This is a genomic window from Adlercreutzia caecimuris B7, assembly GCF_000403355.2.
In the GTDB taxonomy this organism is placed as follows: domain Bacteria; phylum Actinomycetota; class Coriobacteriia; order Coriobacteriales; family Eggerthellaceae; genus Adlercreutzia; species Adlercreutzia caecimuris.
Map to the genome: position 1 here is coordinate 946568 of NZ_KE159646.1, position 115343 is coordinate 1061910.

The 115343-nt window shown below is 65.6% G+C and carries 61 protein-coding genes (2 of these 61 running past the window's edge); 5 read left to right on the forward strand and 56 right to left on the reverse strand.

The window, feature by feature from the left end; genetic code table 11:
- From C811_RS07830 to ppdK, 5 genes are all read right to left on the reverse strand, one after another.
- Positions 1-41059, reverse strand: the 5' portion of a protein-coding gene (locus C811_RS07830; RefSeq protein ID WP_022926450.1) for a PASTA domain-containing protein. Its footprint begins 33674 nt before the window's first position; 41059 of the gene's 74733 nt are visible here — the first part of the coding sequence; it begins with the start codon at positions 41057-41059; its stop codon lies beyond the left edge, outside the window.
- A gap of 720 nt (positions 41060-41779) precedes the next feature.
- A complete protein-coding gene (locus C811_RS07835; protein ID WP_016309010.1) occupies positions 41780-42553 on the reverse strand; it encodes a hypothetical protein in 774 nt (257 codons plus the stop codon).
- Positions 42546-43307, reverse strand: a complete 762-nt coding sequence (locus tag C811_RS07840) for a ParA family protein (RefSeq protein ID WP_016309011.1) — start codon at positions 43305-43307, stop codon at positions 42546-42548. The genes C811_RS07835 and C811_RS07840 overlap by 8 nt, the downstream gene beginning before the upstream one ends.
- 210 nt (positions 43308-43517) lie before the next feature.
- Complete coding sequence (gene mtnA / locus C811_RS07845; RefSeq protein WP_016309012.1) at positions 43518-44684, reverse strand: S-methyl-5-thioribose-1-phosphate isomerase; 1167 nt, start codon at positions 44682-44684, stop codon at positions 43518-43520.
- Positions 44685-45256: 572 nt separating this feature from the next.
- Positions 45257-47974 carry a pyruvate, phosphate dikinase gene (gene ppdK / locus C811_RS07850; RefSeq protein ID WP_016309014.1) on the reverse strand — a complete coding sequence of 906 codons (2718 nt, stop codon included), beginning with the start codon at positions 47972-47974 and terminating at the stop codon, positions 45257-45259.
- A 1241-nt stretch (positions 47975-49215) separates the two neighbouring features.
- Here ppdK and C811_RS16515 point away from each other — a divergent pair.
- A complete protein-coding gene (locus C811_RS16515) occupies positions 49216-50250 on the forward strand; it encodes a hypothetical protein (RefSeq protein ID WP_016309015.1) in 1035 nt (344 codons plus the stop codon).
- A 715-nt stretch (positions 50251-50965) separates the two neighbouring features.
- On the opposite strand, the gene C811_RS07855 is transcribed toward C811_RS16515, so the two are convergent.
- From C811_RS07855 to C811_RS07910, 13 genes are all read right to left on the reverse strand, one after another.
- Positions 50966-51877: a pyruvate, water dikinase regulatory protein gene (locus tag C811_RS07855; protein ID WP_016309016.1), complete on the reverse strand. Its 912-nt coding sequence runs from the start codon at positions 51875-51877 to the stop codon at positions 50966-50968.
- 187 nt (positions 51878-52064) lie between these two features.
- Positions 52065-54152, reverse strand: coding sequence for a glycine--tRNA ligase subunit beta (glyS, locus tag C811_RS07860; RefSeq protein ID WP_016309017.1), 2088 nt, complete (start codon positions 54150-54152; stop codon positions 52065-52067).
- Position 54153: 1 nt separating this feature from the next.
- Entirely contained in the window at positions 54154-55263 is a 1110-nt protein-coding gene (locus C811_RS07865; RefSeq protein ID WP_016309018.1) for a glycine--tRNA ligase subunit alpha, read from the reverse strand.
- Positions 55264-55323: 60 nt separating this feature from the next.
- Positions 55324-55896: a signal peptidase I gene (lepB, locus tag C811_RS07870; RefSeq protein ID WP_016309019.1), complete on the reverse strand. Its 573-nt coding sequence runs from the start codon at positions 55894-55896 to the stop codon at positions 55324-55326.
- A gap of 44 nt (positions 55897-55940) precedes the next feature.
- Positions 55941-56915 carry a tRNA (guanosine(37)-N1)-methyltransferase TrmD gene (gene trmD, locus C811_RS07875; RefSeq protein WP_016309020.1) on the reverse strand — a complete coding sequence of 325 codons (975 nt, stop codon included), beginning with the start codon at positions 56913-56915 and terminating at the stop codon, positions 55941-55943.
- Between the two features lie 124 nt (positions 56916-57039).
- Complete coding sequence (locus C811_RS07880) at positions 57040-57564, reverse strand: ribosome maturation factor RimM (RefSeq protein ID WP_016309021.1); 525 nt, start codon at positions 57562-57564, stop codon at positions 57040-57042.
- Positions 57565-57819 carry a KH domain-containing protein gene (locus tag C811_RS07885; RefSeq protein ID WP_016309022.1) on the reverse strand — a complete coding sequence of 85 codons (255 nt, stop codon included), beginning with the start codon at positions 57817-57819 and terminating at the stop codon, positions 57565-57567.
- Positions 57820-57823: 4 nt separating this feature from the next.
- Positions 57824-58069, reverse strand: coding sequence for a 30S ribosomal protein S16 (gene rpsP / locus C811_RS07890; RefSeq protein WP_016309023.1), 246 nt, complete (start codon positions 58067-58069; stop codon positions 57824-57826).
- 91 nt (positions 58070-58160) lie between these two features.
- Complete coding sequence (locus C811_RS07895; RefSeq protein WP_016309024.1) at positions 58161-58817, reverse strand: ABC transporter ATP-binding protein; 657 nt, start codon at positions 58815-58817, stop codon at positions 58161-58163.
- Entirely contained in the window at positions 58811-59908 is a 1098-nt protein-coding gene (locus C811_RS0103165; RefSeq protein ID WP_016309025.1) for an ATP-binding cassette domain-containing protein, read from the reverse strand. The genes C811_RS07895 and C811_RS0103165 overlap by 7 nt, the downstream gene beginning before the upstream one ends.
- 9 nt (positions 59909-59917) lie before the next feature.
- Positions 59918-60808 carry an ABC transporter permease gene (locus C811_RS07900; RefSeq protein ID WP_016309026.1) on the reverse strand — a complete coding sequence of 297 codons (891 nt, stop codon included), beginning with the start codon at positions 60806-60808 and terminating at the stop codon, positions 59918-59920.
- A complete protein-coding gene (locus C811_RS07905) occupies positions 60805-61842 on the reverse strand; it encodes an ABC transporter permease (protein WP_016309027.1) in 1038 nt (345 codons plus the stop codon). The genes C811_RS07900 and C811_RS07905 overlap by 4 nt, the downstream gene beginning before the upstream one ends.
- Positions 61843-62092: 250 nt before the next feature.
- On the reverse strand, positions 62093-63769 hold the full coding sequence (locus C811_RS07910; RefSeq protein ID WP_016309028.1) for an ABC transporter substrate-binding protein: 1677 nt from the start codon (positions 63767-63769) through the stop codon (positions 62093-62095).
- A 253-nt stretch (positions 63770-64022) separates the two neighbouring features.
- Between C811_RS07910 and C811_RS17165 the strand changes: the two genes are divergently transcribed.
- Positions 64023-64148 (forward strand): hypothetical protein, encoded by a 126-nt coding sequence (locus C811_RS17165; protein WP_016309029.1) that lies wholly within the window; start codon positions 64023-64025, stop codon positions 64146-64148.
- Positions 64149-64331: 183 nt separating this feature from the next.
- Here the strand turns inward: C811_RS17165 and ffh are convergent, their stop codons facing one another.
- Entirely contained in the window at positions 64332-65750 is a 1419-nt protein-coding gene (gene ffh, locus C811_RS07915; RefSeq protein ID WP_016309030.1) for a signal recognition particle protein, read from the reverse strand.
- A gap of 47 nt (positions 65751-65797) precedes the next feature.
- Positions 65798-67207 (reverse strand): signal recognition particle-docking protein FtsY, encoded by a 1410-nt coding sequence (gene ftsY, locus C811_RS17040; RefSeq protein ID WP_016309031.1) that lies wholly within the window; start codon positions 67205-67207, stop codon positions 65798-65800.
- A 282-nt stretch (positions 67208-67489) separates the two neighbouring features.
- On the opposite strand from ftsY, the gene C811_RS07920 reads away from it, so the two are divergent.
- Together C811_RS07920 and C811_RS07925 are read left to right on the forward strand one after the other, a co-directional pair.
- Positions 67490-67822 (forward strand): hypothetical protein, encoded by a 333-nt coding sequence (locus tag C811_RS07920; RefSeq protein ID WP_016309032.1) that lies wholly within the window; start codon positions 67490-67492, stop codon positions 67820-67822.
- 172 nt (positions 67823-67994) lie between these two features.
- A complete protein-coding gene (locus tag C811_RS07925) occupies positions 67995-69377 on the forward strand; it encodes a sodium-dependent transporter (RefSeq protein ID WP_016309033.1) in 1383 nt (460 codons plus the stop codon).
- Between the two features lie 104 nt (positions 69378-69481).
- Here the strand turns inward: C811_RS07925 and C811_RS07930 are convergent, their stop codons facing one another.
- From C811_RS07930 to arcA, 21 genes are all read right to left on the reverse strand, one after another.
- A complete protein-coding gene (locus C811_RS07930; RefSeq protein ID WP_016309034.1) occupies positions 69482-71497 on the reverse strand; it encodes a ribonuclease R family protein in 2016 nt (671 codons plus the stop codon).
- Positions 71498-71506: 9 nt separating this feature from the next.
- On the reverse strand, positions 71507-72814 hold the full coding sequence (locus tag C811_RS07935; protein ID WP_016309035.1) for a S41 family peptidase: 1308 nt from the start codon (positions 72812-72814) through the stop codon (positions 71507-71509).
- A 90-nt stretch (positions 72815-72904) separates the two neighbouring features.
- Positions 72905-73819 (reverse strand): permease-like cell division protein FtsX, encoded by a 915-nt coding sequence (gene ftsX / locus C811_RS07940; RefSeq protein WP_016309036.1) that lies wholly within the window; start codon positions 73817-73819, stop codon positions 72905-72907.
- Entirely contained in the window at positions 73812-74699 is an 888-nt protein-coding gene (gene ftsE, locus C811_RS07945) for a cell division ATP-binding protein FtsE (RefSeq protein WP_016309037.1), read from the reverse strand. The genes ftsX and ftsE overlap by 8 nt, the downstream gene beginning before the upstream one ends.
- Positions 74700-74741: 42 nt before the next feature.
- Positions 74742-75719 (reverse strand): transketolase family protein, encoded by a 978-nt coding sequence (locus C811_RS07950; protein WP_016309038.1) that lies wholly within the window; start codon positions 75717-75719, stop codon positions 74742-74744.
- A gap of 10 nt (positions 75720-75729) precedes the next feature.
- The gene (locus C811_RS07955) at positions 75730-76563 is read right to left on the reverse strand and encodes a transketolase (RefSeq protein ID WP_016309039.1); all 834 of its coding nucleotides are present in this window, start codon (positions 76561-76563) and stop codon (positions 75730-75732) included.
- A gap of 19 nt (positions 76564-76582) precedes the next feature.
- Complete coding sequence (prfB, locus tag C811_RS07960) at positions 76583-77683, reverse strand: peptide chain release factor 2 (RefSeq protein ID WP_016309040.1); 1101 nt, start codon at positions 77681-77683, stop codon at positions 76583-76585.
- A gap of 176 nt (positions 77684-77859) precedes the next feature.
- A complete protein-coding gene (gene secA / locus C811_RS07965; RefSeq protein ID WP_016309041.1) occupies positions 77860-80667 on the reverse strand; it encodes a preprotein translocase subunit SecA in 2808 nt (935 codons plus the stop codon).
- Positions 80668-80972: 305 nt separating this feature from the next.
- Positions 80973-81386 (reverse strand): PaaI family thioesterase, encoded by a 414-nt coding sequence (locus C811_RS07970; RefSeq protein ID WP_016309042.1) that lies wholly within the window; start codon positions 81384-81386, stop codon positions 80973-80975.
- A gap of 532 nt (positions 81387-81918) precedes the next feature.
- Positions 81919-82953 (reverse strand): cytochrome d ubiquinol oxidase subunit II, encoded by a 1035-nt coding sequence (gene cydB / locus C811_RS07975; RefSeq protein ID WP_016309043.1) that lies wholly within the window; start codon positions 82951-82953, stop codon positions 81919-81921.
- Between the two features lie 2 nt (positions 82954-82955).
- Complete coding sequence (locus C811_RS07980; RefSeq protein ID WP_016309044.1) at positions 82956-84416, reverse strand: cytochrome ubiquinol oxidase subunit I; 1461 nt, start codon at positions 84414-84416, stop codon at positions 82956-82958.
- A 150-nt stretch (positions 84417-84566) separates the two neighbouring features.
- Positions 84567-87146: an AfsR/SARP family transcriptional regulator gene (locus C811_RS07985; protein ID WP_016309045.1), complete on the reverse strand. Its 2580-nt coding sequence runs from the start codon at positions 87144-87146 to the stop codon at positions 84567-84569.
- 432 nt (positions 87147-87578) lie between these two features.
- Positions 87579-88019, reverse strand: a complete 441-nt coding sequence (rsfS, locus tag C811_RS07990) for a ribosome silencing factor (RefSeq protein ID WP_016309046.1) — start codon at positions 88017-88019, stop codon at positions 87579-87581.
- Between the two features lie 82 nt (positions 88020-88101).
- Positions 88102-89433: a nicotinate-nucleotide adenylyltransferase gene (nadD, locus tag C811_RS15750; RefSeq protein ID WP_016309047.1), complete on the reverse strand. Its 1332-nt coding sequence runs from the start codon at positions 89431-89433 to the stop codon at positions 88102-88104.
- Positions 89434-89438: 5 nt separating this feature from the next.
- A complete protein-coding gene (locus tag C811_RS07995; RefSeq protein ID WP_016309048.1) occupies positions 89439-90740 on the reverse strand; it encodes a glutamate-5-semialdehyde dehydrogenase in 1302 nt (433 codons plus the stop codon).
- Between the two features lie 268 nt (positions 90741-91008).
- Entirely contained in the window at positions 91009-92142 is a 1134-nt protein-coding gene (proB, locus tag C811_RS08000) for a glutamate 5-kinase (protein WP_016309049.1), read from the reverse strand.
- A complete protein-coding gene (gene obgE / locus C811_RS08005; protein ID WP_016309050.1) occupies positions 92142-93539 on the reverse strand; it encodes a GTPase ObgE in 1398 nt (465 codons plus the stop codon). Before obgE ends, proB begins: the two co-directional genes overlap by 1 nt.
- A gap of 111 nt (positions 93540-93650) precedes the next feature.
- The gene (gene rpmA / locus C811_RS08010; protein WP_016309051.1) at positions 93651-93911 is read right to left on the reverse strand and encodes a 50S ribosomal protein L27; all 261 of its coding nucleotides are present in this window, start codon (positions 93909-93911) and stop codon (positions 93651-93653) included.
- A gap of 21 nt (positions 93912-93932) precedes the next feature.
- Positions 93933-94253: a 50S ribosomal protein L21 gene (rplU, locus tag C811_RS08015; RefSeq protein ID WP_016309052.1), complete on the reverse strand. Its 321-nt coding sequence runs from the start codon at positions 94251-94253 to the stop codon at positions 93933-93935.
- A gap of 210 nt (positions 94254-94463) precedes the next feature.
- Positions 94464-96071 carry a YfcC family protein gene (locus tag C811_RS08020; RefSeq protein ID WP_016309053.1) on the reverse strand — a complete coding sequence of 536 codons (1608 nt, stop codon included), beginning with the start codon at positions 96069-96071 and terminating at the stop codon, positions 94464-94466.
- A gap of 113 nt (positions 96072-96184) precedes the next feature.
- The gene (gene arcA / locus C811_RS08025) at positions 96185-97408 is read right to left on the reverse strand and encodes an arginine deiminase (RefSeq protein WP_031324958.1); all 1224 of its coding nucleotides are present in this window, start codon (positions 97406-97408) and stop codon (positions 96185-96187) included.
- A 391-nt stretch (positions 97409-97799) separates the two neighbouring features.
- Between arcA and C811_RS08030 the strand changes: the two genes are divergently transcribed.
- The gene (locus C811_RS08030; protein ID WP_016309055.1) at positions 97800-98765 is read left to right on the forward strand and encodes a helix-turn-helix transcriptional regulator; all 966 of its coding nucleotides are present in this window, start codon (positions 97800-97802) and stop codon (positions 98763-98765) included.
- A 33-nt stretch (positions 98766-98798) separates the two neighbouring features.
- On the opposite strand, the gene polA is transcribed toward C811_RS08030, so the two are convergent.
- From polA to C811_RS08105, 15 genes are all read right to left on the reverse strand, one after another.
- Positions 98799-101426: a DNA polymerase I gene (gene polA, locus C811_RS08035; RefSeq protein ID WP_016309056.1), complete on the reverse strand. Its 2628-nt coding sequence runs from the start codon at positions 101424-101426 to the stop codon at positions 98799-98801.
- A gap of 203 nt (positions 101427-101629) precedes the next feature.
- On the reverse strand, positions 101630-102304 hold the full coding sequence (locus C811_RS08040) for a winged helix family transcriptional regulator (RefSeq protein ID WP_016309057.1): 675 nt from the start codon (positions 102302-102304) through the stop codon (positions 101630-101632).
- Between the two features lies 1 nt (position 102305).
- Positions 102306-103649, reverse strand: a complete 1344-nt coding sequence (locus C811_RS08045; RefSeq protein ID WP_016309058.1) for a glutamine synthetase family protein — start codon at positions 103647-103649, stop codon at positions 102306-102308.
- Positions 103650-103786: 137 nt separating this feature from the next.
- Positions 103787-104269, reverse strand: coding sequence for a 50S ribosomal protein L31 (rpmE, locus tag C811_RS08050; RefSeq protein ID WP_016309059.1), 483 nt, complete (start codon positions 104267-104269; stop codon positions 103787-103789).
- Between the two features lie 166 nt (positions 104270-104435).
- Positions 104436-104816: a desulfoferrodoxin family protein gene (locus tag C811_RS08055; protein ID WP_016309060.1), complete on the reverse strand. Its 381-nt coding sequence runs from the start codon at positions 104814-104816 to the stop codon at positions 104436-104438.
- A 198-nt stretch (positions 104817-105014) separates the two neighbouring features.
- Positions 105015-105884, reverse strand: a complete 870-nt coding sequence (gene lgt, locus C811_RS08060) for a prolipoprotein diacylglyceryl transferase (protein WP_016309061.1) — start codon at positions 105882-105884, stop codon at positions 105015-105017.
- Positions 105884-106114 (reverse strand): CpXC domain-containing protein, encoded by a 231-nt coding sequence (locus tag C811_RS08065; RefSeq protein ID WP_031324960.1) that lies wholly within the window; start codon positions 106112-106114, stop codon positions 105884-105886. The genes lgt and C811_RS08065 overlap by 1 nt, the downstream gene beginning before the upstream one ends.
- A 108-nt stretch (positions 106115-106222) precedes the next feature.
- Positions 106223-106516 carry a hypothetical protein gene (locus C811_RS08070; RefSeq protein ID WP_022926454.1) on the reverse strand — a complete coding sequence of 98 codons (294 nt, stop codon included), beginning with the start codon at positions 106514-106516 and terminating at the stop codon, positions 106223-106225.
- 66 nt (positions 106517-106582) lie between these two features.
- Positions 106583-106813, reverse strand: a complete 231-nt coding sequence (locus C811_RS08075; protein ID WP_016309064.1) for a NifU family protein — start codon at positions 106811-106813, stop codon at positions 106583-106585.
- Between the two features lie 54 nt (positions 106814-106867).
- Positions 106868-108382 carry an LCP family protein gene (locus C811_RS08080; protein WP_016309065.1) on the reverse strand — a complete coding sequence of 505 codons (1515 nt, stop codon included), beginning with the start codon at positions 108380-108382 and terminating at the stop codon, positions 106868-106870.
- A gap of 9 nt (positions 108383-108391) precedes the next feature.
- Positions 108392-109675 (reverse strand): UDP-N-acetylglucosamine 1-carboxyvinyltransferase, encoded by a 1284-nt coding sequence (gene murA / locus C811_RS08085; protein WP_016309066.1) that lies wholly within the window; start codon positions 109673-109675, stop codon positions 108392-108394.
- A gap of 196 nt (positions 109676-109871) precedes the next feature.
- Entirely contained in the window at positions 109872-110732 is an 861-nt protein-coding gene (gene tsf, locus C811_RS08090) for a translation elongation factor Ts (RefSeq protein WP_016309067.1), read from the reverse strand.
- Positions 110733-110763: 31 nt separating this feature from the next.
- A complete protein-coding gene (rpsB, locus tag C811_RS08095; protein ID WP_016309068.1) occupies positions 110764-111588 on the reverse strand; it encodes a 30S ribosomal protein S2 in 825 nt (274 codons plus the stop codon).
- Positions 111589-111842: 254 nt separating this feature from the next.
- Positions 111843-112667: a hypothetical protein gene (locus tag C811_RS08100; protein WP_016309069.1), complete on the reverse strand. Its 825-nt coding sequence runs from the start codon at positions 112665-112667 to the stop codon at positions 111843-111845.
- Between the two features lie 760 nt (positions 112668-113427).
- Positions 113428-115343: the 3' portion of a class I tRNA ligase family protein gene (locus C811_RS08105; RefSeq protein WP_016309070.1), read on the reverse strand. The gene runs 106 nt beyond the window's last position; 1916 of the gene's 2022 nt are visible here — the last part of the coding sequence; its start codon lies off the right edge, out of view; its stop codon occupies positions 113428-113430.

The window sequence follows — 115343 nt, forward strand, 5'->3', positions numbered from 1 at the left end:
CCGTAGGCGTGTTCAGAAGCGAGGTGGCGAAGTCGACGCAGGGCGCGTTGTCGGTAATGCCCGCGGGCAGCTCCACGGCGCTGTCGGGGAAGTAGTTGCCCGCCGCATCCAAGATCTGCACCTGGCCCTTGTTGTTCTTCTTGTAGCCCCAGCCCACGTTCAGGCGCAGCGGGTCGAAGTCGTCGGCCTCCTGCTTGCCCTGGGTCGGGACCTCCTTGCCGTTCTGATCGTAGAGCTTCTTGTCGGAATCGGCCACGGCGTCCACGTCGAGGCGGAAGCCGTGGGGCACGGCCACCTTGTGGGACAGCGTGTCGTCGTCCACGTGGGCGATGGTCTTGCCGCCTTCCACGGTGGTGGGCACGGCCTTCACCACCCAGCGGATCTGGCGCACCTGGCAGTCGGGATACTGCTTCAGGAACTCGTCGTCGATGACCACGTTCTTCTTATCGGAGATGGCATAGCCGTTCTCGTCGCCGATCTGCACCCAGCGCTGCTCGTCGGCGGTGTTGTAGTCGGTGGAGTCGCCGAACACCGGATCCACCTCGTCCTCGCCGTACCAGTAGTCGCGGTCGGCATCCGAGCCGGACAGGGCGAAGTTCTCATGGTCGGTATAGGCCGGGCCGTTCTGCTCGTTGTAAGCGTTGGCACGCTCGGTGCGGTCGGTGGTCACCACGCGGGCGAACATGAACAGGCGCAGCTGCTTCTCGGTCTCGGCGGCCTTGTTCTCGGCCGTGCGGGTCACGGTGAAGTCGTCGCACACCACGCCCTTCTCGTCCACCATGTTGCCGTTGCGGTCCTGGTGGTAGGTCACCTGGGTGGTCACGTCCGTGCCGTCCTCGCCGGTGGAGGTGGAGCTGACGGAATAGGTGCCGTCCTCAGCCAGAGTGATGGGGGTGCCCTTGTAGGTGTAGCTCAGCGCATAGCTGGCCCCGGGAACCTCCCATACGCCGGTGGACACGCGCTCGAACACCGAGCTCAGACGGCCCACGGCGTAGTCCTGGGACTCGAAGGGGGCGTTGTTCACGGTCATGGCGTTGTCGGCCACCGTCTTGCCGGCCGTGGCCCAGAAGGGCACCTGCCAATCCACCACGAAGCTGTTCACGGCACCGCCGGTGTTCACGGCCTGGGTCAGGTAGAACCCGTTGGAGCCGCGCAGCTGCACGTCCTGGCCGGTGTAGACGTTCATGTCGGAGTTGTACAGCAGGCTGCGCAGCTTGGCCGTGTCGGAGCGCACCGACACCGACGGCTTGCGCACATGGAACCAACCGGAGTTAGCCGTGACGAACAGGTCGTCGAAGTCCTTGTCTCGGTCGTAGTTGATGTTCTCGTACTGGTTGTCCTCGGCCTTCTTGCCCGCGCGGAAGAAGCGGTTGACCGACTGGCCGTGGAACGACGTGCCGATGAGGGTCTTGGCGATTTCCTCCAGCTTGGGCTTGGTGGCCGAAGAGCCTCCTGCATTGCCGGGATCGATGGGGTTGCCGTTCTCGTCCTTGCCGAAGCCGGTGTTCTCGCCGCCGGTCACGCCGTTGCCGTTGAAGTCGTCGTCGTAGATGTGGTCCCACGCGCCGTCGTCCGGGTCGTCGGAAAGCCAGTTCAGCTTGGTCTCGTGGGCCGTGGCGTACACCTGGGAGTCGTCGCCCTTCCAGGAGGCCACGGTCTCCATCTGCTTCTTGTAGCTGATCAGCTCGCCGCCCTCGTAGAGGCTGTCGTCCATAGCGGTATCGACGCTGCCCAGGTTATCCAGGCGCGTCTTCACCTTCAAGGTGATGGCGTCGCCGTAGCCCAGGTAGCCGTCGGCATGGGCGCCGGCGTAGAAGGCGTTCAGCAAGCTGTCGAACTCGGCGAACTCGTTGTCGGTGGCGTCATCGGGGGCAGCCAGCTCGAAGACCACCACTTCCCGGTCGTGGGCGTGGGGTTTCAGCGTGGTCAGGTTGCCCACGCCCTGGTTCTCCTCGGACTCGCCGGCCAGGGTGTCGCGCACCAGGCCGCGGCTTTCGAGGGTGTCGGCCGGATCGTCCAGGTCGGCCTTGCCGTAATGGGCGTTATCGGCACCGCCGAGGCCGGCCGTGGCGCCCTTGGTGGCGAAGGTGTCGTCCTGATAGTTCGACTGGTAGGTGGCCTTCACCGTCCAGCCGGCGCCCAGCAGCTGGCGCGGGGTCAAGCGCTCGATGCGCATAATGCCCTCGCCAAGGGTCTTGTCGGCCCAGGTCTTGGCCACGAGCTTGTCGCCCGCGGCATTGGCCACGTACTCGCCGGCGGCCAGGTCGGCCTCCTCCTTGGGCTTCTGGGTGGCCCGGGCGGCCGGGGCCGGGTCGGGCACCTCCACCATGACCTTGTTGCCGTCCGCGTCGGCCACGTACTCGCCGGCGGCCAGGTCGGCCTTGGTCTTGGGGGCGTTGTCGTGGCCGTGGTTCTCGGCCACGGTCACCCAGCGCTCGATCTTGTGGGCCACGGCGTCCACCACGTAGTCGCCGGCGGCCGGATCGGCCACCTCGGCGTGGCGGTCGCGGTAGGTGCGCTCCACGTAGAAGGCGTAGTCATCGTCGGTGTAATCACCGATCCATTTGTAGTTGGGCGAGGTGGAGGTCTGCTTCTCGTCGCTCCAGCCAGCCAGCTTCTTGTCGTCGGTCAGCATGCGGTCGTCGTAGAAGGTGACCTGGCTGGGCAGGTGCAGAGCGTACACGAGCTTGGCGTGCTTCAGGTTGCCCTGGGCCTCCACGATGTCGGTGTACTCGGAAGGCTCCAGGTTGTCGGCGGAGTTCAAGATGGTAGCCGCGAACCACGGAGTCTCGTTGTACTGCCACGCGTCGTTCTCGCCGGAGGGCAGGAACAAGGTGTCGTGCTCGATCCAGTTGTTGTCCATGCCGAAGGACTCCAGGAACTTCGGATCGTACTTGATCTCGTTGTGGTGGAAGTACGGATCGTTCTCGCCCGTGGCCACCCAGGCGAGCGTGCGGCCGTCCACGCGGTAGTTCTCGAAGGTATAGGGGATGATCTCGTACTTGCCGGCGTAGGCGCCCAAATTCGGGGTGCCGTCAGCGTTGTAGTTCACATCCACGGCGATGTCGCTTGTGAGCACGTCGGTGCCCTTCTCGCGCAACAGCCACTGGCCATTCTCGTTGGTCTTGTACGGAATGCCCGGATCCTTCAGCGGGATGTGGAAGATCACGTTGCGCGTCGTGGCGGTGCGGATGTCGGTCACCGTCTCGTTGCGGCTGTACTCCCACTCGTCGTAGGCGTCGGGGGCCTTGGGGGCCTCCTCCTCCTTCACACGGATGATCTCCACGGGCAGATACACGTCGCCGTAGGCGTCGCTGTGCACGGCCACATAGAGCTGGTTGGCCTCGGCCTCCATGTAGTCGCCGAGCTTATCGACGCCCTTCACCAGGTCGTAGCGCACCGACGTCTCTTCCACCACTACGCCGTCGCGCACCACGTTCCAGGTGCCGGGGGTATCGGTCGGAGTGGGGTCGCTGAAGGTGTAGAAGCTCTCCCCCACCGCGCCATAGCGGCCGAGGTCCAGGGTGATGGTGTCCCCGTCGGGGGCCTTGGCCTGGGCCACGTAGTGGAAGTAGTCGGTCTCCTTGACCGGCTTGCCGTCCGGCCCCTTCACGGGGTTGCCGTCCTCATCCACCTTGTTCTTCTGCACCTCGGTGTAGGCGAAGTAGTTGGAGCCGATCTGAGCCAGACGACCCAGGCCCGCCGTGGTGTAGGTGTACTTCTCGGCCGGGTTCACGGCCAGCTTCTTCAGGGTGGCGCGCTCGTAGTCGTCATCGGTGCCGGCGTTGCCGGTCTTGGAGTACAGCTGGTGCTCCTCGTCGGAGAACGTGCCCACGTAATCGTCCAGATTCGTGGAGTTCAGGGTGATGGGGGTCCAGCTGTACACGGGGATCAGCGGGGCCTGCTCGGTCTCGCCGTCGCCAGAGCCGTCGCCCTTGTCGCCGTCACCGGAACCGTCGCCGCCCTCGGTGCCGGAGCCGTCGCCAGTGCCGTCGCCAGCGCCGCCTTCGGTGCCGGAGCCGTCGCCAGCGCCGCCTTCGGTGCCGGAGCCGTCGCCGGAGCCGCCCTCGGGCTTCTTATCGCCATCGGGGTTGGTGGGCTTCCAGTTGGGATCGGGAATATAGGTGGTCGAGCGCAGGTAGAAGGCCGTGGTGGCATCCAAGGTGTGCTCGGTGCCCGCCGTGTCGGCATCCAGGGTGTAGCGGTAGTCGTCGTAGGTGCCCCGGTCCAGAGCGCGCAGCTTGGCGTTCACGTAGGTCGCCTGGCCGCGCACCACCTGCTTCACGTAGATGTCAGGAGCCGCATCGGTGGCGTAGAAGGCCAGCTGGGTATCGGAGGACAGGTCCTTCTTCTCGTAGGTCTTCTTGGTGTCGTTGTAGGTGTAGAACTCGGTGCCGTAAGCGTTTTTCGGATCGGGCACCGTGCCCAGGCTGTAATCGAAGTAGCTGTAGGGATCCACCGCGTCCTCGGTCACGGGCGGCTTGGACTTCATGCGCACGCCCACGAAGGCATCGCCGTCGCCCACGTACAGGCACTTCAGATTCGGGTCGGTGGCCGCCGCAGCGCGCAGCAGCGCGGCCTCCATGGCCTCGGCGGTGCGGGGCACCGGCGTGTACACATCCTCGCGCTTGTAGCGCTTCTCGCCCGCACCCACGCTGGGGGCCTCGGACTCGGGCACGTAGTCGGTGCCCACCAGCACGTACTTCACGCCGTCGTAACCCGTCTCGGCCTCGGAGTACGCGTAGCTGCGCTCGTAGAACGTCTGGCCGGCGGCCTCGTCCCAGGTGCGGTCCTTGTCCTCGATGACCGAAGTGGTCACCTTCTTGGTGCGCTTGTAGTTCTCGGTCAGCACCAGCTTGCCGGCATCGGCGCCGGTACCGTCGCAGTCGCCGGCGTACAGGTCGGCCTTGGTCTGATCCAGCTCGCCGGTCAGAAGCGACAGCGTGAAGGTCTTCTTCAGCGACCACTCCACCTTGCCGTCGTCGCCGTAGCTCTTCAGAGTGAGGGTGACGATGTTGCCGTTCTTCACGCGCTTGGCGTAGGCCTTCATGGAGCCGTCGGTGTCGCGCTGGATCATCTCGGTGGTGACGACGCCGTTGTTGTCGCTCTCCACCACCTTGATGCGCTCGTTGCCGTCGGTGTCGCGCAGCACGCGGTCGGTGAACATGACATCGCCCTCCCACCAGGTGCGCGGCGCGGTGATGACCGAGCCGTCCACCGACAGGATGGAGCCCTCGCCCGCGCCCAGGCCCGTGGCCGAGGTGCCGGGAACGCCGTCGGCGGAGTAGTCCACCGGCGGGGTGGCGTCGCTCGGACGGTCGCCCGGGTTGGCTTCCACCTCGTAGCTCACGTTCAGCGTGGGCACCTTGGTGCGCAGCTTCACCGTGGAGTACACGCCGGCGTCGTCGTGGGTGGCCACGGCGTCGGTGCGGCGGTTCTTGAACTTCTCGCTGTGGGAGGCGGCCGTGTCGGGCACCAGGTTGCCGTCGCCGTTCACGTCGCGATGGCCGTTCAGGCCGTTGGTGGTGGCGCTGGACAGGCCGTAGGCGTTGGCGGCGAAGTCGTAGTCGCCCACCGTGAGGCCCTTGCCCTGGGTCAGCGGCGTGGCCAGCGGCTCGCCGGAGGCGTCCTTGGTCACCGTGTCGGTGCCCACGAGCGGCAGGCCCGCCACCACCAGGCCGCCCAGAGCGTTGGGCACGCGGATGGTGCTGTTGCGCTCGGTATAGGTGCCGTTGAAGCCGGCCAGGTAGTTGTAGGGCACCTTCTCGGCCACGTTCGCGCCGGTCTTCGGGTCGCCCACCTTGATGTACTTGGCCGGGATGAAGCCCTCGGTATGGGGCGTGGCCGTGTACTCGCTGCCCGAGGCGTTCTGAGCTGCGTAGGTGTAGTAGGTGCTCTCGGTGGCATCGAGGCGCTTGTCGGCCTTGTAGTAGCCGGTGGCCTTGGCGATGTTGTTGTAGGTGGTAGAGTTCACCGTGGTCCAGTTGGAGTGGTTGGCGCGGTAGGCCAGCCAAGTCAGCTTCTTGTCGCGGGTCAGCTGGGCCTCGGCGCCCACGGTAAACGGGTTGTCGGCCGTGGCGGCCGCGAGCGTGGTGTTGCCCGTCAGCAGGCCGGTGGACTGCGTGATGCGGTCGGCCGCGCCGGCATTGGCCACCTTGATGCTCTCGTCGGTGAGGAACTTTGCGCCGTCCGCCTTGGAGGTCACGAAGGCACGGATGTTCTCGTAGCTCTTGGTCATGGAAGCCGGATCCAGGCCCATCTTCGGCTCGTCGTAGGTGAGCACGTTGAACTTGAAGGTGTCAAGGCCGCCCGAGACGATCTGGGTCACCAGGTCGCGGGCGTCGTTGTAGCCGGTGGCCTTGGGCTCGAAGCGCAGCACGTAGCGCCACTCGACCGCGCCCGAATCGGTGGTCACCGGCTCGAAGGAGTAGGTGACGTCCCAGTTGGCGTTCTTCCAGTCGGCGGACATGTTGTCGTTCACGCTTGCCAGCTGCTTGTAGCCGGTATCGGCACCGTCGGCGGCGTTGGCCGTGGCGGTGTCCAGCCCCTCGTACTTGTCGGCATCGGCGCCCACCACGTAGGACATATCCCAGTCCTCGGTGGCAATCCTCCAGGCGTCGGCGCCGGTCCACTTGTTCTCGCCCTTAATGGAATAGGGCTGGCCCGAGGTCTTGGAGTAAGGCGCTACGCCGTAGGGCAGCACCACGGTCAGTACGGGCAGGGTGAACGAGCCCTTGGAGCCGCCATCCACGGCGTAGTTGTTGTGGTACTTGGAGTTGTACTCGGTGCCGTTGTGCACGTTGCCCACGTTGTTGTACTGCCAGTAATAGGGCTGGTCGTTCAGCCAGTAGCGGTTCTCGATGTGCACGTTGATCTGACGACGGTCGGCCTCGGTGTCCACGTAGTAGGTCTCGTTGACGGCCTTCACGGCATCGGAGGTCTTGCCGGCCTCAGCCATATAATCGCTCACGGTGTTCCACACGCGCACGAGCGGCTTGCGCATCACGGCATGGGTGCCCGTGGCCGCGTAGAGCGGCTGGGCGGCGCCCTTGGTGCCGTCGGCGGCAATGGGCCGCTTCAGGGCGTCGTTGTAGTTGCCCGCAGCGGCGTCGGCCACCTTCAGGCCCATGGCGGCCAGCGCCCGGGCCTGGTCGTTTCCGGCCAGATCAGCGTTGGCGGCCACGGTATTCACCATGGTGGTGGAGCCGTTCACGGCCGGGAAGTTCGGCGAGCCGTAGAACTGGCCGTACAGCGGCGCGTGCACGCCGTAGCGGTTGCGGGCGATGAGCGTCCAGCTGTAGTCCATGCCGTAGGGCTGCACGTTCTGGCGGCGGCTGCGCAGGCTCGCGTTGCCCTCGTACACGTCCACGTCGTAAATCTGGTAGTAGGCGCTCGCGTTGAAGGGCTTCTTATCCGCAACGCCCGGCGCGGCCGTGGCGGTCTGCTTGTAGAAGGTGCCGCCGGCAGCGATCTGGTCGGCCGTGGCCGCAGCATAGGTGCCGTCGGCGTCGTTCTTCACGAGCAGGGTCACACCGGCCTCGGGCGTCTCGCCGGCGGCCAGGGTCACCTCCTCGTAGGTGTCCTTCACCGGGGCCTTGCCCGGGGTGGCGCCGTTCAAGGTGGGCTCGATATGGTCGGTGTCGTCCCACGGGGCCGTGAGCAGGCGGTCGTACCAGGCCTCGTCCTCGTTGTTGCCGAAGATGTGGCTTGCCAGGTTCACCCGCAGCTTGTAGCCGCCGGTGGCGTAGCACTCGGTCATGGTGGTCGGGTCGGGGTCGGTCAGGTTGCCGACGCGCTTGCCGTCGCGCTCGGTGCCGTTGTCGATGGCGCGGCCGAACCACTTGCCCAAATCCTGCTTCACGGTGATCTTCAGCACCCAGGGCTGGGAGCTCTGGGTGTAGGCCGAGCCGCTCATGCGGGCGCGGCCAGCCTCGCTCACCGAGGCGGCGCCGTCGTCGGCGGTGTAGCGGGCGTCCGCGTCGGCGGCCACCGACTCGTAGGTGGAACGCTCCGGCGCGGCCGACAGGTCGGTCGCGGCGGTCATCACGTTGCCCTCGCGGTAGTGGGCCGGATCCTGCACGGCGGAGGGGGCGTCGTAGCCCTTATAGGCGCCGTAGGGAGTCTGCACGATCTCCACATCGATGAGATCCTCGTCGATGGCGGCGTACTCCTCGTCCACATAGGGGGCGCCGTCGTTGGCGGCGGTGCCGCGGCCGTTGCTCACGCCCTTGACGGCCTTCAGCAGCTCGGCGCCCACGACAACGTTGCCGTCCTCATCGAGCACCGGCTCCACGCCGCGCGGCATGATATAGGTGAACTCCACACCGTCCAGGTTGCGGTCACCGTAGTTGTAGGCCGTGAGCTGGCTCGTGTAGGTCTGGCCCAGCTCCAGGGCGTCCTCGTACTGGCCGAACTCCACCTCCGGATCCACGTTCATCTGCCAGTGGGCCAGGTTGTTCTGGCCGTTGTCGTAGATGTTCTTGTTCGGGTCGGTGTAGTTCACATCCGCCGCGGTGTTGAACACGGTGTTCAGCGCCGCGCTGCCCGAGGAAGAGGTAGTCAGGGTGGTGGCCCCGCTGTAGCGGCGAGCGGCCTGGTAGTCGTCATCGGCGTTGGCGGCCCCCACGCGGCTGTCGAAGTCGCTCACCATCTCGGAGGTGGTGGTCAGCCACGCCTTCTGCATATGCAGGCGCGTCTGGGACCACACCAGCGGCGTAGCCGACAGCTTCGCGGCGCTCTCGCGCAGGCTGCCCTCGCCCGTGCCCAGGTTCACCACTTCGGTCTGGGTGTTGCTGCGGCCGCCGGTCACGGTGGCCAGGGCATCGGCGATGCGGCTGGAGGTCACGAAGGTGAAGTAGTCGCGGGCCACCTTGCCGGTGGTGGTGCTGCCGGAAAGGCTCCAGGAATCCTTGGATACCAGGGAGAACTGGTTCGGCAGGCCCATCGCGGCATCGGCCACGGTGCCGGTGGTGGGCGTGCCGGTCAAAAGGTAGCTCACCTTCTGCTTGTTGTTGGCGGTCACGACATCGGCGTCCATGAACTGGCCGTTGGAGCCGGAGGAGCCGTAGTCGTTGGAGTTCTCCCAGTTGGTGGTGTTGGTCACGTTCTCGGCGATGTAGCCGCCGCTCGGGCGCTTCACGTTGGACGCGGTGCCCGGGATGAAGGTGTAGGCATGGTTGAACATCTCGTAGGTGTCCACATGCTTGGGCTTGTCGGCGGTGAAGGCCGCCTCGTGCAGCAGGGAGTCCATGTCCATGAGCACGTTCTCGGTGGCCACGCGGTTCACACCCGTCACGGCATTGGACAGGCCGAAGTCGGTCACGCCCACGCCGGGGTTGGTGAAGAAGCCGCCCGCGGCGCAGCCGGCGTGCCCGCAGTGCAGGTGGTAGCTGGAGAAGTAGTACTCGCCCAGACGCGGCAGGTAGGCCGGCTTCAGGCCCGTGGTGTTGGCGGTGCCGTCGGCATTGGTGGCCGTGGTGGTGGAGTCGTCCAGGTTCTTGTACACCTGGGGCAGGTTCTCCTCGGCGGCGCGCACGGGGAAGGCGATGGACACGGTGTCGCCCACCTCTACCACGGCAGAGGTGTAGTCGGGGCGGTCCACCGGGCGCAGGCGGCGATTGGCCTCGTCCAGTTGAGAGCCGGTAATCAGTTCGTTCTCGTCCAGGAAACGGCTGTCGGCCGGATCGGTGATGTAGTGGCTCTTCGTGCCATCATTGCGCGTACCCTCATAATTGGGATCCACGACCCATTCGATCTTGAACAGGCCGAAGGTGGTCTTGTTCGACACGTTGCGGCCGCGCGGATCAAGGTCGTTGAAGGCTTTGCCCCACGTGTACTTGTTGGAGCCGCCGTCCAAGCAGGGATTGCTCAGGCCGCCGTTGGTGCACAGGCCCAGCTCCCGGGACGTGTAGTTCATCGATCCGCCGTAGTCGGACGCCTCGGTCTCGGTACCCACCAGGGTGGCCTTCAGCTTCAGGCCGCGGGTGCGCAGGGCGGTCACGTCGTTGCCGTAGCGGTCGTACCAGGCCACGCCCAAGGCCTCGCCGGTCGTGGCGTCCTTGGCGTTCAGCACGCGCTCGAGGTACTCCTCGTCGATGCGCGCGCCCAGATTCGCGGACACGTCGGCCGGGTTGTCGTAGGCGTGCTGGGCAGCCTGGCGCAGGTAGTCCAGGGGGATGCGCTCGTAGAACACCGGGTTGTAGATCTCGCCCTCGCCGGCGCCCTCCTCCTGGGTCTTCAGCACCTGGACCTTGTTCTTCTCCACTTCGCCCTCGCCCACAGCCAGATCCAGCGCGTCGGCCACCTTCAGGTTGCGCACATAGGCGGTGTCGCCATTGATGCTGACCGAGCCGTCCTTGGAGTACCAGAAGTAGATCTCCCAGTTACCGGGCGCGCAGTCCCACGACCAGTCGTGCCACGACGGGCTGTGGCCGGAGCCGGTGGAGTGCTGCAGCACGCCGTCCTTGTACAGCGACCAGCCGATCTTGTCGTAGCCGCTCTCGGAGCCCACGTACCACTGGAAGCTCAACTTCGTGGTGGAGTACACCGAGAAGGTGAACTTCATCTGGGACGTCGTGGAGTCGTGGTTCTGATTGGTGGAATGCCACGCGCCGTCCTCGGGCCGCTGGGCCCAGGGGAAACCGCCGTAGGGCTGGGGTACCGGCTTGGTGGCCACGGCAGCCAGCTTGGCGTTCTGCAGGGTATCGCGGTACCAGAAGGTCTCGCCGGCCACGTAGCCGGTCTTCTGATCGGCGTTCTCGTTGTAGGCGGCCGTCGCCTCGTCCTGGGTCTGGAACACCTGGTTCTGGAACTGCACGTTAGGGCTCTTGCGGTACACGCGGATCTTGTCGGTAGTCGCCCACTGGTTCTGGTGCACGCGCCACTGGCCGTGGCCCACGTTGGTGGACACGGGCTTGCCGAAGCCGGCGTTCATGTGGTCGGCGTTGTCGTAGAGCGGACCGGCGAAGTCCAGGGTAGTGGTCTCGTTGTGGTAGTGGCTGAAGGCCACGTCCACAGCCACCGTGCCCTCGAACCAGTTCTTGATGTCGGTCCACTGGCTGGTGAGGCCGCGGGTGTCGTTGAAGCGGGCCACGCCGTCCAACGACACGTCATTCAGCTGGAAGGGGTTCAGCCCGTCGGCGGTGGCGGGCACGTCGTAGTAGGTCCAGCGCATGGCCTGGGCCTCGCGGAACAGGTTGATGTTGTACACACCGCGCTTGTCGTAGGTGGTGCCGTCGGCGGTCGTCAGGCCCGAGTAGGCGTTCACGGTGCCCGCCACGTAGTGGGTGCGCTCGGCGTACACCGTGCCGTCGGCGGCGGTGTATTCGCCCATGTACTGGCGCAGGGCGTGGCGATCCTGATCCTCGGCCATCCAGGCGCCCACGATCTTCTCGGTGCCGGGGGTGACGACGTTGCCGTTCTCGTCGGTCACATCCGCGGACTTCACCGTCACGAACTCCACGGTGTTGTCGTCGCGCTCGGCGTACTTGTCGCCGTAGGTGCGGTTTGCCGCGTAGTCGTCGGCGATGGCCCGGGCCTTGTCGATATCGGCCTGGGTGGCCAGGGGCACGTAGTACTCCACCTTGATGTTGCGGCGGCCGTTCACTACGGAATCGGCCTTGCCCGCATCCTTGTAGCCCGCCGTCAGCGCGCTGTTGGAATCGGTGCGGTTGCCCTCGGTGGTGGCGAAGGTCTGATCCGGGTTGATGGCGTCGTCGGCGGTGCTGCCGGCCACCGCACCGTCGCGCATCACGGCGTTTTCCGGCATGTTCGCTGGGTAGGCGATGTTGTGGCCGTAGAACTCGAAGATCTGGGTGCCCACCGGGCGCTGGTTGGCGGCGTCGTAGCCCTCGGTGAAGCGCACCGTGGTGCGGATGTCGTTGGTGTGGAAGGTGGGGTTCGCCAAGTTAGACACGGTTACCTTCAAGGGGTTACCGTCCTGGTTGGCCGTGGTGCGGCGGGTCTTGGACTGCTCGGTGTAGACGGCCTTGATCTTCACGTCGTTCTGATGGTTGTCCCCCACGGTGGCCATGCGCTTGCTCGTAGCGGTCTTCGCGTCGGTCGCGGCTGTGTAGCGCGTGTTGGGCGTCGTCGTGATCTGGCCGTACTGGTCGCGATTGGCGGCCGTGGCGGTCAGCAGGTCGTCGGTGCCCAGCACCAGCGAGCTCACGCGGGCGTGGATGCCGTTGCCCTTGCCGTCGGTGTTGCCGTTCTTGTAGAAGCGCACCTTCGACTCCACCTGCGAGCCGTACTGATCGCAGCCCGTGAGGTTGGCGACCGTGTCGGTGGGATGGCGGTGGTCGATGGGATCGAGGGCCTCGTCGTCCACGGTCTTGAAGGCGGCCTCGCCGTTGTTGTCGGCCTGCTCCACCTTGTACTGGGCATAGCCGTGGCGCGGCGCGGCGGTCACGGTGTAGGTGGCCTGCACGGTTTCGGCGGCGAAGGAGGGCTTCTCGGCGTCGTTGTTGAACGCCTTATTCTCGGAGCTGTTATAGCCCTTATCGGTCTCCAGCTCGTCGGTCATCTGGGTAATGACGCGGATGTAGACGCCCTCGCCCGGCAGCATCTGCTGGGTGAGCGAGCCCACGGAGAACACGAGCGCCCGGTTGGCGGTGTAGTGCTCGCCGGCCGCATCGGGCTGGGTCGCGCGAGCGAGTGCCTCGGAGACGCTCGCCGCGGAGGCGGGAGCCACCGTCGTCGGCGCGGCCTCGGAGCCGTCGGCATCGGGCAGCACCGGGTTCGTCGACGGGTCGGACGGGTCGGTGGGCTCGCCATCGCCCGCATCGGGGTCGGTGGGCTCGGGATCGGGCACCACGATATCGTCGTGGGCCATGATGGTCAGGTCGGTGGAGGCCGGGGCGTTGGCCATGGTCACCACATCGGCGCCGGCGGCGTTGGGCTCGCCGAGCAGCTTGGCGGTCACCCGGGCGGCGTTGGCGCCCAACAGCGTGTCCTTGTAGGAGTCGTCCTTCGGCGGGTTGGCGGTGTTCACGAGCGGCGCCGAGGCACTGAACGGACCGGTCACGCCGATGGTGTCGTTGGCGCCCACGAAGTTCAGCTGCTTGCGCTCGGTGCCGGTGCCGTCGGCGGTGGGAATGTCGTCGGTCACCACTTCCCAGCCCACGATGCGCTGGCCGCGGTTCACCGCGAAGCGGGCGTCCACGTGCTGCAGGGGCACGAGCGACTTCTCGTTGGCGCCCACGAACAGGGTGTACTCCACGTAGTCGCCGGCGTACAGGGCGCCGTCGGGAATGTCGTTGGCCGTGGTGGTGGGCTCGTAGCTGAAGATGCTCGTGGCCGAGCGCTCGTCGGCGTCGTAGGCGAACACCGTGTCCTTCTTGCGGGTCGTGCCCGTGGCGGTGCCGTCGGCGTTCTTCACATCGCCGTAGCCCACCGCAGGCTCGATCTTGCGCCCGCGCACGTAGGAGGTATCCATGGTGCCCAGCTTATGCGCCACACGGTAGGCGGCGTTGCTGTCGACAAAGGCGGCCAGACCCTCGGTGTTGGGATCCTTGGCCTTCAGCTCCACGGTCAGCTTGTGGCGCGAGTCGGTACCGGCATAGGCGCTGGCCTGCTTGCCGAAGGTCGGCGTGGAGTTGTAGTCCCAATTGCCGGCGTTCAGCTTGTCGCCGTCGCGATCGGCGGGAAGCAGGTTCTTCTTCGTCAGAGCCTGGTTCGTGGCGGCCTTGGCGTCGTGGAACAGCGCCACCGGACGGTCCACGTACACGCCCTCGTACTTGAAGGCGTAGTTCACCATCAGGTTGCTGTTGCTCGCCGTGGCCTCGGTGGTGCCCACGTTGCGCTGGCTCTTGCGGGCCAGCCACTGGCCGGAATCCAACAGGGTGTTGTCGAAGCGGCGGTTCGCGTTGGTCGCCTCGAAGGTGATCTGCAAGGACGTGAACAGCGGCTTGGCGTAGGTCTGATCCACCTCGGCGTTGTCGTAGGGCGCCACGGCGGCGTTCCCGTTGGCGAAGCCCTTGATGGTGTTGGTGGCATCGGTGGCCTTATAAGTGCTATAAGATATAATGTCTATAGCACTATTGCCCGTCACCGTATCGGGAGCCGCGTCGTCGGCCGCCGCGACCGCGCCGGCATCCGCGCCGTCGCCGCCCTCGGTGCCGTCGCCGTCGGCGCCCCCGTCGGGCTCGGTGGCCGGCAGGTCGTAGTTGCGGAAGAAGCTCTCGAAGTCGATGACGTAGTCGCCGTCGGCGTCGTAGATGGGAGCGTCGTTCTCGTCGTACACGATGCGGGCGGTGTTGCTGCCCGTGCCGTCGATGCCGGCCACCGGCTCGGTGTCGTCGATCTTCCACGGACCGCTCACGCGGCCGTCGCGCACCAGCTCGGCCCAGGTGACGGACTTCTTCTGCTCGGTTCCCTCGGCGTCCACGTAGGTGAAGGTGAAGTCGGTGGCGTTGAACCAGCCGCCGTCGCATTCCACGCAGGTGCACAGCTTGTGCTCCTGGCCGCCGCAGGCCTCGGCCTCAATGTAGGCCGCATCGTCTTTAGTGTAGGTGTCGCCGGTCACGGTCAGGTAGATCTGCTTGCCGTCATGCTCGCCGCCATCGGCCACCTGCTTGCCGTCGACGAGCTTGCGCGGGCCGTCGTAGGGCTCGTAGCTGTCGCCCGCCTTCACATAGGGGGCGTACTGGTAGCTGATGCAGGTGCCCTGCTCGTGGTCGGGGCACTTGTTGTTCTCGTCGTTCACCAGGTAGGCGGGCACGTACACGTTCTGCAGGCGGAACACCTTGCTGGCGGCCGCATCGACGTTCTCGTCGAAGGTGCTCTTCAGCTTCACGCGGGCCAGATGCGCCGCGCGCAGATTGTCGGTGGTGCTCGCCGTGCCATCGAAGGCGTTCTGGAAGCGCACCTCGTAGGTGGCCTTGGTGGGCGTCAGGTTGTCGGTGTCGGTCTTCGTCACCTTCTGGCCGCCCACGAAGTCCTCCACGCGCGTATCGCCGTAGTCGTAGATGCGCTTGGTGTCCGACTTCCACAGGATGACGTTGGGGGTCGTCACGTTGCCGTAGCCGTCGGTGTAGTTGGTCAGGTTATAGGTGCCGTTGTTCTTCCACGCGCCGCTGGGCACCGCGTTGGCGGTGGAGGCCACATGGTTGAACGAGTTGGTGCTCGGCACGGTCTGGTTGTTGTCCACCCAGGCGCCGGAAGCGTTCTTCACCAGGGCGCGCGGCGTCAGCACGCCGGCGCCGTCGGGGTTCTCCACGTTCTCGGTCAGCCCGCCGTTGTTCTCGGTCTGGATACCGGTCTGGTAGCCGTAGCGCACCTTGTAGCCCACCATCCAGGCGGTGTCCATGGCGGAGTTGGACAGCACCAAGCTGTTCACATAGGAGCCCGGCGCGTTGTACTGCCGCTCATAGCGACCTGCGGGCGTATCCACGATGCGCCAGTTGTTGTACAGGTAGCTGTTCTTATTGGCGCTGGTCAGGAACGTGTCGGGCGCGTAGTAGCGGTTGTAGTCCACATGGGCCGTGGACAGGGCGTTGTCGATGTAGCCGGCGAAGCGGCGCTCCTGCTCGGTGGCGCCGTCGGTGTAGAGTTTGTTGGTCTGGCCCTTGTAGATGTAGGGACGCCCCAGCACCTCGTAGTCGGATACCGCCTGGCCGCTGCCGGCGTCGCCGTCGTAGGCGCGGGCGGTCTCGGCCGTGGCGTCGGCATCGCCGCCGTAGGGGCCCAGATCCAGGGTGTAGCTGGTCACGAACTCGCCGTCGGGCAGGTTCAGGGTCAGCGGCTGGTGGTCGGTGTAGTAGCCGTCGGGGTTATCGGTCGTCTTGTTCAGCGAGAAGATGTTGAAGGTCTTCGTGCCGTCGCCGGCCACGGCCTTCTTCACGTGGGTGTACTCGGGCGCGCGGGTCCAGTTCACGGCGTCCATGAAGTCGGGGGTGTAGTCGTAGGGGCGCTTGAAGTAGATGACCGCGTCGCCGTCGGCATTCAAGCCCTTGGTGAACAGGTAGGTCAGACCCGGTGAGGCCGGCTCGTTCACCGTCTCACCCTTGCTGGCGTTGGAGGTGGTGATGTCGGCCAGGTTCTGGTCGATCATGGTCTCCTTGTACACCACGTCGCCCTTCTTGGCGTTAGTCACCTTCACGCCCTCGGCCGTGTAGTAGATGGAATTGGCCTCCAGGGACTTGTAGTCGTTCGGCAGGTTGATCGGATCCACGCGGTACATGTTGTATTCGCGGATGCGGATGGTGCGGTTCACCGTGTGAGTGGTGGTGTTGCCGTCGGCCGTGGTGAAGCTGTACAGGGCTCCGGTCTTCTTCGTCCAGCCGTTGTCGGTCTTGGCGTTGGCCTCCGACCAGTTCGCGTTCTTATCCCAAGCGGTGGTGCGCAAGGTGATGGACACCTTGTCCATGTTGTCGAGGCGCTCGGCACGAGCGTAGTTGGTCACCGGGTTCAGGTGGGCCCACACGTTCGAGGCGGTCATGGAGGTCATAGAGCTCTCGTCATCGCCCTTCTTCGCGTTGCTCGTACGGAAGAACTTCAGGCCCGTGCCCAAAAAGCCGTAGTACTCGGTGTCCTGATCGGGGTAGATGGTGGGCAGCGAGTCGTTAATGCGAATGTTGTCGGCCGCGGTGATGTAGTGGCCCCACGGACGGTAGTCGTGGGTGTAGGAAGCCCCGTTGTTGGCCGTGTCCTTGTTGTTGTCGGTATGGTTGTAGCTGGTGGAATCGGAGCCGGGCGACCAGCGGTACAGGCTCATGAAGTAGCCCTCGTCGTTGGCGAAGATGCGCTGGTCGGAATGGTTGTCGGACACATTGGTGTTGCCGGCCCAGCCGATGGAGCCCGCGTCTCGCACCACGGACTTCTGCACGAAGTTGCGGCTCTCGTAGGGAATCATGGAGGAGGAGGTGCGCAGGTGACGCATCTTGCCCTCGTCGAAGCCGTAGTAGTGGTAGTGGCTGCCGTAGTAGTGGCGAGTGCAGCAGGAGCCGGAGCGGTGGAAGGTCTTGTAGCCCCAGGAGCCGCGGTCGGTCTCGTCGTAGGAGATGTTCAGCGACTCGGCCGCGCCGCCGGAATCGGTGTCGCCGTAGATGGTCTTGTAGGCTCCCCCGCCGGTGCCCGCGCGGCCGGCGTCGGCGCGCTGGTCGGGCGAGTCGTAGCGGGTGGCGGCCGCATGCACGTACTTGTCGCCGGAGTACTCGCCGCCGATGGTCATATTCACCGTGGTCTGCGAGGTCACGCGGTTGGAGGCCGTGGCCGAGGTGCCCTTGTCGGTGCGGATGAAGCGGCCGGTCAGCTCGAAGGACATGTTCTTGGCCCAGTCGGCAGAACCGGCGGCGATGGACTCGGCGAACCACTGGCCGTAGTCGGGGGCCTTCGGCAGGCCCTTGCCCGAGCCGCTCTCCTGCAGCGTGCCCTGGTTGATGGTCACGTCGTACACCACTTCGCTCACCTTGAAGGCGGGCACGTCGCGGGTGTAGTCGTTGAAGGTGTCGCGGTAGGCGTAGGTGGTGTCGGTGCCGAAGTCGGGCACGTGCTTGCTGTAAGAGGCCAGGGGGTTGGCTGCCAGATCCACCGGATTGCCGGCCGTATCCACCACCTTCATGAGGTTCAGGCGGAAGTAGTAGTCGCCGTTCTCGTCGGTCTGAACCGAGGTGCCCTTCTTGATGGTGCCGTCGTTGTTCAGCGAATCGTAGTAGTTGGCGCGGATGGTCTTGCCGTCGATGGACATGGACTTGCCGTCGGTGAACCGCACGGTCACCTTGTCCAGGTACTGCAACGCCTGCTGCTTGATCTTCACGTAGTAGGCGTCGAAGCCCTCGCCGATCACCTTCTGCACCATCTCCAGGTGGGCGCCGGTGTTGTAGGTGTAGCTGCCCACGGAGTTGAAGCGGGGGCTTCCGTTGGCCCACTCGTAGCAGTAGTCGGTGCGATGGTAGTAGGTGTTGTGCACGTGGCGCTGGTCGATGATGGAGCCGGCACGGTCGCGGTAGGTGGCCTCGTCGTAGAAGCCGGTGCCGTACACCCAGCGGGAGTTCTTGTCGTAGTAGGCGTAGTAGCCGAAGTGGTGGTAGTAGGGGCAACGCACGTTGTAGAAGTTCGAGCTGCCCTGCTCCATGAACCACGTGCCCTCGGGCGCCACCGAGGAGATGCCCGCACGGGCGTTGTTGTCGTAGCCGATGTAGCCGGAGGGGTTGTAGGTGATGTTGCCCAGGTTCTCCTGGGGCGTGGTGTCCACCTGGCGGAAGTCCACCAGGAACGAGCCTTGGGACTTGTAGCCGATGGCCAGGTCGCCCGAGGTCTCGTCCAGGGTGCTGCCCCAGCAGCTGGAGTGGCCCGCATGCCCATGGCCGTCGTTGGAGCCGTTGGACCAGTTCGAGAAGCGGTTGGCCTGCTTGGAGCCCTTCATGAGATCCATGGCGGCATAGGCGCCCGTCGTCAGGCGCTCGTCATAGGCCGTGGCCGTAAGCCCGTCGGCGCTCGGCTTCTTGGTGGCGGCGTCCTTCACCGACCAGCTGGGAGTGGTGGCGTGCTTCACCACCGTGGTGGGGCCGTCGGCGCCCGTGTCGACCGGGCCGGAGGACACCACGAGGCGCACGCGGGTGATGTCCAGGGGCGCGTCGTCGCCGGTGATGATCTCCTCGGTGCCGTTGGCGTTCACCTTCACCAGGCCCACGCACACCACCGCGCCCAGCGGCACGTCCTCGGAGGGCTGGCGGTCGGACTGCTCGTCCACCTGATAGCCCGCCTCGACCAGCAGCTCGCGAGCCTTCTCCTCGGTCTTGCCGGCCAGGGAGTTGAACAGCTCGGCGCGCAGGGTGGCGGGGCTCTTGCCGTCGGACACGACGATCTTCACCAGGGCCTTGTAGGTCACGTCCTGGGTGGGCTTGGTCACCCACAGGCTGTCGTCGGCAACGTCGGGCTCGCCTTCGGCGCCCGTGGGATAGGAGCCGTCGTAGCCGGGATACAGGGCCGCGGCGTCGTCGGTCAGCACGCCGGGGATGCCGGGCACCGTGTAGGGGCGCGTATCGGCCGCCACGCGCACGACGAGGCCCTTGGCGATCTTGTCGTTGTACTCGTGCTCCAGCTTGTCGGTCAGGTCGTAGGCGTAGCCGTTGTCGGCAAGCTTGCCCGTCGCGTCGTCCAGGCTCAGGCCCGTGTAATCCTCGGCCAGATGGCGGTTCTCCTCATCTTCGGCCGTGGGGCCCAGCGACACGTGCAGCTTCACGGTGCCCTTGTACTCGGCAGCGGGTACCGGGCGCACTTCCCACTTGTTCTCGTCGGTCGCAGGGGGCACCACTTCGCCGTCGGCCGGCACGTAGCCCAGGCGGTACTCGGGCTTCAGCACGCCTTCCACGGCCTCCTGCTTCCAGGGGCCGCGGGTCAGCTCGGCCTCGAACACGTCGTCTTTGGACACGTCGTTGCGATGCTCGTAGACGGTGTCCTCGTCCACCGCGTAGCCGCGCGAGGCCAGCAGGGCGCGGGCCTCGGCCTCGGTCAGGTAGGTCGTCGTGGTGTTGCCGTCCCCGTCGGTTTCGGTCTGCGGCAACAGCTCGTTCATCACGCCGTGGCCCTTGGAGATAACCACCTTCGCCACGCCGCGCTTGGTCACGTTGCCGTCCCCGTCGTAGGTGGGAGCGGCCACGCTCTCGGCGGAGACGACAAGGCCCTCGGCCACATCGCTGTACACCTCGGTGATGGTCTCCACCTTGTTGCCCGCCTCGTCGGTGTAGCTGGCGGGGATATCGTAGACGTAGGCGGCCAGGGCGGTGCGGGCCTCGGCCAGGGTCTTGCCCACCACCAGCGCGAAGGGATCCACCACCTCTTCCTTGCCGAGGGAGATGTACACCTTCACCACCGGCTTGCCAGAATCCACCGTATCCGGATCCACCTCGCAGCGGGTCACGTAACCGGCCGGCATGCCCTCTACCAGCTTGAAGTACTGCTTGCCGTCCTCCGGGTCGCCGGTTACGGCCACGTACACCGGCTCGCCGTTGGCGTTGGTCACCGGAGAGCCGTTCTCGTCAAGCTTCAGCTCGTACAGGTCGATGGTATCCAGGTCCTCGGAGCCGTCCAAGGGCTCGTAGGAGTCGTTGGAATGCTCGTAGTACTTCTGAATGGTGTAGCCGCCGTTGCGCAGGATCCACTTGGCGGTGCCCTTCTCGTTGTCCGGCGCCGTCGAGAAGATGTCGCCGCCGAACCAGTAGGTCAGAAGCTTCGCCCCCGCGTTGTCGGGATCGCCGTTTTCCTCCACGGTCACGGGCACGTAAGCCGGGTTGCCGGCGCCGTCGGTGCCCTGCTGCACGTAGAGCTGGGTGCCGGCCACGCCGTTGCCGCCGTTCTGGACGGCCAGGGCATCGGCGGCGCTTACCGGCTCGAAGGTCTCGGCGTTGTCCTCGCCGATGACCCGCTTGTAGAAGGTCACGCCGCCAGCCGAGAGGTCGGCCTCAAGCTCGAAGCGCTTGCCCACGGCCTCCTCGGTCGGGTCCTTCGTCTCGTTCTCGTCGTTCTTGTCCTCCACAGCCTCGCCGGAGTCCACATCGGCGTAGGCCGAGCGGGACACGGCGTCGAAGAACATCTTGGACACGAAGATGAGCGAGCGGTCGATGCGGGTGAGGGTGTAGTCGTCCTTCGTTTCGTTGAGCACCTTGTCGCCGTTGAAGCCGTGGTGGGCCTTGTTTCCGTCGGCGGTGAGGGCGCCGCTCGCGGTGCCGAAGTCCGGCAGGTCCAGAGGCTTATCGCGGAAGGAGTCTAGATGATTATAGGTTGCAATGTTGATAGTGCGCTGGGTCTCGAAGTAGCTGTCGGTGTAGCCCTGGATGAACACGGTCTGCTTGTCGATGGAGGCGCCCTTGCCGTCCGGGTTCGCCATATCCTCGGCCATGTCCTTCCACGAGTACAGCTGGAACATGGTGGGCACCTCGATGCCCATGTCGTAGACCTGCTGCTCGGTCATATAGAAGGAGCCGTCGTCGGCCAGCGGGATTCGCACGCGACCCGCGTCCACGCCGGCCCTATCGAAGCCGTGGGCTTTCAGAGTGGCAGCCGTCACGGCCTTCTGGTCGAAGGTGGTGTTGCCGCGGGCCTGCAGCGACCGGTTCGCCGTATTCGTGCCCGTGGCGTACTCCAGCTCGAAGCCGGCCAGCTTCTTCTTGCCGTCCTTTTCGGTGTAGTAGGGCCACAGCACCAGCTTGGTGGTGGCGTCCTGCTTCATCTTCGTGCCAATCTGGTAGGGCGAGTAGCCAAAGATGCGGATCTTGCCGACCTTCTCGTCGGGGAAGCAGGCCAAGTAGTTCTTGGAAATCTCGTAGTTCACCGGGTGGAAGCCCGTATACGCGCTCGTCTTGCCGTTGTTGCCCACCACGGAGGACTTGCCGGTCTGGAAGGTTTCCCACTCGATGGGGAACGTGATGTTCACGTCGGTGTCGTCCAGCTTGGAAACCGCGCTCTCGTTCTTCAGCGTGGCCCAGTAGTTGAAGGTCTTGGCATAGGGCACCGTCACCTCGGTGCGGGTGCTGTCGGAAGCGTAGGAGGTGGAATCGCTCACAGTCTTGCCAGTGTAGTTGTTCTTGTCGCCGTAGCGCACATAGGAGTGCACTTCCATGTAGGGCCGGGCCACCGACAGCGCCGCGCACTTACGCACGGTGTCGTGCAGGAAGCTCTTCGAGGAGACCTGGGCCACGTCGTTCTCGGAGTCGTTGATCTTCGTGTTGTCCTGCCACTCCGAGGGCAACGGACCGCGCGTATCGTAGACGCCCTTCTGCTTCAGGAACAAGCGGGCATGGAGCGTCTGATTATGCGGGTAGTTCCAGCGATAGTAGGCGGTGTTGCTCGACGTATGGCTATAGGTGTAGTACAGGTTCACGCAGGGCGTGAGCTTCTTGCTGGTGCTGTTCAGCAGATCGGAAGCGACATGGGCCGCCGTGTCCACCGCGGAAGAATTGCCCACGGAGTTGTACCAGTCGGCCTTGCCCGTGGCGGTCACCGTCAGCTCACCCATGGCATCGGTCGGATCGCTGTAGGCGTTGTTTCCGGTCGTTGCGGGCACCTTGGCGCCGCTGGACCAGGAAGCACCGCCCGTGGCGCCATCCTCAACCGCATTGGAGTTCTGGATACCAGGACGCCACGAGGGCTCCAGCGAGTCGTAATTGAAGTCCACCTGGTACAGGTAGCAGTCGTCGATGGTGTAGGCCGTGGTGTTCTGGGTCAGCGGGCCGGTGTAGTTGCTCGCGGTGTAGCTGTTGTTGGTACCGGCAATGGTGGGCACCGTCAGGGTCTTGTTGTAGCCGTAGTTGTCCTGGGTGTTCACCAGCTTGGTGAAGGTCACGGTCTGGTTGGCGTCGCTGGGAATGGTGTTCAGCACCTTGCCGCCCCAGATGTTGTGGAAGTTCAGCGTGGTGGCCGTGCCCGCGTTCTGCAGCAGTGGGGAGTCAGCCGGCACCTTGATGATGAACTTCTCGCCGTTGGGCTGGTAGAAGGTCAGCTGCACGTCCTTCAGATGGCCCATGGTCTTCAAGGCCGTGCCGATGGCCAGCTCCTTGGTCTTGAAGCCGCGCACCACGCCACGATAACCGTAGAAGTTGTTGGTGTCCAGATCGGAGGAGGCTCCGTCGTTGGCCTCGGAGTAACCCGGGTCCAGCATGTTCTTGGCCTTCATGGACACACTCTCGATGCGCATGGACAGCGTGGCCGCGTCCGAGCGGGCGCGGGTGGCGTTGCGCAGGGTGAAGGTGTAGCCGGCGCCGTCGGCCTTGTTGGCCACGGTCACCACGGCCTGGTTGGAGGCGTTTGCCAGCGTGGAGTTGTCGACCACCTCGGGCGTCTTAGAGCTGGCCGCGGTGCCCGCGTTCGGGCGGCTGGCCGCCGCCTTGAAGGCCGTGGCCTCTGAGGCGCCCAGGTACTTGTCCACCACGAGGGTCTTGGTGGAGGTGCGGTCGATGTTGCCGTAGAAGCTCGACAGCGGGAAGTAGTACATCGTGGAGGACGTGCGGTTGTCGTAATGCGTGTTGAGGGCGTCGGTCGGCGAGGTAGGCGCGCCGTGGGTGCGCACATCGCCGTAGATGCGGGCGGTAAGCGTGGTGTTCATGCGCGCCTTCGTGGCGGCGGACAGGCCGTCTTCCGGATAGGTCTCGTACAGCTCGGCATTCATCGTGTTGTACAGCAGGCGCACGTTGCCGATGGCGTCGAAGCCGCCGGCAGCCTCGTCGCGCAGGGTGATGTTGGCGCCGGCGCCCACGAGGGCCTGCAAGCCGGCCTGGGTCAGCGGGATGTGCGCGATGGCCTCGTTCTCGGAGGCGCCGTTGGTGTAGATGCGGTCGGCATTACCGCTGTCGGTCAGCTCGGTGAAGCGAATGGTGTCGGTGCCGTTCTTCACGAGAAGCTCGATGGTGGCGTCGTCCATGACGATGGTGGCCACCGGCGCGGTCACGGTCTTGGCGTGGGTGGTCAGGTTCTCCACCACAATGTCGCCGGTAACCGGGTCCATGGTGCGGCGGTACTTCACGCTGCCGGAGGTGTACTCCTCCTTGGAGGCGTGGGGCACCACCGTGTCGCAGCCGTAGAGCCACAGGCGGCTCACGGTGCCGGCGCGGTTGGTCCACTTGGTGCCGGCGGGATCCTGGGTGGCCGGCAGCTTAGTGCGGGCATTGTCGTTATCGCGGTAGCGGTAGTAGCCGTCGATCTGCAGCTCGTCGGCAATGAAGCCGCGGGCCATCTCGTAGACGCTCTTGTTGTCGGGCACCGCCACGCCGTTGGCGTTCACGGTCACCTTGCGGTTGGCCACGTCATCGATGGACAGGTCCAGATACCCGTTCTCGGCGGTGGACTTGGAGCGGTTCGTGAGGATGTACTCGTAGAAGGCGTCCTCGCGCGGGTTGGCGCCCGTCTTGTCGGGGGCGTCCACCGTATCGGTGAAGGCGGGGGTGCCGTGAATCTGGCCCACCAGCTGGCCCTTGCCCGCCCCGTTGCCGAAGTCGAGGAATGAGAAGTCGCCCTCGCCCCAGCGGTAGGGCACGTTGGTGATGGCGCTGTTCAGGATGCCGTCGATGGCGTTGCTCGTCTGCCAGTGGCCGTTCTCATCCACGGTGTGGGTGAGCGGGCGGTGGGTCGTCTGGTCCACCTCGATGTTGTTCTCGCCGGTCTTGCCGCCGGTCCAGTTGAAGAAGGTCTGGATCTCCGGCTCGGCCGTCAACGGGTTCATCTTGGCGTAGTCGCCGTCGATGGTGCGGGTGTACTTGTTGCGGTTCCAACCCTCGGTCTTGTACTCGGTGGAGAACTCGCCGTTTAGGGCCATCACAGTGGCGCGGGTGGGCACGCCGTGCATCTCCACCACGGCGGCGTCGGCGGCGGTGGGATCGGTCTGGGTCACCTTGGCGGCAAAGCCCGGCAGGTGGAAGACCACGCGGGTGACGTACAGCTCGTCGGTGCAGCCGGCGTCCTTGTTGTGGTCCACGCCGTCCTTGTGGGTGCAGCTGTCGCTGTGGTTGAGCCAAGCGGCGCTCGGCACCGAGATGACCCAGTTGCCCGCGTCGTCACGCTTCACGTAGTCGGCCAACGCCAGAGGCTGGTACTTCGCTGTGCCATCGGCGCGGGTGAACACGCGCTCGGCGGTGTCGTTGCCGTCGTCGTCCTTATAGGGGGCGGTGGTGTCGGCCGCGCCGCCCATCTGATGGATGGGAAGGCTCGGCACCGTGGGCACCGTGATGTCCTCGCGGGCAAACGAGCCGTCGCCCTGCATGCGGTTCACCGACTCGGTGGTCGAGAAGGTGGTGTCGGCGCGGCCCACAGCGTAAATGTCCACGGTGTAGCCGGCCAGCATCTCCTTCACCTGATCCTCGGAAAGCTTGTTCAGGGCCGCCAGATCGGCGGTCGGCGCGATGAAGTCGCTCTGCTGCTCGAAGCCGGCGATGCCGTCGGGACGCGTGGTCTTCGCCATCTTGCCGGCCAGGAAGGCTGCGAGCGCCGGGCCGTTCACGTACAGCGTCTGGGCATCGAAGCCGCGCCACTGCCCGTCGACGAGCTCGCCGTAGACGGCGCTGCCGCCGTCGTAGTTGGCCACGCCGCCTACCACGTTTCCAGCAGATCCGGTGGAGCTCCAACCCGTGCCCTTATTGTCGGAAGCGGCGCCCTCGGCTACATAGGCCGTGCCCAACGTCACCCGTGCCGAGTCCATGGCGTAGTTCGAGTCGTTGGTCAGCGGGAAGCGCCAGCCGGCGTTGGCCGAGCCCATGAGGGTGTCGATGGGATCGTTCGGCTTGTTGTCGGCACTCCACTCCATGGCGGAGTTCACCTCGCCGGCGTTATCGGCGTACAGGAAGGTGTAGGCGCCGATGCGCGGCTTGATGGGATCCACCTCGGCCACCAGCGTAGCGTCGTCCGAGATGTTCATGCCGTTGGAGCGGTTCTGGTCGGTCAGACACTTGTCGTAGCGCGAAGAGCCCAGGGTCTTGTAATCCATGGCGGGGGCTTTGGCGTACAGCGGAGCCGTGGCCGCGGTGGCGGCCGAGGCGTTCTTCAGGTACACGTAGCCCGAGCTGCCGTTGTACTGCAGATGCGCCCAGTGGCCGTACTGCCCGTACTCCCCTGCCGCGTCGGTCACCTTGTCCGCATGGTCCCACGTGCCGGTCTGCAGCGCGCCGTCCAGGGCGCCCGTGGCGCCATAGCAGCTGTTAAAGGTGGAGCTGAGGGTCACGTTCTTGCTGGCCACATCGGTGCGGCCCAGCACGTCGATGACCGCGCCCGCATCCTCGGTGACGCCCTTGTTGAAGTGCGCCACGTCCACGCGCAGGTTGCTGAAGTAGCCCTCATCCCACAGGGTGCTCGGCAGCACCAGGTTGCCGGCGTCGTCGAAGAAGGCGCCGCGCTTGACAAGCGTGCCGAAGGATGCGCCGGCGGCCTCGTCGGCGGCCAGGGTCACATCGAAGACATAGGTGATGGTCACCGCACCGGCGGCGTCCGTCTTCTTGACCCATTTCGTGCCGTCGGTACGGGTGGTCGTCACTTGGGTGGTACCGCCGGCCAGAACCTCGGTGACTTGGGTGTCACCTGCCTCGGCGGCCGGCTCGCTCCAGGCGGGCGCCTTGCGCGGCACCACGGTCACGGCCACCGACTTCACCGCGTTGCCCGAGCGGCTGTCGCGGCGGGCACCGAGCTTGCTCCAGTTGGCGGCATCCAGAAGGCCCTTCGACAAGGTGAGGTACTTCGCATCGTAGGTGCGCTTGGCGTTGCCGTAGTCGCCCGTCTCGGCGGCGGGCACGTCCTCGGAGGGCATGACGCCCACGTTCAGATAGCTGTCGAACATCTCGTAGTCGCGGTCGTACACGTTCGCATCCGGGTTCCACACGCTGTTGGCCTGCTGCTCGCCGGTCACCTTGGTGGGGTTGGCGTAGTTGGTGTAGGTGAAGCGCCAGCCCGCGCCGTAGTAGCGCAGGTAGGCGGCCGTGGTGTCGTTCAGCTTGCCGTTGGGGGCGGCGCCGTCCATGTTGGCCGTGGTGCCCCACGGGTTGCTGGAGGCGGGCATGTTCAGGGCGATGGAGGCCAAAGGCTTGCCCGTGGCCGGGGCGTTGTCGATGAAGTACGACTTCGCCGTCACCTTCTGGCTGGACGCGGGCATGTGCGCGTACAGATCGCCGAAGTCGGTGGAGCGCGTCAGCTCGCTGAAGTCGTTCACGCCGTACTCGTTGGTGCGCGTGCTGCCCTCGGTACCTTGGTTGTTGCCCACGTACAGGTTGTTCCAGTTCGCGTTGCCGTAGGTGGTGTGGAACAGCGAGGGCATGCGCACCTGGTCGTAGTACCAATCCCACCACTGCACAACCGAGCCGCCGTCGCCCTGCTCCCAGCCGTGGTCCACGCACCAGGTGTCGGTCACGGACTTGCGCTTGGTCACGTCCGGCGAGTCGATGGTGTAGCCGAAGAAGTCCACGGAGGGCTCGTTGCCGTTGATGACCTTGTAGTCGGCGCCCTTGGCCTCCTCGCGGGTCAGGTCGTTCTTGTAGTAGCCGTAGTCGATGACGATCTGGTACAGGTCGCCGCCCGTCCACTTGGTGGAGGCCATGAGGATGTCGCCAGCGGAGGTTTTCTCCAGGCCGTAAGCGGCGCTATCCGAGGCGCTGCCCCCCTCGGGGGTGATGGGCCGCTCCTCGGCCACCACAGGGTTGCCGTCGGCGTCGAGCACCGGCACGGGGTTGCCCGCGGCGTCGGTCACCACGTTGCCGTCGGCGTCCTTCTTGTACTCGTAGACAATGTCCACGCCGCGCTCGAACCAGGCGGCCACCTGCTCGCCGGTGAAGGTGCGCGACTTCCGCGTATCCGCCGCGGACAGGTTCTGCGCGGTGCCTCCCACCACGGACTCGGCCTTACCGCCGGCGGGGTACCACGTCAGCGTGATGGACTTGATGGAGCTGGCGTACTTCTGCTTGCCGCCCTCGATGACCGGGTCGCCCGCTTTATCGACAACCGGCTCGAGGCCCGCATCGAACAGCGCCCGGGACAGGGACAGGCGCGTGGTGCGGAAGCCCAGGTTCTGCTGGAGCGCCGGGGCCGCAGCCTCGGAACGCGGCGTAATGGGGCCCAAGGTCACCTGGGCGCCGTGGGTCATGGCGTAGCGCGATTTGTTGGACAGAAGCGCGCGGTAGCCCACGGCCTCGTCCTGCCAGTAGGCGCGCGGCTGGGTGTTCCACGTGTAGCTGCGGTACACCTTGTGGTCGGCGCCCAAGGTGGACGAGTTGCCGAGGCTGCCCTCGGCGACATCGTTCTTCACCAGCGAGGCGGAAAGGCCGCCGGTGAGCGTCGTGGGCGAGTAGTAGGTCTCGTACTTGTCCAGAGCGCCGAAGGCCTTGTTGTGCACGTCGGCGTCCTTGTAGGTGTACATGGCCACCACCGGGCGCACCGGCGGCAGCGCGATGTTCAGGCGCGCCGACACCGTGGCGGTGTAGGGCGCCTTGCCGCCGGCGCCGGCCAGCTTGGTGAGGTCGGCATCCATATAGCGGCTGCTGGAGGGGTTCCAGTAGGTGTACTTGCCCAAATAGTCGCTGTAGGTGTTGTAGGCGCCGATGGAATAGCCCGAGGTGCTGTTCACGCTTCCGTTGCTGTTATAGGAATAGCTCGTCGCGCTGTACCTATAGTTCTGGTAGGCCTTGTTGTACAGGGCGGCCGTGGTTTCGAACGGACCGGTCATACCGCGGTCGGCATAGCCCGGATCGCCGTTGATGATGGTGGTCGCGGTGCGGCTGCTGTTGCCCTCCACGTTGTTCGCCGTGTTGTTGGAGTTCCACCAGCTGGTGATCCAGTCGGTGCGGAAGGTGGCGCGCAGATCCCAGTTGGTCCAACGGTAGGTGCCCTCGCCCCAGTACTCGATGAAGGCGCGGTGGTCGTTGGTAGTCAGCGCCGCGAAATCGCGCAGGTGCATCTCCAGGTTGCGGTAGTACTCGTTGTTCCACAGCGCGGCGCACAGCACCACGTCGCCGTCGGGCTGACGGTAGGCCAGCACATTGCCGGCGTCGTCGGTCACCTTGGCGGTCATCGTCGCGTCGCCGGTCACCACCTCGGCAGCTGCCACGCCGGGCACATTGGCGAAGATGGGCTTCATCACCGGGGTTACGCCGTCGGCCTCGAAAGCCGGCGTACCGTCGGCGTTGGAGGCCTGGCGCTGCAGGCCGGCGGTATCGGCGGCCTTCGCCAGCGCGATAAGGTCGGCGCCAGCGAGCTTGACCGAGTCGTCGGCGGCCGCCTCCTGCTTGGCATCCTTGTCGTAGGCGCGCCAGTACAGCGTGACGTCCTTCACCGTGGACACGTCGAAGAGCTCCTTGGACAGGGCGATCTTCTCCGTGAAGAAGTTCACCAGGGCCGCCTCCTTCTTGCCGGCCTTCACCTCCTCGTCGTCCTTGTTGTTCACAAACGGAATCTTCGAGGTGGCGAAGTAGGCCTTGCGCATGCGGAAGTGGCCGTCGGCACTCGTCAGATTGCCAGACTTGTCGGTGAAGTCGGCGGCCTTCTTGTCGGTGTCGCTGTTGTTGGACAGGGTGAAGCGGTAGCCGGAACCCTCTTCCTCGTAGTAGCCGGTAGTAGTGCCCGACAGCTTCAGCTTGCCGCCGAGGGACTGCTCCTGGGCGGTGGTGTCGGTGTGGTCGTCGTAGCCGTACTCGCTCGTCACGTCGTCGGAGCGCATGAAGGTCTCGGGCTTGATGGCCTCGTTCACCTCGTAGGGACGCCCCATGATCCAGGCCGTGGCCGCGCCGTTGTGGTAGGCGTTGGCGCCCTTCCAGTAGGGGTTCCAGCTGGCCACGCAGCGCTTGAACTGCGGCATGTAGGAGTTCCAGTGCTGGGTGATGTAGCTGTGGTTCGAGGCGTTGGCGCGGCACCAGTTGACCACCGAGGCACCGGGGTAGGTCATGAACTGCACCCAGTCGCCCACGCGGGTGTAGCCAGAACCGTAGGCCGAGGGATTGCGGGAGTTCCAGGCCCACACGTTCGGCCAGGAGCCCAGGGCGTAGCCGGCCACGTTGGTGCCGTAGGGGCGGGTGGGCTCATCGCGGTCGTAGTGCCAGCCCTGGTGGTCGTAGGTGCAGCCGAACCAGGCGGACAGCGGCATGTCGCGCACGTTGTTGGCCTCGCCCCACACATCGACGAAGGCGTCGTGGGTCTTGGTGGTGCCGTCGGCAGCCAAACCCGTAGACGGATCCACCCGGTTGAAGCGCACGACCACGTTCAGCACGTAGCCCTCGCGCCACTCGTCCCAGGGGATGATGAGCGAGCCGTCAGAATCGTAGGCCTTCGTGGCCTTGCTCTGATCGTAGTCCGGGTCGCCCGGCTTCTTGCCGGCGCTGTCGCGCTCGCCGGTCAGGTAGGCGTAGGGCAGCGTCACCACGGTCTTGGTCGGGGCGGTGGCAAGGGGCAGGTCGCTCGTCGCCTTCTCGTAGAAGGTAACCTCCACTTCCTTGATGTCGGAGTTCTCGCGCAGCGCCTTCGAGATCATGATGTTCTTGGTCTGGAAGCCGCGCACGGCATTCTCGTAGTCCTCCACATCATCGGTGCCGGGCACCAGCTCCCACGACACCTCGGTGCCCTGGGGCGTGATGCGCCCGTAGGTCACGTCGGCGTTGTCGGCGTTCACCCAGTACTTCGTGCCCTTGGTGCCGATTTGCAGCTCGCTCTCGAACATGGTGCGGGCGCCGTTGGACACGTTGAAGCGGTAGGCCGCGCCGTCCTCGCCCCACCAGGCCTTGGTCTGGGAGGCCATGCCGGTCACGTTGGTGGTGGCGGCCATCTCGGCCACCGAGCGCTTGGCTGCGTCCTCGTAGGCCTCCCCCGTCGCGGGCTCCACGGCCTTGAAGTAGGTGTGGGCCTCCAGGCCGATGTTGGGCTGGCCGCCGATGGCGTACAGGTTCGCCTTGTCCTGGGCAAAGGTGCGCACGCCGTCGGAGTTCACGCCGGCGTTGGAGGCAGTGGCGCCGTTGGTGGAGCCGGAGATGTTCGACCAGCTGGCATCGGGGTACAGGGCCTTCAGCTCAGAATCGGCGTCGACGACCACGTAGTAGTTGCCCACGTAGGCGTAGCGGCCGAGATACTGGCGATCGATGCGCGAAGCTCCGTTGCCCGGGTTGCCGCCGCCCCAGCAGCCCCAGCCGTGGGTCTGGCCCACATGCACCACGTTGTAGGAGTCGCCGTAGGCGTAGGCGTCGTCGGACTCGGCGTAGTAGGGGTCGGTGGCGTTGTTCACGTTCGGCGAGTCGATGCCGTAGCCGAACAGGTCCACATAGGCGTTCTCGGTCAGCTCCAGGTGGGCGTCGACCGACTTGAACTTCACCTCGAAGTAGTAGGCGTCGCCGCCGAGCCAGGCGCTCGCGGGAATGTTGATGCGCTCGCCGTCCCAGCTGCCGTCGGGCCTGGTGCCCATCCAGTTGGCCTTGATCTGATCCCACGTGTAGACAGTCTCGATGGCCTTGGCCGCATGGCCCAGCACATTGGGCTTGCCGGTGATCTGGGTGGCAGACGCGCCCACGGCAAACGAGCCGCCGGAGGTGTAGCGAGTGTAGGCCGGCACCGAACGGATGGTCACCGACTCCACCTCGGCGTTCTCGAGCAGACCTGCCGACAGGGTCATGTAGGCGGTATGGTAGCCGAGCGTCTGATCCAAGGCCTCGCCGGGCTTGTCGCCCTTCTTGTGGCCTGCGCCATCGCTGCCCCACTCGGCCTGGTCCCAACGGGGCGTCAGGTTGCCGATGGTCAGCTTCGCGCCGTGCTTCATGGCGTGGTCGGAGTCGTTGGTCACCACGGCGCGGTAGCCGGAGTTCTCCTCGTTGCGGTAGGCGATGGGCTTCTTGTCGCGCACCTCCGACGAGGTGATGGGGTACTGGTTGTAGTAGTTGCCGAAGTTGGTCTGCTCGCGGTAGGTGCCCGAGTTGTACAGCGTCGTCTTGTTCATGTGGATGGTATTGATGCCGCCGTAGGTGTTCACGTTGCCGGGCACGATCATGCTCGGATCGGTCTCGCCGGCCGCGTTCACGTCCTGGTCGGCACCGTAGGCGCCCATGTTCATGGTGGGGCGGATGGGGGCGAGCACGCTCGTGAGCGCCACGGCGCTCGTCCAGGAGCGGGTCCATTCCTCAATGGCCTGCTTGGTCTTGAAGGTGGTGTTCATCTGGAAGGTGCCCAGGTTGCTCGTGCGACCGCGCAGCTCCACATAGGCGTTGGTCTTCTCGTTCACCCAGCTGTTGAACTGGCCGTAGTCCAGCTCAAGACCGACCAGATAACCCTTGTTCCAGGCCTGCCAGTTGATGATGATGTTGCCCTGGGCATCCTTGGTAAGCACCTTCTCGCCGGTGGCGTTGCCCTCGTCGTCCAGCACATCGGCGTTGCCCCAGCCGGGCTTGGCAATGTTGCCGGGCGCGAACGTGCCCACGGTGTAGCCCTTGTCGTTGGTGATGGTAATGGTGGCCTCGTTGGCCCACTCCACCAAATCGTGCAGCGGCAGCGTCTTCAGGGTGGCCTTGCCCGCGTCGGTGATCTCATAGTAGGTGATCTTCGCGTCGATCAGCTGACCGGCGAAGTTCGCCTGCTTCTCATCGGCGATGACGTCGCCGGCGCGGAACAGCTCCTTGGACAGCTTCACGCTGTGGGTCTCGAAGTCGACGAGCTTCTCTACGGCCGCTGGGTCGCGCACGTCCTTCAGCTTATCGGCCGGCAGGGGCTCCACGGTGAAGCGGCCGCCGAGCGCAATGGCGTACTTGGTGTCGTTGGCCAGGTTGATGCGGTAGCCCGAATCCTCGTAGTCGTAGTAGGCCTTGCGCCGGGGCACATCCACGCGGCTTCCATCGGGCTTGGTGGCCCACACCTCGTCGGTGCCGGTGGTGGACTTCGTGCGCAGGCCGGCGCGATAGCCCAGGCTCGGGCTGGAATAGCCGTCGCTCGTCAGATAGTTCTTGTTGCCGTCCTTCTCGTTCTCGCCGCGCATATCGGAGAAGGCCTTCACGATGGGAGTGCCGTCGGCGGGGTACGGGGCGCCGTTGAGCACGCCCTTGGAGTCCACGGCCGTGTCCCAGCTGGGATTGGCGTAGTTGGTGGAGAAGATGCCGCCGATCTCCATCTCGGCCTTGTTCACCACGGTGCCGTAGATATCCAGATAGGCGCCATCGTCCAGGGTCAGACCCGCGCCGAAGTGCACGAACTGCTGCTCCAGGCCGCGCAGGTAGTACTTTCCGCCGCCGGCCTTCCACACCGAGCAGTTGGCGAGCGTCACCACGATGGTGCCGTCGGCGGCCTTGGACAGGCCGTAGCTCTTCCAATAGGCCTCGTTGTAGAAGGCCTTCAGCTTCGCCGTCACGGCCGCGTCGTCCAGGTTGGCGTCGGCGGGGTTCTTCTCGCGCCACTCGTCGCAGTCCTCGGCGGTGAACAGGTCCAGCATGGCGCGGAAGGCCTCGCCGGGAATGACCAGCTTCACCGGCGTCTGGGCATCGGAGGCGTTGCCGGTATTGAACACCTCGAGCGTCAGGTCGTCGGGGATGCCGCCGCGGCGCACATCCTTCTCCACGGCCACGGCATCGGGGCAGTCGGCCGTGTGCACGTGGGCCGTGGGGCAGGTGTTGGTCTCGTACACGGTCATCTTCTTGGTCTGCCACAGCGCCGGGGAAAGGGCAATGTGGGAGGCCTCGAAGTCGGTGTGGCCGTCAGTCATGTAGGGGATCTTCTTGTCCACGGTCTCGGTGGAGTCCACCGGCTTGCCCGTGCCCAGAGAGTCCTTCAGCACCACGCCGGCCTTGATGACCGCGTTGCCGATGTCGTAGGCCGAGGCGTTGGACACGGTGATACGCCAACCCGAGCCCGGGTCGCCGATATAGCCCTCGAACTTCTTATCGTGGTTCGCGTCGTCCTTCTCCACCACGGGCTTCTCGTTGCCGGTGGCGGGCTTGGTCTGCACGTTGTCCACATCCACCACGTAGGAGAAGTTGTCGCCGTCCTTCACGCCCTCGACCGCCTTGCCGTCGATCGTGGCCTGATAGCGCACGCGGTTGGCGCTGTCGCGGCGCAGGGTGAGGGACTCGGACACATCCACCGTGGTCTGTTTGTCCACCTTGCGGATGTAGGTGAACCAGCCGTCCTTGATGTAGCCGGTCTGGCCGTCGGGACGGGCGTACTCGTCGTAGGTCGTCCCGTCCACCGTCACGGTGTTGCCCGTCGCATCGAAGGTGGCGTTCTTCTCGTGGGTCGTGGTGGTCTGGTTGTCGCCCTCCCCTTCGGTCACCGCGTAAATGAACTTGCCATCTTCGAGGTAGCCCTGGTTGCCGGACTTATCCATGTACTGGTCATGGCCTCCCTCGGACACATGCACGGCGACCACGGTCTTGCGCTCGGCCTCGGCTCCGTCGCGCACCACCACGAAGTCGTTGCCGTCCAGATAGCCCACCAAACCGTCGGTGTCCTCGTAGAGCATGTGCGACGTGCCGTCGGCATCCGTGAACTCGTCGGGCTTCGTGCCGCCCGCGCCATCGCTTACCATCTTCACGGAGATGCGCTTGCCATCCACCTCCATGGCCGTCACCGCGGTGAACTCGGCGTCCTCGGTCACCGTCTCATCCACCTTCTCGGTGTAGGTGAACTTGCCGTTGGCCAGGGTGCCGTCGTGGGTGCCGTCGGTGTAGACGGTCTGGCCCGTTACCGTGTCCGCCTTCTCCCACACGGGCACCGTGCGGGTCTGCTCCTCGTCGTTGGCGTCGCGGTAGACGAACTGGTTGCCCCGCAGCACGCCCTGCACGCCGTCCTTGTCAATATAGCAGGGCAGCATGGTGGCGGCGTTGAAGGGCTCGTTCTTGGTCACCTTGTCCACCTTGCCGTAGGTGAACTGCCCGTCCTTGATAATGCCCTTGTTGCCCGAGGCATCGGTATAGTAGATGTTGCCGTCGTTGTCGCGCTCGTACTCCAGGTTGCCCACGAAGGCGTTCGGGTCGCCGGGCACCTTGCTCTCGCGCATACCGGTGGTGGTCACGCCCAGCACATAGGGCGCCTTGCGTGACGTGAAGGAGGCCGTGGCCTTGGCCATCACGTTGCGGCCGGACATGGCCGCAGCCAGCTGCTCGTAGTTAGTGGTCAGGGTGCCGGACATCTCCATCTTGGCCAAGTCCTCGGCCGAGCCCTGGATCTCCACGTACATCTTGCGGCTGCCGATGTCCTTCTTGCCCTTGATCTCATCGAAGGACAGGGTCATGGAGGAGAAGTAGCCCTCCCCCGCAAGCGGATCGGTCCAATCCTCGGGAATGAGCACCACGCCGTTCTTCGTCCAGGTCTCGATGTCGGCCGCTTCCTGGTTGGGAATCACATTGCCCTTGATGTCGACGAACTTGCCGTCGGCGTTCTTCTTCCAAATCTCCTGGCCGCCGTGGGTGTAGGCGGCGCGGGACGCCAGCAGCTGGGCCAGGTCCTTCTCGCCCTTGCTGGCATCGGGATTCAGCGTGTAGATGGCATGCTTGGTGGTGAACAGCGCGCCTTCCTTCACACGATAGGTCACATCGATCTTGTTCAGCACGCCGTTGTCCAACAGCGCCTGGTTGATGCCCACGCGCTCGGTGGTGAAGCCGGCGGCCACGTCGGATCCGTAGGTAGTGCCCACGGTGAAGCTAGCCGGCTCCATCTTCGAGACGGAGTTGTTGTTCACCTGGAAGCGCCAGCCCGAGCCGGTGCGCGCCAGAATGGGCTGCTTGGCAGCATCGGTGGGGGCAATGGCGGCGCCCTCGTCGTAGAGCTTGGCGGCCATGGCCACGGCCGTGGCGGTCACCTGGGGCGTCGGAGACAGGGCCGAGGTGAAGGCTGCCTGGGAGCGTTCGGAGGTCTCCACCGTGGCGGCGTACTTCATAGAGGGGGTGTTCCACACGCGCTTGCCGTAGGTCACGTCCACCGAGTTGCGGTAGTCGGCCAGGGGCAGCGTCATGGTGCCGGTCACGCGCACGGTCACCGGCAGCGTGACGTTCGCCTGCACCGGAGCCTTCAGCACAATGCGGATGTCGCCGGTGAAGTTCTTCACGTCGGTCTCGTCCACGACATTCTGGTCGGTCAGGCCGGGCAGCGGGCTGATCTTGCGGGCGGCCAGCTGGCTGGCGAGGCTCGTAGCCTTATCGGTGCCGCCGAGGCGGTAGATGTGCTTGTAACGGGTCACGGACTCGCCGTCCACCGTGGTGGTGTAGGGCTTGCTCTCCACATAGGCCGGCGTGCCCATATTCACCCACCAGTAGTCGTCGGACTCGGCCTCGGCGTCGCCCTCGCCCTTCTTGCCCGGGGTGGACACCTGGAACTGCACAACCGCGCTCGACTTCGGAGCCGTTGCGTCATCGGCGAACTTGTCCTTGAAGTGGGCCGGGTTCGTGTCGAAGTAGCGCTCGAGGGGATCCATGTTGTCGGTATAGCTTCCCTCGCCGATGTTATAGGCGCTGTCCACCTCGAACTCGAGGTTGTACAGGCGGAAGTAGTCGGGCAGCGCGTCGTTGATGGCCGGACCGTAGGGCTTGTCCTCATCATCGCCCGCCTCGGGCTCGGCCACACGCTCGCCGTACAGCGGCATGTTGCCCTTGGAGGAGAAGTTGCTGATCTCGTAGGTGACCGGGTAGCCCAGGTAGCTGAACGCCGTGGACAGCACGCCTTGGGGCTCGGGGCGCTCGGTGGGGTTGGCCGTGGAGCCGGTGTACTTGTCCATGGCCAGCTTCTCGCCGGTCATCGTGGCCTCGGGAATGCCGAAGGGATAGGAGAACTTCGCCGGGGAGTCGGACCAAGAGTAGTCGTTCTCCTTGGCCGCGGCGCCAACGCCCAGCTTGCCGAAGTAGATAGTGGTCTTCGGGCTCATGTCCACGTAGTAGCCGCGGCCCTTGGCGCCGTCGGTCTCGGGCAGGTTGGTCGTGTAGGGAACGGCCACGATAAAGGAGTACTGGCCGTGGGAGTCGGTGTTCGGCACGCCCTTCTGGGGGTACAGCAGGCCGCCGTCGGCGTCGATGACGGTGAAGTTCACGTAGCCGGCCTGGTCGTTCTGGCGGTACGGGAGAGACGGCGTGGTCACGTTCACGCTGCCGTCCTCGTTCAGCTCGCCCTCGATGTCCACCAAGTCATCGCCGCTGTCGTCGTACTCGATCCACTTCTTGGTCTTGGTGCCGTCGACCTCCTCCCTCAGGATGCGCGGACGGTCGGCGGCGCGCTTCATGATTTTGTCCAGGTTGCTGAACAAGGTCTTATCCAGGTCCTCGTAGTCTTGGGGCAGCCAGTCGGAGGTGTTGTAAATGAGCACACCGCCCTTGTTGGGCACGCCCACGTACTCCCGGTTCGTCGTCTCGCGCGGATTGACGAGCGGCAAGTCGCTCGAAAGCGACAGACCCTTGAGCAGCGGGTTGGGGTAATCGGGGTTCAGCACGGGTTTTTTGGCATCGGCATCCCAGATCCACTGCATGTGGTCCTGCTTGGTGAGACCGGTGTTGTTGTTGGTCTCGGTGTTGTGCACGCGCATGAAGTACTCCAGCGCGTCGATCTCGGCCGAACCCGTGGAGGTGTTGGTGGTGGTCACCTTGTACACCATATAGTTGTAGCGGTCGTACAGCACGTTGTCGGAAATGGGCTCGTAGGTGGTGTCCCACGTCAGGTTCGTCTTCAGCAAGGTCACCTTGCGCACGGAGCCGGAATAGCCCACGCCCATGGTGGCCTGATAGGTCTGGCCGATACCCTCTTTGGGATAGTAGACGCGGTTTCCCGAGGTGAGCACGTCGGTGAACACGCGGGCGCGGCCGCCGTACTCAATGGTGCCGCCGGCGTTCTCGGGAATGTCGCCGAGCATCTTCACGTTCACGTTGGGCGAGCGGGACAGGTGGTTGCTCACCATCAGCTTCTCGTTGTAGCCCGTATCCGTAGAGCCATCGGCGTTGCCATGCCACACGAAGATGAGCTCGCCGGTGAGGCCCTGATTGAAGTTCAGCCCCTGAAGCTGCGGGTAGGACGCGGTCAGTTCGGCCAGAATTTCCTCTTTGGTGATGGTGCTTCCCTCGCGGCCGCCGTTCAGGTAGTCGTCCAGCAGGATGCGGTCGTCGGTCGTGCCGGGCACGCGCAGGTACACCGACCAGTTGTTGCGCAGACCGACCCAGTTATCGCCGAAGTTAACGGAGATGAGCGGGGCGCCCGTGGGATCGGAGGGGTTGCCGTCGGCATTGTAGCCGCCGTTGTGCTCTTCGTGCCACACCTTGTAGCTGTAGGTGCCCACCAAGCCGCCCGCGGCGTTCTTGTACAGATAGGGTACGCGCAGCTCGAACTCGGTGCGCATGGCCAGATAGCCCTCCTGGGCCTTCTGCTCGTTGTACTCCGCCAGACGCGCCTTATTCTTCACATCAATATTGGCAGAGTCAACATCGGGATTGACCGGTGTCCCATCGGGCTTTTTCGTTGGCTGGCGGTTGTCCGTCTTCTCAGCATAGTCGATGGCCGCTTGAAGCGTGGTAACATCAGCGGGCAGATCATTGAAAGGATTGCTGCTGGAATGCTGGCGCCGCTGGTACACCTCGTTGCCGTCGCCGTCCTCTACCATAGAGCCGTAATAGTCGTCGCCGTACAGGTTCAGGGCGCCCATGTAGCCGGTCTGGCCCTTGAACAAGCAGGACAGGCTCAGCTTCGGGTTGTTCTTGTCGTTGATGAGGTAGGTGTCGGCGCCGGTCTTCTCGTCCTTGCCCAGGGGCGTACCCATGTCCTGGGCCACGAGCGTGGGGTTGAAGTTCGACTCGTTCAGAATGCCGGCACGCGGCGGCAGGGCGAACAGCGAGATGCCCGTGTTGGCAGCCGAGCGCGTCATGAGCGCTGCGGCAATTTCCACCACATCGTAATCGGCAAAGCCGTTGTCGGCGAAGGTGAGCTCGTCGCGGCTGTTGCGATCGACGGCGTCGGCCAACTCGTCGAAGGACTCGATGCCCGAGCCCTCGATGACACGGTCGGCGTCGGCGACCATATCGTTCTCGTACTCGGCAAGAGCGCTGTCCTCGGCCGGCTCCTCTTCGGCGGCGGGCTCGTCGGCCGGCTCGTCCGCGGGCTCATCCGCGGGCTCGTCGGTCGGCTCATCGGCCGGTTCGTCGGTCGGCTCGGACGGCTCCGCAGGCTCGGGCTCGGTCGGCTCGGGCTCGACGGGCTCGGCCGGCTTCGGGAAGGTGACCTCCTGGGTGGCCACGTCGGTGTCCACGGCAAGCATCTCCTCGGCCAGCGTGTCATTCACGGCCTCGGCACCTTCCACCTTCTCTTCCTGAACCGCCTTACTATATATAGTAGAGGTAAGCGCGAAATCGATGGCCTCCGGATTGTAGGCCGCACCGTCCTCGGTGACGGTAAGGGCAGAGGCGGCGTAGGGCACGGCTACGTACAGCACGCGCTCGCCGTCGGCCTTCTTCTCCACCGCATCGAAGGACAGGGTGGCCTCGGCCGGCAGCTTCGCCTTCTTCTTAATCAGCTCGGCGGTGGTCTCGGCGTTCTCCTCGGAGCTGCTTGCCAGGTCTTTGAAGGTCACCTCGGCCACGCCCTCGGCGGTCTTCTTCACCTCCGCGGCGGTCACGCCCGCGGCGGCCAGGGTGGCGCCGTCGGCGGGGTTGATGGAGGCCAGTTGCTCGTCGGTAAGCCCCGTGGCGTCGAAGGCCACGATGCCCTCGGCATCCAGCATGCCCGCGCCGGCAGCCGTGTCGGGCGTATCGCTCACGCGCAGGGTGTGTGTCTCGTCGATAAGGGCACCCTTGGCCGCCGACACCTTAATAAGGTAGGCGGCAAAACCGCGCTCGCCCTCGAGTGCCGGGGTGCTCTGCGGAGTGATGGCGGCATCCAGCAGCGACTGAGCCTCCACGTTCGCAAGCTCCAGGGTGACGGCATCGGTCACGGCGGCGGCGGCGAAGCGCACCGCGTCCTTCGGCTCGAAAGCCTCCCCGGCGGCATTGTCGTTCTCATTAGTATTAGTATCGGCGGCGGTGCCGTCGGCGCTGTTGTCGTCGGTATCGGCGGCATCGCCCTTCCCCGCCTCGGCGTCGAGCGCCGAGTAGGAGTTCACGATGTAGCCGGCCTGCACCGCCAGCTTCTCCGTCGCAGGCACGCCCTCGGACAGGCGCACGGTCAGCGCGGGCAGGGGCGTGGCGGCATCCAAGCGGCCGCGCGTGGCGCGCTCGGTGATGCCGTTCTTGTCCTGGGCACCCTCGTAGCGCAGCACGATGGTACCGGACAGACCGCGCTTGAGTTCCTTGGCGGTGCGCTCCTGATACTGGCCCATGTGCTCGGTGTACACCGTCCAGCCCTGGGGCAACTCGTCGCATGCCACCACGGCGCGCATGTTGGCGTCGGCGCCGCCGGCCGCCTTCCACTCCTCGGTGGAGTTAGTGCGCACGTAATCGCCCTTGGCGTTCTGGTACAGGTACGGGGCGTTGAAGGTGAGAGCTACCACATCGCCCGCCTCGGAACCGCCGAGGTAGCCGCCGGCCAGCGATACGGCCAGGTTGCCGAAGCTGGGGGCAAGGGTCACCGAGGAGCCGCCCACGTGCAGGACGCCGTCGGTGGCGCGCAGGGCACCGGCAGTGCCGAGCGAGAACTGGAAGCGATCGGCGAAGGCGGCCTTCAGGTCGTCCTCGCTCGTGCTTGCGCGGTTCAGCACGCCGTCAGCCTTCTTGTCCTGGGCATCGTCGGACAGCTGCGGCAGAACCTTATCGGCATCGAGCAGGTCTTTAGGAAGATATGCCTGCATATCTTCCTCGCTGACAGCGCTGTCAGCGGCCGCGTCGTCGCCGGCGTTCTCGGCATCCTCGCCGCTCTCGGCGTCTTCGCCGTTCTCGGCATCTGCCCCGTCGCCCTCGTCAGACGAGTCGGCGTCATCGCCGTTCTTGTTGGCCGCCTGCTCGAGGCTGTCGTCGTCCACGTCGTCGAGCAGGGTGTCGCCGTCACCGGCGGCCATGGGGGTGGCATCGTCGCCGATGATCATCTCGCGGGCCACCTCGATGGACGAGGCGTTCCAGGTGGTAAGGGCCACCAGCACGGAGAGCACACAGGCGATGGCCTTGCCGAACGGGTTCAGCTGACGGGGCGCGTTGCGGCTGATGACGCCGTTGGGCGCATAGGCACCGGCCACGTTGAAGTCGTAGTTGTCGAACCCGGCCGGGGCCTTGGGCGCCGCGTCGACGCCAGGGGCGGCATTGGTCGCTTGGTCGGCGACCTGCTTCGCGGCCTCGTCGCCAGCGGCGGCGTCGGCTGCGGCGCCGGTGGAGCCGGCGGGGGCGTCGACCTCGGCAGCATCGGCGGCGTCGGCGGGGTCCTCGACCTGGGTGTCGGCGGCGTCGACAGCCTCGGCGGCGTCGGCCGCGTCGGCCGTCACGGCCTGCACCTCGACGGCCTCCTCGGCAATCTCGGCGGAGTCGGTCGCCACAACCTCGCCAGTGACCTCCCCGGCGGTCTCGGCGGAAACCACTACCTCCGCCTTGACAGCCTCCTCGGCCTGGCTCTCAGCCTGGATCTCGGCACGCTCCGGCGTGCGGCCCATCGTGCGGCGTGCCCAGTTCAGCCATGCGGCCGGGGCACCTGCGAGGCCCTTGCTCTCGTTCATATCGTTCGGCTCCTGAGTTTCGATTCGCTCGTTGCTCATGCTTCGCTCGTTCTCTCTCCTGCCTGACCGAGCAGCTTATGCACCCGCCCGATCGGCTATCCACATTGCCGTTTCTCCTGATGAAACGACGCTTCTTGCATTCCTCAAAACTACGCGTTCCTCTTTTTGGGCATAGGAATGCCAAAGAGGGTTTTTGTTCATGAATAATTATCTACAAATCGGCAACGATGTAAAGTCGGGAAGATGACAATAGTGACCATTACGCTGGGGTTTTAATTGTGACACTCGGTCAATTTCAGCGAATTTTGGTTGACTTTTTCCAATTTCTTTTTTAGCGAAATCTCGAAAAATTCACGCGAAGTTGAAAATTGACTGAAAATCAATAGTAGTATAATCATTATATGCTTCTATATATTAATAATATATTCATGTATTGGTATATTAGAGATAAGGGAATGCCCAGCTCAAAATATTTTTTAGCTCAATTTATCTATATGACTATATTTCTATATGACTATAGAATACTGCGTTTGCAATTTCGCTTTATATCTATATTATATAGATCAATAATCATTATATATAATAAGGTGTATATATCCTGACAGTTTGGTAACAAAGAAAACTTTTCGCTAATTTTTTTCCATTGACACGCAAAGAGCAAATTTCTCCGACGAACGGCAAAGGGCCCGGCACATACACGGGGACCCCGACCATAGGGCCGGGGTCCCCGCAATCCTCGTCGGTCGGCGGATACGCCGTTTACTTCATCAACTTGCGAATGAGCTGCTCGTAGGCCGCCACGGCCGCCTGCAGCTCGGACTTGTGGTTGTCCCAATACTCGTCCAGCGCCTGGCGCATCACCTCGGCCCGGGTGATCTTCATCACCTGGGCGAGCAAGTCGGCGTGCTCGCGCTGCTCGGCGGTCATGGGAACGAGCACCTGGGCGGTCATGCGGCTCGCGCCCCCTTCCGCCGCCTCTTCCGCATCCGCCATTTTCTTGCGGGGCTTGCGCGCCCGCTTCGGCTTTGCAGCCGGCTGCGCAGGAGCCACCGTATCTGGTGCCGTTGGAGGATGGGCGGCCATTCCCCCCGCCACGGTCGCGGGCTCGCTTGCGGGCGAGCTCGTCGCACCTCCGGCGCCCAGCATCGTGTCGGCGAAGAAGTCCGGCACCATGGCGGGCGCCGTCACGTCCGAGGCGGCGTTTTTCACCTGGCGCGGCGTGCGCTTCGACGACCGGGGCGCCTTGGCCGCCGATTCCCCCGTCGCGGAAGCGGCAGCCGGCTGCGCCTTCGCCGCGGGGACGGCAAGCTCCTGCGGCCCGCCGACAGCCGCCGCATCCTCAACCCTCACCCGACTCGGCGCCCCCGCCTCCTCCGCAACCGCCTCCGAGGCCTTCCCGCCGGTCTTCACGCCAGACGCAACAGACGCCGCATCCTCTTCCGATTCCGCGTGCGCGCTCTCCTGGGCTGCCCCGATGAACGCTGCAGCCGCACGGGCCGCATCCATCTGCGCGCGCAAGTCCTTCTTAGCCATTGACGCCCTCCATGAGCTCCTCGATGAAGAACCGGTAGTCGTAGGCCACCTTGGCCGATGGTGCGTACTCGAACAGCGGCTGCTTGACCGCCTGCGCCTCCTTAATGACCGTGGCCTCGCGGATCCACGCGCGGAACACCTTGGTGTCCAGCTCCGCGGCCATGGCCTCGGCATCCTCGTGAATGATGCGCGAGATGGAGGTGCGCGGATTGTAGCGCGTGAGCAAGATGCCGGCGATCTTCAGGTCGGGGTTGGTGTACTCGCGGATAGCCTCGATGGTGGCAGCCAGATCGGTCACGCCGTCGAGCGAGTAGGCATCGGCCTGGGCCGGGATAACCACCCAGTCCGATGCCGTCAGCGCGTTTACCGTAAGCGTGCCGAGGGCCGGCGGAGTGTCCAGAATGGCGAAGTCGTAATCGTCGGCCACAGCGGAAAGCGCCTTGCGCAGGCGGTAGTCCTTCCCCACGCTGGACATGAGGTCGTCGGCCTTGCCGTTCAGGCGGCTGGCCGGCACCACCGCGTAGCCGTCGATGAGTTGGGCTGCCCCGGCGATGGTAGCCTCACCCGTGAGCACCTCGAGCGACGAGGCAACGCCGGCAGTCGCGGCCTTCAACGTGGTGGAGAGGTTCATCTGAGGATCCAGGTCGATGTAGAGCACCCGTGCCCCATCCTGAGTGAGCTTGGCGCCGATGGCCAGATTGGTGGTCGTCTTCGCCACGCCGCCCTTCTGCGAGGCCGCCGCCAGTGTAATCATTCCGCTGTCCTTCCCCGTCCGTCCTCAGACGATCGCCCATCTTCAGACGACGTAGTTCTCCCATAATCTCTCTGTAACAACTATAACATATAATGTTGTTAGGAATATAGGGTGTAATAGGTCACGGAAATTGTTTTACATAACTTGGGGCGGCACAGGAGAGCAGCGCGGGGGTGCGGCTCGGTGCGTGCACGGGGGTGCGCTGGATCGTTAAGAGCCAGGGTGCCAGACGCCCTTCTCGGTAATGATGGCGGTGATGAGCGCAGCCGGAGTCACATCGAACGCGGGGTTGAACACCTCCACCCCTTCGATGGGGTGGGCAAGCACCTCAGCGGCGTCGCGCTCCTCGATGGGGATATCGGCACCCGTGGCGCACGCGTTATCGCGGGTGCTCTCGGGCGCGGCAACGTAGAAGGGCACGCCGAAGTGATGCGCGAGAACCGCCACGCCCAGGGTGCCGATCTTGTTAGCGGCGTCTCCGTTGGCTGCGATGCGGTCGGCGCCCACCACAACAGCATCGATACGACCGGCTGCCATAAGGCTTGCGGCCATGTTGTCGCAGATGAGCGTCGCCGGCACCCCGGCCCGGGACAGCTCCCACACCGTCAGGCGCGCACCCTGGCCCACCGGACGCGTCTCGTCGGCGTACACGCGCTCCACCAGTCCCTGCTCGGCCGCGGCGTACACCACGCCGAGGGCCGTGCCGTAGAAGGCCGTGGCCAAGCTGCCAGCGTTGCAGTGGGTGAGGATGGTCAGCGGACGCTCCTTCGCGGCGGCGATCGGGGCCAGAGGCGCCGCCCCATGGGCCCCGACGGCCCGGTTGATAGCCTCGTCCTCAACGATGAGATCGCCCGTGAGCTCGCGAAGCGCCTCCGCCGTCTGTCGAGGAGTCTTCCCCGCTTTCAGGGCCCCAGCGGCCACCTGAATCGCCCTGTTCACGCCCCACGACAGGTTCACCGCCGTAGGCCGCGCCTCGGCGATGACACGCGCCGCCTCCCGCAGCCGCACCGCGAACAGCGCCGCCGCCGTCGATGCCGCCGGCGCCCCTCTCTCTGCCAGCTCGTAGGCCGCCAGCATCACGGCGGCAGCCCCTGCCACGCCGATGGCCGGCGCCCCGCGCACCGCGAGCGTCTTCACCGCATCCACCACCTGCCGCCAATCCGACGTGCGGATTTCAACCAACTCAGAGGGCAGCGCGCGCTGATCGATCATCGCCACCTGGGGCACGGCGGGCACCCCCGCATCTACAACCGCGTCCCCACACGAGACTCCCCCGCAGCCGGCACGCGCGGCATCCCCGTTGGCAGCGTCTGCGAGGTTATCAACAGCCCAATGCACCGAAATCGTCCGCGGCAGATTTTCCAGATGCAGGTTCATAGAAGTTCCTTTTCCCAGGTCAATCATCATATTCAAAAGTCAAGACTGTAATTGCAATAAGTATTACGATACTTTGTACTCGCTAACGGTGTAAGTCCCGCGTGCTGGCAGTGCCTTCTGCATCTATTGGCTCGTCCAACAGGGCAGGAGGTGATGGCCTATGGAGATAGCTCTCGTTGTCATTCAGTTGCTGACCGCTCTCACAGGGTTGGCAACGGCGGCGGTGAAACTCTGTATCCAGAGCACCGAGCAGAAGCGTCCACTGGTTGATAAAGAAGGCTCGGACGTAGCGGCGTCCGAGCCTCACAACCAGAACGGCACTGCCCGATAACCACACCGGGCTTCCGTTAGCACTATTGTAGCACCCCCAACTCACGCACGCAACGCCATTCTGGCATGAAAAGGCGCGGGAGACCGAAGCCTTCCGCGCCTCAAACGTCGCGCTCGCACGTTCCGCAAGCCGCCTCTCGGCACCGCAGACCGCCTCGCATGGGAGGACGAAACCCTGCGCCGCCAAGCGCAACGGTCGCCCATTCCGCAAGCCGTCCCACACTGAGCGGGGCGCGCCTTCCCTAGCGCTGCTTGATGGCAGCCTGGGCGGCAGCCAGACGGGCCACCGGCACGCGGTAAGGCGAGCAGCTCACGTAGTTCAGCCCGATGCGGTTGAACGTGTGGATGGACTCCGGATCGCCGCCGTGCTCGCCGCACACGCCGCACACGATGTCGGGATTGCCCTCGTGGCCGAGCTCCACGCCCATCTCCACGAGCTTCGCCACGCCGGGATCGATGGTGGCGAACGGGTTGTAGGGCAGCAGGTGCTCGTTGAGGTACTGCGGCACGAACTCGCCCTCCACGTCGTCGCGGCTGAAGCCGAAGGTGGTCTGGGTGAGGTCGTTGGTGCCGAAGGAGAAGAAGTCCGCCTCGGTGGCGATCTCGTTGGCGGTCACGGCCGCGCGCGGCAGCTCGATCATGGTGCCCACGGGGATGGACAGCTCAACGCCCTCGGCAGCGGCCACCTCGGCGATGACGGCCTCGGCCACGCTGCGCAGCTTCGCCAGCTCGGGCAGCACCGACACGAGCGGGATCATGATCTCCGGCTTCGGCGCGAAGCCCTCCTTCTGCAGACGGGCGCAGGCAGTGGCGATGGCGCGCACCTGCATCTCGGGCAGAATGGGATACACGATGCCCAGACGGCAGCCGCGCATACCCAGCATCGGGTTCTGCTCGGCAAAGCCGTCGATCTTCTCCAGCAGGGCGCGCTTCTCGGCGATGGCGTCGGACGGGGCGCCGGCGGCCTCCAGCTTCGCGATCTCCACGTCCAGCTCACGCGGGCTCTCCAGGAACTCGTGCAGCGGCGGGTCGAGCAGGCGCACGATGACCGGCAGGCCGTCCATGGCCTTGAACATGCCGTAGAAGTCGCCCACCTGGGCCTCGTACAGATCGGCCACGGCCTTCTCACGGATAAGCTCGTCGTCGTTCAGGATGAAGGTCTGGATGATCTGCTTGCGGTCACCCAGGAACATGTGCTCGGTACGGCAGAGCCCAATGCCCTCGGCACCGAAGTCGCGGGACAGCTCGGCGTCCTCGGGGTTGTCGGCGTTGGCGCGCACGCCCAGGGTGCGGAACTCGTCGGCCCACTCCAGGATGGTGTCCAAATCGCCCGTGAGCTCGGGCATCACGAGGTCAACCGCGCCCAGCACCACGATGCCGGTGGTGCCGTCGATGGAGATCATGTCGCCCTCGCGGATGACGATATCGGTGCCAGCGACGGCGGCCTCCTTCTTGGCGGCGTCGATCTTCAGCGCCTCCACGCCGCAGACGCACGGCGCGCCCATGCCGCGGGCGATAACGGCCGCATGGCTGGTCTTGCCGCCGTGCGAGGTGAGGATGCCCTCGGCGGCGATCATGCCGGCCAGGTCATCGGGGTTGGTCTCCCAGCGCACGAGCACGCATTTGCGGCCGGCCTCGGCGGCGGCCACGGCGTCGGCGGCGGAGAACACGGCCTCGCCCACCGCGGCACCCGGGGACGCGTTCAGGCCGCGGGCCACCACGTCGTAGGAGGCGTCCTTGTCGAACTGCGGGTGCAGCAGCTGGTCGAGCTGGTCGGGGGCCACGCGCATGACGGCCTCCTCCTTGGTGATGAGGCCCTCCTTCTCCATGGCGATGGCGATGGCGAGCGCGGCCGCGGCGGTGCGCTTGCCGGCGCGGGTCTGGAGCATCCAGAGCTTGCCCTGCTCGATGGTGAACTCGATGTCGCACATGTCGCGGAAGTGGTTCTCCAGCACCTCGAAGATCTCCTCAAGCTGGGCGCCGGCCTCTTCCAGGCCCTCCACTTCCTTCAGCTCGGCGATGGGGCTCGTGTTGCGGATGCCGGCCACCACGTCCTCGCCCTGGGCGTTCACCAGGTAGTCGCCGTAGAACTCCTTGGTGCCGTTGGCGGGGTTGCGCGTGAAGGCCACGCCCGTGGCGGACGTCTCGCCCTTGTTGCCGAACACCATGGACTGCACGTTCACGGCCGTGCCCAGATCGTCGGCGATCTTCTCCTTCTGGCGGTAGAGGACCGCGCGCGGGTTGTTCCAGGAGCCGAACACGGCCTCGATGGCCAGCTGCAGCTGCACCATGGGATCCTGCGGGAACTGCACGGCGCCATCGACCACCAGCGTCGGGTAGGCCGCGCCGTCCACGTTCTCGGAGAAGATGGCCTTGAACTCGGAGACGAGCTCTTGCAGGTCCTCGGCGGTCAGGTCGGTATCGGAGGCCACGTTCCGGTCGTTTTTCATGGCCACGATGGCGTTCTCGAACAGGTCGCCGTCAAGACCCATCACTACGTTGGAGAACATCTGGATGAAGCGGCGGTAGGAGTCCCAGGCGAAGCGCGGGTTCTCGGTCTGCTTGATGAGGCCGTTGATGGACTCGTCGTTCAGGCCGAGGTTCAGCACGGTGTCCATCATGCCCGGCATGGAGAAGGGGGCGCCGGAGCGAACGGACACGAGCAGCGGATCTTCCGCATCGCCGAGGCGCTTGCCCATGCGCTCCTCGAGATCGGCGCGGTACTCGGCGATGGTGTCGAGCGCGCCGGCCGGCCAGGTATTGTCGGCGTTGGCGTACTCCATGCAGGTCTGGCAGGTGATGGTGAATCCCGGAGGCACCGGCAGCCCGATATTGGCCATCTCGGCGAGGTTCGCGCCCTTGCCGCCGAGCACCCACTTCATATCGGTGTTGCCCTCGGTCACGTTGTTCCCGTTGGCGTCCTTGCCGAAGGCGTAGACGCGCTTCACTGCTTCTGTCACCTTACTTCTCCTTAAGCTGTGCACGATTGCGTGCGGCTTACCTTGTTCGCCCGGGCCCTCGTCCGCAATGCGACCGCAACCACGCGATGCCCCCTCCCGCGGTGCCGCCGGCAGCTGTGAGGCGGCGCAGCAGCGCGAACGCGAGGCAACGGAAGCGGCGCGGTCGGTCGCCTGCGGCGCGATGCCGACGGCCCCGACGCGCTCATAAATGAACTGTCCCTGATTATAGGCTATTTCCCGTCCGATGGCACTCCCAGCGGCCATGGACTTGCCGCTGCACCGCAAAATCTCCCGAGCGGTGGCCCAAGCAGCCGGCCGTCCAAGCCGTCGACCCCCAAGCTGTCGAGCCCCGTGCCACTGGCCCACCCCTGCCCTGTCGACCGCCAAGCTGTCCGCCTCTCCAAGCATACCCCGACAGCCGCAGGTCACAGAATGCGGGGGAATCTCGCTGACTGCGGCAGCCTCGGGCCACAATTCACACGATGTATATGACTTTTTTACCCCATCACGCCCTTTCTGGTCGCAAACGCAGCAATTTATAAGATTTTGCGACCCCTGTCGGGCCATTTTGAATCGCGAGAACCCCGTTCATTTCTTTCCAAGCATCTCACCTAGGTTTTCTCCATAAGCCTCCCCCTTTCTTGCCGAACCAATCCACCTGCAACGGCAAAACCCCATAGACATCTCCCTCTTTCTGGCCAAAACACACCTCTTTGAGCTTCAAAGGCATATACATCAGCCCATTCGTGACCATAGCCGCTGCCAGCGGCACCTGCGCCCCGGAATCCAGCGCGCAACCGGCCCCCGCCCGACCCGCAGCAGCGCGCAACCGGCCCCGCCAACTTGCAAGACGCACGCAACCATAGCCCCACCGACCTGCAATCTGCTGCGACCGTGCGCACGTCACAGATAGTATGCGCCGCCGCGCAAACCCGTAGCCCGTTGCGGCCGGTGCAACGCCACCAACCCGCAACAGGCAAGCACCCACTGCATTCCCCGATCCCCTTGATCAGCTTTGCTGCCATCATCTCTCCACGAACACCGTCGCGCGTGCAGGCTCCGAACCCTCTTGACCGCCAACGACGCTCGCTGCGATCAAGCTGCTCACCAGCACATTCGGGTGCAATGAGACACAACTGGGAATCTGCGGCGACTCTCGAGCGGTTCGGGGGCGGCACGGCGGCGGTTGAAATGACGACACGCTTTCATCTAGTCTCCCCTCCCCCAGGAAAGGAGGATTCATGCGACTCATCTTGTATGGCCCGACGGCCCTTGCGTGGTGGCTTACCGCCCGCACTCGACCCGAAGCGCGCGGAACAACCGATGACAGCGTGCTTCAAAGCGGCGGCGTGAGCGCGACCGGTCTCGCCTATCTCCGCGAACGCGCGCCGTTTCTCCCGATGCCCCATCATGTGCTGACGCGCCTCTGGAACCGACCGCAGCCACCCGGCTGCCGAGTTCATTCCTCGCGCCGTCCCTATCCGCGCGGCTCGTTTCTCCGCGTCGATCATGGCATCCTCGCTGCCTGCCCTGAACTGTGTCTGGCCCACATGGCCCAAATCCTCAGCCTTCCCCAAATCGTGCGAATCGGAAGCGCCCTCTGTTCGGAGTTCGCACTCGATCCCACATCCCGCGGAGGTCTCCTGCGACGCCGTCCGCTGACAGATGTCGCGCGTATCGAAAGTTATCTCGACCGATGCCCGTCCGTCGACGGAAGCCGACCTCTGCGGGAGGCGCTCCTGTTCATGACGGAGCACGCTTACTCGCCGCCCGAGGTGTTCATGCGCATGGTGCTCGGCTTGCCCGCACGGTTCGGCGGGTTTGGCCTCACTGGCTCAACAGTCAACGAACGGCTCGCTCCCACGCAACGGGCCCAGCGTGTCGCGGGACGACGCACGCTTATTCCCGACCTGTGCTGGCCAGAGGAAAAGCTTGTTGTGGAGTACGACTCAAACGCCGAGCACCTCGCCCCAAGTCAAATAACCCAAGATGCGAAGAAGCGCTTGGCCTTGGAGGCGGACGGCTACGCGGTGGTCACCGTTACCACCAGCCAGCTGGCATCAACCGAATCGATGGAGACCGTGGCCCGGGAAATCGGCCGCCGATTGCATCGTCGCCTGCGTATTCGAGCATCAGGCTTTCACCGTCGCCAGACCGAGTTGTACCGTATCGGCTGGTCGTTGGATGGTTATCTCGATCAACAATGGTTAACGCGACAGCGCGCCAAAACTCAAGCGATGGCTTCGCGCGGCGAAACAGCAGAGCCGACCTGGTAGCAGACCGAGCGATAACGGAAATGCGCGGTGGGGCATGGCAGGCGATAACGCGCGGGTCGGTAACGCACGGGGGGGGAGGCAACGCGCAGAGGGGGTGTCGCCATCCTGCGTGCCGGCTTTTGCGCCATCGGGGTCAACGGCAGTGGTCAAAATTACGAGGATATATATGCGTTTCACAGCCCTTCCGAGCATTTTTGGCCAGAAACCCCATGATGTATAAGGAAAACGACGACAAGCGAGCGGGCATCGGCAGCCTCCCGTTTTGTCAACTTGCATTTCCCCTGGTCATAACCTACGACGCAAGAGCGAGGCGAAGGGATCTGCCATCCTTTAGGGTAAGCCGAGATAAAAATCATAGAAATCCAGGAAGTTGTGGCCAGATTTACGGTACTGCACATGAAATCGCTTATACATCTTATGCTTTGTGACCTCAAGCCTAAAGCTCTCACAGCGCGGTCGGGCGCGAATCGCGGGTCTTGGCGGCACGCAACATGTTTCGGGGCCTCATCGGGGCCGTGCCGGGCCTGGGGTACCGAGCAGAGCTCCTCCCCGCTGGCGCGACGCGGCGCGGCATCCGCAGGCTGCGGGCGCGGCCCCTCCCCGCTGGCGCCGCACGGCCCACCGCCCCCGCTGTCGCGACGCGGCGAGGCACTCGCTCTTCGCACGGCGGCGCGACGCGGCGCGGCGGCCGCAGGCTGCGGGCGAGAGCCGCCTCCTACCCGAGCACGTCGGCGGCGGTGGGGTGGCTGCGCTCGTAGTAGCGGAGAATCTCCTGGGCGGTCTCCTCCACGGCGCGACCCTCGGTATGGATGACAATGCACCCGAGCCGCCGCATGAGTGCGCGGGAGGCCTCCAGATCGCGGTAGATGTACTCGGGATCGGCGTAGTTCTTCGCCAGCATGGCGAACTGGCCGCCGCCGTTTTTGCCCGCGGCCTTCTTGATGCGCTTCTGACGGATGCTGATGAGCACCTCGGGGGTAATCATCAGGCCGAACAGGCGCGTGCGATCCACGTCGAAGATCTGTGCAGGCGGCTCGGTGGACGGGTCCAGCGGCACGTTGGCCACTTTATAGCCCTGCTGCGACAGATAGATGGACAGCGGCGTCTTCGAGGAGCGCGATACCCCCAAAAGCACGATGTCGGCCTGGGTGAGGTCCTCGGGCGCACGGCCATCGTCGTGGGCGATGGTGAACTCGATGGCGCTGATGCGGCGGAAGTAGTTGTGATCCACCACGCGCAAGGCCCCCGGCTCCCCCACCGGTTCCATGCCGCTCATGTCCGCGATGGCGTCCACCGCGCTCGTCATGACGTCCACAGCCAGAATGTTGGGATGTCGCTCGGTGAAGGCCGCCAGCTCGCGGCGGATGCCGTCATCCACGATGGTGTAGAACACGAGAATGCGGTCATCGCCGTAGGTGCGCTGATGGTAGGCCACGTGGTTTACCAGGTAGTCGTGCACCTCCTGGTAGCTCTTGATCTTGGAGAACACCTCGAGCCGGGGGTTGGTGACCCCGAACTGGGCTGCGGCTGCGCGGGCCACCACCTGGGCTGTCTCGCCGATGGAATCGGATACCACGTGAATGGTGGGCACGCGGGCGGCACGCTCGTCAGGGGTGTGGTTGTGCACTTTGAAATCCTCTCGTAGGTTCGCCCGGGGAGCCTGGAGAAGCTCCGACAGGCGCCCGCATCCGTGCCGAGCCGCGGCCGAACGGCCTGTAGGCCGTAAGGGCAGGCGGCAAGGTGCACAAGGCAGGCGCAGTCGCAACCGCAGCATCGAGCCGTCCGCTCGTTCCGTCAGGACGAACGGACCAGCACTACTTCTTCGCCATCTGGCCGAAGTCGGCCACGTGCGAGAACACGTTGGCAAAACGGTTCAGCAGCTTCAGGCGGTTCGCACGAACCTCGGCGTCCTCGTCCATGACCATGGTGGTCTCGAAGAAACGGTCCACCGGCGCGCGCAGGGCGGCCAGGGCCGTAAGGGCGTCGGCGAAGCGGTCCTCGCGCAGGGCGGCGGCCACAGCCTCCTCGGCGGCCTCCACGGCATCCGACAGATCGCGCTCCACCGCGGTGAGCTCGGCAGTCTTGTAGCCGGTGCCGAGCCCGATCTCACGCAGGTTATTGGCGCGGGCGAAAGCGGTGGCCAGATCGGCGAACACCTCGGGCTCGTGGGTGCGCGCGGCCTCCAGGGCACGGGCGCGGGCGGCGAGCACCATGGGCTCCTCGATGCACGAGGCGAGCACCGCGTCGATGGTGTCGGCCTTCACGCCCGCATCGCGCAGGGCCACCTTCTCGCGGGTGATGAAGAAGTCGATGATCTCGCGGCGCACCGAGGCGTTGTCGAACTCAAGCCCGGCCTCGCGGTAGATGATGAGCGAGGCGTCGATGGTCTCCACGAGGCTTATGGGCAGCCCCGTCTCCTCCAGGATGGCCAGCACGCCCAAAGCCGCGCGACGCAGAGCGAACGGGTCGGAGGAGCCGGTGGGGGCCTGGCCCACGGCAAACAGGCCGCAGATGGTGTCGATCTTATCGGAAAGCGCCACCACCTGGCCGATCACATCGGCGGGGATGGCGTCGCCGGAGAAACGCGGGCGGTAGTGCTCGGCGATGGCGCGGGCCACGCGCTCGGGCTCGCCGGCAGCTGCGGCATAGTAGCTGCCCATGATGCCCTGCACGCTCGTGAACTCCACGACCGCGCCCGTGACCAGGTCGGCCTTGGCCAGGTAGGCGGCCCGCGCGATGTCGCGCATCTCGGAGGCCTCGATGCCGGCGGCCGCGGTGATACGGGCCGACAGCTTCACCACGCGGGCGGTCTTGTCGCGCATGGTACCCAAAGCCTCCTGGAACACCACCTCGTCCAGGCGCTGCACATAATCCTCCAGCGGGCGCTTCAGATCCTCCTCGTAGAAGAACTTCGCGTCGTAGAGGCGGGCGGCCACCACGCGCTCGTTGCCGTCGACGATAGTGGCCTCGTGGGCCGGATCGCCATTGGACACGATGACGAAGCGGTTGGTGAGGTTGCCATCGGCATCGTAGAGCGGGAAGTAGCGCTGATGCATGAGCATGGCATCGACGATGATCTCCTCGGGAACCTTCAGGAACTCCTCGTCGAAGGTGCCCACCATGGGCGTGGGGTACTCGGAGAGGTTGATGACCTCGGTAAGCGTCTTAGCCGGAAGCTCGGCAGTCGCCCCGCACGCCGCCTCGATGGCGGCTACGCCGTCGCGGATGACGGCCTCGCGCTCGGCCTGGGTCGGCACCACGTAGGCGCCACGCACCACGTCCACCAGCGCGTCAGCCGAAGCCACCTCGTGCGGCCCGGGAGCCAGGAAGCGATGGCCGCGGGTCGCGCGCCCGGCGGTGATGCCCGCATACCGAACGGGAATCACCTCGTCGCCCAGAAGCGCCACCAGCCAGCGCACCGGACGCGAGAACATCTCGCTCGTGGTGCCCCAGCGGCACGACTTCGGCCAGCTGATGTCGTCGATCACACCGCGCAGCACACTCGGCAGAAGCGCGGCGGTCTCCTGGGCGGGCACCTGGCGCACGGCGTAGACGTACTCGGTGCCGTTCTCGTCACGGCGCTCCAGGCCGTCCACGGAAAGCCCCTTGCCGCGGGCGAATCCCTCGGCGGCCTTGGTGGGCCTGCCGGCCTCGTCGAAGGCAATGGCGACGGCCGGCCCGCGGAAGACCTCCTCCAGGGCCTCGGTGGACGCGGCCACGTCGGCCACCACGGCGATGAGGCGGCGCGGACTCGTGTAGACGGCCACATCCCCGTGGGGAATGCGCACCGCGTCCAAGGCGGCGGGCACAAGCTCGGCCAGCTGCTCGGTGGCGCGCTTCAGATCGAAGGCGGGAATCTCCTCGGTGCCGATCTCGAAGGCAAGGGTTGCAGTGTTCGCCATCTTAGGCCTCCTCATCGGTCGTCTCGGCAATAGTCGCGAACTCGAAGGCCCGCTCGGAGCGGTCGGCCGCGGCAGCGGAGCCGGGGCAGCCCGCGGCCGGCTCGGGATGGGCGGGCACGATGTTGGCAGGCTTCTCCTCCACCGCCTTCGCGCGCGGGTCGGGCACGGCGGCCAGCAGTGCATCCAGCTCGGCGGTGTCCACATCCATTCCCACGACGTTCTTCATGTAGGAAGCGCAGCAGGCCTTGGCCAGCGTGCGCACGCGCAGGATGTAGGCCATGCGCTCGGTGGCCGAGATGACCCCGCGGGCGTCCAACAGGTTGAAGGCGTGGCAGCATTTCAGCACCGAGTCGTAGGCCGGCAGCGGCAGATCGGCGCGCAGCGTGCGCAGGCACTCGGTCTCGCGGTCGGCGAACTCCTGGAACAGGAACTCGGTATCGGCCACCTCGAAGTTGTAGGCGGAGTACTCGCGCTCGTTCTCCAGATACACGTCGCCGTAGGTGAACGTGACGCCGTCGTCGCCGCGGGCCCACACGATGTCGTACATGTTGTCCACGCCCTGGACGAACATGGTAAGCCGCTCCAGGCCGTAGGCGATCTCCACGGGCACGGGACTGCACTCGAAGCCGCCCACTTGCTGGAAGTAGGTGAACTGGGTGACCTCCATGCCGTCGATCCACACTTCCCAGCCCAGGCCCCAGGCGCCCAGCGTGGGGCTTTCCCAGTCGTCTTCCACGAAGCGCACGTCGTGGGCCGCGACATCGATGCCAATGGCCTTAAGCGACCCCAGGTACAGATCCTGGATGTTGTCGGGCGAGGGTTTGATGAGCACCTGGAACTGGTAGTAGAACTGCCCGCGGTTGGGGTTCTCGCCGTAGCGCCCGTCGGTGGGACGGCGGCAGCCCTGCACGTAGCAGGTGCGCCACGTGTCCGGGCCCAGCGAGCGCAGCGTGGTGGCCGGGGCGTTGGTGCCGGCGCCCACCTCGTTGTCGTAGGGCTGCAGCACCACGCACCCGACAGACGCCCAGTAGCGCTGCAGGTTCATGATGACGTCTTGGAACGTGGGGGGCAACTTCTCGCCGGAGGCGGCGGGGGCGGCGTCCTTGATCATAGCTCTCCTTCTCTGGTCGGACAACGTTCTCAGGGGAAACGGAACACGGCGCGCAAGGCGCTACAGCAGGCCGATATCGGTCAGCGGCCAGTAGATGAACAGGGCCTTCCCGGTCACGCTCGATTCCGGAATAGCACCGAAATAGCGGGAATCCTGGGAATTGGTGCGGTTGTCGCCCATCACCCACAGCCCTCCGGGAGGCACCGTGTAAGGATAGGTGATCTCCTCGAACAGGTAGCTGCGCAGGGCCAGCGAGGGCTCACCGTGGGTGTAGGGCTCGTTTTGCAGCACGTCGTCCACGTACACGCGCCCGTCGCGCAAGTCAACGGTCTGGCCGCCCGTGGCGATGACGCGCTTGATGAGAATGCGGCCCATATGCTCGGGGTCGGGGTCCTCGAAGGTGACGATGTCGCCGGCGGCAGGCGGGCGGCCGTAGTAGGTGATCTTCTCGGAGAGTACCATGTCGCCGGGCATGATGGTAGTCTCCATGGAGCCCGAGGGAATCTCGTAGGCTTGGAAGATGAACGTGCGCAGGCCCCACGTCAGCCCCAGCACCAGGGCGACGAGAACGATGATGCTGAGAAGCGTATGCAGAATACCTTCGGGCTGAGAAGCCTGTTTGCGCTCGTGCATCGAGAATCGAACCCTTCCCTGCGGTGGAAAATTACAGTGAACAGCTATGATACCGCTTCGGATTCGCCGCGCCTGCCGGGTTTGCAAGACAACAGAAATTTCTGGTCAGCGGCCGTAAGCCGGCCGGACTTCTCGAAGGCCGCCAGCAGGTCGGGGCGCGCTTCGGCCGTGCGGGCCAGGCTCTGCTCGCGGCGCCAGCGGGCCACCGCCGCGTGGTTGCCCGACAAAAGCACCGCCGGCACCTCCATGCCGCGGAAGTTAGCCGGCCGCGTGTACTGGGGATACTCCAGAAGGCCGCTCGTGAACGACTCGTCGATGGGGCCGTCGGCCGCGCCGAGCACCCCCGGAATCTTGCGCACCACCGCGTCGATAACCACCATACTGGCCAGCTCGCCGGAGGTGAGCACGTAGTCGCCCAGAGAGATGATGTGATCGGCCAGGGAGTACACGCGCTCGTCGATGCCCTCGTAGTGGCCGCACACGAACAGCAGGCGGTCGACGGCGGCAAGCTCGGCGGCGCAGGCGTCGTCGAAGGTGCGGCCCTGGGGCGCGAGAAAGACGATCTGGGGGGCGGGGTTCCCCTCAGTCGAGGGCGGCGGGCATTCCCATTCGCTCAGACAGTCCTCGGGGGCGGGGCTCCGGGTAATGCTCAGTCGCTCGGACAGTCCTCGCTCGGCGCGACAGCCCACTGGGCTGATCGCGTTCGCTGCGGAACTCGCTTGGCGAGCACCACCCGGAACCCCTCGGCACCCAGCCTCGGCTGAGGCCAGCTTCGCCGCGACGCAGCCCTTCCCCGCAATAGCCTCCACGGCCTCGAAGATGGGCTCGCACTTCATGACGAGGCCGGCCCCTCCGCCGTAGGGGTCGTCGTCGGTGGTGCGATGGCGGTCGTAGGTCCAGTCGCGCAGGTCGTAGGCGCGAAAATCGAGGATGCCCTTCTCCTGGGCACGCTTCATCATGGACTCGCCCATGACCGAGTCGTACATATGGGGAAACGTCGAGAGGGTTTCGATGAGCATGGCGCGAATCCGTTCGTTGCGGGGCGGGAAGAAACAGAAGGGCCGCAAGGCGGCGATAGCGGGGCCGCAAGGCGGCTAAACGGCGCCGAGAGACGGAGACGGCAAGCCGGCGGGCCGCCGGCAGCTACAAATCCAGCAGACCCTCGGGGCAGGACAGGCGAATGGCGCGGGCGTCCTCGTCCACCGCCTCCACGAACGCATCCACCAGCGGCACAAGGGTCTCGCGGCCGTCGTCGCGGCGCACCACGAGCAAAGGCTGCATAGCCCGATCGTCCAGCGCGGCCACCTCGCCCACGAAGCCGGCGCGAACGTCTTCCACGCGCCAGCCCTCCCAGTCGGGCAGATCATCGTCTGCCTCGATGAGGGAAAGGTCGACCTCGGCCTCGCGCACGAGGCAGCGGCAGCCGACGACGAGCTCGGCCACGCCGAGGTCGGGCACCTCGTCGAAGGCGACGAGCGCCTCGGTTTCGGACAGCTCGGCCACCGAGGCCACATGCACGCGCCGCGGGGCATCGAGCGCCGGGGGCACGAGAGCCACCTCCAACCCCTCGTACAGCAAAACGGGAAGGCCCGGCGCACCTCGTGCGACGAGCCCTCCGTTCAAATTCTTCGTTTTCGCCAGATAGGCGATATCGCACCAGCCGCGCATTTAATCGATGAGCTCCACATCGACCATCTTGCCCGAGCGCGATGCCGCGGCACGGGCAAGCGTGCGGATAGCTTTGATGACGCGGCCCTGGCGGCCGATGACCTTGCCGGCATCGCCCTCGGCGACCCGGATCTCGATGACCATGCCGCCATCCTCGGCCTCGACGGAGGCCACCTCCAGCGCGTCGGGCTCGTCGACCAGCGGGCGAACGATGGAATCGACCAGGCCGGCCAGATCTTCCGTCAGATCGGCCATGGCGTTAGGCGTTCTCGCGAGCAGCCTTGTACAGACGCTCCACCGTGTCGGTGGGCTGGGCGCCGTTGGCCAGCCACTTCTCCATCTTCTCCATGTCGAACTTGATGAGGTGCGGATGGCAGCAGGGATTGTAGCGGCCCACCTCCTCGATGAAGCGGCCGTCGCGCGGAGCGCGGGAATCGGCGGCGACGATACGGTAGTACGGGCGCTTCTTGGCGCCGTGGCGGGCGAGGCGAATCTTGACTGCCATGAAATGGAACTCCTTCTACAACTGATACGTTCTCTATACGCAAGCACTGCTCGCACAGTGCGGCGAAAACAGCAATTGCTTATATTACGGCTTAGCGGCTCGTTTGACAAGCGTGCGTCCACGAACTATCCACGGACGGCGCGACCGCCGGCCCCACCCCCACCACGCGGGTGGCGATGCGGGCGGCGAGGGCCGCGGAATGGGTGGTGAGGACAAGGCCCAGGCCGCGGGTTTCGACCTCGGCGAGAAGGGCCCGCCAGATCTGGGCTTGGGTGAGGGCATCGAGCATGGTGGAGATCTCGTCGGCGATGAGGTAGCGGGGGCTTGCGGCCAGGGCGCGAACGATGCAGAAGCGCTGGAGCTCGCCGCCGGAGAGCTCGTGGGGGTAGCGGGAAAGCCAGCGGTCCTGGATGCCGAAGGCCTCGCGCAGACGGGCAAGCTCCTCTTCGCCTGCCGGCGCCTCGGCGAGCATGGCGCCCATGCGGCAGCGCGCGTCGACGGCGCGCTCGGGATGCTGGCCGATAAGCTGCACAGGGCTTGTTCCCCGCTTGGGAAGCGGCGCGCCGTCGATACGCACCTCGCCCGCCTGGGGCAGCGCGTAGCCGGCGAGGATACGGGCCAGCGTGGTCTTGCCAGCGCCCGAGGGGGCCGCCACCTGCACGCGCTCGCCGGGGGCCACCGCAAGGCTCAGATCCCGAAAGATGATGCGGCCGTCGAAGGCGGCCGTGAGGTTGCGGGCTTCTAGCATGACGACGCTCCTTCCGGATATGGGCCGGCGGCGCCTTCAGCCGACCGCTCGGGCAGGGCGCCCTCTTCCGCGGGCTGCCGGCACGCCTCCTCCTCCGTCACCGTAAAGCCGTGCTCGGGCAGGGCGTGCCAGAGCTGACGGGTGAAGGGATGGGCGAGCAAGTCGGGAGAGGCGAAGTTGGCCACGGCGGTCTCCTCTACCACGGTGCCGTCGCGAAACACCGCCACGCGGTCGGCCACGGTGAGGGCGAGCTCGATGTCGTGGGTGATGAGCATGACGCCTCCGCCCGCATCGGCAAAGGCGCGGAAATCGGCCAGGGCCTTGGCCGCCAGGGCCGCGTCCAGCCCCGGCGTGGGCTCGTCGGCGACGATGAGCTTGGGCGACTCCATGAGCGCGCAGCACAGAAGCACGCGGCGGGCCATGCCGCCGGACAGCTCGTGGGGGTACAGGCGCGCCACCGATTCGGCCAGGCCGTAGCGCTCGAAGAGCTGCCGACGGCGGGCCCGGCGGGCGGCGGCGTCGGCACGGCGGGTGCCCCCGCGCCCGTGCGGCGCGCCTTCCACCTGCCGGCCCACGCGCATGAGCGGGTCGAGGCTTCCCACCGATTGGGGCACGTAGGCGATGCCGCGGCCGCGCTCGGCGGCGAGCGCGGCCGCGTCCATGGGCGCGCCGTCGTACCAGATGCGGCCGCGCACGAGGGCGTTGGGCTCGAACAGGCCGAGGATCGCGTCGGCCAGCAGGGTCTTGCCCGAGCCGGACGCGCCCACCACGGCCACGATCTCCCCCTCGTGCACCGAGATGGACAGGCTGCGGATGACCTCCACCTCCCGGCGCTTCGCATCCAGGTAGGCGCGAGCGCGGCTTTGCCCCTCCCCTTCCTCGTACATGCGGAAGGAGATGGAGAGATCCTCCACGGTGAGCAGATGGTGGCCGTGGGCGTGACGGGAGTCGCAGGCGTGCGAGTGATGATGGTGCACCGGGGAGGCAGCATGGTCCAGGTGCTCGTGGCTGCGCTCGGAACCTTCCGACCCGCTGCGCTCGCCCGGGACGGCGGCGGCTTCGGTGCGCGCGCTGTTGGCTGCTTCGGTCATCTTCCCCTCCTACTCCTGGGCGCTTGCGGGATCGACGAGCTTGCGAAGACTCTCGCCCACAGCATCGAACAGCATGACGACGAGCACGAGGGCCGCCCCGGGAAACACCGCGAGCCACCAAAGCCCCGCGGAGAGATACCCCATGGACTCGCTGAGAACGATGCCGATGGCGGGCATCTCGGGCGGCAGCCCGAAACCGAGGAAGGTGACGGCCGCCTCATGCAGGATGGCGTGCGGGAACAGCAGCACAAGCCCCACAACGAACTGGGGAAGCACGTAGGGCAGCATATGGCGCGCGGCGATGGCCAGGCGGCTCTGGCCGAGGCGGGCGGCCGCGATCACGTAGTCGGCGTTCCTGCATTGCAGGATCTCCGCGCGCAGCACGCGGGTGAGGCTCGGCCAGTGCGTGAGGGCCACGCCGATGGTGACGCCCCAGAAGCCCTTGCCGAGCGCGTAGGAGATGAGAATGAGCAGCACGATATGGGGAATGCCCATCATGAGGTCCACAAGCCAGCTGACCGCCGCGTCGGCCCAGCGGGGCCCGAGCGCCGCCGCAGCCGCCAGGACAAGCGCGATCAGCGCCGAGGACAGGGCGGCCCCAAGGCCCACGAGCACGCTGGTGGAAAGACCGGCGAGCGTGCGGCAGAGCATGTCGCGGCCCATCCAGTCGGTGCCGAAGGGGTGCGAAAGCGACGGCGCCAGGCTCTTCGCCGCGAAATCGGTCGCCTGGGCCGCAGGCTGCAGCAGCAGTCCCGCGATGATCACAACGGCCAGCAGCACCGCCCCGGCCGCCGCCAAGGCCACCGAGCACTTGCGATTGGGAAGCCGGCCCGTGCGCGGCGCGGAGAGCACCGGCGCCTCGCAGATGTCGACGGCGGCGTTCAGGGAGATCCGCGTCATAGCTGCCCCCCTTCGCCATGGGAAGGGGCCCCGGCTCGCCGCGCTCGCCCCGAACGGGAGGGGGCCGTCGGCCGCATGCGGGGGTCTACCAGGCCGTAGATGAGGTTGGCGGCCAGATTGCCCGCGAAGACGATGGCGGCGGATACGAGCGCGATGCCGGCGAGCAGGGCCACGTCCCCGCCGAGGCCGGCCGTGACGGCGGCCTGGCCGAGGCCGGGGTAGCTGAACACCTCTTCCACGAGCACCGAGCCGCCGAAAATCTCCGCCACCTGGGCGAACTGCAACGTCACCGCCGGCAGCACCAGGTTGCGCAGCCCGTGGCGGGCCATGGCCGCACGGCGCGAGAGCCCCCGGGCGCGGGCGAAGCGAATGTAGTCGGAGGCCATCACCTCGACGGCCTTGGCGCGGGTATGCAGCGCCACGTTCGCCACCCCCACGAGCGAGAGCGTAAGAGCCGGCAGCGCCATATGGCGCAACGCGTCGGCGAAGGTGACATCGGCGGCGGACAGGCCTATGGGCACCGAGAAGCCAATGGGAAACCACCCGAGCCACACCGCGAACACCATGAGCAGCAGAAGTCCTATCCAGAATGCAGGCGACGCCGCCAAGACGAAGCAATACCCCTTCACAACGCGGTCGACGAGGCGCCCCTCGTTCAGCGCCGCGACCACGCCGAGGGCAAACCCGAGCACGCCCGAGACCACCCAGGCCACTCCCATGAGCGCCAGCGAGTTCAGCGCCCGAGAGGCGATGACCTCGGTCACCGGCATGTTGTAGCGCAGAGACGTGCCCAAATCCCCCTGGAGCAGGCCGCCGAACCAGGCGATGAACCGCTCGTGCATGGGGGTGCCAGCCCCCCAGTAGGCCGCGAGCGCCGCCCGCTTCTCCTCACTCATGCCGAGCAGCGCCGCCTGGCCCACGTTCGCCTGCAGCGGGTCCACCGGCGACAGGCTCACAAGCGCAAACGTGACCACCGCCACCGCCACCATAAGCAGCCCAAACCGCGCGATATGCGATGCAATATATTTAATCATTATATATTCCAAAAACTCGATGGCCGCCCAAGGAAGTCAGCGAGGTTTCGACAGGTGCCTGGAATTGCCCCGCCTTTTGCCCAAGCGGCCTTCGCGCCGCGCCGTGGTGAAAACAGTCAACAATCCAGTGGATTGTTGAGCACTGCCTCTGCGCCCGAGAGGGCGCGCTCTGAGCAGCGCAGCTGATCAGAACTCCAGGTGCCTGTCGGAACCGCAGCGTCGGCGGAGTTAGGGAATGATTCATCATTCCCTAACTCCAAGACCAGCGGTCGATATTATTCACCAGCGACCAGCCGTGCCCGTGGGGGTGCGGCTTCTGCTCGGCCACGGCAAGCCCCTCGCGCTCGAAGTACAGATGGTCCACATTGGCGAGCCACACCCAGGTGGCCGCCCCCTCGGGCGCCACGCCGGTCCCACTGGCCGCATCCCATTGGGCCGCCTGGTAGAAGGGATAGGACTCCTCCACCGTGCGCGCCGCCTGGGCCGCTTCCAGATTGGCATCCACCGTCTCGTTCATGTACTGGGCGTAGTTGCCCCAGCCCGTGGAGTAGGTCAGCTCGTACAGCTCCACCGGCGAGTTGGAGCCCCAGCCCCACAGCACCGGGTCGGCGTACTGGCGCACGTAGATGTCGTCCCAGCTGGCGCCCTTGGGCGTCACGGCGATGCCGAGGGCGGCGCACTGGTCGGCGAAGTCGTAGGCGAGCGCCTGGCGGGTGGAGTCGTTGGCGGCGTAGTACAGGTCGAAGGCGCAGGGCACGCCATCGCGGGACCGCATGCCGCCATCGCCCCGCGCCCAGCCGGCCTCATCGAGCAGCGCCTCGGCGGCGGCCACGTCGGTTTCCACCTCCATGGCCGCACTCGACCAGGGCATGCCGTCGCCCACCGAGTAAGCGGCGCGTCCGAAACCGGCCAGCACGTGCTCGATCATAGCCGCGCGGTCGATGCCGAGGTTCAGGGCGCGGCGCACGGCGATATCGCTCGTCACGTCGTTGCCGCCCATATACACCATGTCGCCCTCCACCACCACGTCGGTGCCGGCCGGGTTGCACGGCAGCGAGATGCCGCGGGAGTCCACCGACGCGCAGTTGAGCAAGGTGTAGCCCGCGGGCACCGCACCGGCAAGGGCCGCCGAGGTGTAGGCCACGTCCACCGTGCCCGCGCTCGCGGCGGCAAGCGAGGCATCCTCTTCCATGAACAGCACCACTACCCGGTCCATGAGCGGCTTCTCGCCGTAGTAGTCGGGATTCGCGCGCAGGATCACCTGCTGGCCGCGATCCCACTGCTCGAGCATGTAGCGGCCCGACCCGATGGGATGCTCGCCGTAATCCTCGCCGTAGCCGTGGGCCGGCACGATGCCCACCACCGCGAGCGTGTACAGAAGCGCGTTGTTCGGGCGCTCCATGGCGATCTCGCAGGTGACGGCGTCCACGGCGCGGGCCTCGCGCACCATGGACAGATCGGCCTCGGCCGCTTGGCCGTTCACAATGCCGTTGATGGTGAAGGCCACGTCCTCGGCCGTGAGCGGCACCCCGTCGGTGAACTTCACGTCGTCGCGGATATGGAAGGTCCAGGTGAGCCCGTCGTCGGAGCAGCCGTAGTCGGTGGCCAGGTCGTTCACGAAGGCGAGGTTGTTGTCGGTGGCGATGAGAGTGGACTGGATGAGCGGCTCGTGCACGTGCTCGCCCGCCCCCCAGTTCACGAGCGGGTCGAAGCCGGCCGCCGGCTCGGAGGAGGGCGTCATGGTGATGACCACCTGGCTCTCGCCGTCAGGGCCGACGCCGACTCCCGCGGCCGGCGACGCGCCGTCCGCACCCGCAGCGGCAGAGCCCGCCGCCCCATCGCTTCCGCAACCGACAAGCGCCCCGGCGCCGAGTGCGCCCGCCGCGCACCCGCAAGCCTTCAGAAACATCCTTCTCGACAGCACCATGATGAATCTCCTTCGGTGTTACTTCTCTTCAAGACGTAACAATACCATAGAAATTCCCTCAGTGTTACGAAAATTAATTTCGTAATCCTTGAATGCACGTTGCGACAACCGAAAGACATGCGGAGCGATACGCAGGTTGCAGGGTCGCAGCCCGCTATCCACTGTTGTACTATTGTGTTATCATATCGTTGGTCAGCGGAGTAAGCCCCGTTTGCTGGCAGCGCCTTCTCGTGTGGAAGGAGGTGATTTGCCCATGGACTTTATTATCCAGCTGCTCAAGCTTGCCGCTTCGACGGTGGGGTTGGCGGCGGCGGTGGTGAAGGCCATGTCCGCAGCGCAGGGCTCGCGCCCCGAAACGAAGGCTGACCGTAAGCGTTAGTTAGCTTACGGTCAGCTGAAACACAAACGGCGTTGCCCGCATCCCAACCACGGGCATCCGCTGGCCTTATTGTAGCAAATCGCATCAGCTCCCTGCAAGATGCGGGACCAAGCGATCCGACGCCCTCCCGGCATACCGACGCCGCGGCCTCTGCCGCCTCGGCGCCATCGGGACGCGTCTTCCCTATTGTCCCATCATGTCTTGGATCTTCTTCAGGTCCTTCATGGACATGCCGCCCATGCCGGGAATACCGAGCCCGCGGCGACGCTTGCCCTTACCCTTCTTCCCCTTCTTGCCGCGGCCCATCTGCGCGTCCATGCCGGCGGTGGCCTGCTTCACCATCTTCTTCGTCTCGTTGAACTTCTTCATCATCTGGTTCACAGCCGTCACGCTCACGCCGGCGCCCTTGGCGATGCGGGCGCGGCGGCTGCCGTTCAAAAGCTCGGGCTTGGCGCGCTCTTCCTTGGTCATGGAGTTGATGATCACCTCCATGGCGTCGAGCGCGCCCTCGTCCACCTGACCGGACGCGAGCGCCTTGTCGCCGCCGGGCAGGGCGCTGACGAGCTTCTGCACGCCGCCCATCTTGCGCATCTGGGCGTTCATCATCACGAAGTCGTCCAGGGTGATGTTCCCGCGCATCATGCGCTCGGCCTCGAGTTCCTCTTCCTCGGCCTGCTGCACGCGCACGGCGTTCTCGATGAGCGAGACCACATCTCCCATGCCCAAAATGCGCTTGGCCATGCGGTCAGGGTGGAACACCTCCAGCGAGTCGGGCTTCTCGCCCGAGGAGATGAACTTGATGGGCTTGCCGGTCACCTCGCGGATGGACAGCGCGCCGCCGCCGCGGGCATCGCCATCCATCTTCGACATGATGACGCCGTCGAAGTCCACGGAATCGGCGAAGGCCTCCACCACGTTCACCACGTCCTGGCCGGTCATGGCGTCCACCACCATGAGGATCTGGTCGGGCTTCACGGCCTCCTTGATGGCAGCGGCCTCGGCCATCATGTCCTCGTCCACGTGCAGACGGCCCGCCGTGTCGATGATGACCACGTCGCGCAGGTTGTCGATGGCATCCTGCACGCCTTCCTTGGCGATGGCCACCGGATCGCGCCCGTCGCCGCGGTACACGCGCACGCCGATCTCGTCGCCCAGCGTCTGCAGCTGGTCGGCGGCGGCGGGACGGTACACGTCTCCGGCGATGAGCAGCGGGGAATGGTTCTCCTGCTTCAGGCGGTAGGCCAGCTTGGCCGCGGCCGTGGTCTTGCCGGAGCCCTGCAGGCCCACGAGCATGATGACGTTGGGGATGCGGCTGCCCAGCACGAGCCGCGAGTCGGTGCGGCCCAGAAGCTCGGTGAGCTCGTCGAGCACGATCTTCACGACGTTCTGCGCCGGGGTGAGCGAATCGAGCACCTCGGAGGAGAGGCAGCGCTCCTTCGTGCGGGCCACGAAGACCTTCACCACCTTGAAGTTGACGTCGGCTTCCAGAAGCGCCAGGCGAATCTCGCGCATGGCGGCGTTGATGTCCTCCTCGGTGAGGCGCCCCTTCGAGCGCAGCCCCGAGAAGATGCCCTGAAGGCGTTCGGAAAGATTCTCAAGCATGCAGGTTCCTTACTCTTGCGGTGCGGTGCGAATGGGATGCGGAAGGCCTAGTCGAACAGGCGCTTCCAGAAGCTCTTCTTCTCGGGTTCGGGGGCAGGCTCGGGATCCCCGGCTTCCTCGGCGCCTTCACCGTTCTCGTCGGCGGCCAGGGCCAACTCGGCAAGCTCGTCGTCGGTGAAGGGGGCGCCGTCTCCCTCCTCGTCGGCAGGCTCATCGGCTACCTCGGCCACGATGGTCTCGTGGGTGCGCCGCCCGAGCGCCGCCTCCACAAGATCGCCGTCGGCGGGCTCGGCCACCATCTCCTCGGCCGCCTCCACGAGCGCTTCTTCCACATCGCCCTGCTCGTCGATTACCGGCTCGCCGGCCGCGCCGGCCTCGGCGATGCCCGCGGGAGCAGCAGCCTCGGCATCGGCCGCAGCCACCCCGGCCTCCCCCACTGCCGCCGCCGGCGCCCCTTCCAGCACGTCGCGGCGGCGCTCGCCAGCCGTGACGGCGGCCTCCTTGGCGTTCTCGCCGCGCAGGGAGTCCCCGTCCTCGTCGAAGCGCTCGTCGAAGGCGCCCACGAGGGCCGCGGCGAACTCGCGGGCATTGAAGTCGCGCAGGTCGTCGATGCCCTCGCCCACGCCGATCTTCACGATGGGCAGCTCGAGATCGTGGCTCACCGCCAACGCGATGCCGCCCTTGGCGGTGCCGTCGAGCTTCGTGACGATGAGCGCATCCAAGTCGAGCGCCCGATTGAACTCGCGAGCCTGCTGCAGGCCGTTCTGGCCGGTGGTGGCGTCGATGACGAGCACGGTGTACACCGGCAGCTTCGAGCGCTTCCGCACCACGTTCACCACCTTCTCCAGCTCGCGCATGAGGTCGGCGGAGGTGTGCAGGCGCCCGGCCGTGTCGATGAGCACCAGATCGGCGCCTGTCGCCTCGGCGCGCTCCAGAGTGTCGTAGCACACGCTCGCCGGATCGGCCCCGCGCTCGCGGGTGACCATCTCCACGCCCGAGCGGCGCGCCCACACCTCCAGCTGCTCGATGGCGGCGGCGCGGAAGGTGTCGGCCGAGCCCAAGATGACGGCCCGCCCCGCGTCGGTGGAGGCCTTCGCGAGCTTGCCCACCGTGGTGGTCTTGCCCGTGCCGTTGATGCCCACGAACAGCACCACGGCCTCCCCGCCGCCGAAGATGTCCTCGCCGCCCTCGGTGAAGGTAGCGGCAATCTCGTCGTTCAGCAGATCGAGCACCGCGTAGGCGTCGGGCAGCGCTCGGCGGGTGGCCAAATCACGCAGACGCTCCACGATGTCGGCCGCCGCGGCCCCGCCCACATCGGACAAAATGAGCGTCTCCTCCAAACCCTCCCAGAACTCTTCGTCCAGATCGGGCCCGCGGTCCAACAGGACGTTCATCGACTCCTTGAATTTGTCGCGAGAGCGGGCAAGCCCCTCGTTAATGCGATCGAACAAGCCCATGGGGCCTCCTTCGGGTACGGAATCCGGCTGCCGGGTGACCCCGCAGGCCCCGGCGTTCAGTTTGCCTATAGTGTACGCCATCGCGCACCCGAAGACGGCCAACCCAGCTGAATCTGCCAAGTTTCGCCTTTTTCCGACGCATAGGGTGCCCTGCCAAGCCAACGAACACGCAACAGGTCATCAATGGGGCGGCATCAGTCGGATCGGACGGCCGCAAGAGCACTCGACGCAACCCTATGATAGCCGCCAGGTTTGTACGCCATCCCTGAAAGGAGATGCACCATGAGCTTTTTCGACAAGATGAAAGACGCCGGCGAGGACATTAAAGACGCGTTCGCCGAGGGAGCCCACGATCTGGCCGAGAAGGCCGGCGAGATAAAGGACGCCGCCGCCGACAAGGCCGGCGACATCAAGGACGCGGTCGTGGACAAGGCCGGCGACATCAAGGACGCCGCCGCCGACAAGGCCGAAGACCTGAAGCAGGCGGCGGGCGACGCGGCTGATAAGGCCAAGGATGCGGCCGCCGATGCGAAGCAGGCCGTGGCCGAGAAGGCCGGCGAGGCCAAGCAGGCAGCCGATGATGCCGCCGACAAGGCCAAGGACGCCGCCAAATAGCGCTTCCGAAGCCACGATGGGGCGGAAAAGCCCACGAGGGAAGAACCGGGGTTCCGAGACCATGACATTTGTCGGGTCTCGGAACCCTTCTTTCTGGTAGCATGGCAGGGTTACCGCCAACTTCGACGCCCCGGCCGCCCTGCGCCGGCGTCCCACCCATAAAGGAGACCCCATGGAACGCGAGCGCTTCGGCAGCCGCCTCGGCTTCATCCTCATCTCGGCCGGCTGCGCCATCGGCCTCGGCAACGTATGGCGCTTCCCCTACATCACCGGCGAGTACGGCGGCGCGGCGTTCCTCGTGCTGTACCTCATCTTCCTCGTGGTGCTGGGACTGCCCATCCTCGTCATGGAGTTCGCCGTGGGCCGCGGCTCGCAGCGCTCCATCGCCCGGGCCTTCAACGTGCTGGAGCCGGCCGGCACCCACTGGCACAAGTACAAGTGGATAGGCGGCGCAGGCTGCTACCTGCTCATGATGTTCTACACCACCGTGGCCGGCTGGATGCTCGCCTACGTGCCGAAGATGGCATCGGGCCAGCTCGCCGGCGCCGACGCCGCGGGCACCCAGGCCGTCTTCGACGCCATGCTCGCCAACCCCGTGGAAGTGGTGTTCTGGATGGTGCTCGTGTGCGTGATCGCCATCCTCATCTGCTCCCTGGGCGTGCAGAAGGGCGTCGAGCGCGTCACGAAGGTGATGATGCTCGCGCTGCTGGCCATCTTGGGCGTGCTCGTGGTGCGCGCGCTCACCCTGCCCGGCGCGGGCGAGGGCGTGTCCTTCTACCTGCTGCCCGACTTCTCGAAGATCTTCGCCAGCCCCGACACCTTCTTCAAGGCAGCCTACGCGGCCATGGGCCAGGCGTTCTTCACCCTGTCCATCGGCATGGGCTCCATGACCATCTTCGGCAGCTACATCGACAAGCACCGCTCGCTCATGGGCGAGGCGGCCACCATCGGTGCCTTGGACACCGGCGTGGCGCTCGCCACGGGTCTCATCATCTTCCCTGCCTGCTTCGCCTTCGGTGTGGCCCCCGATTCGGGCCCGGGCCTGGTGTTCATCACCCTGCCGAGCGTATTCGAGCAAATGTGGCTCGGCCAGGTCTGGGGCACGCTCTTCTTCGTGTTCATGAGCTTCGCGGCGCTCTCCACGGTCATCGCCGTGTTCGAGGGCATCCTGCGCTTCTCCATGGACCAGTGGGGCTGGTCGCGCAAGCGGGCGGTCATCGTGAACCTCATCGCCATCCCGCTTTTGTCCCTGCCCTGCGCGCTGGGCTTCAATGTGCTCTCGGACGTGGTCATGCCCGGCGTGGGTGACATCCAGACCGTGGAGGACTTCCTCGTGTCCAGCAACATCATGCCCTTAGGCTCGCTGGTCTTCGTGCTGTTCTGCGTGAGCCGCCGGGGCTGGGGCTGGAAGAACTTCCTCGCCGAGGCCAACGAGGGCACGGGGCTCAAGTTCCCCGGCTGGCTGCATAACTGGATGCGCTTCGGCGTGCCGGTGCTCGTGGTCATCATCCTCATCATGGGCTGGGTCCCCATCGTCACCGCCTGGCTGGCGTAACAGCGGCGATCGAAGGGCAGGGACGGAACCCCCAGGCGCGGATCGAGCCCGCCTGACGGAGGGGTGCCCGCTGCCCTTCAGCTGCCGCTCCCCCCGCCGTTTCCCTACCGGCTGCCCGCCAAGGCGAACTCGAGGGCGGCGGTGGGCACGTCCACGCTCTTCAGAACCACAGGCACCCGCTGGCCCAAACGGAAGGCGCGCCCGCTCTCCTCGCCGGTAAGCGTGTAGCGCACCGGATCGAAGGCGAAGTACTCCTCGCCCAAGGCCCGTACGGGCAGAATGCCCTCGGCAGTGCAGTCGAGGCGCACGTAGAGCCCGTAGGAGGCCACTCCGCTCACCACGCCCGAGAACGCCTGGCCCGTAAAGGCACTCAGGTACTCGGCCATCTTCAGCTCCTGGGACTGGCGTGCGGCCGTGTCGGCCACCCGCTCCATGTCGCTTGAATGCTCGGCAATCCAGGGCAGGGCCGCCATCTCCTGGTCGAACTTCTCGGGACGCCGGGTGAGCGCCGCCCGCAGCATGCGGTGCACCACGAGGTCGGGGTAGCGCCGAATGGGGCTCGTAAAGTGGCAGTAGGCCTCGCTCGCCAGCCCATAGTGCCCGAGGTTGTCGGGCCGGTAGACAGCCCGCTTCATGGCTCGCAGAAGCAGCGAGCTTACCAGCTCTCCTTCGCTACGGTCGGCGGAAGCAGCGAGAATCTCCTGGATGGTGCGGGCATCCCCCGCTACCAGGCGCGCCTCCATGGGCCGTGTGAACCACGGGAACTCCTGGAACACGGGGATGAGCGAGCCCAGGGCATCGGCGGCAGGCGGCTCGTGCACGCGGAACAAACAGGGGAATCCGCGAGTCTCGAGGCAGCCCGCCACCGCTTCGTTGGCCAGAATCATGGCCTCCTCCACAAGGCGCGTGGCGTCGGTCTTGCGTCGCAGCACGATATCGACCGGCCGCCCCTCCCCGTCCAGAGCCACCTTGGCCTCGGTGGTGGCGAAATCGATGCCGCCGGCTCGGGTGCGGGCCGCCTCGCGCAGGCCGGCGAGCCGCGAGCACTGCACGAGCCGCCAGGCGAGGTCTCCCCCGGCGGCGACGGCCTCCTTGTAGTCCAGGAGGATGGCGTCGGCCTCGTTATAGGCAAGCCGCGCGTCCGAGCGGATGAGCGCCGGGTAGAAGTCGGCGCGCACAAACTCGCCGGCATCGTTCAGGTACAGGTCGGCCGTCATGGACCGACGCACCTCGCCGGGCTTCAGCGAGCACAGCTCGTCGGAGAGCGCCGGGGGCAGCATGGGAATCACCCGGTCGGCCAGATACACGCTCGTGGCACGCCGGCGGGCATCCAAATCCACCGACGAGTTCCACGGCACGTAATGGGACACGTCGGCGATATGCACCCCGAGCCGCCACAGCCTCTCGTCCTCCAGATAGTCCAGCGACAGCGCGTCGTCGAAGTCCTTGGCGTCGGCGGGATCGATGGTGAATACGAAGCGCTCCGTCAGATCGCGATAGCCCGCGACGAGCGCCCCTTCCGCATCCAGCACGGCCGCAGCGGCCTCGGCAAGCGCTCCGTCCGAGAACACCGTCTCCAATTTGTGGCGCGCCACAATGAGATCCACTCCCACCCGCACCTCGTCGGCCGCATCGGCGATAACCTCCTCGATATGCCCCGTAGCCGCGCTCTTGCGCGTGGGAAACTGGGCGATGCGCACGCGCACGAGGGCCCCGTCGGGCACCTCCGGATAGTCGGAGCGCAAGGTGAACACGTCGTAGGGAATGCGCGGGTCGGCGGGCACCACCACGCCGAAGGGCTCGGCCACCTCGTAACGGCCCACCACCGTGTCATGGGCCCGGTCGATCACCCGCAGTACCCGGGCCGCCGGAAGCCCGGCCCCCTCGCCTGTGGCACCCGCCCGTGCGCCGGCCCTCCCGTCTCCCTTGGAGGCGCCCTTGCGCGAGATCGGCGCCAGCTCAACCAAATCGCCGTCGAACGCGCCGGCCATGGCGCTGTGCGGAACGAAGTACTCCCCCTCTGCCGTGGCCACGAACCCGTAGCCCTCGGCCCGCGAGACAAGCACGCCGGTCGGATTCGCCTTGGGCTTGCGGCGCACGGCCTTTCTCCCCTTTGCCATCGGCCGCGCCTACTTTGCCTTCTTCGCGAGGCTGCGGGCCGTATCCACCGCCAGAGCCATCTGCTCGTCGGCGCCATCCGCATCGCCTGTCACCACGGTCACCTGGGGCACGATGCCCACGCCGTCGATAGCGTTCCCGCGCGGCGTCAGATAGTAGGCGGCCGTGTAGCGCACCGCACCGCCGAAATCCAGCTCGCGCACCACCTGCACCGAGCCCTTGCCGAGCGTCGTCTCGCCCACAACCGTCGCCCGCTGATTGTCCAGCAGGGCCGCGGCGAGCACCTCGGCGGCAGCGGCCGTGTACTTGTTCACAAGCACCACCATGGGCGCCTCGGTGATGGACACGCCCGCGGCGCTCTTCTCCGTGGGCTCGCCCTCGTTGTTCTGCACCTCCACGAGCACGCCGCTCGACACGAACAGGCTCGCAATGTCCACCGCCTGGGTAAGATACCCGCCGGGGTTGTCCCGAAGATCGAGCACGAAGGCCGTAGCCCCCTGGGTCGTGAGCGACTCGACCGCCTGCTGCACAAGTTCGGCGGCGTTGCTCGTGATCTGGCGCAGCTTGATAACGCCCACCTTGCGCGTCAGATCGGTGGTGAGGTTTGCCTCCTCGTACACCTTGCACACAAGCGCGGTGGTGAACTGGTCGCCGGTCTGGGCATCCAGGCTCGAGGGGCGCATCCAGGTGATGGACACGTTATCGCCCTCGTCTTTGGCCAGCGCGTTCACCACTTCGGTCATCGACCAGGCGGACACGTCGGTGCCGTCGATGGTCATGAGGAAGTCACCCTGCTGCACGCCCTTGGCCTCGGCCTCGGAGCCCTCGAACACATCGGCCACGTAGGCACGGCCGTTGTAGTCGGCGAACACCACTCCAATGCCCGCGTAGCTGCGGTCGGTGCTCTCCTTGATGTAGTTGTTGTACAGGTCGGGGTTGTAGTAGGCGGCATAGGGGTCGCCGGTTGACTTCATCAAGTCGGCGAGCATGGTGTAGGTCGCCTCGGTCAGGTTGATCTCGTCTAGGCTGTAGGTGGACAGAATCTGCTCCACGTCGCGCACCCGCGCGGTGATGGAGGTATCGTAGGACTCGCGATTGGCGGCGGTGGCAAGAGCCTCGCTCTCCTCATCGCTCACGGGAATGCCCCAGCTGTCGATGAGATCGGTCTGGCTGCGCAGGGCAAAACCGCCGCAGAAGGCCGCTGCCGCCAAGATGACAGCGATGGACAAGCGGAGTATCAGCTGATTGGAGGCGCGCTCTCCCCGGCGCTCCCCCCGCGCTCGGGCGTTGGGCGCATTGTGCCTGCCTTTGGTCTCCATAGCGGGGCACCCCTCTCTTCATATACCGAAACGCGGCCCCCGGGGCTTATCCCCAAGGGCCGCGCCAAGGGCCGCGGTACGTCCGAGGTCCTACACTTTCAGATAACGCCGCATGGCGAAGGCCGAACCGAGAAGGCCGATGACCAGACCGGCCACCACGAGCACGACGTAGATCATCACATAGACATGCCCGCCCACATCGAGCGAGAGGAACGAGAGCGCTCCTTGCAGCTTCGGCATGGCGTACATGCGCAGAAGCTGGAGCACGCCCACCGCCAGAAGAGAGCCGATGATAGCGTGCAGGGCACCCTCCATGAGGAAGGGGCCGCGGATGAACCCGTTGGACGCGCCCACCAGACGCATAATGGCGATTTCCTTGCGGCGCGCCATGATGGCCAGGCGAATGGTGTTGTTGATGAACACGAGCGCGATGAACACGAGCAGGAGCACGAGGGCCACGCCGAGGTAGCGCACGTACTTCGTCACCGAGAACAGGCGATCCACCGTCTTCTGACCGTACTTGAGCGAATCAGCCGGATTGTCGGGCTCGTCGCAGATGGACTTGAAGGTCTCGTCGGCGGCGATGGCCCCGGCGATCTCGTCCACCTTCTGCGGGTCGGACAGGTTCACATCGATGGAGGCCGGCAGCGGATTCGTGCCGTCGAGCTGCTCGATGATCTCGGGATTGGTGGTCATCGACTCCTTGAACTTCTCAAGAGCCTGATCCTTGGTGGTGAACCCGACGCTTTCCACGCCGCCCATGCCCTTGACGGTGTTCATAACCGCATCGATGGACTCCTGGGGCGCGTCATCGGCCACGTAGGCGGTAATGGACACCTCGTTCTCGATGGAGGACACGAGGCGCTCCACGATGGTGCCGCCCACCAGAAACACGCCGATGATAAGCAACGACAGGAAGATGGTGACGATGGAGCCGAGGGTCGTGGAGAGGTTCCGCGCAAACCCCTGGAGCGACTCCTTGAAGAAATAGAACAGACTAGACATCGAAGCCGTACACCCCCCGGTCCTGGTCGCGGGTCAGATGCCCGCGATCGAGCGCGATCACGCGGCGGCGCATGTTGTCCACCATCTCGCGGTCGTGGGTGGCCACGAGCACCGTGGTCCCCGTGCGGTTAATACGCTCCAGCAGGTCCATGATGCCGCGGGAGGTCTGGGGGTCCAGGTTTCCCGTGGGCTCGTCGCAGATGAGCAGCGGCGGGCGGTTCACGATGGCACGCGCGATGGACACGCGCTGCTGCTGGCCGCCGGAAAGCTGGTCGGGGTAGCTGTTCAGCTTGTCGGACAGGCCCACGAGGCGCAGCACCTCGGGCACCTGCGTCTTAATGACGTGCCGGCTCTTCCCGATTACTTCCAAGGCGAAGGCCACGTTCTCGAACACGGTCTTGTTCGGCAAAAGCTTGAAGTCCTGGAATACGCAGCCGATGTTGCGGCGCAGGTAGGGCACGCGCCAGTTGCGCATGGTGGTCAGATCCTCGTCCGCCACGTAGATCTTGCCCGAGGAGGGCTTGATCTCGCGGGTAAGCAGGCGGATGAAGGTGGATTTGCCGGACCCGGAATGGCCTACAAGGAAGATGAACTCGCCGGCGAAGATCTGCAGCGTGACATCGTGCAGGGCCGGCTTGCTCGGCTGGGCCGGGTAGGTCTTGGTGACGTGGTCGAAGGTGATGACCGGGGCGCCCATGGGGGCGGCCATGTCGTCCACTTCCAGCATGGGAAGCGACCGGGACAACTGCGAGGTCATCGACGCCGCAGGCGCATGGCCGGCGCGCGGTGCCCCGGCCCGGGCCCGGGGGTTGCCCTGCCCGGACACGCCGGCGTGACGGCCGGTGCGACCAGGAGCGGCCTGGTTCGGTTCATTCGTCACAGCTTGCTCCGTTCGTGTTGACTGTACTGAGACCGAATAATTTTAGCAGACGCCCTTGCGGGAGACGGCCTTTTTCACAGCATCGACAATGGCAGCGGCGTCGATGGAGAAGTAGGCGAGCAGCTCCTCGAACTCGCCGGACTTGCCGAAGCGGTCGCGCACGCCCACGAGCTCGACGGGCACGGGGCACCCCTCGCAGGCCAGCTCGCACACTGCCGCACCGAGGCCGCCCATCACGGAATGCTCCTCGGCCACCACCGCGCAACCGGTCTTCGCCAGCGACGCGCCGATGGTCCCTGCATCGAGGGGCTTTACCGAGAAGGCATCGACGACCTCGGCGGAGATGCCCTCGGCGTCAAGCTGCTCGGCCGCGGCCAGCGCCTCGCGGATCTCCACGCCATTGGCCACGATAGTGACATCGGTTCCCTCGCGCAGCACGTAGGCCGCGCCGATTTCCAGCTCCACCTCGTCGTCGTAGACGCAGGGAACCGCCGCGCGCCCCATGCGCACGTAGACCGGCCCCTCGGTGGCGGCGGCCAGCTTGATGGCGGCCCGGGCCGCGGCAAAGTCGGCGGGCACGAGCACGCGCATGCCGGGCAGGCCGCGCATAAGGGCCACGTCCTCGAGCATCTGGTGGCTGCCGCCGTCCGGACCTACCGAGATGCCCGCATGGGTGGGCGTGATCTTCACGTTCAGGTTGGAGTAGCACACCGTGTTGCGAATCTGGTCGTAGGCGCGCCCGGTGCCGAACACGGCGAAGGAGCCGGTGAACGCCACGTTGCCGGCCAGGGAGAGCCCTGCGGCCACGTCCACCATGTTCTGCTCGGCGATGCCGCAGTTGAACAGGCGGTCGGCATATCCCGCATCGGCGAGCTTCTTCATCGTAGTGGAGCCGGTCAGGTCGGCATCCACCGCCACGACGGGCACGCCGGCATCGGCGAGCTCGGCCAAGGTGGCGCCGAGGGCGGCGCGGGTGGCCTTCTTCTGGGCAGCAGCCTCAGCAGTTGCGAGTTTCACCATGTCGGGCCTCCTATTCCGCAGCGGCGGCAAGCTCCGCCAGAGCCGTTTCCAATTCCTCGGGCTTGGGAGCCTTGCCATGCCAGCCGGCCTCGTTCTCCATGAAGGAGACGCCCTTGCCCTTCACCGTCTTGGCAATGACAGCCACGGGAGCGGCCGTATCGACGGCCTCGGCCTTCAGCGCGGAGAGCATGTCGACGAGCGCGGACACGTCGTGGCCGTCCACCCGCGCCACGCGCCAGCCGAAGGCGGCGAACTTCTCGCCCAAGTCCCCCGGGTCGCACACGTCGTGGATGCAGCCGTCGATCTGCAGCTCGTTGTTGTCGATGATGGCGATGAGGCGGCCGAGCTTCTGGTGGGCGGCGAACATGGCGGCCTCCCACACCTGGCCCTCCTCGCACTCGCCGTCGCCGAGCACGGTGAACACGCAGCCCGCCTCGCCGGAAAGGCGCAGCCCGGCGGCAAGACCCGCCGCCACCGAGAGCCCCTGGCCGAGCGAGCCGGTGGACACCTCCACACCGGGCACGAGGTTGGAGTCGGGATGTCCCTGCAGGCGCGTGCCCAGCTTGCGCAGGCTCGCGAGCTCGTCGATGGAAAAGTAGCCCGCATGGGCCAGCGTGGCGTACAGAGCCGGGGCCGCATGGCCCTTGGCCAGGATAAACCGGTCGCGGCCCGTCCTCTGCGGGTCGGCCGGATCGTAATCCAGCACGCCGCCGAAGTACAGCGCCGTGAGAATATCGGTGCACGAGAGCGACCCGCCCGGGTGCCCGCTGCCCGCCTCGGTGATCATGGTCAGAATATCCCTGCGAATGTCGGTGGCCTTCCCCACCAGCTGCGCCGTATCCATGGCCCGCCTTTCCCTTGGACTATTGACTTGACACTCTCCACGTATGATACCCGATGATGAAAGGTTCCAGAGCGCCGCCGAGCACTGCGTCCACATTTCCCGTCTCAACGCCGCTGCGCAGATCCTTCACCAGCTGGTAGGGAAACAGCACATAGTTGCGAATCTGGCTGCCGAAGGAGTTGTCCATGCGGACTCCGCGCAACTCGTCGAGCTCTTCCTGGCGCTTGCGCTCTTCCAACTCGTACAACTTGGCGCGCAGCACCCGGAAAGCGGCCTCCTTGTTCTGCAGCTGGCTCTTCTCGTTCTGGCAGGTGACCACGATGCCCGTGGGCTCGTGGGTCAGCCGCACGGCCGAGTCGGTCGTGTTCACGCACTGGCCGCCGGGGCCCGAGGAGCGGTACACGTCCACGCGCACGTCGGCGGGGTTCAGGTCCACCTCGATATCGTCGGTGAGCACCGGCAGCACCTCCACCGAGGCGAACGTGGTCTGGCGGCGCTTCTTCGCGTCGGTGGGGGAAATGCGCACGAGGCGGTGGATGCCGATCTCGCTGCGCAGCATGCCGTAGGCGTAGCGGCCCTCGATCTGGATGGTGGCACGGTCGAGCCCGATACCCTCGCCGGGCACCAGATCGAGCACCGTGACCTTCCAGCCCTTGTCCTCGGCGTAATGGACGTACATCTGGTAGAGCATCTCGGTCCAGTCCTGGGCCTCGAGGCCCCCTTGGCCCGGGTTCACCGTCAGGATGGCGTCGCCCGCGTCGAACTCGTCGGAAAACCACGACTCGATCTCCAACTGGTCGAGAAGAGCCGCCAGCTCCCCGGCCGCCGCAGCCGCCTCCTCGGCGAAGGACGCGTCGTCGCCGGCCAGCTCTATCGCCGTCTGGGCATCCTCCAGCAGCGCGGCTGCCCGCTCGTAGTCCTCGATGGTGGCCCGCAGGTTGGCCGCCTTCTTGCTCACCGCCTGAGCCGTGTCTGCATCGTTCCAGAAATCGGGCGCGGCGGCCTGCGCATCGAGCCCATCCAGCTCGGCGCGTTTCTCCTCGATGTGCAGGAACGAGAAGGCATCCTCCACGCGGGAGGACGCCGTCTCAAGCTCCTTTTGAATGTCTCTCAGTTCCATGCCTTGCCCTCAATTTCCTCGAAGCTCTCCGGAGGCGGAGCCGCCGGGTACCTTGATTCGCTCAAACAGTCCTCGCTTCGTGGAACAGGACATTAAGTCCTGTTCCAGTCGCTGCGGAACTCGCTCGATCAAGGCACCCGCCGCCTCCGCTCGACTCATCTATAGTCGATAGGGCGTCACAGGTTCTGGCCGTGGCACTTCTTGAACTTCTTGCCGGAGCCGCAGGGACACGGATCGTTGCGGCCCACGTTCGCGTAGGGATCTTCCTTGTCCTTCACGAAGGTCTGCGGTTTCGCCGGCGCGGGCTTGGGGGGCTGGCCGGGCATATTGGCCGCGGCGTGACGGCCGCGTACCCCCGAGGAGGCCAGGGCCTCTTCCGGCGAGGAGTAGCTCATCTTGCGCTCGAGCGGGTCGTCGGCATCCTCGAGCGGCGAGGCCGCAGGCGCTCCCTTGCCGGCGCCTGCGGCCGGCTTCGCGGCGATCTCCAGGCGCAGCAGGGTGCGCAGGTAGTCGTCGTACATGGAGGCGGTCAGGCTCTGGAAGGCGTTGTAGGCCTCGTTCTTGTACTCCACGAGCGGGTCGCGCTGGCCGAAGGCGCGCAGGCCGATGCCGGTCTTCAGGTAGTCCATCTCCTGAAGGTGCGCCATCCAGCGCGTGTCGATGATGCGCAGCATCACCTGGGCCGAGAGGTTGCCCATCAGATCGGGCCCCAGCTGGTCGGCCTTCTGCTCGTAGATCCAGTCGAGGAACTCGTAGAGGGCCTCGGCCACGGCCTCGGGATCGTCCTCGTGGTCCACCTTCTCCACCGCGAAGTCGTTGCAGCCGGTCATGTTGGCGGCCCACAGGTCGATGGCCTTCATGTCCCAGTCGTCCGAAGCCGTGCGGTCGGGACAGCACTCCGCCACGATGGCGTCCACCGCGTCGCGGATGATGCCGGGAATGCGGTCGGTCATGGACTTGCCGTCCAGGATGGCGTTGCGCTCCTCGTAGATGGCCTTGCGCTGCAGGTTCATCACGTCGTCGTATTCCAGCACGTTCTTACGGGCGGCGAAGTGCATGGACTCCACCTGGCGCTGGGCGCTCTCGATGGACTTCGACACCATGGACGCCTGGATGGGCATGTCGTCTTCCTGGTTGGTCTTCTCCATCATGTGTGCGATGGAGTCCATCTTCGAACCGCCGAACAGGCGCATGAGGTCGTCTTCCAGCGACAGGTAGAACTGGGTCACGCCCGGGTCGCCCTGACGGCCCGAACGGCCGCGCAGCTGGTTGTCGATACGGCGGGACTCGTGGCGCTCGGTGCCGATGACGCACAAGCCGCCGGCGGCGCGCACCCGCTGCTGCTCCTCATCGCAGATGGCCTCGGCCTCGGCGAGAGCCGCAGCGCGATCCTCGGCGGTGGGCACGCGGCCCGCCTCCTCCTCGTCGCCGGGCACCGCATCGGGGTTGAAGCCGCGCTGGCGCAGCATGTCCTCGGCGAGCACCTCCGGATCGCCGCCGAGACGGATGTCCGTACCGCGGCCGGCCATGTTGGTGGCGATGGTCACCGCACCGGCGCGGCCCGCCTGGGCCACGATGTGGGCCTCGCGCTCGTGATGCTTGGCGTTCAGGGTCTCGTGCGGGATGCCGCGCTTGTCCAAAAGGCGCGAGAGCTTCTCGGAGTTCTCGATGGACACGGTGCCGATGAGGCAGGGCTGGCCGGCCGCGTGGCGCTCGGCGATGTCGTCGGCCACGGCGTTGAACTTGCCGTCCACCGTGCGGTACACCAGGTCGTTCTCGTCCTTGCGGATGACCGGGCGGTTCGGCGGGATGGCCATGACCGGCAGCTTGTAGATCTGGCGGAACTCGGCATCCTCGGTCATGGCGGTACCGGTCATGCCCGAGAGCTTGTCGTAGAGGCGGAAGTAGTTCTGCAGCGTGATGGTGGCAAGCGTCTGGTTCTCCTCGCGCACGATGACGCGCTCCTTGGCCTCGAGCGCCTGATGCAGGCCCTCGGAGTAGCGGCGACCCTCCATGATGCGGCCGGTAAACTCGTCGACGATCTTCACCTCGCCGTCCATCACCACGTAGTCCACGTCGCGGTGGAACAGGAACTGCGCCTTCAGGGCCTGCTGCAGGTGGTTCGCCAGCTGGCCGGACGGGTCGGCGTAGATGTTCTCGATGCCGAGCATGGCCTCGATCTTCTCCAAGCCGCTTTCCGTGGCGTTAATAGTGCGCTTGGCCTCGTCCATGTCGAAGTCGACGCCCTTCTGAAGACCGGGCATCACGCGGGCGAACTTCTTGTAGGTATCGGCCGCCTGGGTGCCCGCACCCGAGATGATGAGCGGGGTGCGCGCCTCGTCGATGAGGATGGAGTCCACCTCGTCGACGATGGCGAAGTGATGGCCGCGCTGCACGCGGGACGCGCCGCGGGTGACCATGTTGTCGCGCAGGTAGTCGAAGCCGAACTCGGAGTTGGTGCCGTAGGTGATATCGGCCTCGTAGGCGGGCTTCTTCGCCGCCGGGGCCATGCCGTTCTGAATGAGGCCGGTCTTCATGCCGAGGAAACGGTAGATGCGGCCCATCCACTCGCAGTCGCGGCGGGCCAGGTAGTCGTTCACGGTCACGATGTGCACGTTGTGGCCGGGAATGGCGTTCAGGTAGCCGGCGAGCGTTGACACGAGCGTCTTGCCCTCGCCGGTCTTCATCTCGGCGATCTGCCCCTCGTTTAAGGCCATGCCGCCGATGAGCTGCACGTCGAAGTGGCGCAGCCCGATGGTGCGCACGCTCGCCTCGCGCACGGCCGCGAAGGCCTCGGGCAGCAGATCGTCCAGACTCTCGCCGGCGGCGTAGCGCTCGCGGAACTCGCTCGTCTTGGCGGCCAGCTGCTCGTCGGTCAACGCTTGGAACTCAGGCTCGAGCGCGTTGATCTTGTCGACCTTCGCCTGGTAGCGCTTCAGCTGCTTGCCCTCGCCCATCGTGAGCAGTTTTGAGAGAAATCCCATGGGTGACGTCTTCTTTCTCTGCGATAGCGTGTTCGGTTTTCGAAGAAGCCAGCTCCCCCGGCGAGCCGGCGGCGCTCCTTCGCGTAAATCCGCTCCACTCTATCACAGAGGGCAGGTAAGCCAGTGAATTTCACAGGGTTTGCAGGGAACCCGGGCCGCCCCGCCGCGCAAAAACGCAGACCGCCCCGCCGCGCCGCAGCTGGCGCCTCCCGCTTCTCGCTTCCCAGCTCCCCGCGATGGGCGGCGCCCCAGGCTGCAGCCCGTCGGCCCCGACATCCGAGCCCGATTGCAGGGCATCCCGATGCCTACTCCTCGGGCGGCAGCACGAACAGCGTGAACGTGGCCTCGGTGAGCAGCTTGCCGTCGGGTGCCTCCACCCGGCAACGGGACACGATGGTGCTGCGACCCGCATGGGACACCTCGCCGCGCACGATAAGCGGGCCGACGGGAGCGCGCTTGATGAAGTTCACCGCACTCGTGAGCGCCACGTTGTTCAGATCGAGCGTCGTCGCCACCATACCGGCAGCTACTTCGAGAAGGGTCGCGAGGAAGCCCCCGTGCACCGAACCGTGGTAGTTCGCCACCGTATTCGGCGCGTCGATGGCAAACGCGATGCGGCCCGGTGCGGCCTCGGTGATGCGCAGCGAGGCCATCTCCGCCTGAGCCGTCACGTTCTTCATCGCCCGCCGAGCGAGCTTCTCGTCCAATTCCGCAACCACCGATCCTCCTCTCCGTTGCCGACTTCCCCACTCTATTCCCCCTGGACGCCAGAGCAAACCACCAGAACGAGCTTCTTGTCCCTTTTTGCCCGATTTGCATAGGTTCGCTGCAGAAAAAGAGCCCGTTTGCACAGGTTGCCCCTCATAGAGCACCGAAAAACCGTACATATCGGACTGTTTCATGCATTGATGCTTATTTAGGCCCGATTTGCACTAATGCTCCGAGAAAAGAGCCGGGCTGTGCGCCCGGAGAAGGGAAAAAGCCGTGGCTACACGCCTGGCGAAAGAGAAAGGGCCGCGACTACGCGCGCTCGGAGAAAGAGAGAGCGAAGGCCGCACGCCTGGCGAAATGGAGGAAGCGGGAGCCGCGCGCTCGGAGAAAGAGGGGGGGGGTCGGGGCCGCACGCCCGGAGAAAGAGAGGGGGGTCGGGGCTGCATGCCCCGACCCCCTGTGCAGCCCCGGGCCTTCCAAGAACCCTGGGGCAACTCCGCGATCTGCCTCTCGCAAATCGGCTCAATGGCGGACGCCGACTCAGTAGTGCGTCAGATCCTCCGAATTCACGCGGCCGCGGAACGTGCGGTAGATGATGACGTGGTAGGCCAGCACGAGCGGCAGGCCGATGCACAAGATGATGGACATCCACGTCAGCGACAGCTCCGAGGAGGCCGCGTTGAAGATGGTGATGGCCGGGCCGACGGAATCGGGCGTGGCGTTCACCAGCACGGGGAACATCGAGCAGGCCAAAAGCGCCACCAACGCGACCATCACCGCCGACTGGGCCAGAAACGCCTTCAGATCGTCGTCCCGGAAGCGCCCCACGGCAACAGAGGCGGCCAGTCCCACCACCACAAGGGCGGCGAACAGCCAGCGCAGCACCGAGAGCGCGGGATCCATCTCGGTTCCCACGATGGCCAGAGCGTACACCGATACCACGGCGAACAGGGCAAGCGCGATCACCTGCAAGGGCACGCGCAGGCGCACCGCGCGAGCCCGCAGCTCGCTTCCGAGCGGTGCCTTCAGGGCAGTCCAGGCAGCACCGGCGGCCAGGAACATCGCCAGGCCCAGAAGGCCTGTCAGCAGCGTAAAGGGCGTCACAAGGCCCAGCAGGGGCACGCCCGCGTAGTCGCCGATCGCATCCATCGGGATACCCGCGAAGATGTTGCCCACGGCCACGCCGAGCAGCAGCGCCGGCAGAAGCGATCCGATAAAGAAGCAGCCGTCCCACAGCTTCGCCCAACCCGGATCGCCCGCGCGAAACTCGAAGGACACCGCGCGCACGATAAGGCCGAACAACACGAGCATCACCGCGAGGTAGAAGCCTGAGAACGTCGTGGCGTAGGCGTTCGGGAAGGCCGCGAACAGGGCGCCGCCCGCGGTGAGCAGCCACACCTCGTTGCCGTCCCACACCGGGCCGATGGCCCGGCGCAGCACCGCACGCTCCCCGTCGTTTCTCGCGATGAAGGGCGAGAGCACGCCGACGCCCAGATCGAACCCGTCCAGCACGAAGTAGCCGGCGATAAGCACGAAGATGAGGAAGAACCACAGCACGCTTAGGAACTCGAACATGGCTACTCGCCTCCCCTCTCGACGGCATCGCCCGCAGCCGCGGCAGCCGGCGCCGCCTCGTCCAGCTGGCGGTCGAGCACGTCATCGCCGCCCTCGACGGGACCTTCCTTGATGAAACGGCCGATCACACGCGCCCAACCCACGAGCAGCACCGCGTACACCAGCACGAACAGCGCAAGCGTCAGCCACAGCTCGGGAGCCGACACCGACATCGAGATGCCGTCGGCGGTAAGCAGCGACACGCCCTCAGGACCGGTCACGCTCGGGTATACCACCCAGGGCTGGCGCCCCACCTCGGCGGTGATCCACCCGGTCTGGATGGCAATGAACGGCCAGATCGGCGAGAGCACCGCAGCCCACTGCAGCCAGCGCATCTTCGCGATACGGCCGCCTCGGAACGTGAACACGAGCACGAGGATGCTCGTGAGCATGATGAGCCCGTACATGGCCACCATGAGGTGGTAGCTCTGGAACACCAGATTCACCGGCATGTCCTCCACCACCATGTCGCCGTACTCCTCGGTCTGAGCGAGCTCGTTGAGACCCGGGTATTCCGTCTCGAAGTTGCCCGTGGCCAGAAAGCTCGTACCACCGGGAATGGCGAAGGGGGCGATGACCTCCTGGGTTTCCTCGTCCACGATGCCCACGGCGTAGAGCGGGGGCACCTCGGAGTCGTACATGCCCTCCATCATGGCGAGCTTGGTGGGCTGCTCCTCCCATACCACCACGGCCGAGGCGTGGGCGAACACGATCATGGCGCAGGAGGTGACGATGCCCACCACCGCGGCGATGCGCATGGTCTTCATGGCGAACTCGGCATGGCGGCCCTTCAGCATGTACCAGCCGGCCACGGCCATGGCCACGAACGCGCCCATGATGAGCAGCGCGTCTACCGTATGGGTGTAACGGGCGAAGATGGACGGATTGAAGGCAGCCGCGAAGAAATCGGTGATGACCGCCTCGGTACCCTCGGCGTTCAGCTCGCCGCCGGCGGGCGTCTGCATCCACGAGTTCGCGATGAGGATCCACAGAGCCGACAGGCACGATCCGGCCCAGACGAGCCAGGCGGACACCATGTAGAACTTCGGCGAGACGCGCTTGCGCCCGAACAGCAGCACGCCGAGGAAGACAGACTCCAGGAAGAAGGCGAACAGCGCCTCGGCGGCCAACGGCGCCCCGAAGATATCGCCTACGAACCGCGAGTAGTTCGCCCAGTTCGTGCCGAAGGAGAACTCCATGGTAATGCCCGTGGCCACTCCGATGGCGAAGGTCGCGGTGAACACTTTCACCCAGAACTTCGTCGCCGCAGCGTCCTCGGGTTTGCGGGTGCGATAGTAGCGCGTCTCGTTGATGGCCAAAATGAGCCCGAGTCCGATGGACAGGGGCACGAACAGGAAGTGGTAGGCCACCGTCAGCGCGAATTGAATACGCGACAGCAGCGCCACATCAGCGAAAGCCTCCATGGCACACCCCCTTTCGCAATCGGTCCGGCGCACCCCTCGTTTGCAGCCGGACGCCAATAGATGATGAGCCGCCTTGTCGAAAAGCGGCCATCGTCCATAATACCTATTTTCCAGAGCACGCCAAGTGTCAGCCTCGTGACAGCGGCCCGGCTAGGCCAACACGCCCGGCTCCTCTTCGATTACCCGCTGGTAGAGGGCTCCCAGCTGCCGCGAGGGATCCAATCCCAGAGAGTCGGCCAGATGCCGGCGGCAGGCGTGATAGGTCGCCACAGCCCCGCTGCGCTGGCCGGCGCCCAACTGCGCCTCCATGAGCGCCGCGTAGGCGTCTTCCCGGCTCGCATCGCGCTCGAGCGCCGCACGGGCGAACCAGAGCGCGCCTTGGGGCTCGCCGGCGGCGCGCAGCCGAACCGAGGCCGCCACGAGCCCGTCGACGAGCTCCAGCGAGAAGCGCTCGCGGAAGCCGTCGATAACTTCGTTACCCGTCTCGGACGGGGCGAGCTCGCCTGAGAACATCGTTCTCACCTGCTCGAAAAGCCGCTCCCAATTGGTCGTGAGCGCGGCGGAGCCGAACAGCAGCTGACGCACCACGTCCTGAAACTCCATGACGTCGCTGGTAAACAGCGCCGGATCCAGCCGGCATCCGTAGCGGTCGCGCACCAGATAGGGGCAGGCGCCGTCCGCCGAGAGAATCGACTGCAGGTTCTGCCAGAGCCGGTAGAAGCTCTTGCGACCGGTGCGCGCATCGGCGTGCGGCCACAACATGGCCACCAGGTCCTCGCGGGCAAGCTCGCAACCCCGGTGCAGCGCGAGCAGGGCGAGCAGGGCGCGGGATCTTCGGCTCGCCAGCAGCCGGGGCGACACCTCGCGCCCGCCGATAAAGGCGCGCACGCCCCCGAACAGACGCACTTCCAGAAGCGGCGTGGCGCGGACAAGCGGCGCGGCGGACACCCCGGCCCGGCGCATCGGGCGACCGCCCGTGGACACGGGAAGCGCCGCAGCATCCTCGGCGCGTGCGGTCCCGGCCGCGCGCTCGCGGCGTACCCGCGCCGCACACGCCTCCTCCACCAGACCGACCGCAGGCCGCGGAGCGCCGAGCGCCTCCAGCCAGGAGCCGACGCGATCGAGCGCCAGCACGGCCTCTTCCCCGCCAAAGCCCAGCGAGCGGCCCTCGACGGCGCGCTCCTCGACGATCCCGAGCGCCCAGCGGGCCAGGTAGGCGACTTCATCGGCCTCCTCCCCCGAGCACGCCGACTCGGGCATCCCACGGGATGCCCGAGCATCGATCGCCCAGGCAACGGCAAGCAGGCAGCCCTGCGCCTCCTCGGTCAGAGCACCCGCCCACGATGCGTCGCCCAGACGGCGGCGGCACAGCGTAGAGGCCCTGCTGCCCTCCCGATCGAGCGAAACCTCCACAAGCAGCGCCAACAGCTCGTCGGACGGACAGCCCTTGTGCCCGGCCCCGGCATCTCCGCGCCGCGCCTCGAGCCAAGGGACCATCACCTCCTCCATGCGGCGACGCACCTCGGCAGTTCCCTGACGATGGGCGCACAGGGCCGCGGCGACCTTCAGCGAAGTCGGAGCGAGCGTCGCCGACACTACCTTGCGGGCGAAATCGAGCGCTTGGGCGCGACGGCCCAGCTGGGCGTAGGCGCAGGCCACCATGGCATTGACCGAGAAGCGCTCGGCCAGCTTCGCACGGCAGGCCACCTCGTAGAGCCGGCACACCTCCCCGGCCGCGCCCTGGCGCACCAGCTCCCAGCCGCACCGGCCGAGCCACGCCCCCACCGTGGCCCGCGGCGCCACGGCGCCCACCAGCGATGCGGCCCGCGGCCCCTCCCCCGCGCTGAGAAGGCGGTCGGCCAGAAGGCACGTCAAGTCTCCCCGGCGCCCGCATCCCACCGCCCGGGCCATCGGTTCCATGGCCCCCGCGAAGGCCCGCACGACCACTCCCAGATCGAGCGGTGCCGCCCGAAACGTCTCCTCGTCCTCGTCGATGCCGAGAAACGGGTAGGCCGCGCCCAGACAGGCCCACGCCTCGTCGCCCCGATCGGCTCCCAGAAGCGCCCGCAGGTCGCCTTTTTGGCCCCGCCCCATCACGAGCATGGCCCAAAGGGCAGCACGCAGATCGGCGGGCAATTCCTCATGGGCGCATCCCTCTGCGAGAAACGAGGGGCCATCGGCGGCCCAGATCAGGCATGCCACGCGCGCCGCAGGCTCCTCGGGAAGGGACCCGGCGGCGCACTCCCCCTCGTCGACCAGCAGCAACGACCCGTCCACGACAAGCGCATCGGGCACCAGGCCGCTTGCGCTGTCGCAGCCCGGCGTCGTCGTCGCCACCACTTCGATATGCGCCGCCATCAGGTTGCCGACAAGGGCGGCAAAACGCTCGGCGCGCTCCTCGTCCAGCAGCGGCACATCGGCGAAGACGACGAGCGCCGTCTTCTCGTCGACTGTTTCCAAGTTCGCCGCCAAGCTTCCCTCGTCCAGATCGCGCAGGAAGCAGGGCGACGCGGCGTTGATCCAGAACACATGGCGAAAGCCGAACATCGTCTCGGCGTACTCGGCTGCCAGCATCGCCTTGCCGAAACCGTGCGGCGCGACCAGGAAGCGGGCACGCCGTCGCTCGCGGGCGAGCAGCGCCACCCGCGCGGGACGGCTGTGGTAACGCGGGGCCTGAACGCGGGCGGGACGCTGGCCGCGGCACGCGCTCTGATATACGAAACGGGTCATACGGGGCTCCTTTCCCAGAACCAACGAGATACGCTGCCACCCTAGGACCGGCGCGCCGTCCCGGCAACGGGCAATGGCGCCGCGCAGGCTCCTGCGCCCCATCGGCAGGTTTCGCGCAGGAGGAGGACAGCCCCGCCCGCAGGTCATTCTCCCCGCCTGCAGCGGCGTCAGCCGGATCGTCGCGCGCCACCTCCAGGTTGCCTCCAGGTTGCCTCCAGGTCGGACAGGCTGCCATCTGCTCGCTGCGCCCAGGCAGCCGCGAGGAAGCCGACAGGGCATCGGCGCAGGGCACGCAGCGGAATCGGGAGCGCGAAAAGGGGTGTGCGCCACGACTTCTCCACGGTTCGGGCGAACCGCACCCGATTTCGCCCCGAAACGAAAAGAAGCCGGAAGCTCTTCGCCTCCGGCTCCTCTCGCGTGGCAATCTCGGCTCTAGGCCGGCGTTTTCCCGAGCATCTTCGCGATGCGGTCGGAGTAGGTCAGATCGGGAAGACCGGCCTCGGCGGCCAAGTCCACCGTGGGCGCGTCGTTCCACAGCGCCTCGAGACGGTAGTACTCGCGAGTCTCGGGCATGAACACGTGCACCACGATGTTGCCGTAGTCGAGCAGCGACCAGCTGCCGTCCGGCGACACCTCCCGGTGGCTCGGCTTGATGCCCGCCTTCTCGCGCAGCTCATCCTCGATCTCGTCGATGATGGCATCCACCTGGCGCGAGTTGGCGGCCGTGGCAATGACGAAGTAGTCGGTTACCCCGATGAGCTCGCGCACCTCCTGCACCATGATGTCGGTGGCCTTCTTCTCGTCAGCGGCCTGGGCTGCGATAATCGCGCACTTCCGCGAGAAGGCTGCCTGCTCGGCAACGGCGTCGGTCATAGCTATCCTCCCATTCCCAAGGAACGTCTCGTATTCGAATTGCACAGCTTAGCACAAGGTTGTGAAGACCCGCTGCACCGGATCAGGCACGGCCGTAGGGCATCGGGTCGTCGGAGCCGCTGGCAACGAAGGGGCGGCGGGCGGGCATGTACGCGTTCCAAATGTCCACGGTCTTGGAGTAGATGTGGCTTTTGCGCTCCATCATCAGCTCCACCCAGTAGGCGTACACCTCCACGAACAGCTCGCGCAGGCCCATCTTGCCGATCTGGCGGCGCAGTTTCTCCACCCGCTTGCCCTCGCGTCCCGGCTCCAGCGCATCGGCGATGTAGAGCACCATGTCCAGATCGCTCATATCCGGAGCACCCAGGGTATGGCGCTCGATGGCCTGCAGGAGCGCCGGCGAGAGCTCGGGGAAATCGCGGCCCAAAGCGCGGGCGGCCGTGATGCCGTGAAGCACCCGCGGCATGGATCGCAGCTCGTCGGATAGCTCCAGACCAAGCTCGTCAGCTCGAGCGAGAATACCCGGGTCGTCGAGGCCCTTGTCCCAGTCGTGCAGAAGGCCGGCCAAGCGGGCCTCGCCCTCATCGACCCCGTAGACGCGCGCAAGCTCGCCGGCAGCGTCGGACACCCCGAGGCTGTGGCGGAACCGGCGCGGCCCCACGCGACCCTGCAGCTCGTCACGCCGCGCGGCGAAAAACGGCTCGTCGTTGCGGGCGGCATCTCCGCCGCCTCCCTGCTTCGCGCCCACGGCCCTCTCCCCTTCCCCGCGCGCTTCGTAAAGCCCGCGTCTCTCGATAAAGCTCGCCACCTCATCGGGCACCAGATAGCGAATCGGCTCGCCGGCCGCCACCCGCGCCCGCAGCGCACGGGAGGCGATGTCCAGCGGCGGGACCGGCACCAAGACCGGCTCGATGCCGCACGCCGCGCGGATGCGGGCCAGCGCAGGCGCGTCCACCGTCGCCCCGGGACGCGTGGCCACGGCGAAGGAGGCGAGGCCCCCCAAGGAGGCGGCCTCGTGCCAGCGGTCCAGCGTCAGGAAGCTGTCGGCGCCCATGATGAAGACGATCTCGCAGCCCGCGGGCAGCCGGCGACGCAACTCGCGCAGCGTGTCGGCGGTGTAGGTCACCCCGGCACGCTCCACCTCGAGCCCACTGTAGGCCAGACGGGGGTTGTCCGCCACGGCCAGATCGGCCATGGACAGGCGGTCCTCCGCGCTCGCCGCCGCGGTATCCCGCTTGAAAGAGGGAACGCCGGCGGGCATGAGCACCACCCGGTCGAGCCCGAGGGCGGCTCCCACCGCCTCGGCGCAGACGAGATGCGCCGCATGCACCGGATCGAAGGTGCCCCCGAGGATGCCGATGCGTCGGCCTTCCTCCTTCTCGGGCACCCATTCGTTGGAGCGAACGTGGCCCATGGCGCTTAGGCCCTCACCTGGCCGTCGCCGCGCAGCACGTACTTGTAGGAGGTGAGCGCGTCGGCGGCGAAGGGGCCGCGGGCGTGGATCTTCTGGGTGGAGATGCCGATCTCGGCCCCGAGGCCGAACTGGCCTCCGTCGGTGAAGGCCGTGGAGGCATTGGCGTACACCGCAGCGGCATCCACCTGGGAGAGGAAGGCCTCGATGACGGCCTCATCCTCGGCGACGACGGCCTCGGAGTGCTTGGTACCGTAGCGGTTCACGTGCTCGATGGCCTCGTCGGACCCTGCCACCGCATGCACGGCCAGATGGGGCCCCAAATACTCGGTCGCCCAGTCCTCCTCCGTGGCCGGTACCACCGCCGGCGCGGCCTCGTCGGACCTATCGGACAGGGGCAGCCCCGCGGCCTCCGCGATGGCGCGCACAGTCGCATCCCCGTGCACGGTGATGCCCGCCTCCAGCAAATCGCGCAGGATAGGCGGCAGCATTTCCGCGGCGGCCGACTCGTCTACCAGCAGCGTCTCGGCAGCGTTGCACACGCCCAGACGGCGGCACTTCGCATTCATGATAATGTCGTGCGCCATGGCCGGATCGGCCGAGGCGTGCACGTACACATGGCAGTTGCCCGTGCCCGTCTCGATCACCGGCACCTTCGCGTGCTCCACGCAATGGCGGATGAGCCCGGCACCGCCCCGGGGAATGAGCACGTCCACCAGGCCGTGCAGCTCCATGAGCACATCGGTGGCGGCGCGGTCGGTGGTGGTGACGGCGCAGATGGAGCCCTCGGGCAGGCCGGCTGAGACGGCGGCTGCGGCCAGAATGTCGGCGATGGCCTCGTTGGAGCGGGCCGCCAGGCTTCCGCCCCGCAGCACGCAGGCGTTGCCCGACTTCACGCACACACCGGCCGCGTCCGCCGTGACGTTCGGCCGCGCCTCGTAGACCATGGCCACCACGCCCAGAGGCACGCTCACGCGCCGCAGGCGGATACCGTTGTACAGCGTGGACTCCAGACTCACCTGGCCGAGCGGATCGGGCAGCTCCCGCAGCTCGTCCAGGGCATCGGCCATGGCGGCCACGCGAGCATCGTCCAGCATGAGCCGGTCGAGCAGGGCCTCGCTCGTGCCCGCCGCCCGGGCTGCATCCATATCGGCCCCGTTGGCCGTTACGATCTCGGCCGTATGCTCCCGCAGAGCCGCCGCCATAGCCGCAAGCGCCTCGTTGCGCTCCTCGGCCGTCGTCACCGCCAGCTTCGCGCTGGCCGCCTTCGCCTCCGCCGCCAACAGCGTTATCTCGTCGCGCAACGTCATTCGTGCCCTCTTTCTGACTTTGCCGGGGTGCCCCGCCGGAGGCCCCACGTGCTCAAACAAGTCCTCGCTTTCGTATCTGAAGGTGTGGAAATTTTACACCTTCAGATACGAGACTGCGGAATCTGCGCGCGAGGGGCCTCCGGCGGGGCACCTCGCTCGGCCAACGTTGCCGATCTACTCGAAACCCAACGTCGCGCCCAAAACAAGGGGCACGGGCAGGTGCAGCGTCGGCAGGCCCGTTCGTCCCACAAGGGCGAACGGAACCCGTTTACTCGAACAGCACCAGGTCGTCGCGGTGGATGACCGACCGGTCAACGAGCGGCGACAGGATGCCGTTGGCCGCCAGCTCTTCGCGGGTCTTGCCGCAGGCCAGCGCTATCAGATCGCTGCCGGCGGTCACACGCCCCCGGGCGAACACATGACCGGTGGCATCGGCCACGTCCACGATGCCGTCGGCGTCGAAGCGGCCCCGCACCTCGGCGATACCCACCGACAGCAGCGACTTGCCACGTTCCACGAGGGCCACGCGGGCCCCCTCGTCCACCACGAGCGTGCCGTGGACGGCATCGCCCAGGGCGATCCACAGCTTCTTCGGCGTGATCTCGTGGGGGCGCTCCGGGGCCGTGAACAGCGTGCCCACCGGCATCCCGGCCGCCGCATCCACCACGCAATCGGAGCGGCGCCCCTGGCAGATGACCATGGGAATGCCCGCGGCCATGAGCACCCGGGCCGCCTTGATCTTCGTGATCATGCCGCCGGAACCCACCCCCGACACCGCCCCGCCAGCTGCAGCCAGAATCTCACGGCCCACTCGATCAACCTGAGGTATCAGCTCGGCCGCCGGATCGATGAGCGGATTGGCTGTGTACAGTCCGTCGATGTCCGACAGAATGACCATGAGATCGGCATCGATCAGGCAGGCTACGAGCGCAGCCAGCGTATCGTTGTCGCCGAAGCGGATCTGTTCCACGCTCACCGTGTCGTTCTCGTTCACGATGGGCACCACCGCAAGTTCCAGCAAGCGGTTCAAGGTGTCGCGCGCATGCAGGTAGGCCGAGCGGTCGGCGGTATCGCGCCGGGTGAGCAGCACCACGCTCGTAAGCATGTCCCGCGCGCCGAAGGCCTCGGCGTAGGCCGTGGACAGGGCGCTCTGCCCCACCGAGGCCGCCGCCTGCAGGCTCGGCATATCGGTCGGCCGCTTGGCGATGCCGAGGGCCTCCAGACCGCAGGCGATAGCCGCCGAGGTGACGACGACCACATCCCAGCCGGCCGCGCGCACCCGCGCGATCTGATCGGCCAGATCAGCCAGAAATCCATAGTCGATAGAGCTCTCCGAGGTGGTCAGCGTGGCCGAGCCGATTTTCACCACCAGGCGCTTGCGCGTCCGTCCGCGCCCCGCCATTACAGATCCAGCTCCTGGTAGACATCCACCGCGCCGGCCGTGGGCGACTCGAAGGCGAAGGAGAAGCCGAGGATGCGCACCTCGTCGCCGTCGCGGGCACCGGCCTTCTCGAGGGCCGTGTCCACGCCCATGCGCTTGAAGCGGTGCTGGAAGAACGCAATGGCCTCCTCGTTCTCCCAGTCGGTCTGCACCACCATGCGCTCCACCTGCACGCCGCGTACGCGCCAGGCGCCTTCGCCCTCGGGTGCGATATCGAAGCGCTTCTCGCGGGCCTCGCGGCGCAGCTCCCACACATGGTCGTACTGCACGTCGGCCGCCGCGGCCTCGCGGGCCGCCTCGCGAAGGTCGTGCACCTTCGTGGCGATAGCCGCCTTCAGGGAGTCCACGCCAGCGCCCGTAAGCGCGCTGATGCGGTAGAGCTTCGGGTCGATGGGGCTTTCCACGAACTCGTTGCCGCCGGCCGCCTCGACAGAGTCGGCACGCACCCGCTCGGCCAGCTTCTCGCAGACCTCCTCGGTACCGGGCGCATCTATCTTGTTGGCCACGACGATGCGCGGCCGCGCCGCCAAGTCGCTCGCGTACTCGGCCAGCTCGCGCTTGATGATCTCGTAGTCCTCCAGCGGATCGCGCCCCTCCCAATCGCCGGTGAGATCCACGATCTGCACGATAAGGGCGGTGCGCTCGATATGGCGCAGAAACTCGTGCCCGAGCCCGCGGCCCTCCGAGGCCCCCTCGATGAGCCCGGGAATGTCGGCCACCACGAAGGACAGATCTCCCGACGTGGCCACACCCAAGTTCGGCACCAAGGTGGTGAAGGGATAGTCGGCAATCTTCGGACGGGCGGCGCTCATCTTCGCGATGAGGGAGCTCTTGCCGGCCGAGGGCATGCCCACCAGAGCCGCGTCGGCCATGAGCTTCATCTCCAGCTCGATCCAGCGCTCCTCGGCCGGCTCGCCGAGCTCGGCAAAGGCCGGGGCGCGCCGGGTGCTCGTGACGAAGTGGATGTTGCCGCGGCCGCCCATACCGCCACGGGCCACCACCACGCTCTCGCCGTCGTGGGTCAAATCGGCGATCATCTCCCCCACTTCGCGCTCATCCTCGAAGTACTCGCGCACCACGGTGCCCACGGGCACCTTCAGCACCAGGTCCTCGCCGGTGGCGCCGTGCATGCGGCTGCCCTTGCCGTGGGTGCCGCGCTCGGCCTTGAAGTGGTGCTTGAAGCGATACTCGATGAGCGACGACACACCGGCGTCGGCCTGCACGACCACGTTGCCGCCGTGGCCGCCGTCGCCGCCGTCGGGGCCGCCCTTGGGCACATGGGCCTCGCGGCGGAAGGACATGCAGCCGGCACCGCCGTTGCCGCCCTTCACGTTGATACGAACCTTATCGACAAACATAGGAACCTTCCGTTAGAGACAAGCTGTGCAAACTATACAACAATGCCCCCTGGGAATGCAGGGGGCATCGGGTGAGCGCTTGATGTTACGCAGTCGTTGAAACTAGAGCGTTTAGGCGGTCTGCTCGGCGGGGATCACGTGGATCTTGCGCTTGACGCCGCGCGTGAACTTCAGAGTGCCGTCGCAGAGGGCGAACAGGGTGTCGTCCTTGCCGCGGCCCACGTTCTCACCGGGATGGAACTTCGTGCCGCGCTGACGCACGATGATGTTGCCAGTGCGAACGCGCTCGCCGGCGAACTTCTTCACGCCGAGTCGCTGTGCGTGGGAATCACGACCGTTACGGGTAGAGCCCAAGCCTTTCTTGTGTGCCATGAGATGTTCCTCCTAACCCGTTTACTCGGCCTTGGCCGTTCCGACGGATTCGATCTTCACGCGAGTCAGGTTCTGACGATGACCGCGCAGCTTCTTGTAGTTCTTGCGCTTCTTGAACTTGAAGACCAACTGCTTGTCGCCCTTGAACTGCTCAAGGACGGTGGCCACGACCTTGGTCTTGGCGGCCTTGGCCGGATCGGCCTCCACCTTGTCGCCGTCCACGACGCAGATGGCCTCGAGCTCCACCTTGTCGCCGGGCTCCACGTCGAGCTTCTCGATGTTGATCTTGTCTCCGGGGGCGACCTTGTACTGCTTGCCGCCCGTCTTCACGATTGCGTACATGTAAGTTTCTCCTTGAATGTGACTAAACGCAAGGCGATATCTTACCAGCGTGACCCACCCGCGTCAATGATTTTCTTCCCCAATTTCCCACCGTTCACCGACGCTCTACATATATACGAGTCCCGGCGAAAGGCAGGGCGCCCGGTTGCCCGGACGCCCCGTAAGGAAGGATGACAGCCGGCAGGCTGTTATCGCTTTGCTGCGCCCATCCTAGGCCGCGCCGGGCAGGATGAGCATGGCGGCAGTCAGGATGACCATGCAGACCACACCGAGCACCACGAACAGCTTCGCGCCGAACTTGAGCCAGGTGGAGTACTCGATCTTGGCCAGGGCCAGGCCGCCCATGATGGCGCCGGAGGTGGGCGTGAACAGGTTCACGAGACCGTTGCCGGCGGAGTAGATCATGACCATGGTCTCGACCGAGAAGTTCAGCTGGTGGGCCAGGCCGCCCATGATCGGGATGGACACCGTGGCCATGCCCGAGGAGGACGGGATGAGGAACGACAACACCACGTACAGCAGGAAGGACAACGGCGCGAAGATGATGGCCGACATGCCGTTCAAAGCCGCGGCGGCGTTGTTCAGGATCCACATGTCCAGGCCGGTGGAGGCCATGAGCACGGTGATGGAGCGGGCCAGGGCGATGATGAGCACGACCGACATCATGTCGGCGGCGCCGTTGATGAAGGCCTTCACGAAGCGGCTCTCGGACACGCCGCCGATGACGCCGATGATGAGGGCCATCAGCAGGAACCAGGTGGAGGCCTCGTCGAAGTACCAGCCGCCCAGCGGCACGCCCGTGAGGAACGAGGACCACGCGGGCTGTACGGTCTCCTCGGAGACCGAGGTGGCCTCAACAGGCTCGGCGATGGTGGTCACCGTGGCGCCGTCGTTGGCATCGTCGATGGCGGTGGTGATCTCCTCGCCGGTCATCGTGGTGGTCACCTCTTCGGTCACCTGGCCAGCCTCGAAGATATCCACGCCCAGATCGGTCCAGGGGATGAAGGACACGATCATGATGACGAAGGTCAGCGCGAAGACCACGAGCGCGCCCTTCTGGCGGCCGGTCATCTTCGGGGTCGCGGCGGCCTGGCCGTCTGCGGCCTCGGCCTCGGACTCCTTCATGCCCCACTCGTTCATCATATCCTGCTGCTCCTGCAGAGACAGGAAGGTGGAGCCCTTATCGTTCATGACCTTCTTCGCGTAGCGCATCACGAACACGATGGAGATGGCCAGGGTCACGATCCAGAGGATGGCGCCCAGCGCGATGATGATGGCCTGGTTCACGGCGATGCCCACGCCCGACAGGGCGTCGACGGCCACGCCCACGGCGAACGGGTTCACCGTGGAGCCCAGCACGCCGCAGCCGGCGCCGAGGAGCACCACGGCCGCGCCGGTGAGGCTGTCGAAGCCCGCGGCTACCATGGTGGCGGCCAAGAGCAGGTAGAAGGGCACCGTCTCCTCGCACATGCCGTAGGTGGTGCCGCCGATGGAGAAGATGATCATGAGGATCGGGATGAGCACGAGCTCGTTGCCCTTGAGCTTGTGCACCAGCGCCGCGATGCCGGCGTCGAGCGCGCCGGTCTCGGTGATGATGCCCAAAAAGCCGCCGAGGATCATGACGAACAGGCACACGCCGATGGCGTCCTGGAAGCCGAACACCGGGGCGGTGAGCACGCCGGAAAGCGTCGCGCCCTCCACACCCTCAACGCCCATTGCGCCCATGATGACGGTCACGATGGCGAGCACCACGAGGATGATCAGCAAAATAGTGAACGAAGAGAGGCTCGCGCGCTTCTTCTTCTTTGTCTCTGCCATGAGATTCTCCTTATGGGAGTGGCGGCCGACCCCTCCCCGAATGCGACCGCCCGATGAATATTGCAAGGGGCGGGACGCGCACGCGCCCCGCCGTCAGCTCCGGAATGCGATCCCTACAGGGCCTCGCGCCAGGCCGGCATGGACATGCAGCGCGGGCCGCCGCGGCCGCGGGAGAGCTCCGCGGACGGCATGACCAGGCAGTTGATGCCGTTCTTGTAGAGCACGTCGTTGGTGACGTTGTTGCGCTGGTAGACCACCACGGTGCCGGGACGGACGCACAGCGTGTTGGAGCCGTCGTTCCACTGCTCGCGCTCCGCGGCGATGCGGTCGCCGCCGCCGCAGGGGATGAGCTGCACGGGCTGGCCGACGTACTCGGTCAGGATGGACTCCAGGTCCTCGTCGCGCTCGCGGATCTTGGTGCCGCCCTTGCCGTCGGGGGTAATCTCGAAGACCGTCAGCGGGCCCATGATGCCGGGGTGGATGGTGAACTTGTCGTAGTCGATCTGGGTGAACACCGTGTCCAGGTGCATGAAGGCGCGGGACACCGGGATGTTGAAGGCCAGGATGGTGTCGATGGTGGACGTCTCATCGCTGAACACGTTGTGGGCCAGCTGGTCGATGGCGTCGGGCTCGGTGCGCTGGGAGATGCCGATGGCCAGCACGTGGTCGTTGATGTTCAGCACGTCGCCGCCCTCGACGTGGAAGGTGTTCTCGCGGCTGTAGTACTGCGGCACGTCCTTGAAGTCGGGGTGGTAGTTGAAGATGTAGGAGCCGTAGATGGTCTCGCGGTTACGGGTGGTGCTGTACATGCGGTTGATGCCCACGCCGTTGCCGATCATGTTGAACGGGTCACGGGTGAAGTAGAGGTTCGGCATCGGCGCGCACACGAGCTTGGTGCGGTCGGACACCATGTCCACGAGCAGGTTGGTGTGCTGCTGCGGGAGCTCCTGGAGGTTGATGCCCGCCATGGTCTTCATGACCATGTCCTTGGTGCCGGCGTACTCGGAATTGATGTAGTCCTTGATGATGTCGGTGTACAGGTCGGTGCGGATGCCGGCCTCGTAGATCCACTGGTTCAGGAACTGCTCGCGCAGGGCCGGGTCGGTGTCGAGCGCCTCGGCCATGAGGTCCTCGAGGTAGACGACCTCCACGCCCTCGTTGCGCAGGATGTCGGCGAACGCGTCGTGCTCGGCCTGGGCAACTTCCAAGAACGGGATGTCGTCGAACAGCAGCTCCTCCAGGGTGTTCGGGGTGAGGTTGAGAAGCTCATTGCCCGGGCGATGGAGGATAACCTTCTTGAGGTTGCCGATCTCGCTCTTGACGTTTACTCCTTGCATGTGACTCTCCGATCTGGCGCAGGCGCGCCTGTCGATGTGCCGGCTGCCGTGGTTTCCCTCCACGGCCATCGCTTCCTTGGCGATGCTTGGTGAGACCAATGTGCAGGAAAGTCAGGGTTTGCGAAAGGTCTAAACCAGGTGTAGGGCCACGTGTATGTTGCGCCTATGCATGAAACTGTCTCCCTACAACCTTCATAAACCCCAGTTCAAATATACATTTTTACTTCACAGAGTTTTGACATGCCGTCAGCATATTGAGCACTGTTACCTTTCTGTTGACTACTCTGATCAAAATTCTGAAGCTCGGGATGATTCTAAGACGCACCGGCGCGTTGGTATATAATGAAGGTCGTAGCTCAACATCTGCACGCTGGCTGGAACGAGGGGGCTCATGGGGCTTGTCATCTTCTACGAAACGTTGCTGGTCATCTTGGTCTCGGTGCTCACGGCGGCGGTCTGTCTCTCATCGTATTTGGTGACACGACGCCGCACCATGCTCTTCGCCTGCGCCGCCTTCCTCTTCTACTTCCTCGATGTGGCCTCCATCCTGCAAGACGACTACGCCGCCCGCGCCCTCGGGCCCGACCTGTCCCCCGAGTACCTCTTCTTCCGCTCCATTTACACCCTCGTCACCGGGGCAGGCTTCCTCGGCGCCTTCTGGCTCATGGTCTGCGAGTACATCGGGGAGCGAAACCGCACGGTGCGCATAGCCCCCATCGCGGTGTTCTGCATCGTCTCCTTCGTGCTGCTGCTCATCTCCGGCGAGAGCAAGGTGCTGCGCTTCTGCTTCTACAACTGCCGCGCCTGCCTCATGTTCTGGATCCTTCTCTACGGGGGCGTCTACTACCTGCGCACCCGCGACGAGGTAGAGCGCCAGCGGCTGGCCCGCTATCTCCCCCATTGCGTGGCCCTGGCGTTTCTAGGGCTGCTCATGATCTTCGAAGACGTCATGTTCTTCCTCGTGCTGTCCTGCGACACCATCACGGTGGGGCCGTTCACCCTCACGGCCGAGCGCAACTACGCCGAGAACCTGCTCATGCTCATCTGCGCCGCCATGACCTGCCACTTCGCGTTGCGTCAGCTCGATATCCGCTCGCACACCTCCCCGGTGGTCGACGACACCAAGCGCTACCACCAGACCGCCGAGGATCTGCTCATCTACGCCCGGCGCCACTCATTGACCGCCCGCGAGCAGGAGGTACTCGACTACATCCTGCGCGACCAGGACAACCAGAACATCGCCTCGGCCATGTCGCTGGCCCCCTCCACGGTGAAGGTGCACGTGCACAACATCCTCCAGAAGACCGGCCATGGCAACCGCCAGGAGCTCATCCAGGATTTTTGGAAGACAGTGTAGGGCCCCGCCCGGCGTTAAGGCAAGCGGAGCCTATTAGTGCGCCTCGGCCCAGGTGGGGCCCCAGTTGACATCTACGAGCAGCGGCACACGCAGGTCGGCCACGCTCTCCATCACCTCGCGCACCATGGCCGAGAGGCGCTCCACTTCATCGGCAGGCACCGAGAAGTCCAGTTCGTCGTGGACCTGGATCATGAGCTGGGCCGCGAAGCCCTCGGCGAGCAGGCGGCGCTGAACCTCATTCATGGCCATCTTGATGATGTCGGCTGCGGTGCCCTGCATGGGATGGTTCATGGCCGTACGCTCGCCGAAGGAGCGTTGCTGGCGGTTCGTCGAACGCAGCTCGGGAATATGGCGCTTGCGGCCGAACATCGTTTCGGCGAAGCCGTTCTCCTTGGCCTCGCGCACAGTCTCGTCCAGGTAGGCGCGCACGCCCGGGTACACCTCGAAGTAGCGATCGATCATGTCCCTCGCCTCGGCCATGGGTATCTCCAACGTCTGCGAGAGCCCAAAGGCCTGCTGGCCGTACACGATGCCGAAGTTCACCGCCTTGGCGCGGCTGCGCAGAGCCGGCGTCACATCCTCGGGAGCTACGCCGAACACGCGGGCGGCCGTGGAGGTGTGCAGGTCGGCCCCGGAGTTGAAGGCGGCCACCAAGTGCTCGTCGGCCGATAAGTGCGCGAGCAGCCTGAGCTCGATCTGCGAGTAGTCCGCCGACAGGAACAGCTCCCCTTCCCGCAAGGGCACAAAGCAACTGCGAATCTGGCGCCCGAAGTCGGTGCGCACGGGAATGTTCTGCAGGTTCGGGTCCGATGAGGACAGGCGCCCCGTCGTGGTCACCGTCTCGTTGAACTGGGTGTGCACGCGCCCGTCAGCCGCCCGCATGCGGGGCAGGGCGTCGATGTAGGTGTTCTTGATCTTCGAGAACTCCCGATAGCGCAGGACCAGATCGGGCAGCGGGTGAATGGCCGAGAGCTCCGTGAGCACCTTCGCGTCCGTGGAGTAACCGCGCTGGTTCTTCTTCTTGGCCGGCAGTTCCAGCACTTCGAAGAGGATGTGGGCCAGCTGCTTGGGCGAGCTCAGGTTGAAGGTCTCGCCGGCCAGTTCGTAGATCTGGGCCGTGAGGTCGTCCACCTCGGCCTGGGCTGCGCGCCCGAGCTCTTCCAGACGCGGCACGTCGATAGCAGCCCCCACCCGCTCCATGCAGGCGAGCACGCCCACCAGCGGCAGGTCGATGTCAGCGTAGGCCTCCCAGGTGCCATCCCTCCTCAGGGCCTCCTCCAAAAGACCTTGGAGCATGCGCGCCGCCGTGGCCCGCACGGCCGCGCGCTCGCCGTCGGTCTCAGCAGCGGGCAGCGTGGCCCCGGCCACCGACTCCATCAGGGAATCGTAGGTATAGGCACTCGTGGAGGAGTTCAGCACATAGCCGGCCAGCCCCAGATCGAAACCGGCCATGGCGAGCACCTCCTCGTCGGTCACGCGGGCCGCCTCGGCGGTATCGACCGGATACACCCGGTGCACGTCGGCCTTCACATCCAAGGCGCAGAAGGTTCCCTCGCGTACGATGGACGCGAACAGATCGAGAGCACGCTCCCCCTCGGCCATCACCCGGGCCGAGCCCGTGACGAAGGCGGCCGTGGCGCCGTCGTTGAACAGCGACACCTGCTCGGGATCCACGAAGGCGACGCCGATGACCTCGCCGGCCGCGCAGGCGCGCTCGATCTCGGCGGCGCCGTCGGCCCCTTCCAAGGCAGGGGCCAAGGTGAATTCGATCTCGCGGGAGGGAGGCTCGGCGTCGATCATGGACAGCACCCGGGCCAGAGGGCTTGCCAGCTGGTACTTCCCGAAAGCCTCCTCCACATCGGCCGCATCGAAGGCCGGGAAGGCAGCGCCCTCCAGATCCAGGGGGAAGTCCAGGTCGCGCACGATGGTGGCTATCTCGCGCGACAGGAAGGCCATCTCGCGGCTGTTCTCCAGGTTCTCCCGCTGCTTGCCGCGCAGCTCGCCGATATGCTCGTAGATGCCCTCCATGGAGCCGTAGGCCTGCAGAAGCTTCGTGGCCGTCTTCGGGCCGATGCCGGGTACGCCGGGGATATTGTCGGAGGAGTCGCCCATCAGCCCCAGGTAGTCGATGAACTGGGCCGGGGTCACGCCGTAGCGCTCCTCCACTTCGGCCGGGCCGTTCACGGTGATGTCGGTGATGCCCTTCTTGGTGGTCACGATACGGGTCAGATCGGTCGCCAGCTGGTAGGCGTCCTTGTCGCCGGTCACGAGCAGCGTCTCGAAGCCCAAGGCCTCATCCCGGGCGGCGATGGTGCCCAAGATGTCGTCGCCCTCCCAGCCCGGTACCTTCACCACGGGAACGGCCATGGCCGCCAAAAGCTCCTCCATAACGGGGAACTGCACGCGCAGGTCGTCGTCCATGGGAGGCCGCTGGGCCTTGTACTGCTCGAGGGCCTTAATGCGGTGCACCGGCTTGCCGGCATCGAAGGCGCACACCACCGCATCGGGCTCGGCAATCTCGATGAACTTGCAGAACATGGAGAGGAAGCCGAACACGGCGTTGGTGGGAGTGCCGTCCTTGGCGGTCATGGGCGTCTGCACGGCATGGTAGGCGCGGTGCATCAGCGAGTTGCCATCGATGACGGCGATCTTCTTCGACATTCTGACTCCTTTGCGTCAATCGCAAGCGAACGAGCGGCTCATCGCCGGTCGGAACCGCCGGGTATTCCAATTCGCTCAGACAGTCCTCGCTTTGGAGAACAGCCCACCGGGCTGTTCTCGTCGCTGCGGAACTCGCTCGGTTGGAACACCCGCCGTTTCCTCTACACCCTTACATTTTCGATATACCTTTCATGCGCTCGGCCTTACGCATTCCACAAATAACCGACACCGCGCACCGTTTCCAGGCGCTGGGCCAGCTCGGGGCCGAGCTTGGCGCGCACGCGACGCACGTGCACGTCCACCGTGCGGCTGCCGCCGTAGTAGTCGAAGCCCCACACGCGGCGCAGAAGGGCGTCGCGCGAGTAGGTGCGCCCGGGGTGTGTGACGAGGAAGGCCAGAAGCGCGTACTCCAGATAGGTGAGATCCACCGGCTCGCCGCCCACCTTCACCTGATAGGTGGCCAGATTCACCGTCATGTTGTCCACCGAGATATAGTCGGCCGACGAGCCCTCGTTGCCCGGCCACAAAAGCTGGCGAATGCGCTGGGTGCACTCGGCTGCCGAAGCCCCGTGCACCACGAAGTCGGCCTTGCAGGACACGGGCAGGCGGAACTCGGCCAGCTGGTCCTCGTTCACGATGACGAGCATGGCGCCCGAGCCCTCCTCGGCCAGCACCGATTCTGCCGATGCGAGCGTGCCCAAATGGTCGCCACGGGCCTCGTAGATGATCAGGTCGTGGGTCGGATGGGCCGCGAGCAGCTTCTTGAACTGCGCCGACGAACCCGCTGCCACATCCACGTCCAGCTTCGAGAGCACCTGCTGGAACTTGTGGGCGTTGTCCAGGCTGTCGGCGATGAAGATGACGGTCTTGCGCTGCATGCTACAGCACCGCCAAATCGCGCTCGAGCTCCCAGGGGGTCACAATGCCCTGGTACGCCTCCCATTCGGCGCGCTTGGCGCGCACCAGGTAACTATGGATATGCTCGCCAAGCACCTCGCGCATGAGCGTGCTTTCCGCAAACAGCTCCACCGCCTCGCCCAAACTCTCGGGCAAGGTGGCAATGCCGCGGGCGCGATGCTCATGGCGGCTGCAGCCCAAAGGCGCCGCATCGTCCACGGGCGCCATGAGCTCAAGACCCTCCTCGATACCCGCCAGGCCGGCGGCGAGCATGACGGCGAAGGCCAGATAGGGGTTGGCCGCCGGGTCGGGACTGCGCAGCTCCACGCGGCAAGCCGCCTCGCTGCGCGGACGATAACCCGGGATGCGCACGAGGGTCGCGCGGTTGCGGGCGCCCCAGCTGATGCAGGTGGGAGCCTCCCCTCCCGGGCGCAGACGCTTGTAGGAGTTCACGTACTGGTTCGTGACCAGAGTGTACTCCGGAGCGTACTTCAAAAGACCGGCGATGTAGCTTTTCGCCGTGGCCGATAGGTTGTAGCCGGACGGATCGTTCTCGTCGAAGAACACGTTGTTGCCGTCCAGGTCGGTGAGGCTCTGGTGCACGTGCATGCCGTTGCCCGGCGCATCGGCCATGGGCTTGGGCATAAACGAGGCGTACACCCCGTGCTTCATGGCGATTTCCTTCACCACCTGCTTGTAGGTCATCACCGCGTCGGCCATGGAGAGCGCATCGGCCGAGCGCAGGTCTATCTCGTGCTGCGAGGGACCCTTCTCGTGGTGCGAGTACTCCACGGGAATGCCCATCTTCTCCAAGGTGAGCACCGTGTCGCGCCGCAAGTCGCTGGCCGAGTCGAGCGAGGTGAGATCGAAGTAGCTGCCCCGATCGAGCACCTCGGTGCCCTGGGCGTCCTCGAAGTAGAAGTACTCGAGCTCGGGCCCCACCACGAACGCATAGCCCATTTCGGCGGCCTTGCGCACCATACGGTCGAGCACAGAGCGCGGATCGCCCTCGTAGGGCGCTCCCTCCGGCGTGCGGATGTTGCATATCATACGGGCCACGGCGTTGGCCTGGGGACGCCACGGCAGCACCTGGAAGGTAGAGGGATCGGGGAAGGCCAGCATGTCCGACTCGCTTACGGCCGAGAAGCCCTCGATGCAGCTGGCATCGAAGCCCATGCCGTTTTCGAAGGCGGCTTCCAACTCGCCGGGCACCACGGCGAAGGACTTCATGTTCCCCAGCACGTCGGTGAACCAGAAGCGCACGAAGTGCACATCCCGGCTCTCGATGGTCTTCAGCACGAAATCTTGCTCTGGGGTGGTTACCACGTCACACTCCTCGCCGTCGTCGTTTATTCCGAATCATTATAGTTCGCGCCCCGCAGCACCCTCGCCCAAATTTACGAGACTGCAAAAGAAAAGACCCGCCGCAGATGCGACGGGTCTTCGCATGCGAGAAGCAAGGCCTACTCGGCAGCCTCCACGGCCTCGGCGACCTCGCCCTCGGTCAGCTCCACGCCGGGAGCCTCCTCGGTCGTGGCCTCGGCAGCGGCGTCCTCCATGTTCTGAACGTCCTGCTCGGCCTCGGCACGGGCGGCCTCCTCGGCGGCCTTGGCGGCAAAGGCGGCGGCGCGCTCGGCCTTAGCGGCGGCCTTGGCCTCGCGCTCGGCCTTCTTGGCAGCCTCGCGCTCGGCGATCTGAGCGGCGCGCTCGGCCTTCTTGGCAGCCTCGCGCTCGGCGACGACGTCCTTGGCGGAGCCGAAGCGATCGGCAAAGCGCTGCACGCGGCCACCGGTATCGATCAACTTCTGGGTGCCGGTGTAGAAGGGATGGCACGCGTTGCAGATGTCGATCTTCAGCTCGGGCTTCGTGGAGCGGGTGGTGAAGGTGTTACCGCAGCTGCACTTCACAACGCAGTCCACGTACTCCGGATGAATGTCCTGCTTCATGGGTTCTCCTATCTTCCCTTGGTTTCCGACCAAGGAGTCCGAATGCGGCTTGGTTTCCGACCAAGCCAGAGACAAGCTTGTCTATATTAGCACCCCCTCCGTGCAATGCAAGAAAAAAGACCCGCATTACACGGGTCTTTCAAGAATTGCCGGGGAGCGGCGCGTTCTACAGCTCCGTCACCCACAGGCCGTGCAGGTTGCAGTGCTCGTACACGCGCAGCGGTTTCTCGCCGGCGGGCACCACGAACTCGGCATGGGGAGCATCGGCCGGCGTCAGCGGCTTGATCTGGTAGCCCTTGTCGGTCACCAGGCAGATGAACTGGATCCAGTGCTCCTCGGTCATGGGATGGTCCACGCTGCCCACGTTCACGACCACCTTATCGCCGTCCACCTCGACGGCGGGCACGTGCTTCTCCAGGGCGGCGTCCTGGGAGTCGGCCACCAGCTCCACCATCTTCTCGCCGCAGCACACCAGCGGCACCCCGGCATCGAACACCTTCACGGCAATATTGCCGCAGTGCATGCATTTGAAGAACTTCACGTCCATATCGCACCTCGCATTTCTCATTGTCGTTCTCGCAAAGGCCGTGGTACCCGTCGGGCTATTCCACAGCCGTCGACCATTGTACGGGAAGCTGTCGCCGTACCCTCAAGAGCCACATAATCGACAACGGGACGTAACGAAGGCACATCCCGCCCGCGGGGCGCAACATACGGGGCGCCGTTGGGGCCGTGCGAGAAATCGCTAGGAAGGATCCTCGGGAGACGCAGGTTCGAGCGGCTCGGGAGGGCGGACAAAGCGGCGCGGACCTTCTTGGGGCAACTTGCGTTTCGCGGCGTACACCAGCATGGCGACGCCCGCAATGACGAGCGGAGCCGACAGCACCTGGCCCATGGTCAGCCAGCCGCCCCACAAGTAGCCCAGCTGCGCATCGGGCTCGCGCACGAATTCGATGAGGAAGCGGAACACGCCGTAGAGCAGCAGGAACGCGCCGACGAACGTGCCACGGGGGCGCGGGGGCATCTTTCGCGACAGAGCGAACAGCACGCAGAAGATGACCAGGCCCTCGAGCACCGCCTCGTAAAGCTGGCTCGGGTGGCGCGGCATCATACCGGCAGCCCCGCCGAACACCACGCCGATGGGCCAGTCGGTCGGCGCCCCCCACAGCTCTCCGTTCACGAAATTGGCGCAACGGCCGAAGAACAGCCCCAACGGCGCGGCAATAGCGCCCAGGTCGGCCAGCGTGAGAAATGGGATCTCCGTGAGGCGCGCGGCTACCGCCCCTCCGGCGAGCAAGCCCGCAAGCCCCCCGTGAAAGCTCATGCCACCCTGGTTGAAGGCGAAGATCTCGAGCGGATGGGCGAAGTAGTAGCCGTCGCCGTAGAAGAGCACGTAACCTGCGCGCGCGCCGAGCACCACGCCGATAATGGCGCACACCATAAGCGTGAGCAAGTCGTCCTCGGTCATGCCAAGCCGCCAGCGCTTCGCGACGCGGTAGATGACGAAGGCGGCCAGGGCGAAGCCGAGCACGTAGGCCAACCCATACCAGCGCACGACAAGCGGCCCCAGCGAGAAGGCGACAGGATCGAGGTTTTGGTAGATTTCGTTCAGCATTACAGATTCCCCTCGTGAGCGCCCATGCCGGCGCCCAACTCGATAGCGGCGAACTGGACTTCCTCGCGCAGCGCGGCGGGAATGGGCTGCATCGCCGAGATACGGACGGCGCAATGGGGGCACGTGAGCGTAAAGAGCGCCAGGTCGGGGCGAAGCACCATCATAGAGTCATAGGCGCGCACATCCATATCCGAAGCGCCGCACGCCGGACAGGTCAGGGTCGATCTCACCGCGCTCACCGCCTTTCCCTCCGATCGCGCCGATTTCTTCCATTGTAACAGAGCCGGCAGCGCCGGCAGCGGAACCGCAACGCGCCTGCGACGACGCAGCGCCGAGCGCTACAGGATGAAGCGGTTGCGGCCGCTGAACTTCTCGCGGCCGTTCGGCGCATTCGGGTCGATGTCGGGGCCGTGCACGAGGAAGTGTTCGCAGAAACGGCACACCTGCTTGACGGCGGCCTCGTAGTTGCGCTTCGGGTTCAAGAGCACGCCGAAGTCCTCGCACACCACGTGAGTCGGCCGATGGCAGGCGGCGTAGTGGCAATCGGCCGGACATGGCTCGCCGGACACGTTGTGCGGGCAGCGGCCCTGCATCTCATCGTCGCATCCGCGACGGCTCCAACAGCCTTCCATTCGCCAGCCTCTCTCGTAAAAAAGCGGGCCCCGCAGAGCCCGCTCGCTTCTCATTGTCGTTGCCGCCTAGGCAGCCGGCACCACGCTCGTCACACCGGGCACGCGCTCCTTCAGAATGCGCTCCACGCCGTTGGCCAGCGTCATCTGGGACATGGGGCAGCCCTTGCAGGCACCCTGCAGCTCCACGGTGACCACGCCGTCCTCGGATACGTCCACCAGCTGCACATCGCCGCCATCGGCCTGCAGGCTCGGGCGGATCAGTTCCAGCACGGCAGCCACATCGGACTTCTCAACCATAACACACTTCCTTTCAAGAAGCAGCTCGCAAATCCTCGGGCATCATAGCACAGCCTAGGCGGCGGAAATCCAGTCTTGGCCGATAATCACGAGAACGTCGGTGTTGAAGCTGTAGAAGTCGCCGCCGTTCACCACGCGCCCAGCCGACAGGTCGCTCACCACGGCTTTGGCGGCCAGCTCGTTCTCCTCGCCGCGGTAGATGACGAGCGTCTCGGGGTAGGCGGTGCCGTCGTCCACGTTGCCGACGCCCTCCACCGCATAGCCGTCCGTGGTCAGAAGCTCGCCGCAGCGGGCCGCCGCTCCCTGGATGCCCGAGCCGTTGCGCACCTCCACGCTCACCGTCGCCCGATCCATGTTGGCCACGTTGCCCTCGGCGCTCTCGGGAGCGTTGCCGGCGCGGACCGCCTCCATCATGCTCTCCAGCTCCTCGCCGAACACCTCGTAGGAGAGCGCACCGTCGGTCTCGGCCAGACGCCCCGGCACCACCGACGCGTACACTGTCGCCTCGGCAAGGGGGCGCAGAGCATCCCCCAGGGCGATGAGCTGAGCGCTCGACCAGTCGGTGCTCACCGCCGAGGCGCCGTCGCCGATGATGCTCGCAAAGCTCAGGCCCTCCCCCGACGTGGCGCGCCCGGCCAAGTTAACCGTGAAGGCCGCGCGGTTCTTGGCCTGAGCCTCCAACCCATCGGCGAAGTTCGAGGCGCGCAGCAGCGTAAGAGCCTGATCAGCGTCGAGGACCTGCTCTCCCGCCTTGATGACCTGGATGCCAGCCCGCGGGTCGTCCACTTCCTCGGAAACAAGCACCGGCACGCCGCCCGCCAAATCGACCAGACGCGCCAGGCCGTCCGCATCGGTGCGGGCAAAATGCGCGATCTCCACACCGAGAAGCTCCTCCACCTGGTCGATCAGCTCGGCATCGCCGCCCACGGCACGGGCGTCGCTCAAGGGGTGCACTTGCCCGTCGGACAGCGATACCATGATTTGCGGAGGCACCGATACGAAGGTGAGCACGCGCGCCGCCTCGTCGATGCGCACGACGAGATAGGCCTCCCCTGCCGCCGCATCCGGCTCGACCGCGGTGCCGAGCGATGCCGTGCACAGCGCGTAGTACGGCTCGCCCTCAGCAGGCGCGGTCAGGGCGTCCTTCGCATTGGAGTCACCGAGCGAGAGCTGGGAGTCGGAGAAGAAGAAGTAGGCCGACACCCCCGCGAAGACCGCTACGGCCACCACGGCCACGGCGATGACGACGCCTGCCGCCAATCGCCGCTTGCGCGCTTGGGACTGGATCTGCTCCACATAGCCGCGGCGGCTGGTGCGACGGGCGAAGTCGGCGTCGCTCTCGCCGCTCGTGGCCTGGGGATCCACCTGATCGACATAGCCGCGCGTCGCTCGCCGCGAGCGACGCCCATCGGAAAAGTCGACCTTCGAGGTGCCGGCATCGGGGCGCCCCGCGGCGTGACGGCCCCGCGAGGCCGAACGCTCCACATGGGAGCCGATCATGGAGTCGCTCATGCGACGCGAGGTGCGTTTGGTCTGGGAGGCGGAGAACCCCTTCTTGCGAAAACCCATGGAGCTCCCCTAGCAATCGACGTCGTCTGCGGCCACGCGACGGATATCCGCCCCGAGCGAGGCAAGCTTGCCCACATAGTCCTCGTAGCCGCGGTCGATATGCTCCAAGTGGTGCACCCGGGTCTCTCCGTCGGCCACGATGCCCGCGAGCACGAGAGCGGCACCGGCGCGAAGATCGGTGGAAGACACCGGGGCGCCCTCCAGCTCTTCCACGCCGCGTACGATGGCATGGTGCTCGTCCAGAATCACATCGGCGCCCATGCGCATGAGCTCGGCAGCGAACATGAAGCGGTTCTCGAACACGTTCTCGGTGATAACCGACACATCGTCGGCCAGGGCCGCCAGCAGCATGAACTGGGCCTGCAGGTCGGTGGGGAACCCGGGATGCGGCAGCGTTTGGATGTCCACCGCGTGCAACGGGCCCGTGCGCGTAACGCGCACCCAGTCCTCACCGCACTCCACCGCACAGCCCATGGCCCGCAGCTTCATGATGGCCATGCGCAAGAAGGCCGGATCGATACCGTGCACCGTAACGGGGCCGCCGGTAAGCGCGCCGCCCACCAGGAACGTGCCCGCCTCGATGCGATCGCCCACGCAGGTGTGATCGCAGGGGTGCAGACAAGCCAGCGGCACGCCCTCAACCTCGATGAGCGACGTGCCCGCGCCGGACACCTTCGCACCCATGGCGTTCAGCATGTTCGCCAAGTCCTCGATCTCCGGCTCGCAGGCGGCATTCTCGATGGCCGTGTGGCCCTCGGCGGTCACCGCAGCCATAAGCATGTTCTCGGTGGCGCCCACCGAGGGGAACTCCAGGTACACATGGGCGCCGTGCAGTCCATCGGGCGTCGTAGCATGCAGCACCCCGTGATCCACGTCGAAGCGCACGCCCAGAGCCTCCAGGCCCACCAGGTGCATGTCGATCTTGCGGGCGCCGATCTGACAGCCGCCGGGCATGGCCACCCGCGCCTCGCCGAATCGCCCGATAAGCGGGCCGAGCACGGAAATGGACGCGCGCATCTTCGAGACGAGCTCGTAGGGAGTCTCGCACGAATCGACGGATGCGGTATCGATGGTAAGCGTGTGCCCCTCGCGCGCGACCGCGGCCCCGAGGCGATCGAGCACCTCGCCCATGATCTCGATATCGGAGATGACGGGCACGTTGCGAATCGTGGAGACGCCCTGGCCGAGCAACGAGGCGGCCATGAGCTTGAGGGCCGAGTTCTTGGCGCCGGCCACGGTCACGTCACCGGAAAGGGTATGGTTGCCCTGAACGATAATGACTTCCTGGTTCATTTCTAGTCCTTTTGACGGAACGCGGGGAGCGCTCCTCAGTCATGCCATATGTTCCTATAAGTCTCATCATTATAGAAAAAAAGCCGCGCACAGGCACGGCCTTTCATGAGGTTTGCAGAACGGATCGGTAACGCGCGGCGCAAAAAAGGACGCCCCTTCAAGGGGCGTCCACAAAATACGATATGTCGCCGGCTGGCTACTCGCCCAGGGCGAAGCGGACGAAGCCGGTGATGGCGATGGTGCCGCCCAGCTCCTTGGCGCACTCGTCGGCGTAGGCCGACACCGTGAGGTCGGGGTTCTTCACGAAGTCCTGCTCGGCGAGGCAGTTCTCCTTGTAGAACTTGTCCATGCGGCCGAGCGCGATCTTCTCCTGGATGGCCTCGGGCTTGCCGGACTCGGCGGCCTGGGCCTTGTAGATCTCCATCTCGTGGGCGGCCACGTCGGCGGGCACGTCCTCGCGGGTGGCGGACACCGGGTTCAGGGCGGCCACCTGCATAGCGATGTCGCGACCGCACTTCTGGAAGCCCTCGGAAGCCGGATCGATGCCCTCGACGGCAAACGTCACGAGCACGCCGATCTTGCCGCCGCCGTGGATGTAGGCGGCCACGGCCGGGGCCTCCACCACGGCCACGCGAGCCAGCTGGGCGTTCTCGCCCATCACGTGGATGCAGTCGGTCACGACGGCCTCGACGGTCTCGCCGTCGATCTCGGCGGCCTTCAGCGCCTCCACGTCGGCCGGCTTGGCAGCCAGGGCAGCGCGGGCGATCTTCTCGGCGTAGGCCTTGAACTTCTCGTTCATGCCCACGAAGTCGGTCTCGCAGTTCAGCTCGACGACGGCGCCGGTGGTGCAGGCGTCGTCCACGATAGCCATGACGGTGCCCTCGTTGGTGGCGCGGCCGGCCTTCTTGGCCACGGCGGCCAGACCGCGGGTGCGCAGCACGTCGACGGCTTTCTCCATGTCGCCGTCGGCCTCGGCCAGGGCCTTCTTGCACTCCATCATGCCCGCGCCGGTCATCTCGCGGAGCTCCTTCACCATAGCGGCGGTGATATCAGCCATGAATTCCTCCTTAGGGAATGAAGGGGTTTGCTTACTCGGAAACAGCGTCGGCCACCACGTCGGCGGCAACCTCGGCGCCCGCGCCCTCGGCCACGTCGGCGGCAGCCTCGACGGCCACCTCGGCGGCGGCGTCGGCGGCAGCGGCCTCGCCGGCCATCTCGGCGGCGGTCACGTCGGCGCCGGTGCCGGCAATCACGGCGTCGGCCATGAAGTCGGCGAGCAGGCGCACCGAGCGGATGGCGTCGTCGTTAGCCGGGATGCCGTAGTCCACGTCATCGGGATCGCAGTTGGTGTCCAGAGTGCCCACCACGGGGATGTTCAGACGATGGGCCTCATGCAGGGCGATGCCCTCGCGGTTGGTGTCGATCACGAAGATGGCGTCGGGCACCTTCTTCATGTTGCGGATGCCGTTGAGGTTGGTCTGCAGCTTGGCGAGCTCCTTGTGCAGCAGGATCTGTTCCTTCTTGGGCAGCAGGGCCATGCGGCCGTCGGCATCCATGGCCTCCAGCTCCTCCATGCGGCGCACACGGGTGCGGATGGTGGCGAAGTTGGTGAGCATACCGCCGAGCCAGCGGGCGTTCACATAGGGCATGCCGCAGCGGTTGGCAGCCTCGGACACGGCCTCCTGGGCCTGCTTCTTGGTGCCCACGAACAGCACGGTGCCGCCCTTGCGGGTCAGGTTGCTCACGAAGGTGTAGGCCGCATCCAGGCCGTAGAGGGTCTGCTTGAGGTCGATGATGTAGATGTCGCCGCGATTGCCGAAGATATAGGGCTTCATCTTCGGGTTCCAACGGCGGGTCTGATGCCCGAAATGCGCACCGGCATCGAGCAGCGTGGTGATGCTGACTTTCGTCATGATCGCTCCATTCGTTAGTCCTCTGCCCGAGGTCTTCCCCGTCTGCCGCAGCCTTTTTCCGGTGGCCACTCGCGGAGGCAGGTCGCCCGAGCATGTGTGATAGTTACCGCTGCATCTTACGACCCTCGCAGACACAGCCTGTCTAAAATAGCACAATCGGCCGCTTATGCAAGGGATTGCGCAAAGAAAATGCTTTTATGTGTTACTCGCACGCCCGTTGAAAGGTGAGGGGCCTAAAAGCCTGCGCTCTCGATCTACTTGAGGCGCATCCAATGGGAATTGGCCTTGCTTTTCGTGTAGCAGCTATTCTTATTGTAGCCCGCTGCCCAGGTTTTATTCGCCAACTTCCAATTGTAAAGGCTCGTCTTGCCGAAAGGCGCCTTTCCGTCCCAAAAGTAATCCACCTTGTCGTGCCGTCCGTAGTCGTCGGCAAGCACTCCATTCTGATAATAGCGCAACGTCGAGTACGGAACATTGTTCCCACCAACGCCAATGCAGAGCCCCTTGTACTTAGAAGGGTAGGTGATCGTTACCTTCACTGTAGCCTTCTTGTACACGTGTACTGAAGACCACAAGTCGCTTTTGTACTTCTTCCCCCCGGTGAACCTCCACTTGCCGGACTTGACGGTGACGCCCTTGTCGTTGGGCACCTCCAGGCTCTTCCCCGTGTTGTAATCCACAACAGCGTACCAAATATAGCCAAAAGCCCCGTCATTCCAATTTCCCGACCAATCCTTCATGCCCCTGATCTGTTTTTTCGTAGGCGAGAACCTATTGTTGAACACCAGCGTGAAGGTGGCCTTCTTGTAGCCCTTCTTCTTCGCTTTGGAAACCTTCCAGTTCTTAATCGTGGCCGTCATGCCCTCGTAGCCCGTGTAGCCACCCTTTCCGGCACCCGGCCATGAGGTTTTGAACTTCACCGTTCTGTTCTTCTTCAAATCCCATTTCAAACCCAGTGACTTCATATGGGGCTTTGTGGCCGCATGAGCCTTCTCCGCGGTGGCGGGCAGCGCCACCATGGTCGACGCCAGCGCCACCGTCGCCAGCACGCACGCAGCCTTCTTGAGCGGTTTCTTCATATTTTTTCTCCTTTTATTCTTAATCCCGGTACCGATGCCGAAAAGATCTCGAGTCGTCCTCCCGGCCCCTCAGCATTCGCGTTTCTATTTCAGATCCCGTGGAATCGCGGGGCTTTCATGAAATGTGTGTCTCGTCACGGTCTTAGCGACGAACCTGACGCGAAGCGGTTCTTGCCCTTGGCGACATTGGCATAGCGGGCGATCGACACCGTTGTATGCGACGGGATAGAGGTCTTCCACCCGGGGACCCGCGGGTGGATGCAATGAACCCCGAGCACGCTGAAAGGGCCCGAGGTTCACGGGTGTGAGCGCTTTTGGTGATGTACGAGCCATCGGGGCACAGAAGGTGACAGGAGATAGCGCACTTAGCGCTGGAGCTTAGAAGCGGGTGCCCCCCCCCGGATATGCGTCACAGGCATCGCCATGTCAGCTCCTTCAATCCTGTACAGGTGTAGTTCTTTTATAAGTGAACTGCTTTGATTATGCTAGCATCTCGCCTGGCCAAACGCAAGATGGCCGAACGAGCAGCGCGCTCGCAGGAGCCGCCGCATTCCCCAGAAATGCAACCCCTCCCCATCGGCCGCTTTCAACCCCGCCCCGAAAGCCCTCCGCGCACCACCGCAACGCCCGACGCTCTGCCCGTCCGCCGCACTGCGCGCACGGCCGCGATAGCCACCACGACGCCCTCCCAACGCAAAAAGGTGCGGCGTCCTGGGGACAGCCGCACCTTAGAAGATGCTGGGACGCTGCAAACGAGGCCTTACTTGTACTGGCTCTCGTGCTTGCGGAAGAAGTCGAAGCGCGGGGGCAGCTCGTGGATGCGGTGGGCCCCGGCGTCGATCTCCATGGCCGGGCACAGCTCCTCGTTGGAGTCGAAGTCGTAGTTCCAGCTGAAGAAGTCGGCGAAGTCGAAGCTCATATAATCGCAGATCTTCTCGCAGCCGGCCGGCACGATGGGGTGCATGAGCAGGCAGGCCACGCGCAAGAGGTAGAACGAGTCCACGAGCACTTGGCGTCGCGCCGCGGCGTCGTCAGCCTCTTCGGCGCGCTTGATCCCGTCGGCCCACCACTTGTTCGACCAGCGGATGAACTCGTCGCACAGCGACATCACGCGGTGCAGCTCCACCTTGTGCATGCGCTCCTCGTAGTCGAGCAGAGCCTCGAAGGCGCGGCGGCGCACCTCAGATGTCACCAGCCCCAAGGGCATGCAGCCGTCGAAGTTCTTGCCCGCCTCGTAGAAGCAGCTGCGGGCCAGGCGGTTGAACACGTTGGTGAGCAGCGCCCCCTCTTTGAGCACCGGATCGGCATAGCGCGGATCGTCGCGCTTGGCCTCGTCGGGATCGAAGGGCTTGGGCGAGAAGCCCACGGACTTCTGATCGAGACCGAGGGCCAGGAAATGGGCCCGCAGCTGCTCGGGAGTGTAGTGCTCCAGCAGCTGCTCGCCGGTGGGCGGCTTCACCGCACCCGACGAGGAGGCCTTCTTTTTCCCGAACAGCATGTGGTGGTTGGCGATGAGCGTGGTCTGGCGCATCTGGGAGTCGGGCCCCTCCTCGAACAGGCCGCCCGGGCGCAGGGCCTCCCACAGGGCCGGCTGGGCCACGCCGTAGAAGTACAGGTTGTCCTGGCCGATGAACTGGTACACGCGCGCATCATCGGAGCACCAGAAGTCGCGCCAGCTCGTGCGCGGCAGGCCTCGCTCGTCGTTCACCGTGATGGTGAACGAGATGGGAGCCCACAGCGATTCGGGCCAGCACCACACGGTGAGCCCCTCCACGTCGTCGATGACCGGCGCCGCCACGCCCCACTCGATATTGCCCGTGATGCGGAAGGGAACGAGCGTCTTGGAGGTGCGGAAGCGGATGCCGGCCGCTGCCAGCACTGCGCGGGCCGCGTCGCGGGCTTCAATGTCGGAAAACTCGATCTCGAAGGACTGCTTGCCCTTCTCGGCCTCGCGGAACCGGTGGGGCGGCAGGCTGTCGGCCAGCGCCTCGTACTCATCCAAGTGCTCGTTCTTCACGAAGATGACCGGGGGTGCCAAAAACTCCTCGATGGCCTTCACCACCACCGGGCGTACCTCGGGGTCGGCCCTCAGCTGCTCCACATGAGCCTTGAGGAAATCCTCGAAGCCGGGCAGATCGAAGTACCAGTTCTCCACGGGGCGCATCTCGGGCACGGTGCCCGTAAGCGTGGACACCGGCTTGATGAGGTCGACCGGCGCGTACTGGTGGCCCAAGTCGCACTCGTCGGCGTAGGCGTGCTCGGATTTGCAGCCTTGCACGGGGCAGCGTCCCTGCACCTGGCGGCCGTTCAGGAACGTGTCGGCCTCGGCATCGTAGAACTGCAGCGTGGAATCAAGCTTCAAGTGCCCGCTCTCGTGCAAACGCTCGATGAATTGGTCGGTGATCATCTGGTGCACGTCGCCCGCATGCCCGATGCCGCTGCCCTCGTAGATGTCCAGACTCACCTGGAAGGCCTCGAGCGTGGCCTTCTGGCGCTCGTGGTTCGCGAGCACGTAGTCTGCGATGGTGCCCGAGAACTCGCCGGCCTCCACGAGCTTGCGGTAGCCCTCGTTGATGGGACTGCCGAAGCAGTCGGTGCCCGACACGAAGCGCACGTTCTCGGCGCCGATACGGTCGCGCAAAAAGCGGGCGAAGGCGTCGGCGGGCACGAACACGC

What these genes read in the sequence shown, in the direction of transcription:
- C811_RS07835 (WP_016309010.1), bottom strand. Translation starts at nt 42,553, where the DNA reads ATGGCTAAGAAGGACTTGCGCGCGCAGATGGATGCGGCCCGTGCGGCT.
- C811_RS07840 (WP_016309011.1), bottom strand. Translation starts at nt 43,307, where the DNA reads ATGATTACACTGGCGGCGGCCTCGCAGAAGGGCGGCGTGGCGAAGACG.
- mtnA (WP_016309012.1), bottom strand. Translation starts at nt 44,684, where the DNA reads ATGAACCTGCATCTGGAAAATCTGCCGCGGACGATTTCGGTGCATTGG.
- C811_RS16515 (WP_016309015.1), top strand. Translation starts at nt 49,216, where the DNA reads ATGCGACTCATCTTGTATGGCCCGACGGCCCTTGCGTGGTGGCTTACC.
- glyS (WP_016309017.1), bottom strand. Translation starts at nt 54,152, where the DNA reads ATGGCGAACACTGCAACCCTTGCCTTCGAGATCGGCACCGAGGAGATT.
- C811_RS07865 (WP_016309018.1), bottom strand. Translation starts at nt 55,263, where the DNA reads ATGATCAAGGACGCCGCCCCCGCCGCCTCCGGCGAGAAGTTGCCCCCC.
- lepB (WP_016309019.1), bottom strand. Translation starts at nt 55,896, where the DNA reads ATGCACGAGCGCAAACAGGCTTCTCAGCCCGAAGGTATTCTGCATACG.
- trmD (WP_016309020.1), bottom strand. Translation starts at nt 56,915, where the DNA reads ATGCTCATCGAAACCCTCTCGACGTTTCCCCATATGTACGACTCGGTC.
- C811_RS07880 (WP_016309021.1), bottom strand. Translation starts at nt 57,564, where the DNA reads ATGCGCGGCTGGTGCGATATCGCCTATCTGGCGAAAACGAAGAATTTG.
- C811_RS07885 (WP_016309022.1), bottom strand. Translation starts at nt 57,819, where the DNA reads ATGGCCGATCTGACGGAAGATCTGGCCGGCCTGGTCGATTCCATCGTT.
- rpsP (WP_016309023.1), bottom strand. Translation starts at nt 58,069, where the DNA reads ATGGCAGTCAAGATTCGCCTCGCCCGCCACGGCGCCAAGAAGCGCCCG.
- C811_RS07895 (WP_016309024.1), bottom strand. Translation starts at nt 58,817, where the DNA reads ATGCTAGAAGCCCGCAACCTCACGGCCGCCTTCGACGGCCGCATCATC.
- C811_RS0103165 (WP_016309025.1), bottom strand. Translation starts at nt 59,908, where the DNA reads ATGACCGAAGCAGCCAACAGCGCGCGCACCGAAGCCGCCGCCGTCCCG.
- C811_RS07900 (WP_016309026.1), bottom strand. Translation starts at nt 60,808, where the DNA reads ATGACGCGGATCTCCCTGAACGCCGCCGTCGACATCTGCGAGGCGCCG.
- C811_RS07905 (WP_016309027.1), bottom strand. Translation starts at nt 61,842, where the DNA reads ATGATTAAATATATTGCATCGCATATCGCGCGGTTTGGGCTGCTTATG.
- C811_RS07910 (WP_016309028.1), bottom strand. Translation starts at nt 63,769, where the DNA reads ATGGTGCTGTCGAGAAGGATGTTTCTGAAGGCTTGCGGGTGCGCGGCG.
- C811_RS17165 (WP_016309029.1), top strand. Translation starts at nt 64,023, where the DNA reads ATGGACTTTATTATCCAGCTGCTCAAGCTTGCCGCTTCGACGGTGGGG.
- ffh (WP_016309030.1), bottom strand. Translation starts at nt 65,750, where the DNA reads ATGCTTGAGAATCTTTCCGAACGCCTTCAGGGCATCTTCTCGGGGCTG.
- ftsY (WP_016309031.1), bottom strand. Translation starts at nt 67,207, where the DNA reads ATGGGCTTGTTCGATCGCATTAACGAGGGGCTTGCCCGCTCTCGCGAC.
- C811_RS07920 (WP_016309032.1), top strand. Translation starts at nt 67,490, where the DNA reads ATGAGCTTTTTCGACAAGATGAAAGACGCCGGCGAGGACATTAAAGAC.
- C811_RS07925 (WP_016309033.1), top strand. Translation starts at nt 67,995, where the DNA reads ATGGAACGCGAGCGCTTCGGCAGCCGCCTCGGCTTCATCCTCATCTCG.
- C811_RS07930 (WP_016309034.1), bottom strand. Translation starts at nt 71,497, where the DNA reads ATGGCAAAGGGGAGAAAGGCCGTGCGCCGCAAGCCCAAGGCGAATCCG.
- C811_RS07935 (WP_016309035.1), bottom strand. Translation starts at nt 72,814, where the DNA reads ATGGAGACCAAAGGCAGGCACAATGCGCCCAACGCCCGAGCGCGGGGG.
- ftsX (WP_016309036.1), bottom strand. Translation starts at nt 73,819, where the DNA reads ATGTCTAGTCTGTTCTATTTCTTCAAGGAGTCGCTCCAGGGGTTTGCG.
- C811_RS07950 (WP_016309038.1), bottom strand. Translation starts at nt 75,719, where the DNA reads ATGGTGAAACTCGCAACTGCTGAGGCTGCTGCCCAGAAGAAGGCCACC.
- C811_RS07955 (WP_016309039.1), bottom strand. Translation starts at nt 76,563, where the DNA reads ATGGATACGGCGCAGCTGGTGGGGAAGGCCACCGACATTCGCAGGGAT.
- prfB (WP_016309040.1), bottom strand. Translation starts at nt 77,683, where the DNA reads ATGGAACTGAGAGACATTCAAAAGGAGCTTGAGACGGCGTCCTCCCGC.
- secA (WP_016309041.1), bottom strand. Translation starts at nt 80,667, where the DNA reads ATGGGATTTCTCTCAAAACTGCTCACGATGGGCGAGGGCAAGCAGCTG.
- cydB (WP_016309043.1), bottom strand. Translation starts at nt 82,953, where the DNA reads ATGTTCGAGTTCCTAAGCGTGCTGTGGTTCTTCCTCATCTTCGTGCTT.
- C811_RS07980 (WP_016309044.1), bottom strand. Translation starts at nt 84,416, where the DNA reads ATGGAGGCTTTCGCTGATGTGGCGCTGCTGTCGCGTATTCAATTCGCG.
- C811_RS07985 (WP_016309045.1), bottom strand. Translation starts at nt 87,146, where the DNA reads ATGACCCGTTTCGTATATCAGAGCGCGTGCCGCGGCCAGCGTCCCGCC.
- rsfS (WP_016309046.1), bottom strand. Translation starts at nt 88,019, where the DNA reads ATGACCGACGCCGTTGCCGAGCAGGCAGCCTTCTCGCGGAAGTGCGCG.
- nadD (WP_016309047.1), bottom strand. Translation starts at nt 89,433, where the DNA reads ATGGGCCACGTTCGCTCCAACGAATGGGTGCCCGAGAAGGAGGAAGGC.
- C811_RS07995 (WP_016309048.1), bottom strand. Translation starts at nt 90,740, where the DNA reads ATGACGTTGCGCGACGAGATAACGCTGTTGGCGGCGGAGGCGAAGGCG.
- proB (WP_016309049.1), bottom strand. Translation starts at nt 92,142, where the DNA reads ATGGCGGGGCGCGGACGGACGCGCAAGCGCCTGGTGGTGAAAATCGGC.
- obgE (WP_016309050.1), bottom strand. Translation starts at nt 93,539, where the DNA reads ATGTTTGTCGATAAGGTTCGTATCAACGTGAAGGGCGGCAACGGCGGT.
- rpmA (WP_016309051.1), bottom strand. Translation starts at nt 93,911, where the DNA reads ATGGCACACAAGAAAGGCTTGGGCTCTACCCGTAACGGTCGTGATTCC.
- rplU (WP_016309052.1), bottom strand. Translation starts at nt 94,253, where the DNA reads ATGTACGCAATCGTGAAGACGGGCGGCAAGCAGTACAAGGTCGCCCCC.
- C811_RS08020 (WP_016309053.1), bottom strand. Translation starts at nt 96,071, where the DNA reads ATGGCAGAGACAAAGAAGAAGAAGCGCGCGAGCCTCTCTTCGTTCACT.
- arcA (WP_031324958.1), bottom strand. Translation starts at nt 97,408, where the DNA reads ATGCAAGGAGTAAACGTCAAGAGCGAGATCGGCAACCTCAAGAAGGTT.
- C811_RS08030 (WP_016309055.1), top strand. Translation starts at nt 97,800, where the DNA reads ATGGGGCTTGTCATCTTCTACGAAACGTTGCTGGTCATCTTGGTCTCG.
- polA (WP_016309056.1), bottom strand. Translation starts at nt 101,426, where the DNA reads ATGTCGAAGAAGATCGCCGTCATCGATGGCAACTCGCTGATGCACCGC.
- C811_RS08040 (WP_016309057.1), bottom strand. Translation starts at nt 102,304, where the DNA reads ATGCAGCGCAAGACCGTCATCTTCATCGCCGACAGCCTGGACAACGCC.
- rpmE (WP_016309059.1), bottom strand. Translation starts at nt 104,269, where the DNA reads ATGAAGCAGGACATTCATCCGGAGTACGTGGACTGCGTTGTGAAGTGC.
- C811_RS08055 (WP_016309060.1), bottom strand. Translation starts at nt 104,816, where the DNA reads ATGGACGTGAAGTTCTTCAAATGCATGCACTGCGGCAATATTGCCGTG.
- lgt (WP_016309061.1), bottom strand. Translation starts at nt 105,884, where the DNA reads ATGCTGAACGAAATCTACCAAAACCTCGATCCTGTCGCCTTCTCGCTG.
- C811_RS08070 (WP_022926454.1), bottom strand. Translation starts at nt 106,516, where the DNA reads ATGGAAGGCTGTTGGAGCCGTCGCGGATGCGACGATGAGATGCAGGGC.
- C811_RS08075 (WP_016309064.1), bottom strand. Translation starts at nt 106,813, where the DNA reads ATGGTTGAGAAGTCCGATGTGGCTGCCGTGCTGGAACTGATCCGCCCG.
- C811_RS08080 (WP_016309065.1), bottom strand. Translation starts at nt 108,382, where the DNA reads ATGGGTTTTCGCAAGAAGGGGTTCTCCGCCTCCCAGACCAAACGCACC.
- murA (WP_016309066.1), bottom strand. Translation starts at nt 109,675, where the DNA reads ATGAACCAGGAAGTCATTATCGTTCAGGGCAACCATACCCTTTCCGGT.
- tsf (WP_016309067.1), bottom strand. Translation starts at nt 110,732, where the DNA reads ATGGCTGATATCACCGCCGCTATGGTGAAGGAGCTCCGCGAGATGACC.
- rpsB (WP_016309068.1), bottom strand. Translation starts at nt 111,588, where the DNA reads ATGACGAAAGTCAGCATCACCACGCTGCTCGATGCCGGTGCGCATTTC.
- C811_RS08100 (WP_016309069.1), bottom strand. Translation starts at nt 112,667, where the DNA reads ATGAAGAAACCGCTCAAGAAGGCTGCGTGCGTGCTGGCGACGGTGGCG.